Origin of the sequence: Candidatus Photobacterium acropomis (assembly GCF_030685555.1) — a bacterium.
Taxonomy (GTDB): domain Bacteria; phylum Pseudomonadota; class Gammaproteobacteria; order Enterobacterales; family Vibrionaceae; genus Photobacterium; species Photobacterium lucens.
Genome location: NZ_CP131608.1, coordinates 346029 through 461371, shown reverse-complemented (window position 1 = coordinate 461371; position 115343 = coordinate 346029). Strand labels below are relative to the sequence as shown.

Sequence of the window (115343 nt, the reverse complement as noted above, 5' to 3'; positions counted from 1 at the left end):
GAAATGGTTATTGCACCGAGGCTGTAGAACGTATTAAAGAGTTTGGCTTTAAAAAAATGCACCTCGATCACATTTATGGCAGACATGCGAAAAATAGCCAACGACCAGCTAATGTCATGCTAAAAATCGGTATGCAAAGTGTCGATAAGCTCTCTATTCCAAGCATAGACAACACCAATGATGACATGTCGCTATACGAAATCATGAAATCGGCATAATTCTATGTAGCTAACAGCACCCAATGATCAATGCGATTAACATAGTCACAATACTCAGCATAAAAATGGTAAAGGACTAACGGTGTTAGATTGTGACTTTTTAGTTATTGGCGCAGGGATCATTGGGCTCAGTACTGCATGGGAATTACAGCAACGCTTTGCAGATAAAACGGTTTGGGTGATCGAAAAAGAAGCTCATGAGGCTTTTCATCAAACAGGTCATAATAGTGGTGTGATCCATGCGGGGATCTACTACCCACCCGGGAGTTTGAAAAGTGAATTTTGTATTCAAGGCAATCAAGCCATTAAAGCCTTTTGTCACCAATATGATATTGCGTTCGAACAATGTGGAAAACTAGTTGTAGCCACCACGTCTCAAGAGCAGATCGGGCTAGATAATCTCGCAAAGCGAGCGCAACAACTCAGCATTGATATTCGCGTATTAAATCAACATGAACTACAAGACAAAGAGCCCAACATTAATGGGCTAAGTGCTATCTGGGTACCCGATTCTGCAATTGTTAACTATCGTCTGATTTGCCAAAAACTCGTCCAACTTATCGAGAATAATCACGGTAAAGTTATTTTTAATCAGCCTATCACCTCGATTAAAGAAGAGAGTGGCAAAGTCATTGTTAATAGCTCAAACCACACTTTTGTTGCTCATCAGTTGATTGCTTGTGCCGGGCTCCAATCTGATCGCATTGTTACGATGTTAGGCAATAAGCCTTCGTTTGCGATCGTGCCTTTTCGTGGTGATTATTATCAATTACCAGCCGCTCATAATAATAACGTTAATCATCTTATCTACCCCGTCCCCGATCCTGAACTGCCATTTTTAGGCATTCATTTAACTAAGATGATTGATGGCAGCATTACAGTCGGGCCTAACGCTGTACTTAGCTTTGCTCGTGAACGTTACACAAGCCCTCAATTTAGTTTAAAAGACAGTTTAGATTTACTCTGCTTTAAAGGGCTTTATCCTCTATTGCATAAACACTTTTCATCTGCTTTAACTGAATTTAAGCAAGCCTACTGGAAGCCAGCATATCTTGCTAAAGTGCAACAATATTATCCTCAATTACAGCTTAAAGACTTATATTCTTACCCTTGTGGTATCCGTGCTCAAGCCGTTGATAAAAATGGTAAATTAATTGATGATTTTATGTTTTACCAAACACCTTTAAGTTTAGTGGTGTGCAATGCACCATCACCTGCTGCCACCTCCTGTTTTCCCATCGCTAAGCATATCGTCGATAAGCTAACGTTATGAGACATTGTTGTTTTTGATATACTCAAAACAGAATTCAAACTAGGAAGAACACCGTGAAAACTCCCTGTGTGGCAAAGTGCAAAAATAATGATGGTATTTGTAGTGGCTGCTTAAGAACTATGAAAGAAGTCGTGGAATGGCAAGCATTAGATGATCAAACCCGTGAAGCCATTATGCAAGAAATAAAAGGTCAACCGACCACACATCAATGCCCACAATGCGGCAACCCCGCTTCTTGCGATATCAGCGCAGGGAAAACCACCTGTTGGTGCTTTGAATTAGATAAACGCGATACCAGCGATTGCCCATCCGGTGCATGTTTATGTCGTGAATGCTTATCAAAACAACCTCTTGCTTGATAACAAAAACACTTTCACAAGGATGGTTAAATGACACTCAAGCTCAATAAACGCAAAGCACAGATTATTGATGAGATGATCACCCATTGGGAGCAAGAAGCACTCGTCAATCCAGAGCAAGGCGAAACATTACGTAACAGTTATCACGTCGCCAGCTTTGATTGGAAACTCCTTGCAGTGTATTCGTTCTGGATAGCTATCGCCTGCTTTGTGCTCTCGGTTTTACTGTTAGTTGCAGACGACTACCTAATGTCGTTACTCGCTAAATTAATCAATACCCCAGCCAGTGTACTAACAATGATAACTGCACTGTTATCTGTCGGTTTATACTATCTCGGAGTTAAAAGACGGCTCAAATATCCGCAAAAAACAGTCAGTAATGAAGCCATTTTCTTTTTTGGTGTCTTACTCACTGCGGTATCCGTAGGCTTTTTCAGTAAAACAGATATTGCAGAGCACTGGCGCGAAAGTCTTTTCATTGCCATTCCCACCGTGATCTATTTGATCTTAGGGATCAGACTTAAATCGGTGTTGATCTGGCTATTTGGCTTATTAAGCGCAGGGATCTACTTACTCTCAGAAACCGCTTATTTAAGCGATAACCACTATCAATTCTTAGGGATGAATATACCGCTGCAATTTGCTTGCTTTGGTCTAATAATCATAGGTATTAGTTTATTTTTCCCTAAGCTAACGCTATTAAAATCACTTGCTGAAGCAACACGCTTTACAGGACTGTTGTATTTCTTTACTTCACTGTGGCTGCTTACCATCTTTGGTAATTATCATAGTCTGCACGAATGGTCTCAAATAAAACAAATTGAGCTATGGTCATGGACAGCGCTTGCTTTGATCTGCTGTACTGCAGCGATTGTGGTGGGTATAAAAAACAACGATGTACTAGCTCGCTCATTTGGTATTACCTATACACTTATCGTGTTATATACCGAGTATATCGAATACTTTTGGGGTGAAATTCATAAAGCACTATTTTTCGCCATTCTGGCGTTGAGTTTTTGGGTGATAGGAACAAAAGCTGAAAAGTTATGGCAACTTGGTAAGTAAGAGCAAAAAACTAACGAGGCATAAATGAATACAACTATGCCTCGTTTTTTAATGTTAACAGTGCTGATGACTGGCTAAATACTGCTGGGTTTGTGCCGATCCCATATACTTCGCTAAATTCTTTGCGGGTACTTGACGTAAATCCACCACAATCAAACCATCTAACGCATCGTTAAAAGCAGGATCGACATTAAAGCAGAGTAACTTACCATTGAGCCCTAAATATTGCCTCAATAGAACAGGAACACCTTTTTTCTCATCATCAAGTCGGCTCACCACTTTTGACAACAATTGAATATCAGCCAGTGCTGCTAACGTATCTGGATGATGGTAACAAGACTCACTTTTTGATAACGGGTAGCTGGGCTTTACTAAATCTGCGTTTTGTTGATCATAATGATGTACTTCTAAACTGGCAGCTAATAGCTGACGAGCTTCTAAGCTGTAGTCATTACTGATACTGACAGGGCCAAACAAATGCGTATATTGCGGATTAAGAGCAACGAACTGACAAATCCCTTTCCACAATAACATTAACGCACTCAAACTACGCTGATATGGCTTCGCTACCACTGAACGCCCTAGTTCAAGTGAATGCCCTAATTGCTCGACCAAGGCATTGTCATAATGAAAAAGTGTTCTTGAATACAAACCATCCACACCATGTGTTTGCATGATCTTATCAACAGCACCTAAGCGATAAGCACCAACGACTTGCTGCTGCTCCTTATCCCACACCAATAAATGGTAATAAAAATCATCAAACCGATCTAAATCTAGCGCTTTCCCAGTTCCTTCTCCAACAGCACGAAAGCTTTCTTCCCGAATACGTCCGATCTCTTTAAGTAAATGCGGTGCATCTGCAGCAGTTGTGCAGTACACATCAAAACGAGTATTTTCAATCAGCTTTTGATTTTCCGGTAAATGAGCAATTTCAGTAGTCAGTAATGCCGTTGCAATTGGAGGATGAACGGGCGTGACTGCATCAGAAATATGCTCAATCGATTTAACTTTAGGCATCATTACCGAGCCTAATAAATAAGTATTTAAGCGAAGGTAATTAACCAATAGCCTATCATCATTAATATTCTTCACTTCTGAATATTGAATTGGCTCACCGATAGCAAGGCCGATAGTTTGTTTTCGTTTATTCAACATTTCTCGCCCAAGCATTATTGTTCGCAATAATGGATGGATTTTTCCTGCCAAATAAAACTGACGGCTGTTTTCACCTTTAATATAAATGGGTACAACAGAAGCATGATGACGACGAATAAAGCGACTGACTGAACGGTTCCAGTTTTTATCTACCAAACGCTTTTTTTGATCTTTGGTAGATACTTCACCTGCCGGAAATACCAGTAATAATCCACCATCAAAAAGGTGTTGATGCGCCTCTCTGACTGCTTTGGCATTGGCTTTCACTGTATTGTGGTTATCAAATACATCGACACCAATAAATAATGAATCGAGTTCAGGTACCGTTTTGAGATATTGATTCGCCATGATTTTTATATCAGAACGAATAGACAATAAGAGCTCAGCAAGAATAATCCCTTCAACCCCACCAAGCGGATGATTAGCCACTATCAACGTTGGCCCATGCTGAGGAATATTGTGTAATGAACCACGCTGAACTTGATAATCAATACCTAACGACTCTAAGGTATAACGTATAAATGTTGTGCAATCAGCACCTAGTGGACGTTGTAGGTAATAATGATTTAATTGCTTTAGCCCTGTTGCCCATTCAGCAACATTTTCAGCAATACCAAGTGGCGTTTTACGTGGTAGTAAAAAAGGTGTCTTCGCACTCATACTTTCACCAAACATTACATAATTTGGTATCAGTATAAAAATCGTAAATGACGGAGGGGTTTCAGAATCGCTCGGTTTTTATGACAAAAAGTAAAGCCACTGGTAAACAGTGGCTTTAGTGTGATAAATCGTTCATATACTGCTATCTGTAACAAAATGGGTATAAATAGTTTATGTTAGCGTACAGCTTGCATTTCAAGATTATAAAGACGGATCTCATGCAGAACGCGTTCTGTCAGGATCTCATTCATGGTATCTCTTACCGATGCTTGCATTTCCGAAATAGCAGGAAATACATTTTCATTCATTTCCTCTAAGCACTCCTTAGATACCCTCATTTTCAAATCAAATTCAAACGATGCTAATGCTAAAAACTTTTCCATGCGCTCGATCACGACATCAATCATGTATTGATCAGCACCCAAATCCAGTAGTTCTTGCTCTACAATTGTCTCTAAAGGTGTACGTTCTTTCGGCTGTTCTTTTACTGGAAAAGTAAGAATATTCGACATAATATCCTCCCATAGACAGTAATTGTGAAGTCCCTAACAAATTTCCTTGTAACATTACCGTTACATTTATCCTATGTGTATTTGATCGTTATGAAAAGAACATTTTTGAAAAAACGGTATAAATATAACACTTCTTAAAAATCTACCCTCATCAATAAACTTAAAAAAACACTAATAAACAATAAGATAACAATATGAATTAAGACTAAACTTTTTCTGCTGTTTTTTCGTATTACCTATATCTTGGTTTAAGTTAATGATTATTTTTCAAACAATGATTGCCTTTATAATTTGTTCATAGTTTGGAGCCTTGTAGCGCCACTTTTCCGAGTTACTCAAGCCGTATCTCGGTTTTTTTTATCTATTTTATCCAACCAGCTTCAAATCTTGCCTAAATATCAAACACTTTAATGAAAATGATGCATTTTTAACGTATAAACATAAGTATTCAATCTGTCGTTTAAAACATCAATCATTTACGACGAAGACAGCCAGGAGTAAATAATGAAAAAAGCCATGCTATTAGCAGGACTGATCGCATCAACAGCGTTAGTCAGCGGTTGCTCAGATAATGAAGTTGGTGATGTATCTCTTGGAGTTTTCACCACCAAAGATATTAAATTAAATACTTTAGTGGACCCGTTAGTACCGGGGGTAACTTGCCATATTGCTAGTATTGAGGCCGATTTAAGTCTTGCAGATCCTTCCGATTCATCTATCTCATGCCGCCAAACAGGTGAAATTACCCCTGAGATGATCGCAAGAATTGATAAATCTAAATCCGGTGAAGTGGTATTTAAGAAATCGAAAAGTATCTTCTTTAAAACAATGAAGATCCGTCGTATTTACGATCCTGAATCTGAAACATTGATGTATTTGTCATACTCAACAAAAGAAACATCAGGTAGTTATAAACATAGCTTATCTACTGTGCCACTTTGGGGAACTAAAGCTTACGTAGCTAAGGATATCGCCACTCCAGCAGCACAATAAAACAAAGAGCATCCGCAACATATCTATTTTGTTGCGGATTTTTTTATTCCTATTATGATCTGAGCAAAAGAAAAACTTAAAATTTATTAAAGCGCCCTTTGATCATGATAGAGCCTAACAGCGCCATCACTACACCACTTAGCAATACCACAAAATTCTTATGTCGCTCGGCAGCCATCACTTTTTCAGCATAATTAGTATTTGAGAAATCAGTGCTACTCGCATGAATATAAGACCCCATTTCAAGCAATACATGCTCTTGTCCAACCATGCCACTTAATGAAATGCTTGCCCATACCAATGAAACAATACCAATTGAAATTGAAATAAAACCCCAGCTTTGTTTAACGTCCATATCCGAGCCTGTTGATGAAAACCTATAAAAACATAGTTTTTTATTAAATAACGGAGAAATACACTTTGTGGTGTATAGAATATTAAGAGAGAGCTCTCTTTGGTTGCATAGAATATTATAATAATGCGCTAAAAACAAATGAGTACAGCTAATGCTAATATTGCTCATATTTAAACCGATTATATTTATACAAGCCTTTCCCCTACTCCAATTAAATAGACAACCTATTGTTTTAATTTGAATTTTTTATTTTCAGTTTTTAATGGAATTTCAATTTTGAAAAAATTAATTAATCCATTCAGAATATCAATGATTAATATTTTTGATTTCGTGATCGAACACAACATTTATTTACAGAAAACTGACATTGATATTCAACAAATAAAATAAATCTGTATATATAAATAGTGTTTTTATATACAGTTACATTATATTCTTCAATTACAAAATCAGTAGCATATTTAATTTATATCTATTGAATACAACTAAACTCCCCTATTACAACATTAACAATATATTGTACATACAGAGCAACAACACTATATGCAATCGGGGCATATACTGTTCACAGGAACAATTCTAGTTCTAATCCAAGGACGCCAATGATTATCAGTACAATTAATAAAAAAGGCTGAGCTTTATGCACTCAGTCTTTCGTTACAATTCAGCACTAAATATTCACAGCTAGTAATAAAACAAGTTAAATCATTTTTACCAAAAGCAGTACAAAACAATCCAATGATCTTCCCAACAGATGAGGAAGTAAATAAAGGAGAGTTTACTAATGATGTTGGTGATGCTGTTAATATTTACCCAAAATACTGGCAATTGCTGAAGAGCTAATAAAAGAAAGGGCAATAACAGTGTTATTGCCCTTTTTACTATAGATTCCAGATGACTTGCGCACCTAATGTAGCATTCGTTGTTTTAGCTTCCGGTAATGATACTTCACGAGTGACACCATCACTGCCAAAAAAATGCTTACCGCCATCTTCATCACGCTGATCGAAATGATAAGCGGCATAAAGTCCTAAATGAACGCCAGTTAATACTTCAAATGATACATTACCACTTAGCGAGTAACGATAACCCGATGGAGAAAACTTAACACCATCGTAATTGGTGTTTTTTGCTTCACTCCATACAGGGTATCCCACTAATGCTTTTAAGCTATAACGCCAAGGCACATTCGCTACTGCTGCACTTTCATAAGCAATACCGACATCAAAGAATAAATCAGTGGTATTCTCTTCCACCACGCCATCAATCGCTTCAACACGAGGATCTAACGCTTCAAAGCTATAACGCTTATATGTCTGGTATGAAAATGAAGGACCTGCTAAAAAACGAAACTCTGGTGTATATTTATAGTGAAGCTGTACGTTAGTTGATGCACGCGTGTATTCAAATTTATTTTTTTGAAGTGCGACTCCTGATAAATTCCAATTTTCCTCACTCGCATCAGGAGAAAATGTTGCCAGTGCATCTATCGAAAAATCAAATCTATCGTTGATAACATAAACCCCCCCCGTGTTTATAACCATACTACTTACATCAACAGATGATTTGATATTATCAAATGATTCTTCATAAGTAATATTTTCCATTCCTGCCGTAAAATAAGAATATCCATCAAAATCATTCTTAATTTCAGATGCACTTACATTACCAAAAGATAAAAACAAACCTAATGGTATTAAATTCCTTTTAATATTCATAATAATTTCCAGATAACGGCCTTATTAAATAAGGCCGTTTAATATTAACGTATGAAGTATTTATAATGCACTGGTGAAATTATAGATATCAGTACCATCAACTACTGGAAGTACATCAAATCCATCATCAATTAATACAGTTGCATTCTGATTATCAATAACCTTTATATCATCCAACATTATACTGGCATAAGGATTATAATTAGATATGTTTGTATCTAATACTACATCGTATTTAACATCACTATTGTAATAACGTGTGATATTTATTGGAGAAATATCATCACTAGTAATCGTAATATCAATTTTTACCTTATCATCATCAGTTTCAGACAAATTAATTGTGAATTTAGCAATTTTATTTTTTAAATCCAAATACTCACTAGAATCATAATCATAATCATAATCATAATCATTCATTATTATAGAAATGTAGCACTGAATTCAAATACCAATAATCCATTACGCCACGATCATTGATTCTAAAATAAAAAACATTACTTAGTTTTGTTGTAAATTCAATAGTATGATCTAGATAATTTGAACTTTTAATAAAATCAATATTAAATTGACCATTAAATACTTTTAATACGCTATTATTGTTCTCTAATAAAGATGAAGTATATTTCTCTTTTGATAAGATAACGCCACTTTCAGGTCTTACTTTCCACTCGAAAGTACGGTCAGCATCATCTGGTTGTTCATGTTCTAAACTGACACCATCGACGCCTTTAACATCTTTGGAAATAGTAACTTTATAATCAGTTCCAAACTTTAGAGGCTCCCTTTTTGTTTCAGGATCTCCACTTGTATCATATAGCAAATGAGCAATACGGTTTAGCCACACAACCATAGTACTAACTGTATTCTCATCACTATCAGTTACACTTAAGCCTTCAGATACGCTTTCTTTGTCCATCCATTTATTAAACTTAATCGTACTAGAGTAGATATCTTCTATCGATGAAACGAACTCTGTAATTCTTGGGTAACCGCCAGAATTACTAGGTTCAATAGGGCGAAGTACTTCCATATCTAAAATAGTTAAACTATCACCGCTAACAGATGCCGTTTCATTAATGGTTAAATATTCCGATTCTTCTTTACCTTCATTAAGTTTAGCAACATCAACTTTTCCTGAAATCATTGTTGATGATGACTGATCTAACCCTGTGAAATAAATATAATCACCAGATAATTTCCATGTTTCTATATCATATCTTTCATCAGTCCACTCACCATCTAATAGCGCTATTTTTTTACCATTGGTTAAATGTGTAGCACCAATAATATCTCTCTGACCATATGCTTCATGTTTTTGTTCTTCAATGAAGTACACATATCCTTTTGCGACTTGCATTTCTTGATTATAGTTCCACCAACTATCCTCTGGTATTTTTACGCTTTCAATCACATCAGGAGAATATGGCAGAATTCGTTGAAGTTTTGCATACTCACTCCAGTCACCTTCATCATCACTCTCATTAGAGCTATATACACCATAAATATAACCATCATCACCTAAAATAATATTTTTCAGCCATCCAGAGTCAAATTTATATGCATTAATTTCACGGTTAGATCTTCCACCAGGTGATTCTTTACTTGGCTGGGAAAATCCAACACTATCATTGTTATAATTTGGTGTATAAATAACAGTTTGATAATCATCTACGGTATACCAACCATTGGACCAACTATCTGAATTGAGAGTGATAGAGCCCAATTTTTCTGCATTTAAGTCTGGAATCATTATTAATTTATCTGAACGATAAACTAATGAATTACCATTAGTAACAAGAAAACTACTTATTGTTTTATTATCAATCGAAATAGGTTTAGAAACACCATCAGGAGTCACTTTAACCAATACTTGATCTATTGAATAATCATAGTTTATATATTTATAATTATCATCACCTAATACTTCAAAGCTTCTGGATAAAAAATAAACATTACCGGCTTGGTCAATTTGCAATGGCTTTAATCGTCCATCATTAACCTCTCCCCAATATCCCGAAGGGGTTTCAGCAATTACGTTTTCAATTAAACAACTCCAATCACTCGTTTTTGTATCAATTTTAAATATAGAGCAGTTGGTATTTGTTAAAAGATCATAATTACTATTGTTATAATCATAAAGGTCAATTCCAGCTAAAGCATATAAGTATTTACCATCAGGGCTGCTTACAGTGTAATCAAACTTCGCTGTACCAGGAAGATTAACCAGTGGAGCCATATCGCCTTGATCATTTACAGCAAATAAATTTGTTTTAGCAGCATTATCATCACTAAAAGCAGAATAAGAGTTAAAAGAAATAGCTTTACTTGATAATGAGCTTGTATCAGGAATTTCAGCTAATTCAGATGTAGTTACAACACTGACGACGCCCGTTAGATTAAACTTGATATCATCTTTCGTATAACTACCGCTAACAGATTCACTAACATCTGGCACTTCAACATTATTTTTTGCTTCATCATCTCCCCCACCTCCGCCACATGCGGAAAGTCCTAACATCATGCATATTGAGAGCAGTGTTTTTTTATGCTGCATATTCACATTATCATCCTTAAATAGCCACTGAATTTAATTACAACTCTAAGCAATTTGCGAATATACATAAGATAACAGACAAAAAAATGCTTCTAAATTTCCATTTAGAAGCATTACTCATTATTTAAAGTAGGTATCATAGATAAAAGTGGATATTTTTTGAAGTATTCCCTAACATTGAAATAAATTTCTTGATATCTGTTGAACCAGCTTAGCCGCTAATTTCGCGGTTTGATTGGCATAATCGTATTCAGGGTTTAACTCAGCTATATCAACTAACTTTACTTTGCCACTTGCCATTATGTGTTTAATTGCCCACTCTACCATAGGTAAGCCCACACCTTGCATTTGGGTCATATTAACGCCTGGCGCAATAGAAGCTGAAAATACATCAAGCCCAATACTTAAATGGATTACATCCACGCTATTGATGTATTTATCGAGTTTGGCTTGCACCGCTTTTTTATTGCGTGATGTCATTTGGCTATCAAGTAACCATTCACAGCCAAGATCTTCTGCTAATTTAAACATCGCTTGGGAATTTGCGTGATCGCATATCCCTAAACCTAAATAGTGAAATGCTCGTTGTTGCACTTTGCTATAGCACAGTGCGGTGTGAAAAGCTGAGCCAGAGCGTACCGCTAAGGTTGGTCGCAACTCAAAGTGGGCATCAAAATTAATGATACCGACACGAGGTTGGCATGGTTGAACCGAAGTATATTCAATCGACTCAGAACTGTATTTGACACAACTCACATTCGTTTCCGACACTAACCATTCGGTATGTGTCTGAGCCATTTCAGCAGCATGATCAGACAACGCTTGATAACTCGCGATTGAGATTTCATGTCCACCACCTAGAACAATAGGAAAATGCCCTGCTTTTAAAATTTCGCCTAACGTTTGCGCCTGCTGCTGGCTTAATGATGAAAAGTTCATGTCATCATTAAGCGCTTCAATATCACCCGCATCATAAAATGGCAGTTTTGAATGAGAATGTGTATACGGCAAAATACGGCGAATACTTGAAGGACCATCTTTCGCACCTTGTCGACCTCGATTCCAGCCAATACTGAGATCAGAAATCACACCAAGTAATACCACACCATGCTCTCGTTGTTGGGTGTAGGGAGAAATTAACGTATGTGTTCGATGTTGACCAAGAGATTTCGTCTCATTCGGTTTAAAGAGTTTTTTTAACTGATCTACAAACATACGTTTCTCTTCCTTTGATCAAAAACGTGATGAATTAATGTTGAGGCGGTAACGCACGAGCCGCCTGCAATACACACATAACAATTTTATTTTTACGGCTGTTGATACGCTCTGCTGGTGCCATCACACTCACAGCACCTGCCACTTTATTACCCATGAAAACAGGCGCACTTACACCGGACACCCCTTGGTCAATTTCAGAAGTACTGATCGCAAATCCATCTTGTTTGATCAGATCAAGTTCTGTTAGCCATGCATCAACTTGCTCTTTCTCTGTGATCTCATAATGATTCAAAATTCTCATCTGACGAGATAAAGGTAAATAAGCCAAAATCACTTTTGCAGAAGCACCACGGATCAACGGCTGACTTTGCCCTTTCTCATAACTACAACGAAGTGCGTATGGGCTATCTATACTATCGACACACAAGGCATTAAAACCTACAGGCACCATGTATGCCGACATTTCACCCGTTTGTTGCTGTAGTCGTTTTAAAATAGGACGAACGCCATCTGGTAATGGTGAATGCATATGGAAATTGCGTTGTAACTGCAGTGCAGCAGGGCCAGCACTATAAGTATTGTGACCATGATTTTCTTCAATTAAGTTCCAGTCACGTAACAGCGCCAAATAGCGATAAAGGCTGCTGATTGGCATGTTCATTTCAGCACTTAACTGCTGTGCTTGCTGTGGTACTGGAGAAGCTGCGATATGAATCAAGACTTGTAGCAACTTTTCATTAGCACTAAGAGAATTTGTCACGATGGTGGCTTCTTATTTTTGTATGATGATTTGTTTTAACCAATAAAAGAGTAACTCGCAAACACAATTCTTACCATATGAGAAAAGCAAAAATTAAAATGCACAATATTCTTATATTGTGAGACTGAAACATCTCTGCATTACTGTTTATCAGGTTTTCTCCTCTGTACTGTCTTATGTCGTAGTAATTTCACCATCTCATTTATTGATACGTTCTGAATTTGTTAACAAAACGCTCTGCTACGTCACAGTCTTAAAAAAGATGTAAATAATTGGATAATTACTCCTTCACCCTAATGATAAAAAATATGGTTTTACTAAGCTAAATAGCAGATCCCGCTAGCAATAACAGGGGGGTTGCTGGTAGAATCCTTGCAAAATTGACCGTCTCAAACAGTAATAAAGAGAGTGATTCCTCATGGGAAGAAAGTTCGAAGTTCGCAAATTAGCGATGGCGAAAACTCAAGGCGCAAAGATCAAGGTGTACTCTAAGTACGGTAAAGAAATCTACGTTTGTGCTAAGAATGGTGGTATCGATCCAGATGGCAACCTTTCTCTTCGTCGTCTAATCGAAAAAGCGAAAAAAGACCAAGTTCCATCGCACGTTATCGACAAAGCTATTGATAAAGCTAAAGGCGGCGGCGGTGAAGATTACTCTACTGCTCGCTACGAAGGTTTTGGTCCTGGTGGCTGTTCTGTAATTGTTGACTGTCTAACAGACAACAACAACCGTACTTTCATGGATGTTCGCCAAGCGTTTGTTAAAAACAACGCTAAGATCGGCAGCCCAGGTACCGTTGGTCACATGTTCGAGCACCAAGCGGTATTCGAATTCAAAGGTACTGACGAAGAAGTTGTACTAGAAAACCTAATGATGGAAGACGTAGATGTTACTGACATCACTTGTGAAGATGGCATGATCACTATCTACGCTCCTCACACTGAATTCTTCAAGGTTAAGAACGCACTAACAGCAACAATGCCTGAGCTAGAGATCGATGTAGAAGAAATCTCTTTCGTTCCTCAGACAATGACAGAGCTTGCTGGCGACGATATCGCTGCATTCGAGAAATTCCTTGATGCACTGAACGATTGTGATGACGTACAAAACGTTTACCACAACGCTGAAATGGCTGACTAATTTCTAGTTTGCTATTGATATAAAAAAGGTCACTTGATAGTGACCTTTTTTGTTTCTGTTGAATGATTATTGGCTTAGTGACTGACTTTTCGTGCTCGTGACATTAACCAAAACGCTAAAGCACCAAAACCTAATGCTTGTAGCCATAATTGCTGCCACCAGCCAATCATCTGAGCAAATGTCGCTCCCATCTGATTCAAGCCAAGGAAACCATTGATTGCAGGCGTTGACGGCGCTAATTGCGATAATTCACGTAGTAAGGTTGGTAGCTCTGACGTTGGCCAAATAAAACCCGCGGTAAATACTAGCGGTAACGAACTAAGTAGTACAACTAATGTCACCAACTCACAACGTGGGATCAATTGCCCTAACACCATCCCTAGCATAATCACTGCTAGCAAGAATGCTATTGTCATCGATACTAAGTCAGGAATAGATGCTAAGCGATTTACACCATAATAAGTAAAGGTAAAACCAAAGTAGTAACAAGCTAATACCAGATAAATCATCACGAAGATAAAAGCACGTACCATCATGATCATCCATACTGGATATTCAGCCCAATAGCCAGTTTTACCCGCAGCACGAGCCTCGTTTTCAGATGCCCCCACCATGCCGACACCAATTAACAGTGTTTGATGCAAAATCAGTACAAATACCGCAGGTACGACGTAATTGATATAACCCATGGTCACGTTAAACACAGGACGCATATTGAGTTTCATCGCACTGTATTGCTCAGTGGCTTGAACGAAGTTATCCCCTTTCAAGACCAAACGGTTAATTTTGGCGTGAACACCTAAATCTGTTCCTGCCGAGCTTAAACCCTCAACAATCGTACCGTACACCAAGAACAATGCCGCATTACCTGCATATGCCAGTGTTGGGCTCGTACCCAGCATCACATCTTTGTAGAAGTCATGAGGGATCACTAAAATCCCTTCGACTTGACGATCTAATAACGCCTGTTTAGCCGCATCAATACTGCCTAAGTGCTGGGTAATATGAACCTGTGGTGTGGCATCAGCCATACGGATCAATTCTCGGCTCATCTGCGTTTGATCAAGATCAACAACGGCCACTTTCTGATCACGAGGAAGCTCATTGGTATAAGGCAATGGATATAAAAACGAGTAAAAAATCACACCGCCAAATACTGTAAAAACTAAAGAAACATTAGTAAAAATGGCTTTTAGCTCATGCTTAAATAAATTTAACCATCCCATCTAGGCTTCCCCTTTTACAGTATTGCCACTTAGTGCTTTACGACGATGGACTAACATCAACATCACAGCTAATACCATCGCAACCATAAACCACGACAGAATAAACAATTGATGAGAGGCCTGATACCAACCTGTGCCGTAATCCACTTGCTGTAATTGCACTTCAATGTAATGACTAACTGGTAATAAGCTACGCCACATTTTGGCAATCACAGGCATATCAGTTGCCGGAAAGGTAATGCCCATAAAAGCAAAAGCTGGTGCGGTAAATGCGGCAACAAAACTCATTGCACGAGGCACTTCCATTGCTAAAAAGTAAATGAATGCCCCCATACTTTGACATGCCAACACCATTAGTAATTGTGCGACAATCAAAATATGCCAATCACCATGCATCGGCCAATCGAGTGCGACATACATCCACCACAAGAACAACAAACCTTGGATCAGAAATAGTCCTGTATAGGCAACTAACTTACCCATTAATTTAGAAACAGGTGATGTTTGTAGCCATTGCCACAGACCTTGTGTTCTTGCTTCATGCGCAATGGCTAACACCGTGGTTGCAACAATCAAGATCTGCCAAATCGACGGAATAATGGCTGAGACTAAGAACTGACCATAATGGCTATTACTGTTAAATAACGGCGTAATTTGTCCACGTATAGGTACCGCTTGTCCCATTGCTTGCAAAGGAACTGGAGCACCTGTTGCCATATTTTTAACAGTTTCAACGCCCGCATTAAATGTACCTTCTGCAAGTAACATTGCGGAGTTGATCAATTTACCGATCAAAATAAATTGCCCGTTATAAAACGTGGTGATCTGCGGCGAATAACCTAACTTTGTGTCTTTTTCAAAGTTATCGGGGATCACCACCATGGCATAGATCTCGTTCGCTCGCATCGCTTCACTGCCTTGATCTGGGCTAGTAAATTGACGTGTCACCGCCATCGTCGGGCTTGCATCTACATAGCGAGTGAAATGGCGTGACAACTGGCTATGATCAAGATCGACAACCCCGACAGGCAAGTTATGAGCGATACCCGCTGAAAAAATAGCCCACATCGTGAGAAATAACACTGCAGGTAACCACAGTGTTAATGCTCGTAGCCAGCCATCTTTCCATATGTTTCGCCATTCTTGCTTCACATATTGAAAGCCATTCATATTACTGCTCTACAATTACGCTCATGCCGACACGTAGACCATCAATAGGCTGTGTTGGACGTGCTTCGACTTCGAAAGTACGCATATCAAAGCCTTTCGCTGTATCAGTCGCACGCCAAGTCGCAAAGTCCCCCATCACAGCAACATGCGTCACTTTGAAGGTATAAGCTTTATCACCTAATGCAGGAATCGTTGCTTTAAACTCTTTTCCTTCCTGATAATCTCTTAACTTATCTTCACGAACGTTAAACACTGCCCACGCATCGTGAATATCAATGATGTTCACAACAGGGAAACCTTGTGGTGCTAACTCGCCATCGTGCAGTAACACTTGAGAAACCTCACCTTGAGTGCCAACTAGAAATCTTAGTATCTGCCGCATAAGCTTCAACTTCTGCTACTGCGCCAGCCGCCATTTTCACTTTCTCTTGTGCCGCACGTTTTGTCTCTACTCGCGCACCTTCTTTTGCCATCTCATACATTTGGTAAGCGGCACTTTCAGTGTATTGCGCAGCTTGCCATTGGGTATAAGCTTCATCACGTTTTTGCTCTGCAATCACGCCATCTTTATAAAGGTTGTTCACACGAATATAGGTTTTATGCATCAACTTTGCTGCAGCTGTTGCTTTTCGCCATTGATCTTCTGCCGCAGCCACTTGCTGACGACGAGCGCCTTTTTCCACTTCTTCAGCCAATGCACCAGCAGCCGATTCACCGGCTTTTGCTTGCTCTAACTTGGCATCAATTTCCGGGCTTAAAATGGTGAAAATAAGTTGGCCTGGTTTTACTTCATCACCTTTGCGTACAAGCACTTGATCAATACGACCTGCCACTTTCGATGAAATATTGTATTGCTGTGCTTCAATCTGACCTTGCATACGTTCAGGTTGAGGCTGGTAAGCGTGCCAGAAGGTATAACCCAACCAACCCACAACAGCGATCACAGGAACCGCCACTGCCATAGATTTCAACTTACTCATTTTTAAACCTCGATACCTTGATATTGCTGATAGTTGTTGAAGGTGTTCATCTCACCGCTTATTGCCAATAAGCGAGTTAGACACATAACGTATTGATAAGCCGCAGCTAAGCGCTGAGTTTTGACAGCAGAGAGATAAAGCTCAGCATCCACCACATCCAGAGAGGTAGATAATCCTTGGCTAAAGGCTTTTTCACGTAGACGAATATTTTCTTTCGCTAATGCTAGGCTTGATTTCAAACCATTGTATTCTTCCAACGCTTGGTTTGCTTCTCGATAAGTTTTTTCTACCAATACGCTGAGATCTTGCTCTGCTTGAGCGCGTAAGTGATTCACTTGCGTCACCATCGAATGGGCAGCTTTCACTTTGCCTGAACGACCAGAGCTATCAATAAGCGGTACACTGACACCAATACCGACAGCCCAATCAGGTGCCATCTTGGAAGCTAAACTGTCATTCTCATACAGGTTGTAATCACCGTATAAGTACACTTCTGGGTAGTATTTCCCTTTCTCTACATCGATTAAGCCATCTGCTTGCTTACGTTTCGCATCTAAAATGTGAAGACCGGGATAACTTGCAAGCGTCTTATTGAGAAAAGATGACATTGGCGGCAGGGAGCTATTAATAAATAGCTTAGTGGTTGGTACTGCAGTGCTCGATTGTTGCAACAGTTTCGTTAACGCGACTTGAGCGATTTCTAGATCGCGTACTGATTTTTGGGTATCGACTTTCGCTTTATCGTAAGCCGATTCTGCTTGCAAGCGCTCAACTTTGGCAATCTGACCTTGCTGTTGCAGCTTTATTGCATGTTCATAATGACGTTTTAGCCCTGCTTCAACCTCTTTACGGGTTTCGACGACTTTCTCTGCCAATACAACACCAAAGTAAAAGCGGGATAAATCTTCAAATTTCGCTTGCTGCATCATGGCTAACATGTATTTCGCCTCTTGGGTTTTCCCTTGAGCGATATCTTGTGCTGCGCTAATGCGACCACCAGTAAAGATAGGCCAAATCGCACGAACTGAGCTGGTTAACACATCACGATCTGCAATCGTTGATGTTAACGCTGAATTAAGATCTAACCCTGTTACTTTCGTAAGCTCAGCTATGATTTTGGTTAACTCTTGTCCCGCAGGCGTTGATGATGCAGGCATACTGCCAAACAAATCTGATGGCGATAGTTTGACATCTTGATCAAGGCGCGTGTAGTTTGCTCCTACCGTCACGGTAGGTAGATATAAATCACTCGCCGCATCTTGCATATGCTCAGCTTGCGCAACACTAGCGCGCTCAGCGGCTAAACCATCATTCTTTGTGACGACTGTATGCCAAGCATCGCTGAATGCAATTGGCGATGCGTAAATACTTGGCGCAATAGCAAGCAATGCGATAGCCAATGGCTTAACCATAAATGGTTTTATTCTCATAGAGGTAACCCTTTGATACCCGTCTCTCATGTACACGTGGTTCATTTTAGAGTAATAACTCTAAAATGAAATAGTTTTTTATTAGTTACCATTTCACCTTATAAATATAAGGCGGTACAAATATTATTGTTAAATATAATAATACCTTAAAAACAGTTACATACCATTACAGTATTTTACGATTTATCAATTGATATAAAAAAACCCACTATAAATAGTGGGTTTCATGTCATTTGAGCTATTCGCAAAAACAAGATCTCAATAACAAAATTATCGAGCTAAGCGAATTAATGAACGACCTAATAGTTTTTCCAGTTCATCAATGCTTTGTTGACCATAACGTGCTTCACATAGAGTAAATAAACGCTCAATACCACTATGTGCAAATTCATGTGAAGTTTCAGCAGAAGAGATATGGTGGAACAATAAACGTAAAATCGCACGGAATTTTTCGTCATCCAGTGCAACTGACCAGCTTGCCGAAAATGCCGCAAGATCTCCTGTTAAATCGAGTTTATCAACAAACAATTGATAAATACGTCCATCAAGCGCATGTGCAAAGTCTTGCTTCTTAGGAAAATGATGGCTAATGCCAGTACGAGAGATCCCTGTTTGATTACTTAACGTGGTGTACGACATTTTGTCATAACCTAAGGTAAGGATTTGATCAATCACGGCATCCATAATAGTTTGGATGGTTATCTCTGTGTCTTCTTTACTACGCTTTGGCATAATGAGTTGACTCTATTCTAATCATTCAATGCAACAGTACGATTTCAATAATTGCCGTCATTGAAATCAGTGGCTCGCATTAGTATTACAAAATGTTATTCCCTTAACTAGCGTAAACTGGGATTTTTAACTACATGGCGCGGTATATGGTTAAAAAGCACCACATACCATGTAAATATTTACTTCTTACACCACGCCTTTTGCTAATACTAGCGACCAAATTTACGCGCTTCCTGCTCTATATTGCGATATAAGATTTGGGTCCAAAATGGCTGATTTAATGCCGCAATCAGTTTTCCCTTCTTTGGGTCACGAGGGCTGATCACCACTTCAATATTATTAAGCCCAGTTCTTTCTGCTAATAAAAATAGCTCTTCAATACTGTAGTCACCCATGGCTAAACACCCTGTAGAAGCTTCTTTACCATGAATAAAGATATTACTACCTGGTTTTGTTCGCCCTTCTAATCGTGCATATTTACGATCAAATGCATTTGGGTAATCCAGTTTCATCGATAAATGAAAGCGACTATTAGGATTTAATAACGACACGCGATAAATACCTTCAGGTACCTGCTTATCCCCTTCTCGAAGTTTAGGTCCTTTTTTACCACTAATTTTCTCGATATCGTAACGCTTTACATAAGACCATTTGCCGTTTTCTTCAGCCCATAGCTCTAACGACATTTCTTCTTTCATCGCAAAAAGAGCGATATTTTGAGGAGGATAAGTAAGGCCTGCACTCTCAAAGTAACGTTTAATACGAGGCTCAACAAAAGGAGAATAACGTTTCATTACATCATCTACTGTTCGACTTCCCGTTGGCGGATAAGTCGCATACGAAGATGCAGCTTGAACATCAGTTACAGCAGTAAACATAACCAGTAATGGTAATAACGCTTTTTTAAACACAGAACCCTCAGTATTAGCTAGCTCACTAACAAACGAAAAAAGAAGATGAGAAACATCAAAAACAGGCGCTAGTTTACTGAGGTTTGACAGGGGTGCAACTGCTTCAATGGACATTTTTACAACAAAATATTGCATACTATTTTCAGCAAAAGATAAGTCTTTAATATCCCTATCGCAATTTCAAAAATTGGCATTTACGCCATAAACGTTACAATAACCCAATTCGCATCTCAATCATTAGGCATTCCAATTTTGCACACATTAGAACAAGTACGCTCAGGTGAGCTAGCAGGCATTACCCGATTAAAGATCTCGCAACAATTGACCGCTTTCCCATCAGAAATATTAACGCTCGCTGATAGCTTAGAGATCCTTGATCTAACCGATAATCAACTTAGCCAATTACCCGACGATTTTGCCAAACTAACCAAGTTACGCATCGTATTTATGTCTAATAACTGCTTTACTGAATTGCCCAAAGTATTAGGTGCCTGCCCGAACTTAGAAATGATAGGGTTTAAATCCAATCAAATCACAACAGTGGATGAGACTGCGCTCCCGGAAAAGTTACGTTGGCTAATTTTAACTGATAATAAAATCACTCAATTACCTAATAGCTTAGGCCTGCGTCCTCGCTTGCAAAAATTGGCTTTAGCGGGTAATCAGCTTACCGAACTACCCGCCAACATGGCGCAATTACACAACCTTGAGTTGATCCGCTTATCAGCTAACCGACTGCAAGCTTTCCCAACCCAATTGCTGGATTTACCTAAGTTGGCCTGGTTAGCGTTTTCAGGTAATGATTTTAACCGTCATCAACAGGTCGATAATGATTTGCCTCAAGTATCGCCTACCGATTACCAGTTGCAACATGTATTAGGACAAGGGGCTTCAGGCGTTATTTCCTTAGCGACATGGCGTAATAATGCTCACCAGTTAGCTGATGATATTGCAGTGAAAGTATTTAAAGGTGAAGTGACTTCTGATGGTTACCCACAAGATGAATTAAATGCCTGTTTAAAAACAGGGCGTCATCCAAACCTTGTTCAGTCTTTGGCGCACGTAACAGATCCTAAACACCTCGCTTTAGTGATGGCGCTGATCCCTGCGCATTTTAAAAACCTAGGACTACCGCCAACTTTTGCAACCTGTACCCGAGATACTTTCCCTGACGGTTTCGAACTTACGATTGAACAAATCGATAGCATGGTAGCGCAAATGACTGATGTGATTACCCATATGCAAAACCAAGGCGTTTCTCACGGTGACATTTATGCCCATAACGTTTTATTTGATAATGAAGCAAACATTCTCGTGGGTGATTTCGGGGCTGCCTCTATTTACGATGATCAACCCAAAGAAATACAACAAAAAATGAAGATCATTGAGTCTCGTGCACTTGGCTATTTCATTGAAGATTTACTTAGTGTTTGTCGAGTACAAGATCGCACGTCGTCAACATTCCAAAAATTACATAATCAAGCGCAAAATTTAATCTAGAAGTCATATCGGCAAGCAACAATCAGCAACCAATGGTTGTTGCTTTATCCTAAATCCCCCCACACAAATATGATCTTTATAACAAATATAATACAAAGTTTTTATTTTAACTCTGACCGTTTTCTTAAAGTTTTCATACAAGCGTTTAAAATAATTGATTGATTTTAAGTCAGTTAATTTCTTTTCATACATGCGATTCGTTGTGAAAGCCAATTTATCTTACTGATTTTCCTTATGCCACACCTTGACTACCTCATAAAAGAAGCATTAAATTTAACAATATAATAACAAATGATATCTTCTTCCGGAGACATCCTTGTACTTGTAGCAATCCATTTAAGGGAAATTAATATGGCTCAACTGCTACCCAATGACATGATCCTAAAGTGGGCGGAAGAACGTCCAAACGACATTTACCTCCGTCAAATCATTAACCGTCAATTTGTCGATTACACTTATTCAGAAGTGGCAGACAAAGCATTGCGCTTGGTCAGTGCCTTTCGAGCCCTTGGTATTCAACCCGGTGAGCGTATTGCGCTAATTTCAAAAAACTGTGCTGAATGGTTCATTAGCGATCTCGCAATGATGCTTGGTAACTACATCAGTGTACCTATTTTCCCAACAGCAGGCGCTGATACCATTGAGCATTGTGTTACCCATAGTGACAGCAAGTTGATCATTGTTGGTAAACTCGATAGCCCAGATGCTATTAATAGCGTAACCAATAAACTGCCACACATCCCTACAATTTCATTGAGTTACCCAGGAACACCTCAAGGGCAATACACCTTTTCACAACTGATCAGCGAACATCAACCAAGTGAAGAGCGTCCAACTCACAATGATGATGAGTTAATGTCGATTGTTTACACATCAGGCACGTCAGGATTACCGAAAGGTGCGATGTTAACCTACGGCTCATTTGCTTGGGCATCACATCAAATTACTCAACACATTGGTTTGGGCGAAACAGAGCGTCTATTCTCTTACTTACCTCTCGCCCATATTACTGAACGAGTGTATATCTTTGGCTCTTCCATTATGTCAGGACTTCAGGTCGCATTTCCTGAATCACTTGATACCTTTATTGATGATGTGAAAATGCACCGCCCAACAGTTTTCGTTTCTGTACCAAGGCTTTGGACATTGTTCCAACAACGAATTCAAGAGAAACTGCCACCAGCAAAACTCAATTTATTACTCAAAATCCCACTCATTTCGGGATTGATAAAACGTAAACTTGCTGATGGTTTAGGGCTAAATGAAGCCCGAGTACTAGGCTGTGGCTCAGCCCCTGTTTCAGCGGCATTATTGCGTTGGTACGAAAATATTGGACTGAACATTACCGAAGCATGGGGCATGACCGAATCCTTTGCTTACAGCACATTAAACTATCCATATCGAAGCGATAAAGTCGGCACGGTGGGTAATGCCGCGCCAGGAATAGAACTGAAAATAGCCGCAGATGATGAAATACTGGTTCGCAGTAAAGGGCTATTCTCTGGTTACTACAACAACGAGGAAGCGACTAAAGAATGCTTCGACCAAGACGGTTGGCTACATACTGGTGACATTGGCTTTTTAGATGAAGAAGGCTATCTTACTATTCAAGGGCGTAAAAAAGATACGTTCAAAACTGCCAAAGGAAAGTTTGTCTCCCCTGTTCCTATTGAAAAGCGTCTATTTGAATTGAGTAATGTTGAGATGATGTGTTTAGTTGGATCGGGCATGCCCGCCCCAATTTTGCTGGCACTGCCTCACGACTTCCCGAACTTTGATCGTAAACGTTATGAAAAACGAGTACACCGCGTGATTAATACCATAAACAATGAGCTTGAATCTCACGCTAAAATTAAAGGTGTACTGATGATCAAAGAACCATGGTCGATTGAAAATGGCATCTTGACTCCAACACTTAAAATCAAACGCCATGTACTTGAGAAAAAATACGAAGATATTGGACATGATTGGCCAAGTGATCAATTAGTCCAATGGGAAGAATAATGAACCATATTCTTAAGTAAAAAATAATAAAGCCTGATAACGCCTTCCAGCATTTGTTATCAGGCTTTCATTTATTCTTATATTTCTTACGACTTAAGAATCTAGCGAATATATATAGAAGATAGTTCATTCTTATATATTTCAAAATAATGGTCACATTTTGGAAAATATATTTCTATCTACTTAATTTACGAAACAACCTGTCGTTATATCTAAGTTATCCATCATAAATTGTACGTTTTTATTTACACCACTTGTTTTATACCACCAGCCTGAGGACCTTGAAGCATAGCGAGAGATATTTATCATACAAATATCTTCTTTGTTCTAATACTTTCATTATTAAGGATTTAAAAATGGCTAAAGGCGATATGAAAACATGTAAAGGTAAGCGTCGTGCACATTCACATGGCAATGCTCGTTTAACCACTGAAGGTAAACGTAAGCACCACCACGAATAATTTCGTACCGTAATCGATCTTGCTAATACTCCTAGTACTAAGTCCTGTTATATTTCAGGACTTAGTATTTTATACCAGCGTTCTCCATAGACAGATGAATAATCTGGTTGAGGAATACTCCTATCATGCTCAACATCGTCTATTAATGGGCCAACAACCGTTCTATAAGGCAATACTCCTGCCCATACTGGAATATCTTTATCTTTTGCTTCATCACCAACGCCGTTATTGCTTATCTTCACCGATGCTTCAGTCAATGGCATCGCTAATAATTCTGTGGCAGTTAATTCCTTCTCATCACCTTGGCGAACCAATTCACTTCTTCCTGGCGCAATTTGCTCAATAAAATGATTCAATAATTGATTCTTTTGAGCATTACTTTCAATGGTCTCGAACTGACCAAATACCATTGCCGAACGGTAATGTGCACTATGGTGAAAAGCTGAACGCGCCAATACCCAGCCATCAAATAAGGTAAAAGTTAAACAACACGATTGGCCTTGTTTTAACGCTCGCATCAAGCGACTATTTTTAGCGCCATGCACGTAAATATTGTTATCTACTCGCCATACCAGCATAGGAATAACAAAAGGCTGATCATCTTGGTTAATAGCAATATGAGCGATCAGGCTCTCATCAATAATTTGATATAGCTTTGCTGTTTCAAATACTGCTTTCTTTTGGCTCTTCTTTATTTCGGTTCTTTTGGTGTTTGATAGCATCATGATGTCCTTCTCTGCTCACAACTTAAATGGCGTCGGATAGACATAACATCAAATTTTGGTACTGTGGATAAGAGCCAGTTTTGAATAATGGATGGATCCAGTTTGAAAATAGATATTGGGGATTTGGCGCTGTCTGCACAGCAAAGCTCTCGCCAAACAGCACTGTTTATTGCTATTAGGGATAAAATCACCCAAGGCTACTGGGAAACCAATAGCAAACTGCCATCAACCCGACAGTTATCACAAGCATTGTCAGTTAGCCGCAATACTGTCATTGCCGCTTATGAGCAATTAGTCGCTGAAGGCTATATTCAAAGTAAAGCCAGCAGTGGATACTATATTTCAGCGCGCCTACCTGAACATTACCTCACAACAGCACATAACCAGCATGCCTTAGCACCAACATCACTACAGCCGCAGGTAAATAATACCAATAATGCTTTTGCGCCCGGAGTTCCTGATCTCGCTCATTTTCCTTCAAAGAAATGGCAACGCTTATATCAACAACAATTTGATAGAAAATCATTTCTTGGCTGCAATGATTTACAAGGCGATATCAATTTTAGACAGGTATTAAGCCACTATTTAAAAACATCCCGTTCAGTGAACGTAAGCGCAGAGAGGATCATCGTTACATCAGGGGCTCAACAAGCCTTGATGATGACAATAATGGCGACAACACAACCTAACGACACGGTATTAGTGGAAAATCCGGGTTATACCCAAATGCGCAAAGTACTTTCTCTTTGTAATGTAAATATTGCGCCTCTACCTGTTACCCCTTTTACTGGCATAGAGATGGATCAATTGGCTCAAACCAAGGCAAAAGCTATCTATATAACCCCAAGTAACCAATATCCATTAGGCACAACACTTAATATCTCGCAGCGAATACAATTACTTGAATGGGCAAGCCTCCATAACGTCACGATCATTGAAGATGATTATGATAGCGAATTTCAATACGCTCACCGACCTTACCCCTCACTACAAGGGTTGGCTTATCAAACAGGAATAAAGGTCAACATCATCTATATTGGTACCTTTAGTAAAATCATGTGTAACAGTATTAGGCTTGGTTATATGGTGGTGCCAAAAAACCTCGTCTCTCGCTATATTGAAATAAAAGATGCCTCGAGTGGTGAAACCCAGATCCAACTTCAATTAGCCATGACTGAGTTTATTCAAGCTGGAGATTTACTGCGCCATATTCGAAAGATGCGACGACTTTATCAAGCCAAATACCAGCATATGCTGCAAAGTATAGAAAAATACAGCTCCAAATATTGGCAAGTGATCAGTCAAGCGGCGGGGTTACATGTCACAGTGAAATGGCAAGTTCCTGTGTGTGAAAAGCAGTTTGCGAAATGCGCATTAAAACAAGGAATTATCATTCGTCCACTTAACTATTACGAACAACCAGATACAAAACGGAATTGGCATGGGGTCGTACTCGGTTTTGGTAACACTCACCTCAATGATATACCCACACTCATTTCTAAACTTTATGCTATTTTCATCTCGCTACTTAATGAGCAAATTCAATGAATATTTTCAGTCAACTCCCCAATGAAATACAAGATGAAGAGTTTATCGACTTACTGGATACAAGCTCTGTCCGTATTGAACGCATAGTATCAAAGGGGCACATAACCCCTGCAGACAAATGGTACGATCAGAGTGAAGATGAGTGGGTAATTGTGTTAGAGGGTAAAGCAGAGATCACCTTTGATAATGATGAAATAGTAACATTAGAGAAAGGCGATCATCTCCATATTCCAGCTCATAAAAAGCATCGTGTTAGCTGGACAGATCCTAAGCAATTAACCATTTGGCTAGCGGTATTCTTTGACGTTATAGAAAACTAATAATTAACAATCAGAGAGGTGTAATTCAAAGTGACTCATTTGATGATTAAATGTTGTGGCTGGAATATATTCTAACGAGCACTGTTTGATTTCTCCTTTATCTGACCAAAATCGATCTGTTTTAGGAAAAATATAAAAGCCACCATCACCCGTTACAACCAAGTTGAAATCTGCTTTACCTTCATTACTTTTCGCATCATAAGATAGATCAATATCGGCAAGCGCTTGAATATCTTTTAATGGTTTATCTTTGCTATCACCAGCATATAGCGGAAGAAGAATTAACGGAAAGTTATCTATATCATTAATACGAATTTCTTGACCGTTTATTTTCAAAAAACGTACTGACGTACCGCCAAGTTGCTTGGTAATTATCTTACTATTAGGCATATCAACTTTTGCAGAAAACATTGAAAAAGCCGACGTTAATGCACCTTTAGCTCCTTTTAAAGAAGCTATCCTTGCATCTTTTTGAATATTTAGGAATTTAGGAGCTGCAACCACAGCAAGAATACCTAATATAACAATAACAACGATCAGTTCGATTAATGTAAAACCAGAATCACGCTTCATTTGAGCTCTCTAAATTTTCGAGGTATTTATATAAAACACAAAATAATTTCTGTTTTTCATACAGTATTATTTCAAAAGTGATCTTATTAATGACAGCAGTCAGTTCGACAGAGTTTGTAGATGTAATATATCAATAAATGATTTAGATAGGCATATAATGAAAAAGCCCGATGCTTTCGCATCGGGCTAAATCAGTGGCGGAGCGGACGGGACTCGAACCCGCGACCCCCGGCGTGACAGGCCGGTATTCTAACCAACTGAACTACCGCTCCAATTCTTTATGAAACCCGATTTCATCGAATCTCTAGAATATGGCGGAGAGATAGGGATTTGAACCCTAGATACGCTATTAACGTATGCCGGTTTTCAAGACCGGTGCTTTCAACCACTCAGCCATCTCTCCGTAAGTGCTGCGAATAATACAGAGTACCGAACTTTCTGTAAACCCTATTTTTTAATAAAAATTACCGTTCGTTTAAAAAACAACCTTTACTCACTGTTTTTCATTATACTTTGTACATCACTCGTCTTAACTATTCATCATCCTGCTAATTTATCAGCGTTTAATTGTGATGCTAACAATTCACGTCCTTGCGGTGTAATACGCAAACACTCCTCAAACTGCGGATAGCGCTGACTTTCAATTTGATAATATGCTGCTAGCAACTCAGGCTCTAAACCGACTCGCTCTCTCGCCTCTTTCAATGTCAGATCCATTAGCTCGGTATAGTTAACTTTATCTAACGGTTGGCAATCTGAGACATAGCCTAAATGTGCCGCTTTCTTAAAAACGACAATATCATCATCAGAAAATTTATAAGGCCCCGGGTACAGGTACTTCGCTGCAAAGGTATACATTTTCTTTTCAGCGGTCGTCATCCTATTAGAAGATCCCATAGTAAAACCAATCACGAACGCTTCGTCTTTTGGCAACATACCTCGACCTAATAAAAGATGAATCACGTCATGATCTTCAAGACTTACCGCACCGTTGAATAAATTAATTCCCGGTATATCAAATTTTGGATTTTCAATTAGCCTAACAATTAAAGGAATATCAGCACTACCAGCAGCAACAGGCGCTTGAGTTGCTAAACATTCACGTACTGTGGCATTTTCTTCTTCTAAAGGGACATACCACTTTTTCCAATGTGCTCCTTTTACTGGCAGTAAGCTCTTTTGTTGGTGATTTTCCATCGCTTCATCCTTTTAGCTTTATAATTCAATTAACTGAGACAGATTACTTTGGATTTCTTTACCTTTTTCAGCATCTTTAATGCGATTTTCCATCTGCTCAGTTAATTGATCCATTTCCAAAATAGATTGCGCCATTTGCGGCAGCGCTTTCACACGGTATTGGCTAATATCATTTAATGCGGCATTTATATTAGAAAACGCTTGTTTAAGCTTAGTAATATCTAACTGACTTTCAGAGGCTTGCTTTTGAATCGTCACCCCTTGATCTCGAAGTTGCTCACTGGTTTGTAAAATCAGATCATTGGTGGTTTCATTGACTGCCTGCGTTGCTTTTAAGAGCTTCTTCTGATGTTGCAAAGCTATAGACATCACCGATGCTGTTTCAAGCGCAGACACCGTAACGTTAATAGCACGATCAACACCACGAATGAGTTCACGGTTATTTTGCATGATCACCTCGGTAGTGATCACCGCTTGTTGGTTCACCGCTAAGGTTTGCTGTAAGTCCATGACACGCTGACGTAACGGAAATAGTACTTGTTCTTGTAAAAACTTAACTTGGCTTTCAGCTAAGGTTTGCGTCTCAAGAGTTTCACTTACTTTGGTATCAAGTAGTTGACCAAAACGAACATAATCTTCTAATAAAAATGTCAGTTCACGATAACGAATCTGATCATCTTCTAACGTGATATTGTCGCGCTGTAATTGCGCTTGCCCGCCGCGTAGTGATTGCACAATGTCTTTGATCACCCCTTCTGCGGTTTGGTACCGAGCAAACCATTTCGCAATAGGCGTACCGACAAAAGGAAGAAAACTCAATAAACGACGAATGGTTCCCATCGTAAAATCGGTACGATTAGGGTTAACTGCATTCACTTTTTGTTGTAGATCCAACAAACTTTTAGCGGTACCACCGCCATCTTGCGCATCATCGACTAAAGTATGTAACGGGGTTTTCAATAATTGGCTGCATTGCGCTAACTGACGACAACTATCTTCGCCCAACGATGATATTAAATTTGCCATATCACGTTGTTCAGTAAGATCTCGCTCACCGATCGCTAATAGCGCAGTTAAGGTATCTTCAACTTTACGGTTTATTTTGTCGCTTGATTCTGAACTAGAAACTGGAATATCTAAGGTCTTTTTTACAGTATCAGGTGTCGCTAATATTAATGTCGTGTCTTGTTGTGCCATTTTTCTATCCTTAACGAGTACTGTATTTTTGTGCACGTTGAGCAAGTAGACGTAACTCTTCCATCGCAGTTTCAAGCTCCATGCCCTGCTGCGAAGAAATTAATGATAGTTGCGTCGTTACACGATCAAGCTCAGTCATCGCTTGCTCGTTTTCCGTCAACACGGTGGAAATATGTTGCTGAGATTGTTGGTAGATTTCGACGCGCTTTTGCAGCGCATCCATTTGTTGTTCAATAAGAGCAGATGATTCTGCTAACGTTACTCGCTCGGCTTTTAAGCTCTGTATCTGTTGATTAATGTGCCCATAATCAATACCAGATAACGCTTTAGCACTGACCACTACGGATCGAAGATTATCGAGAGCACCAACAAAGACCGCTTCAGCCATCGTTAAATAACGTGAATACGCCAACTCATCTTTATTTAATTTGCTATCAAGCACATCCTGAAAGGCGGCAAACTTTCGGCTTAACTGCTCAAGCTGTTTTAACGCATCGGCTTGCTTAATCTCATTTAATGCTTGTTGTAAATCAGCCAATGCTTGTTCACGTTTTACTAATAAAGAGTGGTGATAATGATCCACAATCTCTAACGCATGACGTTGATACTTAACTTGGTATCCCCAAAATATTTTCGCAAGACATGCGGTGCCAGCAGCAAGGCTTACTCCCCAACTTAAAACACTGCCATCAAACAACACGCTATACACAGTGCCGACAACAGTAATCACACCGCTATACAGTACACTCGGTGCTTGAATGCTTTTAGAAATAACCTGTTTTCTTATCGCTTGAGGTGAAAGAAGATCCAAAATAACTCCTTTTAATAGGTCTCACTTAAAAGTGCGATTTCCACTCGCATTAACCTATTGGCATAACGACGCTGACTTTCTCCGCTTAATCGCTCAAGTGGCTCCTTACTACCTTTGCCTACCGCATGAATACGACTCGCTTCAAAACCCAACTCATTGACTAAATAATGTTTCACAGCCTTAGCTCGTTCAGCAGATAGCTTTTCGTTTAACGTTTTATCACCACGTAAACCTGTATGACCTTCAACTAAAATTCTAAATTTAGGGTAATGGGTTAAGCTTTCAGCCGTTTGTTTAAGTTGTTGTTTTCCGTTTGCAGTCAGTTGATCACTACCACTTGAGAAAATGACAGGCCGTGTTTTTAAGGTGCCAATTTCAGACATGTGAGACCACTGAAGATCCGTTAATGCCTTAAACGATAACGATGTTGATAATTGCGGGTTTTCTTGTAGACCTAAGTTATTCAGTGTCTTTGCTGCTGTTTGTATTGGTAGTGAGTTAATCAATCGATAAGGATCGTTATTAGGTAACCATTGCTCCGCTTTGCCAGAAGTATCGTTAATCACACCAATCGTGCTTTCAATCGTGTCTATCAACAATTGCTGCTGACTAAACCATACCTGTGTATTACCTTTTAGCCCAACCCATTCCACACCATTAAGTAATTGCTTCACTTGTTGCTGTGGTAAATCCGTAACACTCTCTAGCTCGTTAACCAATTCAGATGGATGATCACGATAATATTTCATCACTTTAAAATAGGTTGCTAAAAGCGAATCTAACTGTTCGGGTTTATTTTTAATGAAGGTTTTATTAGCAAGTAATACATCTACAATTAAATTTTTGGTGTCTTCTGTGCTGATAACTGTCGTGAAATTGCCTTTAGCAAGTGCGGTTGATACATCCGGCTCCCACAACACCGCAACATCTAATTTTCCATTTAGTAGTTGCTCTAACGCGTTACTTGAGCCTGATGTGGGGATACGATCAATATGACTTGCTTTAAAAACATCTAAGTCAAAATGCGAAGAAATAGCACGAAGCAAAAACTCACTAGGTGAGTCTTGGGTATAACCTAACGATAAATCTTTCGCTTTTTTTAAGTCATTTATTGATTTAACTGCATCACTGTTAGCAACAATGGCATCGCCACCTTTTGATTCATCGATCACAGCTACAATGCTGGCAGGATAACGAAAATCATGCCCAGCTGTGATATAAGCATCGACAGTAGCAACCGCTAAATCAAGCTCACCTGTTTCTAACCCTTTCATGCGCTTTGAATAGTCCGCACCATCATCAATACATGACAAACGGTAGCCTTCACGACGCATTAAGCGACGCATCTCTTTAGAACAAAGTGGATAATAGCCAACCCAGTTATCAACCCCTATCGTAATATCCCCTTTTGTTCCTCGGGCATCAGAGGTATCGGCATATAAATGTTCATCAATATGCGGTTGCATCACTTTGTAGCCAATCAATGCCAATACACCAGCTACTAAGATAAAGAGAGCAATTTTGCTGTGCTTTTGCATCCTTTCCTCTTTATGACTTAATTAAAGCTAGAGACATCAAATTGCGCAGATTCAGCAAGCACACTCTGCAAACCTGCTAATAACTTCTCAGGATTATTGGCAGATTGGTAATAAGTGATCCCTTCCGCGTTCAGTGCATGTCGATTACCGATACAAAAGCCAATGGTATGAATGGTCACAGGTGAGTTTTGATAAATACGGCTAATTGCCACTTCCGGCTCTTCACCTACACTCGCATCACCGTCAGTAACGATGACGACATTATATTCACCATAACCTAATTGCTTTTCTGCTTGCTTTTCTAATGCCGTGTACCCCGACGTTAATGAGCTTTTTAGCGGTGTCGTACCGCCCGCTTTCACGTCATAAATAGCTTGTTTTAATGTCGCACGATTATTGATACCTAATGGCACTCGTAGCGATGAGTCGGCATTATCAAAGACATATAAACCAACATTCGCATCTTGTGGAATATCATTAATAAAGGTTTGCATCGCTTCTTTAGCAGCAACAATTTTTCTCTGGCCATTACCACAATTGGTATTGTCCATCGAACCACTACCATCAAAGATCAATAAATAGTTCGCCGCTAACCAGTTATCACTCGATGAAGTTTGAGTATTATTCAGCGTCGGCCAATTATTTTTTAATGCATCAAAACCATAGCCAGTTGAGACATCCGGCAAACTCGGTGCTGACACTAACTGTTGTGATGTCGGCTTATCTTTCATGCTCTTATTAATAAAGAACACCGCTAATCCGACGCATATAAATAAAGTAAATTTATTCATGACCAGCCCCTATAATGGTTGGAATACATCAGATTCAGCTTCAAGCTGAATAATTCGAAACACAACACGCATATTTGAACGCCATTCAGCTTCAGTTGCAGGCGCACAAGGATCGCCACCGCACATGCCTGTTTTAGGATTTCCAAAACCGTGTCCAACAAGAGCAAACTGACTTGAATCAAGCGCTACACCTTGATCTGTCGCAAATACCAGAACACTTTCTTTTACACTTTGTGCTCGTGACAGGCTGATATTGCGATTCGATTGCTTAATGCGGTTGAGCACCACTCCAGTTTCGCCTTTTTTCTTTGAACGTAGGTATTTAAGCGGATCACTATGTCCTTCCACAGTGATCACTGCGCCACCATAAGTTGAAGCAAGCTCAATCACTCGTAAGAACTCTGACTTATACAGTTGCGGATCAAATTTGTTTTGGTTCGGTTGAAAAGCAACTTCAAAAGAAAATAGCTCGCCATCTTCTAATGAATTTTGTTGCTGTTTTTTAGCAACGACGGAAGCAACACGTTCGCTGTTAAAGCGTGATTTGTTACTGAATGCCACATCAGCCCCTAATTGAGAAAAATCCCAATTGGCTAATAATGGCAGTTGCGTAGCTGATGTAAGTCCAAGCGTTTTTAGTGTGCTTTGTATTTCTTGGCTTACTTTAGTGATATTTCGTGGGTAGGCTTTATCGGTAAAAAGTTGTTTGTTTGCATTAATGCCTAAATGCTCAGCATCTGCGTAAAGACCTTTCACATCCTCATGAGCGTCTGGAGAATCTAATAATAAATCTGCTGAATATGTCAGTAACGGTGTTAACTGCGCACTAGTGTTAGTAGTATTACTAAATAGTGTCTTCACTTCCGCTGTTGCTGTATTTAACGCTTTTACAAAATTCATCACTTCAGTGCGATGACTTTTAAAATAATCAGCACGAACAGCATACACATCTGCAATAACTCTGTTCGCCGTCTTTGTTGACATCAATATTTTAGCGCCTTGCACCGAATCTTCAGCGCCTGTTCCTACTGTGCCGCCAGATGTTAACGCTAATGCATCAGGTAAAATAACAAATACCGCATCAACATCATCTTCATATAAAGCACTAAATGGACTGTTATCCGTACCTGTCAGATCAGGTAACCATTTAATAGTGACATCTGAAGGTGTAAGCCCTGCATCTTTTAATACCGCGCCCATATAATCAACATGCGGCCCATAAGCTTGCAAGGCGATGGTTTTCCCTTTTAGATCAGCAACCGTTCGAATACTTGGCTTCACCACTAACGCATCACCACCCGATGACCATGATAACTGATGAATAATAACAGGCTGTACGGCTGGTTTATTGGCAAGTAGATCCGACGCGGCATTAATCATACCTAAGGTGCCACGTAAATAAGGGGTTTGACCTGATAAGTAATGAGAAAGCTGATCTGAGAATGTGTCATTACGCTTTAACGTATATTTCAAACCATAACTAGCAAAAAGAGAATCAGCAGAGGTTATCGCTTGGCTGCCATTAGCATAAATCGTATTAATATCAGCCCCCCATGTAATTACAGGCAGCGCATGGGGTTGATTTTTTACCGCAGATACAGAAGTAGTGATCAACTGTTCTAGAGGAATAGGATCTATATATTTAGGTTTAGCAACAACAAGTGTTGATGTAGCAAACACCATTATCGCTGCAAAATAGCTAGCATATCTCTTCATCAATCCCATTTTTATCCCTCATAACAACTAATCAAATGCACAACTTCCTTTTGAGTAGCAGATACGATACCGAATAAAAAATAACCTTCAGGTATGTAGCACGAGAGTAATGTTAAATTGCGATTGATTTCATAGTAATTAAATGAACATCTTTATCATTTTCATAAATATTCAAGAAAAGATATAAATACCGCTATTAAAACCATAAAAATAGTCAGCTTATTCAAATTAAATGCAATTTTAGATAGAAATGTAAAAGCAAAGTCCGAACAATGTCAGCTTAACGTCATATCAGACTGATTAATAAAACACCTTACAAAACACTGACATTCACCACCTGAATACATCATATTCTCCTCATCGCAGTCAGTGATACCCAAGAGTTAGAGTTTTAGCTCTTCGGTAAAAACATAAATAATAAAGGAAAATATGATGAAAAAGATTCTATTACCATTAGCACTAGTTCTTGCAGCAGCATCTGGTTCAGCACTAGCAGATCAACCAGGCGCATACATCGGTGCTAGCTTAGGTAATGCAACAACGGATCTTAAAGCAGACAATTGGGATTATAACTACGACGAAAATGTTGTTGCATACGGCCTATACGGTGGTTACAACTTCACTGAAAACCTTGGTCTTGAAGCAACACTAGGGCAAACTGGTGAAAAAGATAATATTAAGAAAGGTTACGCGACTCTGACTCCTCGCGTAATGCTGCCACTTAACGATCAGTTCTCTCTATTTGCTAAAGCAGGTGTTGCTTACGTAGCGGCAGACGGTGACTGGAAAGGCATTGACCAAGTAGACGTAGATGTTGATGGTTGGGGCTGGACAGCTGGCGCAGGTGTTAACTTCGCAGTTGCTGAACACGTAGACCTACGCGCAGGTATCGACTACCTATCTACTGATCTAAAGAACGCTGATAACGATAAAGATCTAAATGTAGATTCAGAGACAACTATGTACTACGTGGGTGTTAACTACAAGTTCTAATCCCCTAGCATAGTCCTCTCTAAAAAAGCCATTAGCGAAAGCTGATGGCTTTTTATTGTATCCATCCCCCCTATCTTGACCACATATCATCCAACAATTTGCTTTCATTGTAATCAAATTCGGCACCACCACTGAACATATGCTCAATCAAAAGATCATATGTTCAACAATGGTAATTTTATTCACTCCATCCAATTGCTAATAATTACTTATAAACTACCAAGATCACACTTTTTATGAGATCTAAACGTGATTTATTCGCATTTTGAATTGACAAGAAAGCTTAAAAAGACAATTATCGATTTATCAAATGCTCTTAGACAAACCATCCGCTCATACAGAGTGTAAAAGGTTCTGTATAAAGACGTTAAGAATAAGTAATAATTCTTTTGAGCATGACAGCATTTCACGTTATAAATAGTGGCTGGCATGGCATAAGCCCTATAAATAAGGTCAATAGATATGAGCACAAAATTAGAACAGCTACGCGCATTAACAACTGTTGTTGCAGATACTGGTGATATTAAAGACATCACAAAATACCAACCAGAAGATGCGACAACGAACCCTTCATTGATCTTAAAAGCAGCACAAATCGCTGAATACGCACCTTTAATCGAAGCTTCAATTGCTTACGCAAAAGCACAAAGCAGTGACAAAGCACAACAAGTTCAAGACACTTGTGACATGCTTGCTGTAAACATCGGTAAAGAAATCCTAAACGTAGTACCTGGTCGTATTTCTACAGAAGTAGACGCACGTCTTTCTTACGACACTGAAGGTAGCGTGGCAAAAGCTCGTCAGCTAATCAAAATGTACAACGATGCAGGTATCAGCAACGATCGTATCCTGATCAAACTAGCTTCTACTTGGGAAGGTATCCGTGCTGCAGAGATCCTAGAGAAAGAAGGCATCAACTGTAACCTAACGCTTCTATTCTCATTTGCTCAAGCACGTGCATGTGCAGAAGCAGGTGTTTACCTAATTTCTCCATTCGTTGGTCGTATTATGGACTGGTACAAGGCGAAAGAAGGCCGTGATTTTGCACCACAAGAAGATCCAGGTGTGATTTCTGTAACGAATATCTATAACTACTACAAAGAACACGGTTACAATACCGTGGTTATGGGCGCAAGTTTCCGTAACACTGGTGAAATTCTTGAATTAGCAGGTTGTGACCGCTTAACCATCAGCCCACAACTACTTCAAGAGCTAGAAGAAGCACAAGGCGACGTTGTTCAAAAACTAAAAGAGGCAACTGAGCTTAAAGCGCGTCCAGCTGCGATGACACATGCTGAGTTCCTATGGGAGCATAACCAAGACGCAATGGCTGTTGAAAAACTAGCTGAAGGTATTCGTAATTTCGCTATTGATCAAGGCAAACTAGAAGCAATGATCGCTGAGCGTCTGTAATTACAGAAATAACTATTTCAGAAAGCGGCAGATAACGCCGCTTTCTTAAGTTTAAAATTCAAATATTTTGGTGGAAACACTATGGAACATAAAATGTTAGCGAATGCTATTCGTGCGCTAAGCATGGATGGTGTACAACAAGCAAATTCTGGTCACCCTGGCGCACCTATGGGTATGGCTGATATCGCTGAAGTACTTTGGCGTGGTCACATGAACCACAACCCACAAAACCCACAGTGGGCTGATCGCGACCGTTTTGTACTATCAAACGGCCACGGTTCAATGCTTATCTATTCGCTACTTCACCTAACAGGTTACGATCTATCTATCGATGATCTGAAGAACTTCCGTCAACTTCACTCTAAAACACCAGGTCACCCGGAATACGGTTACGCACCAGGTGTTGAAACGACAACAGGTCCTCTAGGTCAAGGTATCACTAACGCGGTAGGTATGGCGATTGCAGAAAAAGCAATGGCTGCACAATTTAACCGTGAAGGTCATGACGTTGTTAACCACCACACTTACGCTTTCCTAGGCGACGGCTGTCTAATGGAAGGTATCTCTCACGAAGCATGTTCACTTGCAGGTACTTTAGGTCTTGGCAAACTGATCGCTTTCTGGGATGACAACGGTATTTCTATCGATGGTCACGTTGAAGGTTGGTTCACAGATAACACACCTGAGCGTTTTGAGTCTTACGGCTGGCACGTAATTCCTGCTGTTGATGGTCACGATGCAGCAGCAATCAACGCAGCAATCGAAGCAGCTAAAGCTGAAACAAACAAGCCTACGCTAATTTGTTGTAAAACAATCATCGGTTTTGGTTCTCCTAATAAGTCAGGTTCTCACGACTGTCACGGTGCTCCACTAGGCGCTGATGAAATTAAAGCAGCACGTGAATTCCTAGGTTGGACTTACGGTGCATTTGAAATCCCAGCAGAAATTTACGCTGAATGGGACGCAAAAGAAGCAGGTAAAGTGAAAGAAGCAGCATGGGATGAGAAATTTGCAGCATACGCAGCAGCTCACCCAGAACTAGCCGCTGAATTCAAGCGTCGTATGAACGGCGAACTACCAGCGAACTGGGATCAAGTAACATCTGAAATCATTGCAGATCTTCAAGCTAACCCAGCAAACATCGCTTCTCGTAAAGCATCTCAAAATGCACTAGAAGCGTTTGGTAAGCTACTACCTGAATTCATGGGTGGTTCTGCTGACCTTGCTCCTTCTAACCTAACAATGTGGTCTGGCTCTAAGTCAATCACACCTACTGATGCATCAGGCAACTACATTCACTACGGTGTACGTGAATTTGGTATGACTGCAATCATCAACGGTATCGCACTACACGGTGGTTTCGTACCTTACGGCGCAACATTCCTAATGTTTATGGAATACGCACGTAACGCAATGCGTATGGCTGCACTAATGAAAGTGCAGAACATCCAAGTTTACACTCACGACTCAATCGGTCTTGGTGAAGATGGTCCTACGCACCAACCTGTAGAGCAAATTGCTTCTCTACGCCTAACACCAAACATGAGCACATGGCGTCCATGTGACCAAGTTGAATCAGCAGTAGCTTGGAAATACGCTATCGAGCGTAAAGATGGTCCAACATCGCTAATCTTCTCTCGTCAGAACCTAACACAACAAGATCGTGATGCAGCACAAGTAGCTAACATCGCGAAAGGTGGTTACGTTCTTAAAGATTGTGAAGGCAAGCCAGAGCTAATTCTTATTGCAACAGGCTCTGAAGTAGGTATTGCAGCAGAAGCTTACGCACAGCTAACAGCTGAAGGCCGTAAGGTTCGTCTAGTATCAATGCCAGCAACAGACCTATTCGATAAGCAAGATGCTGCTTACCGTGAAAGCGTACTACCTTCAGACGTAACTGCACGTGTTGCTGTTGAAGCAGGTATTGCAGATTACTGGTACAAGTATGTTGGTTTTGATGGTCGTATCATCGGTATGACAACATTTGGTGAATCAGCACCAGCTGAAGAGCTATTCAAAATGTTTGGTTTTACAACTGAAAACGTTGTAAACACAGCAAAAGAATTGCTAGCGTAATATCGCCTTCAATAATAAAAAGCCGAGCTAAATAGCTCGGCTTTTTCTTTTCTCTCAAAAAATTACCACTTGAAATTTTACATTTTTAATTATTGTTTACATACATTCACGTGAAGTAACTCTTCTCCATTTACTTCAAAACGCAGCTTTAAATGCCCTTCATCAGACAAGTCTTTAATTAATTTAATCCCTTTACCAGCAAAACGCTGACTAATTAAATCGTGTATATCATTGATTAAATTAACTTTATCTTCACTAGATAACACTGATTGTGATGATGATTTATAAGTATTAAAAAACATAAACTAAGCTCTAAATAAACTTTAATTCACCATAGATAAAAAAACTCGTCTATTCCATCTTTAATTTTATAAATTATGTAAATATTGATTACTTTATTAAAATGGTTAGTTAAATATCAAAAATGGAATATTAATCTAAAGGAAATCTTTAATTAATATACCTATTTTTTCATATCAGCAATTACCAAAAATAAAAAGTTTGATCATTAAAAATGTCTATTGTTGATAATAAAAATAAGCGTAAATTAAATCGCATAGACAGACACCAACTTATTTTTTAACGCTGTTTATCAAAGGATTTAGATATGCCACATTTCAATAGCCAAGAGCACAAAGGTTCACAAAAAGGTCACCAACACGGTGCTGAATTTGAACATGAAAAAATGGAACGTCGTTACGATGATGGCGCAGAGCATAAACATAATCGTGACCACCACGAATTCCGTGAACATGAGAAAAGTCATCCACATACACAACATGGCGGTGATCCAGTAGGTCATAAACACCCAGAACAGACTCACCATAATCGCCATGAACATGATGAGCATCGTCACCATAAAACTAAAGAGCATGATCATAAAGAATCATCTCGTGAACATCACAAAACTTCTACTAAATAATAGTTATTAAGTTTTGCTTTCTATCTCTTCGATAAGAGGTGGAAATAAAAAGCCCAATTAATACGTCTTTATGGCTTATTAATTGGGCTTTTTTATTAAGTTACATTAATTTCGGATTAAATACGGCTCTATAAAGTCCAGTACTTCGTTTTCACACAACCCTACTTCTACTTCAACACCTGCTTGCTCTAGCACCGCAATACCTTTTCCACTATTACGCGTATCAGGATCTAAAGTCGCAACTACAACTTTCTTGATGCCTCGTTCAACCAATGTGTGCGCACAAGAAGGTGTTCGCCCAACAAAAGAGCACGGCTCTAGCGTTACATACGCTGTAACGTCATCTAAGCTTTCACCATAATTCGCCAATGCCATTGCTTCTGCGTGATGATGTCCTGGTCGTTGAGTAAAGCCTTCACTAACTATCTGTCCATCTTTCACTAGCACACACCCTACAGGTGGATTTGGACGACAAGCTGGTAATGCCTGATGAGATAATAATAGTGCTCGCATCATAAATGCTTGCTCTTGATGATCACCGCTCATAACTCAATACACCTATATGAAAAAACAATATCTAAATGAGTGAATAAAAATATCATGGCTAAGTTCGACACACTATTTAAAAATTCTATTCAAATTTTATTTTTATTATGAATGAAATATGAATAGTGGAATCACTCTTTATTCAGTCAGAATAACGTTTACTGTCTGCGTCTTAATTCTGAGAGGAAGACAATGAAACGTGTAATCACAGGTCTAATTCTATCGTTAGCACTGCATTCACTATCGGCATTCGCAACAACACAAACATCACCACATTCAATGGAAAAGATGGCGAAAAATACCATTGAATATTTAGACCATACTCATAAGCTAGATCGGATACAACAGCAGCAAAGTCACATGCTAGCAACAATCAATAACAACAATTATTTATTAACAAATGGTCACAAGGAAGGTCATTTAGAACGGGGACGATGGGAAGAGACCCGGACTAATAGAACAAATACTCGTTGCCGTGTAGAACACAAGAATAAATAACAATACAGCTCAAGTATGTACTTAATTTTAATACTTGAGCTAACTTAGATGATAGGTTTTGTAACATTTTGATAGATATAATTAGCAACAATATATAAAACTAATAAATAGTTATTTATTCCTGCAACCTTTACAAATTAGACAATAAAAATAGAAAACATTGTAAAATAATTCATATTTTCAATATTTTATCTCTTTATTGAAAAATACACTGAACAATTAGTCTATGCAGTTTTAATTCATTTACGGTTCAGAAAAGCTATGTTTTCATACAAGCTCACAAAAAAGTTAGTGTATTTAAGCACTCATTAAAAATACAGACGAGCATTAAAGGTTTATGTCTACGTTTAATACGACAATTTTAAGCAAATTGATCAATTCTCGATATATTACTCTGGCAGGGATTTCTCTTATTACTGTCGCTGCTGCGCTATCTATCAATACATCAACGACAACACACAAGCCAACTGAAGTACAGCTACCCATTTCAACCACACCTGAAGTTGTACTCAAAGCACTATCACCAAAAGCAATGAAAAAGACGGTGGATTTACCGCCTAGCTATGAATACAAGATCCAAAAAGGCGACACATTAAGTGAGATTTTCGCTCGTCTATCGATCCCATATTCAGACATCCAAGCAATCATGGAAGCCGATTTAAACACTCTTCAAATCGATAAACTACAGCCGGGTAACATCTTACGTTTTTGGATAAATGAAAGTGATCATCAACTCAATAAGCTAGAACTCGAATTCAGCTTGGCACAACGTATTGATTATATTAGATCTAAAGACGGTAGCTTCGATGTCAAAGAAATCACTTTACCTGGTGTTTGGCATGAATCTGTCGCAACGGGTAGCATTCATGGCAGCTTTAGCACGTCGGCTCGCAAAGCAGGATTAAGCCACAGTGAAGTTCAAGAAATCATGTCGTTGCTTAAAGATAAGCTCAATTTCAATCGAGATCTTAAAGCGGGTGATTTTTTTGAAGTAGTCACTAACCGTAAATATATTCAAAATCACGCTACTGGTGACAGTGAGTTACAAGCGATCCGTATTTATACAGGCAAGAATGTGATTTCTGCTTACCTACACTCTGATGGCAACTTCTATGACCAAAATGGGGAAAGCTTACAACGCGCATTCCTTCGTTACCCATTCCCGGCAGCAGATCATTTTCGTATTAGCTCGCCATTTAACCCGAATCGCGTACACCCAGTAACAGGTCGTCGCCAACCACATAACGGTGTCGATTTTGCGTCGCCATCAGGCACACCAGTACTAGCAACTGGTGATGGTGTCGTCACGCTGGTAACAAACCACCCATATGCAGGGCGATATGTTGTGATCAAACACAGTGCTAACTACAGTACCCGTTATCTTCACAATAGCCGTATCTTAGTCAAGCAAGGACAACACGTTAAACGTGGTCAAGAAATTGCATTATCAGGTCGAACAGGACGTGTAACAGGACCACACATCCATTACGAGTTCTTGATCCGTGGTAAAGCGGTAAATCCGATGACGGCGAAAATTCCACTGGCGGCTTCTGTTCCTCATAAAGAGAAGAAAGAATTTGAGTTGCAAGTCGCGCAATATAACAAGCTTATGAAACAAGCACTGGAAACCGACAAAAACCAAATTGCTATTGTAAAAAAATAGCACTTTAACCACTCCCCCTGTAAAGAAGCACTGTCAGTCAAATGGCAGTGCTTTTTTATTTTCCATAAAAGCGTTTAATCCTATTGTTACCGTTAAAATGCTTTCTGATAACAATCAAGAATACATTTGGAAACATATTGTTTGTTAGATGCTGTAAAAGTGTGATCAAATTATCTATTTATAAATTCGATTTACGCTTATTCTTTTTGCCATTGTATGCGCCATGATTGACCTGCTTGTGTTATCGGCATCCAACACCTTTTCTACCTTTATATAGACTACCGAATACAGGAAATATCTATGGCTAAGAAAACGCCTCCGTTTGAATTTGCAGGCCTTACTATCGAGGCTGGTAAACATGTTAATTGTGAATTAGAAATCGCGCGTCTTTATACGCATTCACCACTTTCAGTTTCTGTTGATGTGCTTCACGGTAAGCACCCAGGTCCAGTGCTATTAATTAACGCTGCTATTCATGGTGATGAATTAAACGGTATCGAAGTGGTTCGCCAAGTGATCGATAAAATCGATTTAAACAAACTGCACGGTACTATTATTGCGGTACCTGTGGTTAATGTTTTTGGCTTTATTCATAAATCACGTTACCTACCCGATCGTCGTGACTTAAACCGTTGTTTCCCAGGTTCAGAGCGAGGCTCAATTGCTGGTCGTATGGCTTACCAATACTTTAACCAAGTGGTACGTCGTGCAACTCATGTTGTTGATTTACATACTGCAGCTATTTACCGCACTAACTTACCACAGATCCGCGCTAACCTTGATAATCCATTAGCAAAAGAGATGGCAATGGCATTTGGATCACCTGTTGTGGTCGATGCAAGTTTGCGCGATGGCTCATTACGAGCAGCTGCTGAAGCATTTAACATACCCGTGATCACATTTGAAGCAGGTGAAGCGTTACGTCTTGACCCACATGCAGTAGGATCTGGTGTTCAGGGCGTACTTAAAGTCATGCGCCACTTGAATATGCTACGTACCAGTCGTAGTAAAAAAGTTATCGAGCCAATGGTGCCAAAAGCAACCCGTTGGATCCGTGCCGACTATGATGGCTTGCTTCGATCCCATGTGGCCTTGGGTGAGAAGGTGTCGAAAGACCAGGTCATCGCCACTATTAGCGATCCAGCAGGCAGCAGCGAAGTGTCTGTTATTGCCCCGCAAGGCGGGATCGTGATTGGTCAACAGACATTACCACTTGTAAATGAAGGTGATGCTATTTTCCATATTGCCTTCTTTGAAGAACCGGATGGTCTTGTTGAAGAGCAAGTGGAAAACTATTTAGACGAAGCCATTGAAGAGCTTGATGATGAGCTAAAATGGGGTATGACAAACTAAAGTTTGACAACGTTATAAAAAGGGAGCTGGTATCAGCTCCCTTTTTATTTAAATGCAAAATCCACCACAAGTAAAAAGGCTAAGTGCGAACACTTAGCCTTTCTTTTGAGCATTGACTCGTTATTAACGCGAATATGCTTAATTACCAGTTAAACAACTTATTAAAGAAACCTTCTACTTTCTTCTGCACTTGTTGTGCCTGTTGTTTAACCTGCTGAACCTGACAGTTTTGCTTCAAGTCACCACTTGGATCCCAAATCGGCATACGAGTTGTACCAGAACAATTCTCAGTGTATGTGCCGTTTGCCGCTACGGTGTATTTCACCGCTTCAAGATTAGCGGGTTGACGCAACACTAGCGGCTCAGGTTTACGACGTTGAATATAATCGGTATACAAGCGAAGTGCACCTGTTGCACCTGTTAAATGGGCAGACTTGTTATCGTCACGCCCCATCCAAACCGTTACCACTTCTCGTCCATCAATACCTACATACCAGCTATCTTTACCATCGTTAGTTGTTCCTGTTTTACCTGCTAGGTGACTATCAGGGAACAACTTATTCAATGAATGAGCAGTACCAAATTTCACCGTATCTTGCATTGCAAACATCGTTAACCACGCCGCTTGACTAGGAACCACAGGTGAAGATTTTGGCCAGTTTTGATAAAGCACTTTACCATTTTCATCAACAACCGCATTCAGCGCTGTTAACGGAGCAAGATAACCATTATTACCAATTGCTTGGTACATTTGCGTTACCTCTAATGGGGATAGTGCAATTGAACCTAAGAACAGTGATGGTACTTGTGGGATCTCTTGATAAGGAATACCCAACTTCGTCAGCGTCGTAGAAACCTTATCCACACCAAGTGCCATACCAAGATTAACTGTCGGTACGTTATATGATTTCGCTAATGCCATGAATAGAGGCACTTCACCACGGTATTTACGATCGTAGTTACGTGGACTCCATGTTGCTCCATCTTTCATCTTAATCGACAATGGCTGATCTTTTAGCGAAGTTGCCAAGGTATATTGCTCAGGCTCTTCCAATGCCGATAAGTAAATAGAAGGTTTCACTACCGAGCCGATTTGACGTTGCGCATTAATTGCACGGTTATAACCTGGGAAGTCAGGGTTACTACCACCAATCATGGCACGAATTTCACCCGTTGTACGATCAGCTATCACCATGGCTGTTTGTAAGTCTTTACCCGAACGTTTCTCAACTAACGGGATCATCTTCTTCACAGCATCTTCTGCTAATTTCTGCGATTGAGGATCCAAAGAGGTAAACAGACGGAAGCCTTTCCCCTCTTCAAATGCATCACCGACCTTTTCTTCCAACTCACGTTTGATCTGATCAAAGTAAGCAGGCTGGCGTTTCGCTAATTGTCCCTTCGCTTGAATATCAAGAGGCAACTTAATCGATGAACGGTACTCTTTTTCTGAGATCAGCTTGTTATCAAACATGATCTTAAGCACCACATTGCGACGATCTTTCGCACGCTCAGGATGGCGCCAAGGGTTGTAATAAGATGGCCCTTTCACCATACCAATCATTAATGCCATTTGATCTGGACGTAATTCAGATAATGGGCGATCAAAATAATAACGTGAAGCGAGTGCAAAGCCATGAATACCACGACCATTGTATTGTGCTAGATACACTTGGTTCATATAGGCATCAAGCACTTCTTCCTTTCCGTATTTGTAGTCGATAATGATCGCCATGTACGCTTCTTTAAACTTACGCCATAAGCTGCGTTCGCTGGATAAGAACATGTTCTTCGCCAACTGCTGCGTTAAGGTACTACCACCTTGAACAGTATGACCCGCTTTTAAGTTTGCTAAAAATGCACGACCAATACCGATTAATGAAATACCATCATGTTCATAGAAATGACGGTCTTCCGTATCAACCAAGCCATCTACCAGTAGTTTCGGCATTTTATCTTGCGGTAAATAGATACGCTGCTGATCGGTATTGCCTTCTAGCATCCCTAACATCTTCGGATCAATGTGAAGGAAGCCCAGCTCTTTATTGGTATCTAAATCCATCATCTTACTGATCCCTTCACTATTGAAAGAAACAGAAACATGACGGGCACCTTCAGCGCCTTCTTTAAAGTTAAATGGGCGACGTACAAACTCTACGCTCCAGCCATTCGCCTTATATTCACCACTTTGATCAGGATGTGCCGCTTTGTGATAACCCAATACTTTTAGCTCATTTACCAATGCGTTATAGCTAATTGGAGAGCCCGGTTGTAACGCCAGTTCACGCGCATAAACAACTGAAGGTAATTGCCACAATTGTCCTGCAAACTTTTCGCTGATGGTTTTATTTAAATTATTACCTAAATAAGCCATACCCACACCGCCGACAATGGCGACGGTAAGCAAACTACGTTTAATGAAGTGACGCGTCGAAGATGGTTGCGCCTTAGTATCCTGCTTTTTATCAGGCTGTTGATTATTTGACGTCATTAATTTATCCAACTTAGCAGCATCAATGATTGAAAAGCACTTTACAATCAATGAAATAGAAATAAAACTCGCTGCTAAATTATTGCCTTATATAGAAATCAATATAGTTGTGGTAAACATAATCTGATTACTCAATGATCATGTCATCCGTATGTCAGTTCTGTATTGTATGATTTTTCCTGTCATGTCGCAGTGATTTTCGCTGTGTACCATCAGCTAGCTTTCATCAAAAACGCTATAACATCACTCCCATTTGCGCTTTTAGTCGCAATTTTCTCTTAAATCATCCAAAATAGTGCCCCTTTACTTTAATCAAGCCAACAGGCGCTCAGAGATGTCTATGCAACGCGATTATACTTTAAACTGCCTATTAACAATGCCTCGCCATGAACTTGAGGAATTTAGCTTACGTGTGATCGGCCGTATGGTGCCTGAAGATGTGATGCAAGAAATCTTTACTTTCGAACAAGAAGAAGTGGACAGTGAAGAACGTCTAAAGTCAGCGCAGTTTGATGCCATGTTACGTATGACGGCAGTCGCACTAGGTGAAGTGAAGGAAGCTTTTTCAGAATCAGAAAATGCAAAGCAAAATACAGAGCGTATGACACGCCTGATCCTATGGCACTTTTACGCTATTTCATTCCAACTAGAAGAAGCAGTAACGCTGGAACAACATTGTGCAGAGGTTGAAAAGATTTTAGCTAACGCACCTGAAAATGCGTTTGGTTGGATCAGTGTGCTGACTGAATTACTGCATCGCTACGCGGCCCTAAGCGAAGAAAAGTAATTGCGATACATTCAGCAGACAAATAAAAAGGCGTATCCATTGGATACGCCTTTTTGATATCTGTTATTGCCGAGAACTAATATGGATTAATAATCGAAATCGCTGTACTCCGGACTCTCAGAACGTGAACGTGAAACACGACGTTTCTTCTTGTTACGAGATTGATTCAAATCATAAAAATCATCATTAAATTCAGAGTTGAATTTTGATTTGCTGCCCTTATGAAACTTTTGGTCTAACTTAGCCATTTGCGATTCCTGAACTACATCCAGAGTAAGTAATTAATAAATAGAACACACGCAATATTAATGCTCTATTGTGACAAAAATACGTAGCTTTTCTTTTAAATCAGTGACAACAACCTTGTTAGCTTTTCGCCTGATTTATTGCTTGAACCGTATTTTTTCTAAGACTAATTCAGAATCTCGCTTTCTGTACAACAAGATTTTTTACTGCTTAAAACAAAAAAAACTTATCAAATGTTTTCGATCACATTCTTAAATGGAACATCGACCAAAGCCTTGATCAAGTCCTCTTTTTCGTTATCTTCTCGCCACACTAAATACAAACTTTGCTCCATGACTGGTGCATCTTCAACCAAGTGTAGTAAGCCTGCTTGTTTAGCATTAGCAACAACAGGTGATGGTAAATAACCAACTCCATCATTTGCCAAAATATAATCAAGTGCCATCTTTACTGAATGGGTATGCATGATAGGTGTGCGTTGCAATTCAGCAATACGACTATGCTCAACAGAGAAACGCGTTCCCCAATCTAAGAACACCAACGGAATATCACGTGTGCTATGTAAGTCGCAGCCTTCTTTATTAGTCACCAACTGCAACTGATAGTCTCGTACTTTACGTACATTCAAGTTTTCAATTTTTGGCGGCTCACTGGTAATAAACAGATCAATGCTCTTATCAAAAAGACGTTTTGCCATTCCTTCACGCTTTACTGATTCTAAACGTAACGCCAATCCGGGAATGTAGGCATAGATCTGATTGATCCAATCCGAGATACCATCAAATTCCCAAAATAAAGGAGAAGCACCGATCGCCAATTGGGTGTTCAAACTATCAGTTAACGCTACATCCTGCTTTGCACGTCCCCAAGTTTGCAAAATTGCTTCCGCATAAGGCTGTAGACGCTCACCAGCTGCCGTTAAGTGCACATTACCACGCTGACGAGAAAACAACGGGTTACCAAGTTGAGACTCTAGTTGTCGAATGCGAAAACTAACGGCTGATTGAGTTAAATATAAGTTGTCAGCTGCTCGTCCAAAATGGCGAGTTTTTGTAACTTCTAAGAATGTTTTTAGTAATTCTGTATCCACAGCGAAATTCTCAAGAATTAGAAGGATAAATAGCGTGATTATCGCGCTATTTAAGCATTATATATCTAATTAGCAAGAGCTTAATCTCGTTGTTAACCAATATGATGATTTAGTGCAGATTTTGATTAAAAAAATTAATCGTAATAATAAAAATAGTTTGATTTACAAATTTTCAAAGCTGGATAAATATCACCGCAAATCACATCAAGGACTTTATGAATGAGAAGTGAAGGTAAATTTTACGACGATAAAAATTTCCCACGTGGCTTTAATCGCTCGGGGGTTTTCACAATTAGTGAGGCCAGCGTCTTAGAGAATTATGGACGTACAATGCGCGCCTTACATGAAGGTACTGCGCAACCTATCGATGAGTCTGAAACTCAATTCCTTGCTGAAATATTAGGCCAGCAAGCAGCAGTGTCTGAATTTGGTAAGTGTTGGTTAAAATACCTAAATCACACCAATCATAAAGCACGCAGTTACACATTATGCGTATCTCAGCGCTCTAGTAATAGCGCATACGGCGACGATGATGATACCGATGGTGATAGTAGTGATAGCGATTTAGACTATTAATCACCCAGAGGAACTCTTTCCTCTGCTTTGATCGAGTAACAATGAAGCCATCCCACATTTGTGTGATGGCTTATTTCTTTTTAATAGCCTGTGAAAAGCAGGCACTTTATTGGTATAGCTATGAAAATTTGTTTTGTTATGTATCCGTGGGACAAAGTTGAAGCAGAAAACGATTCAACTTTACGTCTAATCCATGAAGCAGCTAGTCGTGGACACACGGTTGCAATTACAACACCAAGTAACTTAACTATGCGCGACAGCATGGCAATTGCTTTCTGTAACGTATTAAAGAAAGGTGATGTATCAAACAATATCCCTAGCTTTTACCGTAAAGCGGAATTTAATAAAGCTGAGTTACCACTTGCGGGCTTCGATGTTATCTTCATGCGTGCTAACCCACCGCTAGATACCATGGCATTGAACTTCTTGGATTCAGTTCGTGAACACACCTTTATCATTAACGATATTGATGGCCTACGTGTAGCAAACAACAAGCTATACACAGCATCACTACCTGATCCAAACCATGAGTTTATTCCTGCAACGCACGTATCGAAAAACCGTGAGTACCTTGAGCGTGTATTAGATGAGTCAACCCAAGAGCGCATGATCCTAAAACCATTGAACGGTTACGGCGGTAAAGGCGTTATCTTGGTTGAGAAAAGCGCAAAATCAAGCGTCAAATCACTGCTTGATTTCTACATTGGTGACGACGAGAACTATGTGATCCTACAAGATTACATTGAAGGTGCAGAGCAAGGCGACGTACGTATTCTTGTACTAAACGGTGAGCCAATTGGTGCGATGCGTCGTGTACCTGCTGAAGGTGACGTTCGCTCAAACATCCACGCTGGCGGCCGTGAAGTAAAACACACACTAACTAAGCAAGAGCTTGATCTATGTAAACACATTGGTCCTAAGCTAGTGCGCGACGGTCTGTACTTTGTTGGTCTTGATGTTATCAATGGCAAACTAGTTGAAGTTAACGTATTAAGCCCTGGCGGTATTACACGTATTAACCGTCTAAACCGCGTAAAACTTCAGCGTAACGTGCTTGATTTTGCTGAAAGCGTAGTAATGGCGAAAGAGATCGGCATTGCGCGTAAAAACGATTTTCGTAAGGTAATTGCTGATGCTGCATACTGAGTTAGAGGTTCTGGAGAAAATCCGTAGCCTTACTCCATTTGAAGCTGAGCTTGGTGATGGTAGCTTGAGTATTCGTGTAAGCGAATACCAACCTTATATTGCTACCGCTATTCACCATGGTCATAACCTTCGTGGAGAATTAAAAGAAAAATGTGCGCTATCTGAAGAAGAGCGCTACTTTGAAGAAGATCCATTTACTGGCGATTTTATTTCATCGCTGCCAATCGTTCTTCAAGGTGAAGATTCTCGTTACGAATACGACTTAAACCGCGATCCAAGCAACTGTATTTATGAAGATGCTTGGGGTAAAAATGTATGGCTTGAGCCTTTAACACCCGAAGAACGTGCGATCAGCCATGACAAACATAGCTGTTACTATCGCATTCTTAAGTGTTTAGTAGAAACGTTAGAAAAAGAGTTTGGTCTTTGTCTGGTATATGACATTCACTCGTATAACCACCAGCGTATTGATGCACAAACGCCAACCTTTAACGTGGGCACAAAGCAAGTTAATTGCCGTCGCTGGCGTAAAGAGATCGACGTTTTACTTGAAAGCTTGAATAACGTTGAGTTACCAAACCTTGAAGTGACGGCATTAGAAAATGATGTCTTTAAAGGTATGGGTTACCAAGCAACCTTCATTAAAGAAAACTTCAGCAACACATTAATCTTACCGATTGAAGTGAAGAAGATTTTCATGAATGAGCAAGGTGGCGAAGCCTACCCACTGGTAATTGAAAAGCTGAAAGAGTCGATGAAAACCGTGATCACGGAGCACGCGGCTTTTACAGTAACAAAACGCACGAAAGCAAAAGGCTTAACTGGTAGCGATCTACTAGCATCGAATCTATCAAAAGAAGTGCTTAAACTTGATCGTCAGTTATACCGTATTGCTCGTGGTATCAATACCCTGAGCTACATTAACCCGACGAACTTAAAGCAAGAGAAACGCCGCTTCTTAAGTAAACCGCACACTTATCATCCGCAGTTTACTTACCGTCAGCTGGACTTGGATCCATACAAGTTCCGTGAGCAACTTTACCGTTTACCGGTAGAAGGTATTCGCGATGCTGACGTACAGAAGATGTATCGTAAGGTGATTGACCAGTTAGCAGTACGTATCGATCTACTTTGTAGTATTGGTACTGATGAGTTCCTATATAACTCATTACGTTACTACGGTCAGCCTGATGAGCGTGACATTGCGAATGCGAAGTTTATTCTTCACGCATGTGAGTATAAAGAGCAGCAACCAGCTACCATCAGTGCTAAAGAAGCGATTGAAGCATTTAAAGAAGCAGCACAAGACTACGATATTCCATGTAAGATCGTTTCTTCAAAGCAGCTGATTGCCCGTGCAATGGTTAGCGGTAAAACCATCAAGGTGAACCCTAACAGTCGTTTTAGCCAAGGCGATCTTGATGCCTTGATCCATCATGAACTGGGTGTGCACTTAGTTACGTCGGTGAATGCTGAACGTCAGCCACTAAAGATCTTACAATTAGGTTTACCTGGTAACACCCATACACAAGAAGGCCTTGCGATTCTGTGTGAGCACTTATCAGGTAGCTTCCCACTACACCGCCTCAAAACATTGGCATTACGTGTAGTAGCAGTAGAGATGATGGTAAATGGCGACACCTTTAATGACTGTTTCAACAGCTTGAAACACGAGTACGGTGTAAGCGATGATGAAGCCTTCACAGTAACCGCACGTGTTTACCGTGGTGGTGGCTTCACGAAAGACTTCTTATACCTACGTGGTTTAAAAGATGCGATCCATGCGTATCAAAATGAAGACTTAACATCGCTATTTATTGGTAAAACTGGATTTGAGTTTAAGCCACTCCTTGATGAACTTATCGAGCGTGGGATATTAAAACAACCTGATTACCTGCCAAAAGCATTAACCATGGACGCAGAAATCGATCCTGTGATGGATTTCATGCTGAACTCGATTCGTTAATCGCTATCTAGCCGATACAAAAAAAGCGACCATCTGGTCGCTTTTTTATTCTCTTTACTTCGTGATTTACATTGGTAGGCGTTTGCTATCAACACGGATGATCACACAAGTTAACACCACTAATGTCACAGCAATCGCACCTAATAAGGTAAACACACCACTCCAAGAGTAAGCAGTTTCAATCATTGCAATCGGCGCACCAGCAAGCGCTGCACCAATGTAAGTTACACCACCTTTTAAGCCCGTTGCTGCACCTGCACCATCAGCGTGAGACGCTTCAATGATACCTAACGCAAACAGCATTTGTGGCGCATAAATACCAGCACCGATAATGAAGAAACACAGTGCCACTAGCATGTAATCAATATGGATAGTAAATACCACCCCAACCATACCTGCGATTAACACAAAGCTATAAATTAAAATGGTTTTCCAGCGATCTGCGCCAAAGAATTTGTCTGAGATAATACCCGACGTTAAACCACCTAAAATGCCGCCCGCTTCAAACCAAGCCACTAGCGAGTTAGATTTGACTAAATCCCAACCTAGCTCTTTAACGAAGTAAACACTTACCCAATCGTTCGTCACAGTACGGATCACATAAATACATAAGTCACCGCCAATCGCTAACCAAATAATAGGGTTCGTTAGAATGTAGCGCTTAAACATCACCCACATGCTAAGACCGGCTTCAGAGCGCTGATTGATCTCAAGCTGCTTAGTATCATTACGCCATTCACCAACGTTCGGTAAACCGTAATTTTCTGGCTTACCACGCATAAGAATGGCCGCAATAATAGCTTGAACCGCAGTAATTGCGGCTGGTACATAAAATGCGTAACGCCAGTTACCAGTGTACGCAATCACCGCTGAAGCAATAAGCGGCGCCAGCGCACCACCTACGTTATGAGATGTATTCCAAAGCGAGTACCAACCACCACGCTCTGATTTTGAATACCATTGGCTGATCGCTTTGGCAATCGGCGGGAAACCACAACCTTGAACAACCGCTGTTAAACAATACAGAGCAAGCAGCATGTTAACGCTGTTAGTCATACCAATGCCCACGTTTATAATGGCAATCACCACCAACACTGGAGCAAGAAATAGACGAGGGTTAATTTTATCGGCAAGAAGGCCAGAGCTAAATTTTGATACGCCGTATAAAATGTAGTAAATCGAAGACGCTAAACCAAATTGAACCGTTGTCATACCCAGATCGGTCATCAATAACGGTGCTGCTGCTGCGAAGGCTTTACGTGAAATATACATCACTGTATATGTCAGGAAGGTAGTAATAATAATCTGCCAACGCAGACGTTTATACGTTGCGTCTAGTTTATTGTTGCTCATAGGTTAAATACTTACGGGTTGAAATTTTTAAAGTGCCAGCAAGCCTACTCTTAGACATATTTACTTACAATTTAATTATTCGCCGTAGTTTTAACCATAAGAACAAATATTATGTTTTTATATATCAAAACTGGTATTACCAGGCATATACACCAAGAAGAAAAAATATTACAGATTAATATATGGAGAAAACCACAAAATAAATATAGTATATTGCAGAAATACGCATTAACAGAATAAGAAAAAATTAACCAAATGCCGTACTTTTGTTAATTACTCACCATGTGGAATTTATTTAAGCAATATATAAATAAAATACATTCCCTTGGTAAATATTACCGTTCCCCCACTGTACTTACATTTAAATAACATAAATACATTTAATAACAAATAATGCTCATTAATAGCAATAATAAGTCACATATTTAAATGCAGTATGTAAACATTAATATGCAGTTAAAATAAAAAAGGCAGCGCTCGCTGCCTTTTAACATCACTAACATTGATATTAATTTGCTGGAACAACACGTGTTGTACTACCTTGCTGGTAAATATCTACACGCTGACCAACACGGAAAATCATATTTGGATCAACTTCCTGCACCACTGCAATGGTTCTACCGCTATCTAGCTTAATGACGATATTCACACCATTACGCTGGCTAATGGCATCGCCAGCTTTATTACCTAAAGCTGCACCAGCTAAACCACCACCGATAGCGGCAATATCAGAGCCACTACCACCGCCAATTTTAGAACCCAGAATAGCCCCCACAGCACCACCAGCAATGGTACCAATTGTACTTTCGCCGCCACCGCTCATCGTAACGGCATCTAATTTAGTAATGGTTCCTGTTAATACATTCTGAACTGTACGCGCCTCACCGACATCATAAGCATTACCATATGGGTTTTGAGCACAACCAGACACACCCAGTGCCGCGACAAGACATAAAGATGCTACTGTAAACTTTTTCAATGGAACCTCCGTCAATAAAGCAATCAATTTGCTACAACGCTATAAGTTTGGACTTTAATTTAACATTTTGCTCACAAATCCTGTATCCACACTGAATAGACAAAGCAAAACAATGCATTACCCAATTTTAGTATAAAAAAAAGCCAGCACAAAATGCTGACTTCTTCTTCATGGTGCTTTTTTAACACTCAAATTAGTGGGATTTACCACGAATTTTGTTAATCACAGTTACCACGGCAACGACAACAGCACCAGCAATCACACCAACAATGCCGTTAAACACTGGCGGGATAATCGATGCAGACCCCGGGAAGCTCACTGCATGTGTAATTTGCTCTACGATTTCATGCGAATGTGGCAAAGTATGGACAACAATACCACCACCGACAAGGAACATCGCAATCGTGCCAACGAAAGCAAGTGCCTTCATCAAGTAAGGCGCAAGGTTCACTAATAACGCACCAAAGCGATGTTTTAAGCTCGCCTTTTCGCTGTGATTCACCAGATACAAACCGGCATCATCCAACTTGACAATACCCGCCACCAAACCGTATACACCCGCTGTCATAACGGCAGCGATCACACTCACCACAATCGCTTGCGTTAAGAACGGATGCTCCTGAACGACCCCTAATGCAATCACAATGATTTCTGCTGAAAGAACAAAATCGGTACGCACCGCACCTTTTATCTTCTCTTTTTCAAATTCGGCAATATCAATATTACTATCGGCAAGCGCTGCTACTTGTTGTTGCTCTGGTGTTTCCTCTTTTGAGTGGAAAAACTTCTCAACAATTTTTTCTACCCCTTCAAAACAAAGGAATAAACCACCTAGTAATAACATAGGTTGGATCAACCATGGTGCAATCACACTGATCAGCAATGCTGCTGGCACCAAAATCAACTTATTCTTAAACGAGCCTTTTGCTACGCCCCATACCACAGGGATCTCACGTTCAGCACGAACGCCTGTTACCTGCTGGGCATTCAATGCTAAATCATCGCCGAGTACACCCGCTGTTTTACGTGCTGCCACTTTGGTCATCAAAGCGACATCATCTAATACGGTCGCGATATCATCTAACAAGGTTAATAAACTTGCACCTGCCACAGGTTACTCCTTCCAATAAGAGTGCTTTACTCTTAAATACACAAACTGAATATAAAAATCACATCAAAGTCATCAGAGCCAATAAGCATTTCATCAATGAACTTTGCTATTTATTGTAGTCATCAATAGACAATCATGAGGCTGCCTACTCATAACGAATGCTCTCAATGGCGGACACCACAAGAGATATTTTGCAGCATTATACTGCCTAGATCACAAAAATAAAAATCACCGTTTTTTATCGCTCTGCCATCTACTGACTATTTAAGCTGTTATAAATAAGAATGGCTAATCTTTCTTATGGTTACGATAAGTCTTTTTTGATTGCAGTTAAGGTCATTCAATTGTCTAATCGCCAAGCACCCTCTTTAATGGTTTGAGGTGTAGACTGAGATGGGTTAACCATTCTTTACGTTATGTCATACCGTGCCTGTATCAGCACGACCTGTTCGGAAATGACAATGAAATTATTCGCAGCACTATACCTACAGGCTTTCTCTAGCCTGAATAAAGTATGCGACAACGCAGCCAACAAAATCAGACCACACCAATCTAGACGAACGACACGCATGTTCATTAGTAATAATGATGAAACGAACTCGGATAGTCCCAGTTACGCGTAATTAAACTTAGCTGTGCTTTTTTGCACCTCGCTATTTTTATTACCGTACCTTTTATATCCTGGCATTAAAGCCAGTAGCCATAACCTTTTATTTTATTTGATATTTTCTGCAGTATTGTAGGGCTTTCGCTTGCCTTGAATACACGCAGTAATACCTCACAAGGATTAAGACTATGAGTGAGTGGACAATCAATAACGCACGTGACGTTTACAACACCCCTTACTGGAGCCAAAACTACTTCGATATCGCACAAGATGGTTCAGTTGTTGCGCGCCCTAACGTGAATGCACCAGAGAACACCATTGGTTTATCTCAGCTTGCAGATGAATTGATTGCGGCAGGCGCTTCGTTGCCTGTATTGGTTCGTTTCCCTGAAGTGATGCATCACCGTGTAGATAGCTTATGTAGCGTGTTTAACCAAGCTATCGAAAACTATGGTTACCAAGGTGATTACTTGGCGGTTTACCCAATTAAAGTAAACCAACAAGAAGAAGTAGTGAGTGAGATCCTAAAAAGCCAATACGCTAAACAACAGCGTCAATTAGGCTTGGAAGCTGGCAGTAAGCCAGAGCTAATGGCAGTGTTGGCAATGGCACAAGAAGCCAGCTCAGTGATTGTGTGTAATGGCTATAAAGATAAAGAATACATTCGCTTAGCGTTAATTGGTGAAAAGCTAGGTCATGAAGTTTACATCGTGCTTGAGAAGCTGTCTGAGCTGAAAATCATTCTAGAGCAAGCACAAGAGTTAGGTGTAACGCCTCGCCTTGGTTTACGTGCTCGCCTTGCCTCTCAAGGTAAAGGCAAATGGCAAGCCAGTGGCGGTGAAAAGTCCAAGTTTGGATTATCGGCATCTCAGGTTTTAACTGTGGTAGATGAATTACGCCAGCGTAATATGCTAGGTTGTTTGCAATTACTGCATTTTCATCTGGGCTCACAAATTGCCAACATTCGTGACGTACGTAGCGGCGTCGGTGAAGCAGGTCGCGTTTACGCAGAATTGAAAAAACTCGGTGCAGGTATTACAACTGTAGACGTAGGTGGCGGTTTAGCTGTCGACTATGAAGGTACACGTTGCCAAAGCAGTTGTTCGATGAACTACAGTATCAATGAATACGCCAACAACATCGTCTATGTGCTTGGTGATATTTGTACTGAATACGAAATGCCAATGCCGCGTATTATTTCAGAATCAGGCCGTAACTTAACTGCTCACCACGCAGTGCTTATCACTGATGTGGTTGGTATTGAAAGCTATAAACCAGAAAGTATTAGTGCACCTGCGGAAGATGCACCACAAGTGCTACAAAACATGTGGATGTCGTGGAAAGAGCTCTCTGAGCATTCCGATCAACGCTCGTTAGTTGAGATCTATCACGACAACCAAAGCGATTTAGCCGAAGTGCATGCCCTATTTGGCGTTGGCATGATCAGCTTTATCGACCGCGCATGGGCAGAGCAAGTGAGCCTGCGCCTATGTTACGAATTACAGAAAAAACTCTCAGATAAAAACCGAGCTCACCGCCCGATTTTAGATGAGCTACACGAGCGTTTAGCGGATAAGTTCTTCGTCAACTTCTCGCTATTCCAATCATTGCCAGATGCATGGGGTATTGATCAAATCTTCCCTATTTTGCCGCTGAGCAACTTGGATAAAGCCCCTGAGCGTCGTGCGATTATTTTAGATATCACTTGTGATTCTGACGGTGCTATCGACCAGTACGTAGAAAGCCAAGGTATTGAAACTACGCTGCCGGTTCCAACATGGTCAGCAGAAGAGCCTTACCGCATTGGTTTCTTTATGGTCGGTGCATACCAAGAGATCTTAGGTGATATGCATAACCTATTCGGTGATACCGATACCGCAGTAGTACGTACCCGTGCTGAAGGTGGTTATGAGATTGAAAAAATTGATCGTGGTGACAGTGTTGGTGATGTATTGCGCTATGTACACTTGGATTCAAAAGCGTTCTTACGTCAATACCAAGCAATGGCAGAGCAACACTTAGCTGATCACGAGCGTGATGCGATTTTACAAGAGTTGGCTGAAGGTCTAGAAGGTTACACTTACCTCGAAGATGTTCGTGCTATCTAACTTATTTATAGACTCAATAAGGTTCCTATCACGTCAGTATGCCGTGATAGGACGTCTTAACAGGGCTTTGCCCAAGATTGTTGTTGGAGAGAACCATGGCAACATTAGCTAACTACCCAGATTACTCACTATACGCAAATGCGTTTGGTTTTTTACGTCAACCACTTAACTTCGCCCCAATGGAGTCTGATGCTGATGTGGTGATCACTGGTGTTCCATTTGATATGGCTACCACTGGTCGTTCTGGGAGTCGCATGGGACCTGGCGCTATTCGCCAAATTTCAACCAACCTAGCATGGGAAGGTAAACGCTGGCCGTGGACGTTCAACCTATTCAAAACCATCAAAGTAACTGACTGTGGTGACTTGGTGTTTGATTGTGGTGATGCAGCACAAATGTGTGAGCGCCTAGAAGCACACGCAACAGGCTTATTAGAGCAAGGTAAAGCAATGCTAACTTTTGGTGGCGATCACTTTGTGACGCTACCACTGCTACGTGCTCACGCTAAGCAATTCGGTAAAATGGCATTGATCCACTTTGATGCCCACACTGACACTTATGATCAAGGCAGTAAGTTTGATCACGGTACTATGTTCTACCATGCACCGAAAGAAGGTCTAATTGACCCTCACCACTCAGTACAAATTGGTATTCGTACCGATCACTGTGACAGCCTAGGCTTTAACGTGATTGATGCTGGTAAAGCCAATGATTGGTCAGTTGAGCAAATCGTTTCAACTATCAAAGAAAAAGTGGGCGATATGCCAGTGTACTTAACCTTTGATATTGATTGTTTAGATCCTGCATTTGCACCGGGTACAGGTACCCCTGTATGTGGTGGTATTACGTCAGATAAGGCACTGAAAATTATTCGTGCACTAGAAGGTATTAACCTTGTGGGTATGGATGTGGTTGAAGTAGCACCGTCTTACGATCACGCTGATATGACATCATTAGCGGCTGCAACGATTGCCACTGATATGCTGCATCTATGGGCATTAACCCATAAGAAAGCAGATATTAAATAAGTTGTGATTATCGCTATCATCTACGCTATTCGATAACGATCAATCAACAATAAAAAATGCCAGAGCTTTCACTCTGGCATTGTTTTAGGTGTTCTCTTTTATTATTGAGTATCGTCGCTAGCTAATTAAGATCCCGCCCCACACAACAACAACCAGTGCCATAGCAACAAATACCGCTGCCGAACCAATGTCTTTCGCTCGACCACTCAACTCATGATGCTCAGGACCGATACGATCAACCACCGCCTCAATAGCTGAGTTAATCAACTCAACAATCATGACTAACAACAATGAAGCGATCATGATAGCTCGCTCTACCCCTGTTACGGGTAAGAAAAAACTAATCGCTGTCATTAGCACTAATAGCACTGATTCTTGGCGAAATGCTGCTTCGTTCTTCCATGCAGCTTTCAATCCTTGAACAGAATAGCCTGCGGCATTAATAATTCGAGTTATTCCCGTCGCACCCGGTTTCATTATTATTTTTCTCTCTATTTATCATCGATTAGCTAGCATTGCGTTAATGGGCGCTAATACTACGACATTGTGAAAATATATCTAGTTTAGGTTCATAAACCTTGGTTTTTACATCCATCATGCCAAGTAGCGAATGGAATAAGTAATCTTGTGAATATCCACCAGCTTGTGCTTCTTTTTCTAAACAAGCACGATCAATGTGCTGGCTTTTTTGATATTCAGGCGATAGCCATAAAATCAATGGTACTGTGGTTTGCTCTTTTGGTGCTATCGCATAAGGTAAACCATGAAGGTAGACCCCATCTTCACCTAATGATTCACCGTGATCTGCCATATAGAACATCGCTGTATTGGCATGATGATCATCTTGCTTCAACATATCAATCACTTGGCTCAAGATATAGTCGGTATAGACAATAGTGTTATCGTAAGTATTCTTCACCTGTTGTTGAGTACAGTTTTGTAAATCGCTGGTATCACAGGTTGGTAAAAATACTTTAAATTTAGCAGGATAACGATCGTCATAAGTTGGACCGTGACTACCAATAATATGCAGCACAATAAAGGTATCTTGCTTCGCATCATCAATGTATTGCTGCAGGCCTTTCAATAAGATTTGATCGTAACACGAGCCGTTATGACACAAGCTAGGATCAATTTCAGCACTCATTTCAACATGTTTAATGCGATCACATGCTCCTTTACAACCTCCATCGTTATCTTTCCATAACACATCAATACCCGCATGGTGCATCACATCTAAGACGCCATCTTGGTGACGTGCGGTGATTGGATTGTAGTTCGCTTTAGTCATATCAGAGAACATACAAGGTACTGAAGCCGCCGTTGCTGTACCGCAAGATTTGACATCTTTAAAGCTGATCACATTTAGTTTTGCCAGCTCAGGGTTGGTATCACGATCATAACCATTGAGTGAGTAGTTCATTGAGCGTGACGCTTCACCTAATACCATCACCACCACATTCGGTTTACCTGTTTTTTCAGTGATAGCAGCGTGTTCATTAACCGCATCAGTGCCAATGTGTTTAAACGGCATTTTCGCTTCAATTAACTGGTACTGCGCATAACGATAAGTTGCAGATAAATAGTTAGTTGGGTTAATTAGCGCCTTAATTTCAGAATGGTTACGCACCAATGAGGCGTAATCTTTGTAATAGCCAGCCGCAATTAAACCAATCACCAGCAATGAAATAACAATCGAACCTAATTTTGACAGTAACTCTTTAAAAAACGGCTTAAATTGCACTTTCATCGCGGTAAAGATGATCGCAGGAATGATCCCTATAACCAGTAACCATATTCCACCACCTAACGACAGGTAACTGGTAGCCTCTCCGGTATTGGTCTCAAAGATATTAACGATCATACCGTAATCGAAAAATACGCCGTAACTGTACATACCATAAGTCGCTAGTGCCGACAGAATAATCAGTACAGGGATCAAAACACGATATACCTTAGGCCAAATAAGTAAGGTAAAAATAATATTTAATGCCGCACAAATAAAAATCGGAATAGATATAGCAAATATGAGGCTATTTGGCGGATTGGCTTCAAATAATTCAGTGATATGTTGCCATAACGCAATATTTTGTATCGCCGTAAAAAACAAGGCGATTAAAAGCGTATATAGCACACTCGTTAAGCGAAATTTCATGTATCTATTCCCAAGAGTATTTGTCATCGTTTGGTATGCCGTGAATACTTGTATTTCTATCCACGATAAACGTCATGCCAACCTTGGCGAATAGCTCCTTATTAGCCGCGAATTATATCTACAAATTCATATAATTAATCGATAACTATATAAATTGGTTTGTATTTTAAATGCAAACATAGATTCAACTAATGGACAGTAACGTCTTCATACCACCTTCGTTTTCATCTCTTAGTAAATATAGAAGGGTAACTGTACCTATGTCGAAAAAAGGTCAAAGCGATAAATTCACGCGCCGCATTATGAATGACGAAGCTGTTTTTACCCTGACAGCAAATAGAACAAAATACAGATCGCACCAATTTGATATAAAAAAACGCCAATACTGATGATGTATTGGCGTTGGAGTTATCAGCATTAGGGGAATGAATGCTGAATCAAACTACATGTTCACGAAATAACTTATTTCAAAAAGTCGTTGTATAGCATGTAAAGGTGAGCAGAACTCCATGAGAAGTTATTTGCGCCCTGTACAGCCCCCGTTTCTGGATTGTAGTTTTCCTGAATCGGTAATTGTTTGGTTAGACCTTCCGCATTAGTAAAGAGCTTATTGACCATCTCGTTCGCTTCGGTAGTGTAGCCATAGTTCGCCATGCCTTTTACACCGAAGTAGAACTGATCCACCCATACACGACCACGCCAGTAAATGTCAGCACCATATGCTGGGTTATCTGCTGATGCCGTACCCAGTGGCACTGTCGTATTAAACTTGCTGGTATTCATCATATTTGCCACAACGGCTTTCGCTGTTGCATCAGTTGCAGCGCCATTAAACAGTGGCGACCAACCTTCAGCCCCCATTCCACGCTCAACAATCGGTTTACCCGCACAACCGTTATTTAGTTCTTTCGCTTCTGCGCTATCAATACTGATGTCGTAGTAGAAACCTGTGGCTGTATCAAACATACATTTATTGATGTAGTTCTTGGTTTCTTCGGCTTTTTTCGTGAAATCAGTGGCTGCATTGCTATCACCTAACACCTGTGCAATTTGCGCAAGATACTTGTTATCACTGTACCAGTATGAAGCTTGGTCAACGGACTCTTGTAACAGTGAGTAACCAATCACTTCACCAGAGGCGTCTTTGTTCTCACTAAACTTCACCTGCCAATCTTTTTTCGCCAGATTCAGTTTATCGGTGTTATCAGTATTGTTATTACTGTAAGCAACCTTGCCATCATTAACCACATAGCGATTATCAAAGCCGTACTTGTCTTTTGCATAACGACCTAACTGATCAATGGTTTCAATTTCTTTTACATCAGTTAAGCCTTGCGCATCTGCGATGGTATCGATAAAGCCAAATACCGCAGCATCATCACGACCTGATTCCCAAGACGCTGCCGTTTGTGCTGGGCTGCTAATATCGACATAATCACCTGACTCTAACAGCGCGTTGTAATTATCAATACCATAAGCCACTTGCCATTCAGTATCGCCTTCTAGCTTAAACTTGTAGATCAGCTGACCATCTTTCGTGTGCTCAGGATCCACTGCCGCACCATATTCAGGAATGCCGTTGCTGTTAGTATCACGTGCCGCTAACCACCAGTCATGGTAAGCCACTAACTGCGGATACATTTCTTCAAGCCATGCTTTAGCATCACTTGGACGGTTATATTTGTCTTTTAGCGCAGTGTAGACTTCCCATACCGCCCATGACGCCAGTGATGGTTTGGTATTACGCTCATTCCATGTTTGTGCATCATTAAATTCGGTTAAGCCCAATGCATCACCACGTTGCTGAGACATGTTCATACCTACCACATCAAGCAAATAGCCTTTATCATATGGACGTAGCACATCGTCAGCTTTCACTTGGTGTTCAAACACTGTGCGAATGTTTTCCATTGCCAAATCAGGATTGAAATGCGCCATTGCATACGCTTGTTTCCAAGTATCCCACGGCCACGTTAAGTTACCAGAGAACCAACGTGCAGTGACCGATGGCGTTACCGTATCATGGCTCACCATACCTGCTGGGCTGCGCCAGTTACCGGTTAAGGTTTCAATCGCTTTTACTGCAACACGCTCTTGATCTGCTGTTGCATTATCATTAACCAAACCATGACTTAAGTAATTTTCCCAACGCGCCGTAGTCGCATTCATGTATTTAATTGGATTTTTCAGAATATCGGCAACAATAGGTTGCTCTTTTTTCCACTCATCTGCCGTTAAAGTGTGGCTAAAGACTGTATAGATCTTGGTTTCTTGCTCATCACCAATCTCTGATTCAGATTGATACTCTAAACCTTGTACCGTGGTTTTCGCAGCAACACTACGCTCGATATTAAAGGCTGAATCACCACGGGTTCTTACCCACCATGAATCACGCTCTTTACCGAATGTTAACGTCACATCACCATGATCATCAGTACTTAAATTACGGGTTAAATTAGGTAATTCTTCTGCCACTGTTGCTGCGTAAGATTCAGGTTTTGCTACACCATCTTTAGCGTAGAAGCCTTCAACTAATTTACCGTCCCACAACAACGTCAGATCTTCACCACTGTTATTTGTGATCACAGTTTCAACCAATGATGAGCGAGAAGAGACAAACTGCAGTGTCATCTCAACACGAATATCATCAGCTGTTAGGGTTTGAATCAATGCGCCCGGAATGCTGTAAGCGACCGCTTTGAAATCAACAGGCTTGCCATCTTTTAGGATTGATAACTTATCAAAATACTCCGCCACTGAAGTGTTGTACTCTTCAGCAATCGCAGTCACACCAAAGCCACCTTTATTTTCAGGGTTCACTTTTAGATTTGGTAATAAGTGACCATGCCATGCACCATCATCATGCAATGGTGTGTAAGCCATGTGGTTACCCGCCCCCACTTCGGCAAGGTGTTTTGGCGTACCAGTGCGATCAATAATGTCTTTAAACTGCAGGGCTAATTCTGGTTTCTTTTTCTCTTCAGACGATGAACTAGACGAATCATCACTATTACAGCCAGCGGTAAATAATAAAGAGCCGATCACTGCGGCAAGCAATGTTTTCTTGGTTACTATTGAATTATTCGTCATTGTTACACCCTCAATATAAAGAGACATTCCACGTTGGAATTTAGATAGTTATTGTTTTTTTAGGCGCAGAGTAAATTGGGCATTACTCTGTAAGCGGAGGGAATATTAAGGGCAAAATCCAAGAGTAAAATTGAAGTAAATCACAGTTATTATTTTACTAAAATTCAGCTTGAGCATACGATGTAACAATTAGATACAAAGATAAAAAATAACATCATTTTTATTTTTGAAGTAATTTCACACTATTTAATCACCACTATTGCTTGTCTATTTATCTCTCATCACTCATTAAATATAAAAGTAGATCTTCTCCCCAAATAATAATATGCACAGGGATTAAAATTTAAAAATTATCACTTATTAATAAATTACTTATGTAACATTCGTAACGATATAAAGACGTAACGTAACAGCTTAAAACATCTATTTTTATATGGTTTTATGAGCTATATCACAGTCACTAAAAGGCGTTATTTCCATTTTTATCTTTTGTTTGCTGGTATTGATTGTCTCGCCCTTAAATAAATCTCAACCATCAGTAAAAAACAACTCCTCATAAGTAAAATAAACCGCTATTTTTTCAAAAAATAAAAAAGCCGCTCATATAAAATGAACGGCTTATCTATTTATTTACTTAGCTTATTTAGCGATAAAACTTAGTGCTGTGTTGCGACTGTTGGCTTCTTTTCATCTGCTTTAATAATGCCTTTTTGTTTCTTCTCAAAGCGAGAGATCCACCACCAAGCAAGACCTGAGAATACCGCCGTCATAAAGACGTTAATAAAGAACGCACGCACTAAATCAACACCAGGAGGGAACGCAGAGGCTGTCATACTCACCACGAAAATCACGATAAGAATAGAGACAACAGTCATACCCACTTTTTGCGAGCCCATGCGGAAATCACGAGGCGTATCATCATGCTTCCAGCGGAAAACAAAGTAAGCGATCATGATAAGAATTGGCGGTAACATTGCCGTACCAGCAGTTAGGTTAATCGCTGTGTTCATCATCTGCTGTACAGACTCAGAGCCAAAACCGTTCACTACTAACATCGCAAACACAAACGCAAACTGCCACCATGCTGCACGTACTGGTACACCATGCTCGTTTAGCTCTGTGGTTTTCTCACCGTAAACACCTTTCGGAATTTCAGAAAAGTGGATTTTCACAGGTGCTGCTGTCCACATCATCATTGAGCCAAACATGGCAATGAATAGCACGATACCGACAAAACGACCGACTAATGCTTCCGAAATATTAAAGTAGTTACCCATACCGGTGAAGATCTCAACCATACCACCAGCATAAGTTAAATCTTCACGTGCCACGAATACGTTCACAAGTAATGAGCCAAGGGCATACATACCACCAATCACGATACCCGCAACGATGATCACCTTAATAAATGACTTATGACCACCTTTCACATCGTTAAGGTATGCCGCAGCGGTTTCTGCGCCACCCGCCGCTTGGAAAATCCAACACATGATGCCTAATGTCGCCCAATTAATGGTTGGCTTCATCGCTTCTAATGTGATCGGTTGTGCTGGCTGATGATCGCTACCCAGCGCAAGCAGTGCACCAACGACGTAAATAGCAAACAGTGAGAACACACCATAAGCCACCACTTCGGTGATCTTACCTAACCATGATGCCCCCTTGGTTGAAATATGGGTGGCAGCGGCAAATAACACAATCGAAATTACTGACGTGACGATTGGTGAGAAGCTGTACTCATACCCCATCATGGCGTATGAAGCATAAGCGATCACGTTTGGCAGTAATGAGATAAAGAAAAATAGGTTAACGAACCAGTACAGGAATGAGCCCATGTACGCCATCTTGGTACCTAAAGGCTGTTTTAGCCAATCGTACATGCCTGATTCTGAGTTTTTATTCGCCGATACAAATTCAGCGATAATGAATACGAAAGGAATGAAATAGATCATAGTCGCCAATAAGAAAATTGGCGCAGAGCTTAATCCTAACTCGATATTGTTGTTCACGATATTACGAACGTTAAATACCGCAGCGAATGTCATCGACAATAAGGCAAATTTGCCTATCGTACCTCGTGTTGCTTCCGTCATGTTTACCCCAAAAAAACAAACTATTCATGGGACTAGTTGCCAATCTCATGAATATAAATATCAAAAGATCAGGCCCACACCGTGAGCCTGATTGTTACGCTTGCTTGGAACTATTTATTCAAGAAGTAGCCATCTTCAATGGTCACTTTTAGCACCACTTTTCTTACTGGGTTTTCACCTAAGAAACGGTACGCTTTGTCGTTTTCAAAAATCGCAATTTGCCCTTCTGATAACGCAATGACTTCACCACAACCCACCAAGGTTTCACGGTCTGTTTCATCTTGGTAAGCCACTTCAGTGGTTAATTGTGCTTTCTCCGCCACTTCCACCTGCTCACTGCCTTCAAGGTAGTAATGCACATCAAAGTAGCGACGGTTACCAGTAAACAGACCATTGGTTGGCGTTACTCCGTTTTGCACCATGTACACCAGTGAATCACCAATCGAATGCATCACACCTTCTTGGATGTTTTCAATATTTTCAATGGCTTCTACACAACGGTTCCATTTACGTCCATTGCGGTACACCAATTTAAATTGCGCTAAGCTATCTAATACGATCATGGATTACGCCTTATTCGTTTGTGGAGCCGTTGTTGTGAAAAACGCTGAGTCAAAGTTGTGATTTGCCAATGCTTGTGGTCGGCAATCGCCAGCCGTAAATGGCAGAATCGTTAAACCATAACGGAAGCTATCCATGTACACACGGTATGAATCCAGCACTTCACTACCCCAAGAGTTAGAGCCTAAGCCCATCACTTGGTGATCAAGGTTTAGGGTGATGTAACCACTCTTCTCAAGCTCATGTGTATGCTGTGCTTGGTGAAGGTTTTGGTTAGTGTAGAACCATGCACTGAAGTTAATTTCTTGCTGTGGTTTCACTAGTACACCAGTGCCATGTTTATCAGCCAATGCAGCCCAACGAACGTGCTGGCGGTTACCGTTATTTTGTGGGAACGGGTAGTTTTCGAACATGTCAGCAACTGTGGTGCTGTAAACATCAATCATGTTAGCTTGACGGCTATCTTGGTAGTTCTCTTCAGGACCGCGACCGTAGTATTGCACCTGATCAAACGCGCCATTAATGCCTAAATCCAAACCAATCACAGGGATCACATGTGGGTAATCACCGTAACGCTCACCGCTTAATTCCACATTTAACTGACCTTGTGCATTAACTTGGTAGCGGTAATGACAACGCATACCAAAATCAAACACTGGTGGTGAAATAATGCTAGTGACCGTGATTTCACACTGACCATCGATCATTTCCACATTGAGGCTACGGAAGTGCTCTTGCATGATTTGTAGGTGAGCCGGATGCCATAGACCTTCATATTCTTGCTTGTGGTTATCGATCATTGGTTTAAAGAAATTCAGCTTAGGCGAAGATTGAATCAACTCTTTACCATCAACTAACCATGACGTTAACTTACCGTTCACTCTCGAGAAGTTAAGCGCAAAGTTATAACCTTTCACCACATAATCTAAGCGTGTTTCTTCAATCGCTAATTCAGTCGCATTGTGATTAACAAAGCTTTCCAACTGTGCGGTATTCGCTTTTAGCTCGAACTGGTAAACCGCAATATCATGGTTTGCTGCACTGTAGCGAGTGCGAGAATCTTTACGCACAGTGAAGTTGACAAATACTTCACGCTCATCAAGCTCAGGCCACGCTAAGGTGATCATCTGCTCTGAGTTTTCAGCCAGATCCGTTAGTTTGATCTGCTCAACCAACAAGGTTTCACCTTCAGCACGCACTTCTGCGGTAATGGTGTAATCATCAATGTTCGAGAACCATAATTTGTTCTCAACCATGAATTGACCTTGTTTCGCATCCACTTCACGGATTTTCACTGGCGCAATCACTTGCTTATATTCTTTCAAACCAGGACCTGGTGTTTGATCTGGGTAAATCAAACCATCCATACAGAAGTTGTAGTTGTTCGGGTAATCGTTGTAATCACCGCCGTATTTGTAGAATTCAGTGCCGTGTTCATCACGAGCTAGAATGCCGTGATCACACCATTCCCATACGTAGTGACCTTGAATATGATCGTGCTTGTAGAACACGTTTTGGTATTCCGTTAAACCACCAGGGCCGTTACCCATTGCGTGTGCGTATTCACAGATAATGCGAGGTTTCGCATGTGGGAACTCACCAAAGTGATTCATTAATTGTGCGCGTGAGTACATAGTAGAAATCACATCCACCACTTCAGCGTCACGATCTTCTTCGTAATGCACTAAGCGAGTGTCATCAATCGCTTTGGTTGCTGCATACATAGCACGAATGTTGCAGCCATAGCCTGATTCGTTACCCATTGACCACATGATGATTGACGGATGGTTTTTCTGAGCGTGAACATGACGCACTGCACGATCAACAAACACCGTTTCCCATTCTGCATCATCCGTAATACGGCTTAAATCGCCGACGTTAGCAAAGCCGTGTGTTTCCACATCGGTTTCCGCCATTACAAACAGACCGTAAATGTCACATAACTCGTAGAAACGTGGATCATTTGGATAGTGAGCCGTACGTACAGAGTTGATGTTGTGCTGTTTCATTAGCACTAAATCTTTCTCGACACGATCCATACCTACAGCACGACCTTTAAGATGATCGTTATCGTGGCGGTTCACACCGTGTAGCATCACGTATTTGTTGTTGATATAGAACAGACCATCACGCACTTTAATGTCGCGGAAACCGACACGCTGCGGGATCACTTCCAATACATTGCCTTGGCTGTCTTTTAGCGTCAGTAGTAGTTGGTAAAGGTATGGGTTTTCAGCGTTCCATTGCACTGGCGCTGTCACATCAATAGCAAACTGCGCATTAGCACTATCAGCAACATAAAGATCAGCCACAGCGCCTTCAGCGATAAGTGTTGTGCCATCCATTAATTGATATTCAATCAATGCTGTTTGTGCGCTGGTCGTTAAGTTTTCTAACTCAACATCACAGCTTAATGTGGCGTTGTGGTATGCGCTATCAAAGTCAGTACGTACCGTGAAATCACGCACGTGTAGCTGCTCTTTACCCACAAGGTAAACATCACGGAAAATACCCGCAGTCCACCACATGTCCTGATCTTCAATGTAAGTGGAATCCGCCCACTGCATCACACGAACAGACAGTAAGTTATTGCCTTGCTGCACGAATGCGCTGATATCAAATTCTGCAGTTAAACGGCTACCTTTGCTAAAGCCAACGTATTGACCGTTCACATACACTTCAAAGTAAGTTTCAACACCGTCAAACTTAATAATAGTTTGCTTGTCGTTCCAATCCGCACCTAATGTAAATGTGCGTTGGTAAGCGCCAGTTGGGTTATCAGATGGCACAAACGGTACATCGATTGGGAACGGGAAACCTTCATCTGTGTATTGAAGATCGCCATGACCTTCCATCTGCCACATGTTAGGAACCGTGATTTGTCCCCACTGCGTCATTGGCTGGCTGTAAAATTCTTCAGGTACTAATAATGGATTCGAAAAGTATTCAAATTGCCACTGACCACTAAGCAGCATAAAACGGCTACTTAGTTCACGTTGAAAAGTCGTTGCTTGCTTAACTGAATCGTATGAGAAGAAATAAGCACGTGGTGCCATGCGGTTCTCATGCAGATGTTGGAAGTTTTCCCAGTTGTTCACGTTATGCCTCCCGGCTCAAACCGACGTTTTTTTAATCTGTGATCAATCGTGATAATGACGATGAATCTGTTGGGAATGAGTTTAGTAAAAGTTTTACTAAAATAAATTAGTGAAAACGTTTTACATTAAGCGAGTCACATTTTACGAGGGGATTTAAACCAATCCTGTGATCGGCTTAAAGGAAGTGGCAGAAGGTAAGATAACAGAAAGAAAACAGTGTAAATAACGCAACGCTTTTCACAGAAAATAAAAAGACACTGTAAAAACAGTGCCTTATAAATATTTCATTGATGCTATTTTGTGGTGCCACGCAGCTTTAACTTACTTGGCACATAAACTTGTAAAGGCAGAACTCGCCCATCTCGTGCCTTTTCTACCAGCAAATTCACCCCTTGGATCCCCATCATTTCAGCGTGAATACGCACAGTAGACAGTGAAGGGAAGGTAAATTTAGCCGTCGGTATATCATTGACACTGATCAGCGCAATATCTTCTGGAATAGCCAATCCTTGCTCATGGATCGCTCGTAGGACGCCAATGGCAATAGAATCAGAAGCAATAAATAGAGCACTAGGGTAATCACCATTAGCAAACATCTGCTTAGCGAGCTCATAACCAGAAGCGCTAGAAAAATCACCGCGGTAAATGTCTTTATTATCTACTACGCCTTTTAACTGACCATATTCAGAAAACGCAATTTCACGAATATCAGCGGTATTAGCCTGATCTTGTCCACCTATAAAACCAATACGTGGATAGCCTTGCTCAATAAAGAAATCGACAATTTGTTTACTGATCCTTTCAAGGTCAATATCCACGCTGTCGTAACGTTCTGAATTATCTGAAAAATCAACAAAACAAATATTATCTGTTATCTTTGATAACTCTTTCAATAACTTAGCTGAACATCGTCCAACAATCAGTATCCCTGAAATCGTTGCATCATGGGCATCAAACTTACCGTCGTAACAGTTGATTAAATCAATGCCGAGCTTATCGCATTGGGTCTCAATCCCATGACGAATAGAAAGATAATAAGGATCATTCACTTCTGCTTCTTGCTTATGGCTATAAAGTGCCACAAAGCAATGCTGTTGCTTTTTCTCAACCACGGCTTTTTTTGAGCTGCTGGTTTTGTATTCGAGTTTTTCAGCAATTTCAAAAATACGTTGTTTAGTCTCTTCTTTTACACTTAATGACGGATCGTCGTTGAGCACACGCGATACCGTTGCAAGAGAAACCCCTGCTTCATTAGCTATGTCTTTTAATGTCGCCATACTTACTTTGCTTCCCATCAACTTAGCTCACTATCCTAGTGAGATATTTTGAAAATAACACTTTTTATTATGGTTTTATATTGTGCCTGAAGATTTTAGTAAAAATTGTTACATTACCCTGAAATTTTATATATCTGACATAAAATCAAATATAACCAATAAATTCAAAGATTTATAAATATTCCTTAATTTTCTCTCTCACTGTTATCGCTCACATTCCATGAATTTAAAGTGTAAACGTTTACACATTGCTGAGTTGATCACAGATCGTAAGCTCACTTCATTGGTAGACTTTTTTGCAGAAAGTTGAGACACGCAATATGCGGATCTCCTCTCCCCAAATTAAGCAGAGGCGAAAATAGTGGAAGTTTTAGTCACCGGCGGCATGGGATACATCGGCAGCCACACATGCGTACAAATGATCCAAGCAGGGATCACTCCTGTCATTATCGATAACTTATCCAATGCCAAAATTGGTGTATTGGCACGTATAGAAGCATTAACGGGTGTGATGCCAGTGTTTCACCAAGGTAACGTCCAAGATGAAGCGTTTCTAGATAGCGTCTTTGCCAAACACGATATTAAAGCAGTGATCCACTTTGCTGGCTTAAAAGCCGTGGGTGAGTCGGTCGAAAAACCACTGGAATACTACAACAACAATGTTAATGGCTCTTTAGTGTTAGCTCGCGCGATGCGTAAAGCTGGCGTGAAAAGCATTGTCTTTAGCTCATCCGCTACCGTATATGGCGATCCGGAAATAGTACCTATCACTGAAGACTCACCAACGGGGGCGACTACTAACCCTTATGGTCGCAGCAAATACATGGTGGAAGAGTGCTTTAAAGATCTGTTCCATGCCGAAAATGATTGGAGCATTACCCTACTGCGTTACTTCAACCCAGTAGGCGCACATCCATCTGGCACTATGGGTGAAGATCCACAAGGGATCCCCAATAACCTAATGCCATTTATTGCTCAGGTGGCGATTGGTCGCCGTGATCGGTTATCTATTTTTGGCAACGACTACCCAACCCCGGATGGCACAGGTGTGCGTGACTACATTCACGTCATGGATCTGGCTGATGGTCACATTGCAGCACTTAATGTCCTGCGTGAAAAAGCCGGCTTACATATCTACAACCTCGGCACAGGTAAAGGCTCTAGCGTATTAGAAATGGTCGATGCCTTTGCTAAAGCATGTGGCAATCAAGTGCCTTACGTAATTTGTCCTCGTCGTGCAGGTGATATTGCAGAGTGTTGGGCAAGCACAGACAAAGCTGAACGTGATCTCAATTGGAAAGCGACGCGCAGCGTAAAAGAGATGACAGTCGATACCTGGAACTGGCAATCAAACAACCCTAACGGTTATTAATTAAGAGAGTAAAACACATGTCTGCAGTTGAATTTAACCCTGTTGATCATCCACATCGCCGTTATAACCCACTGACGGGTCAATGGATTTTAGTCTCGCCACACCGTGCCAAACGTCCTTGGAGTGGTCAAGATGAAAAGCCATCGACTGAGCAACTACCAAGCTATGACGGAAAGTGTTTCCTGTGTCCAACGAACGAGCGTATTTCTGGCGATAAAAACCCAGATTACCAAGGCACATACGTATTTAGTAATGATTTTGCCGCGCTTATGGTGGATTCGCCAGAAGCGCCACAATCGACTAATCCGCTATTTAAAACTCAAGGGGTTCGTGGTTTAAGTCGTGTGATCTGTTTCTCTCCCGATCACAGCAAAACCTTACCAGAGCTGCCAGTTGAAAAAATTCGCGGCGTGATTGATACCTGGAACGATCAAATTGAAGAGCTAGGTAAAGATTACATTTGGGTACAAGCTTTTGAGAACAAAGGTGAAACCATGGGCTGCTCGCAACCGCACCCACATGGTCAAATTTGGGCAAATAGCTTTTTACCAAATGAAATCGAACGTAAAGAACACAACCTAAAGGCGTATTACCAAGAAAATGGCCGCAACCTATTGGTCGACTACGTTGAAGCTGAACTGAAAGACGGTTCACGCATTGTGGTTGAAACCGAACATTGGGTAGCGCTAGTGCCTTACTGGGCAGCATGGCCATTTGAAACCATGCTTCTACCTAAAACGCATATTCGTCGTATGAGTGAACTCACCGATGCGCAACGTGATGATTTAGCGGTAGCGATTAAAAAGCTGACAAGCCGTTACGACAATCTATTCCAATGCTCTTTCCCTTACTCTATGGGCTGGCATTACGCACCTTTCTTTGAGCAAGGCACTGACATTGACCATTGGCAATTACATGCGCTGTTTTATCCGCCATTACTCCGTAGTGCCTCTGTACGTAAATTCATGGTCGGCTATGAAATGTTAGCTGAAAGCCAACGTGATTTAACCGCTGAGCAAGCTGCACAACGCCTACGTGATCTCAGTGATGTTCACTACAAAGAACAACAATAAGTTATTGCTTACTTACACTGTGCCGCTATATAACAGCGGCATAAGTTACCCTATTTTGTGAGAGTTTTTTATGTCAGATCTAATTTCAAACGTTAAACACGCCTTTACCACAGTATTAGGCTACCAACCAAGCCATTTAATCCAAGCACCGGGACGTGTAAACCTCATTGGCGAACATACCGACTACAACGATGGCTTCGTTTTACCTTGTGCTATTAACTACCAAACGGTGGTTGCTGCTGCTCCCCGTACTGACAACATCATTCGTGTGGTATCGGTAGATTATGACAATGCTACCGATGAGTTTGATCTCACCCAAGCTATCGAATTTCAACAAGATAAGATGTGGGCAAACTACATTCGTGGCGTAGTGAAATGTTTACTTGAACGTGGCTTCACTTTCACGGGTGCTGATATTGCAGTAACAGGTAACGTTCCTCAAGGTGCAGGATTAAGCTCATCTGCAGCACTAGAAGTGGTGATTGGTCAAACCTTTAAGGTGCTTTATAACCTTGAGATCAGCCAAGCAGAAATCGCCTTAAATGGTCAGCAAGCTGAAAACCAATTCGTAGGCTGTAACTGCGGCATTATGGATCAAATGATCTCTGCCGAAGGTCGTGAAAATCATGCAATGTTATTAGATTGCCGCAGCCTAGAAACCCAAGCGGTATCCATGCCTGAAGACATGGCAGTTGTGATCATCAACTCTAATAAAAAACGTGGCTTAGTGGACAGCGAATACAATACTCGTCGTCAGCAATGTGAAGAGGCTGCACGTATCTTTGGCGTCAAAGCACTGCGTGATGTCACCATTGAGCAATTTAATGCCAAAGCACACGAGCTGGATGAGTTAGTAGCGAAACGTGCTCGCCATGTGATCACTGAAAACGATCGCACCGTTGAAGCGGCTACTGCTCTACGTAATCACGATATGAAGCGTATGGCTGAGCTAATGGCACAATCTCATGCTTCTATGCGCGATGATTTTGAAATCACAGTATTTGAAGTCGATACCCTTGTTGAAATCGTTAAAAACGTGATTGGCGAGCAAGGCGGTGTACGTATGACTGGCGGCGGCTTTGGTGGCTGTATTGTCGCGCTTGTTCCACCAACATTAGTGGATGATGTAAAAGCAGCCGTTGAAGCGAAATACCAAGCTGCAACCGGATTAAAAGAGTCAATTTACGTCTGCCAAGCTAAAGATGGCGCAGGCAAGATTGCTTAATTCATTCAATCGCTAACCAATTAATAGGTAAGGAGCACCAATGCAAAGCCCACTCATGCACGCTATGACTCAGCAGCTCGCCTACGATGGCAAGCCAGCTAATGTCATTGAACTCACCAATAGCCATGGAATGCGTATCGTGCTGATGGACATTGGTGCTACTTGGTTAAGTTGTTGCCTTCCCCTTAGCAGCAGCGAACAACGAGAAGTGTTATTAGGCGTCGATAACCTTGCTGATTTTTATGCCCAACAAAGCTACATGGGTGTAACTGTTGGTCGATATGCTAACCGTATTGCCAATGGTCGCTTCAGTATTGATAGTCAAGCATACCAAGTATCAACCAATCAACATGGTAATTGCCTTCACGGTGGTGAAGATGGCTTTAATCAACGCCGTTGGCAGATAGTAGAGCAAAGCCAAGATAGCGTTTTATTTAGCTTAGTATCTGAAGATGGCGATCAGGGCTTTCCCGGTACACTGAATGTTGCTGTGCGTTATACCTTAACCGATAGCAATGAAGTGACCATTCACTACCTTGCTAATACTGATAAAACCACACCCGTTAATTTAACTAATCACGGTTACTTTAATCTACAAGGGGCGAGCTGGGACGGTGATAATCGCTCACATACAGTACGTATTAATGCTGACTACTATTTGCCGACCAATAGCCTTGGTATACCACTCGACAAGCCACAACCTGTTGAAAATACCAGTTTTGATTTCCGTATCAGCAAAACACTGAGTAAAGACTTACTGACAGATCAACAGCAACAACAAGCTAAAGGTTACGATCATAGCTTTGTGCTAAACCCAGCAAGAAATACTAGTGAGATTATTGCTGAAGTAATTTCCCCTGATAACAAAGTCACCATGACGGTAAAAACCAATAAACCAGCTGTGCAACTGTATGGCGGCAACTGGTTAGCGGGTACCCCTGCTCGTGATGGCAAGCAATATCAAGATTACGCAGGATTGGCGTTAGAAACCCAGTTTTTACCCGATTCCCCTAACCACCCAGAATGGGAGCAACCCAGTTGTTACCTCTCCCCCCAAGAGCAATACAACTACACCACCACCTATCAATTTAGTTATTAACTAAAAAACCTAGACCTTAAAGTTACTTTAAGGTCTTTTTATTATTAGCAACAAAACACAACATATTAAAAACAAAGTCACCACCATCAGTTACATTTGAAATATAATTCATATTTTTTAAATGAAAAATCAAACATGATAAGTGTAATAAAATATTAACGATATCAAAAAACAATCATAACCAATTGATTAATAATAAATTAATTCATTGCAGCATTTAATTACCAGTGATTGATTATTTATTCGATATCCATATAATTCGCAATCCTTTTATTTTATAAATTCATCTTATTAAGTACTCATATTAAATGAAGAAGATTTTAATTCGTTTTTTATTTTTAAATACTTTCTTTACTTTAGCTCTAGTGAGTTACAACTACATCCATATCAACATGATTGAGTATGATATTAAAAACCATTACGATAAAATTATCTCTATCAGTAATGATTTTTATCATCATTATTTAAATGTTAATAAAGAAACGAAAAATGCAGGGCTTTATTCTTTATCAGACAAAGAAATAAACCGTACTGATGAAATGAATAATGGTGGCTTTATTGTAACTAATAAGAGCCAAGTACCTGATGTCGAAAAATATATAATATCAATTAAGAATCGATTATCTATCTTTATAGATGAAGATAAGATAAAAACATTATCAGTATTAACGCCTGAGTCTTTTTTCTTTCTTCCTTTTTACCCTGAATATTCAGCACTTTCTCAGAAAGATAATTTATTTGATATTACTGTCGAAAAGAATAAATTTTCGAAATCATATAGCGAAAGTAAACCTAACATTATGATCACTCGAAGTTATGTTGAAAAGGTATCACTAGATAGATTAAGAAGCATTATTATGCCTATCTATATTGAAAAAAAGTTAGAAGCGATTTTAATGATTGACTTATACTTTGGTCATATGGATAAGTACATTCATGATTTTAATGAAACTAATTTCACCCAATATGAGAGAAGAAATAGACATAACTATTTCACTAAAGAGATAGATATTCCCTATACCAAAGGTGATTTATCTAACCAAGTAATAGGACTCGATTGGTTAAACGTACTATCAATTTCACTTGCTTTTTATATTGTTGTTGAATCTATTTATTTACTCGTTTACTTAACTAAAAATAAATTAGCTTCTTTAATGACCAAAGATTCGATGACAAACTGTTACCGACGCAATGTGTTCGATATTTACTTTAAATATAAATGCAATAATTCTGTAATTTTATTAGATATTGATCATTTTAAAAAAATTAATGATATCTATGGTCATGATATCGGTGATACCGTTATTAAACATATTGCCAAACAGTTAAATTATCTTAGTGAAAGTAATACAAAAGTATTTCGCTGGGGCGGAGAAGAGTTCCTTATCGTTCTACCTAAACTCAGTAAGGTAGAACTGATGAATAAAGCAGAACAAATCAGACAAGGGCTGCAATATCAACTCAATGAGCACAAAATGGTAACCGTATCGTTAGGTGTGACTGAGCAAAAGAAAGATGAGTCAATCTACCAAGCTATTTATCGTGCTGATATTGCATTATATAAAGCAAAATCTGATGGTCGTAACCAGAGTCAATACCTATGATGATATTTAAAAATAGCTCTATTACTTTCAAATTCATTATTACGTTTGTACTGCTGTTTGCTCTCTCGTTTAATTTTATTTATCAATTAAATGAAATTAAACAAAAAGAATTATCTTCTTTTATAAGAAGTAAAATTTATCTGGTCTATGACCAATTACACAGCTTTACTCAACATTATATTAATAGTGAACATGTGTTTATTGAGCAAGGTATACATCATATAAATAATGTTGGTGTTATGAATTCTAAAGCTCGAACTATTAAAAAGTTTTCAACAAAAATGCATCAATTATCTATTAACTTAAAAAAACTGGTTAATGAAGACTATTGGACATTAGCTGTTATTGATGGTGCAGATCAAGACGTGTTATATGCATCACCACTACGTGTACCACATATCAAAGATCTCTATGAAAGCGAGCATGATCTACTTCATAAGTTATCAACAATCAATAATATACCTGAAAATTATACCGATTATTTTGAATCATCAAAATTACAATTAACGCTGCCTTATAAAGAGAAATTTACTCATCAAGAGATCCGTTCAATATTTATGCCGATTTATATTTCGCATAAATTATCCGCACTGCTCGTATTTGATGTAAAAAGCAGTATTTATAACAACTGGGTTGAAGACTTTAATAAAGAGCAGTTTACGCTATATAGCACAGAAAAAAGCCAATTTAGCTTTCCTCTATCTAGCATAAACGTCAATACAACGACGGATAATGAAAGTATCCATTTATATCTAGATTATGATGCTATGACAGTTTGGAGTACTCTCATTTCTCTTTCGATAACAATTGCTATCTTTGCTTTGGTCAAATGCTTTTTAACGATTATGAACTTAATTCAAATTGACAATATGACTAAATGTTATCGACGAGATTATGGTGAGCATAAGTTTAAAAACAAATTACTATCTAATAAATCTATTCTGATTTTTGATATTGATCATTTCAAAAACATCAATGATACCTATGGTCATGATGTAGGTGATCAAGTAATTAGTCAAACAGCGTCAATTATAAAAAGTAATATCCGAAGTACAGAGCAACTCTACCGTTGGGGTGGCGAAGAATTCGTATTAATACTGAATATTGATAATAAAGACATCGCAGAAAGAAAAGCGAATCAATTACGAGAAGCAATTTCTAACCAAAACGAAAGTGACATCAAATTTACTATTTCAATTGGTGGCATGATGGCACATAACTCAACATTAGATGATGCGATAAAAATTGCAGATCAAGCGCTGTACCAAGCAAAAGAAAATGGGCGCAATAAGGTAGTTTTCCAATGAATTTTAAAACCATAAAACCCCTTTCACTCTGCGTCAGCATTGCGCTTTCTATCTTGGTATTCAGTAGCATTACTGCTGTTATGTATAACAGATTTATTGATCATGTCATTGATAAAGAAAGAGAAGTACTGCTTAAAGAATTTGGCTCAATAAAAACAATCAAAAAAACGCTAAAAGAGCAGTTTGCTACGCTAACGGTTCCAACATTAAAAGAGCAAAGCGCATTAAAAACATTGGTTGAGCAAAGTAACTCTATAAGCAGTATTGCCGTCATTCATAAGAACTATTTTGTATTTAGTACATTTGGTCTTCGTGACCGCTATACCGAGCATGTGAATGAGTCAGGTTTTCATGTCAAATTAAAAAGTACTATCTCTAAAAAACCGATTATTTACTATATGCTTGCAGTGAATAACGAGACTTTTATTCGAGTCTATTTTAAACCTTTACAGCTTAATTACCTTAATAAGATCGGTGAAGGAGAAGTGAACTTTAATGGCGTGATCCTTGGTGATGAAAACCAAGTGATGAGTAATGTTAAAAAGTTATGCCACTGTAAATTCACCTTCAACGACATCGAAATTAATGTAAATATGGATCCTAAAAAAGCACTCGTCGTTTTTGTTGATGAAAAATTAGGCTACTTATTAGTTTTGCTATTGCTATCGTGCATTTTTGGCTATTTTTTAGGTAAAACATGTGAACATGAGTTAGTTAAATATCAAATTAAAAACAACAGAATTAAGCCTTATTTACAGCCTATTGTTGATCATAATGGCAACATTATTGGCGCAGAAATTCTTGCTCGCTGGATCACCAATAAAGGGGAACTTGTACCTCCATATTTGTTTATTCCTTACATTGAGAAGGAAAAATTAACGCCGTTACTGACGTGTTCGCTGCTCGCGCAAATACACAATAGCTCTGTGCTCTATAACGCTAAAACGTTCAAACTAAGCTTTAATTTAACTGAACTATGTTTATTTGAGCCTAAGGTCTATGCGTTAAGCAAACGCTTAAGTCAGCATTGCCGCTTAGTGTTGGAGTTTACAGAATCAACCCCGTTTATACGTGAAGATACGCCGCAAAAAATGCAGGCTTATCGCCGACACGGAGTAGAGTTTGCAATCGATGATTATGGGACAGGCTTTTCAGCTCCTCACTATCTCACAGAATATAAATTTGATTACCTGAAGATAGATAAATGCTTTATTGATAATCTTGATAAAGACGAGGAAAAATCAACACACCTTGTTGAAAGTATTGTATTTTTAGCTAAAAAAATGAATTTAGAATTAGTCGCGGAAGGGGTCGAAACAGACTCTCAAGCAGCCATACTAACAACATTAGGGATCCAATATTTCCAAGGGTTTCTGTTCTATAAACCAATGGATTTAATCGCTTTTAGTCAGCTAACCACAGCAAGTTCGACTAAACATCATCACTGAAAACAACAAAGCCGACATGATGTCGGCTTTGTTATATCAATCAGTTAAGCACTACTCAGAGGCTAATCGTTCAACCGAACCTCGACGTACCAAGGTTGGAGAGAAACGCATCGCTTCAGTATCAACCACCTGCTCATCAGCCAACGCTAATGCGAGATTAGCGGCCTTTTCTGCCATCATCTGAATCGGGTAACGCACTGTTGTTAATCCTGGAGTGGTGTAACGGGCAATTAAGCCATCATCAAACCCCACCAGCGACATCTTCTGCGGTGATTGAATACCATTTTCTTGTAACACTGCTAATGCGCCAGCTGCCATGTAGTCGTTATAAGCCACTAATGCCGTCATCGGTAATGATTTAGTGATCAAATTTACCATCGCAGTTTCACCACCATCACTATCAGGAATGGCTTTTTCAATATAACTGCCTGATAACGTAATATTGTTATCCGCTAACGCATCTAAATAACCTTGCACACGTTCACTGGCATCTTCAATATCATGATTAGAAGCAATACATGCAATGTGCGTATGACCATGACGGATCAAATATTCGGTCGCTAAATACGCACCTTTATGGTTATCAAGAGAGATACAACGCTCAGCAATAGCAGGTATATGACGGTTAATGATCACTAAGCCTTTCACTTCGTTGGCATAGTTAATCAGCTCTTCATCAGTTAATGCTTTAGCGTGAATCACTAACGCATCACAACGACTATTGATTAAATGTTCAATGGCACGTCGTTCATCGTCAGCATTGTGATATCCGTTGCCGATCAAAATATGCTTACCATGTTGATGAGCGACAACATCGACAGCTTTAACCAAGGTACCAAAGAAAGGATCTGACACATCCCCCACCAGAACACCTATGGTATCGGTATTTTGTCGCACTAACGCTTTAGCAGCCGCATTGGGGCGATAGCCCAACTGTTTCATTGCGTTAGTCACGGCTTCAATCGATTGTTTACTTGCTTTTGGAGACTTGTTGATCACCCGCGAGACAGTGGCAATCGACACCCCAGCTTCACAAGCGACATCCTTAATGGTTGCCATAATTGCTCTCTTTGTTTAACTGCGCTCATTTAACCGTGTGAACCGGTACAACGCAATGAATTTCCAAGCATTAGTGATATTTCTATTTGCTGATATAAAAAGTGGCTACAAACAGTGGACTCATATCATCTATAGCCACTCAAGCATTAAACAATCTTCACACCCGTAGGCATTAAACGTTCAGGAGTTAACAGTACGCTTTCCGATTCATCGTCGGTTTCAGCACAAAGCAACATACATTCTGAGGTTTCACCACGCATTTTCGCTTTCGCTAAGTTACATAGCACCACCACTTGTTTGCCCATTAACTCTTCTTCTGTGTAATAAGGTACAAGGCTGGTCACGGTTTGTAGTGTTTTCTCACCCACATCAATTTGAACGATGTAAAGCTTATCAGCGTTGCTATGACGTGCCACTTCAATGATCTTACCCACACGAATATCTAATTTTGCGAAGTCACCGTATGAAACTGTTTCCATTTGATTTTCCCTTATATAACAGATTACTAATTAATAGAAACAGTGTAATGGAAACGCTTACACAAACAATCAAATATGCTGCTATTACACTGCTTGATCACACTTTATTTATTGACTTTGTGACATCAGAAAATCTTTAAACAACACCAACGAAAACAGCCACTGATGTTGGTCAGTGGCTGTTTTTAAGTGTTGTTATAACGCGTTATTTTTACACTTATTGTACTGCAGCTTTCGCTTCTAATTGACGCTCTTCAACCGTTAGTGATCTTTCGTATTTGCTGTATTTCCACCATGCGTAACCAAGGAAAATCACAATACCACCCACGTTGTAGAAGATAATCGTCATGATATCTGCACCGGTTGGGAAAGTTGACGCTAAGAAGCCCACAGTGAAGATAGCAATTAACACTGACACCATCGCAATACCCGTCATACGTGAGCCAAACTTAAAGTCGCGCTCTAGGTGATCCAATTTCAAGCGTAGGTTTAGGTAAGCTAGCATGATAAACAGCGGTGGTAGCATTGAAGCGGCTGCTGTCATGTTAATCACAGTACTCATTAGATCTTGAACAGTGTCAGAACCCAGCATAGGCACGATAAGTAGTGGAATAACAATGAAGAACTGCGCCCATGCTGCACGTGCTGGTACACCATTTTCATTCAGCTCGACTGTTTTCTCACCGAAAATGCCTTTTGGAATTTCAGAGAAGAAAATTTTCACCGGTGTTGCTGTCCACATCAGTAATGAACCAAACATTGCAGTAAATGACACAACACCAACAAAGCGGTTAACCCACATTTCAGGTAAACCAAAGTAAGTCGCCATACCTTCAAAGACTTGTACTGAACCGCCGGTAAACTTCAGTGCTTCGCGCTCAACGAACACGTTGATCAAAATTGATGATACTGAATAAAGCACACCGATAAATAGACCTGCGAAAATAATCACTTTCACAAACGACTTATGACCACCTTTCACGTCGTTAACATAAACCGATACCGATTCTGCGCCACCTGCTGCCATAAAGATCCATGCGGTTACACCAAAGAACGCCCAGTTAATTTGTGGTGTTAATGCCTCTACCGTGATTGGATCGGCAGGCTGAATACCGCCCATCACAGCAGCACCTGCAAGACACATGTAAGACAAGGTTAAGAACAACATAAACGATGAAGTCACTGATGTAATTGGACCTAACATCTTCGCACCATTGGTTGAAACGTAAGTGGCGAATGCAAACAGACCAATACTTAAAATTGTCGTTGTGGTTGGAGTAAAGATGTACTCATAACCTAAGAAAGCATAAGACGCATAGGCAATAACGCGTGGTAATAAAGAGGTAAAGAAGAATAAGTTTACAAACCAGTATGTGTACGCTGCCATAAATGCCCAGCGACCACCCAGTGAGCTTTTCACCCACGCATAAACCCCAGCTTCAGAGTTTTTATTAAGAGATACAAATTCTGCAATGATCAAACAGAAAGGGACAAAGTAGAACAGAGTAGCAATAAAGAACATTGGCGATGAAGATAAACCAATTTCAATATTGTTATTGATGACGTTATTAAAGCTATAGACCGCAGCAAAGGTCATCGACAATAAGCCGAATTTACCTATGGTATTACGTTTGGAGTCAGACATAAGAATCTCCGCTATAAAGCACGTTAATAATGGCAACTACAGCGCTTACTTGTGGTGTAGGATACAGAGTAAGGCCTTGATTTATTGGATTTATTTGATTTTTAATTATTGTTTCTCACGCTGTAGTGATGACCCACAAAGTGGAAACGTTTACATTTTTAGCTAAATAAAAAGCGCAGATACCTAACTGAGCTGTCGGAAGCATTCCTTGTTTTACAAAGGTAGCATCGACTTTTCATTGTTTCCTCGCCCCTTAACTGTGACAAAGTATTAGTTAAAGATTTACTAAAAAAAACCAGATAAATCCCTTAACTTTAAGTTGATCACATCAAATAATTCAGTTTGTGAATGTGCTAGCAAATAATGGCATGTTGCGGCTTTATTTAGTGATCTGATTCAAACTAAATCTAAATAACAAAAATAACTACATAAAATCAATAATTTAATACCGAAACAATCAGTCAATGTATACGTCACTTCATACCTTTAAATCGTTCATGAACAAATCATAACGCTTAATACATCACCATATTTATTGCGTGTTTTTTGAAAAAATGGCTTAATATTGCAGCGATAATTTAGTAAAAAATACCTTTTGGTTTTTACAATCTGTAACGATCTCCTGGTGCTTTTTACTCATACAAGTTATTGATTACACGCTATGATCCATCACTAACCTCGACAGCCCATTAGCTAGGAATACTATGTTCTCCGGATTTTTACTGATCTTTTTACCGCTTGTGATTGGTTACCTCATACCCGTTCATAGTAAGAAGATCCTTAACTTTATTAATACCCAAACCAGTCGTTTAGTCTTATTGATCTTGGCATTAATGGGATTAAGCCTTGCAGGACTCGATAATCTCAGCCAAAACCTCAACCAAATTTTGCTCTACACTCTGACCTTTTTTGGCTGCATCAGTACTTGTAACTTGTTCGTTTTGCCAATGATCGATCGCTTTATGCCAACCGCATCGGATCATAAGCAACATAAATTACCTATCCTGCATATGATGGCTGAATCACTTAAATTGGTATTAGTCGTCGCTGGCGGCTTGTTGGTAGGGTTATTACTCAATATCGATCTATCTTGGGTATCACAAGCCAGTGAGATTATTTTATTACTCCTGCTGTTCTTTATTGGTATTCAGCTGCGTAATAGTGGCATGACGCTAAAGCAAATCGTGCTAAATAAGAAAGGGGCAACCATTGCTCTCGTGATGATTGTGACGTCTTTTTGTGGTGGTATTATCGCAGCACTACTGCTCGATTTACCTATCAACCACGGTTTAGCCATGGCATCTGGATTTGGTTGGTATTCACTGGCAGGCATCTTAATTGGTGATAGCTTGGGTAGCGTGTTAGGTGGTGCTGCATTGCTTAATGAATTACTACGAGAGATGTTAGCGCTGGTATTAATACCGCTATTAATACAGCGCTACCCTAACACTGCGATAGGTTATGCTGGCGCAACCGCAATGGACTTTACTTTGCCTGTTATCCAAAGCTCAGGCGGCATTCGTTGTGTGCCTGTCGCCATTGTTAGTGGCTTTATTTTAAGTTTATTAGTCCCAGTGCTGATCTTGTTTTTTGTCTCGCTATAAGCGCTGTACTCAATAACAGACATGCAATAAAAAAGGCAGAGCACAATACGTACTCTGCCTTTTTTGTTGTCACTTATCGCACTAAACTAGCTTGATATTTTTACCGCAGGATCGGGGGCTAACGCATTAAAATCAACCATCTTGGTATAGTTAAACACTTTGATGTTTTTATCGTTAATTTGATCGATAGATAGCGGTGTTAGCTTTTTAGAGCTGATCCCTGTCCAATCTGAAAATAGCGATAAAAAGTGATAAGCACTCACGGGTTTATTGAGCAATGTATGCTGATGGCTATCGCTAGATAAGATAAAAAATGGCACTTCATAATTCGATTTATGATCCGGACCATGGACTAAATAAACCGGCTTACCTTTGCTATGGCTATCACTTAAGCCATGATCAGAAAAATACAACAGCGAATAAGATTGCTGACTATCATTGAGGATCCCTACCATCTTCTTCATTAGCTGATCAAATTCTCGATAAGTCGTTAAATAGCAAGAAAGCTGTTTATCTTTTAAGTTAAATTGATCGTGTTTAATTCGACGACAGAACTTGGCATGTGATCCCATTAAATGCACCACAATTAATTTATGCTCAGACGTTTTCTCTGACAATGCTTGTTTAAATACAGGTAATAAGTCAGAGTCTTGATAATTAATCGAGCCATTAAAACTGCCATTTTTCAAAAAGTGCGTTTCATTGCTTAGAATTGCAAACTTTGAAATTGGCGTATCATAACGCCCCATTTTACCTTGGTTAGATAACCAATAAGTTTTAAACCCTGCGCTGTTAGCCAAATTGATCACATTGATATTTGGCTCAAACGTCAACCCTTGGCTTAACGATAAAGTGCGTGGCAATGAGGTCGTTGTATTCGGCGCAGTAGAAACATAGCCATTCACAAACAATCCATTCGCTTTATCTAAATAAGGTGTTGTTTGCGTTGGGTAACCATAAAGCGACATGTAATCACGACGCATACTCTCGCCAATCACTAACACATAGTTCTGGTATTTCGGGGTTACTTGCTCAATTGCTAAGTTCACTTTATGAGAAAAAGCGGCTTCTAACGCTTTCTCTTGTACAAAATAGTCCGTTACAGACTTATAGCCACGAACAAAGAAATGATGGTATGGCGAGAAGTACAACAGCGCTACAGCAATTAATAATGGGATGTCATGTTTTAATTGGTAAGATGTCTTTTTAAAAGAAAAAATAACAATTAAAACAAATAAACTCACAGACCATGGAATAACATCAGATGGAATATTAGTAATAAATTCCCATGCTTCTTGCTTGTTAGTATCAAATAATGAAGCAACAGAGCCAATATTCGGTGAACCATAAACCATCCCTACCGGTAAATATAGCCAGCTAATAACCAACAGTGGTACAAGCAGCCAGTATTTAACACGCTTATATCCCGCGGCAATCACAAAGCCAACAAAGTAGATCACCAAGGTTAACAGGTTGGTACGATTATCTTCTCCCATTGCAACGGTGGTTAATATAACCAGCAAAAGGGAAATAACGAGATCGAAGAGTAAATGTTTATTTTTTATAAACATTTTTATTTTTTGTTTCACGGTAAACCAATTATTTTATTTAACTGAGCGCGAAATAGTAACACAACAAATATAAAAAAAGGCACGTTAACCGTGCCTTTATATTTATCATAGTGAAGCCTTTTCTAAGCGTTTGTTTTTGCTTCTTCTAACGGTTTCACTTCTTTAATTAATGACACAATCGTCCACCCTGCTTTCACCACAAATTCGTCATTTACCGTATAGGTATAAATGAACCCTTTTGGATCAACAGCAAACATTGGGATCAATTGGCTCGATTTATACTGTGCGTAGTAGTCTTCTAACGTAAAGTTATCACTCAACTTAGTGTGCTTAATTTCACCACCTTGGTTCATCAAGCTCGCTAATTTCTTATAACTGATGTCCTCACCAAACAAAGCTGTACCACTGTGCGCTTGTGATGCTGAATGCTTCTCTAAGCCACTATTATGACGACGACCATTTAAGCGAAATACATTACGACTGCCAAAATCGCTTTCAAAATGCATCGTTGCTACGGCATTAAAGTGTTTATCCGGCGTAATTGCTAATAAGTGACCAATACCAATCACATCAAGATATTCATCTGCATGGCTTGATACTGCATTACCATAATACGTTTCTAATCCAGCCATACGCGCTGCGCGAATGTAGTCCCAGTTAGAATCTGTCAGTACCACACGGCAATCATACTTCTGCAGTGCCAATGCAATTTTTCGCGCTACGTCATTAGCTCCTACTAATAGGAAGCCTTTCGGACATGGCTCTGCAACACCGAGTAATTTAGCCATTGGACGTGCAGTCAAACTTTGCAGTACAACAGTACCAATGATCACCATAAAGGTTAATGGCACCAGAAGATCTGCACCTTCCACTCCGTCTTTCGATAGTTTTAACGCAAATAATGCAGAAATCGCTGCGGCAACAATACCTCTTGGCGCCACCCAAGCGAGGAATAATTTCTCTTTGATTTCCAACTTGCTAAACATAGTTGAAACGAGAATCGACACTGGACGAGAAACCAACTGGATCACGACAAACAGTGTTAATGCTCCCCAACCTAAGGCATGAAAATCCGTCATTTGAATGCGTGAAGCCAAAATCAAAAACAGACCTGAAATTAATAAAATGGTGAGGTTTTCTTTAAAGTGCAAAATATGCTGAATATTCACATCCTTCGCATTGGCTAACCACATACCCATTACTGTTACAGCCAATAAACCCGCTTCAGATTCGAGTGCGTTAGAACCAGCAAACACACCTAATACAAGCGCTAATACCGCAAATGGTTGTAGGTACTCAGGTAATAAATGGCGACGTAAGATATGCGCCAGTAACCAACCGGCAACACCGCCAACAACCAGCCCCACCAGCAACATTAAACCGAAGACTTCTAAACTGTGTACTGTGCTGCTTGAAACAATAAATTCATACACAATCACCACGAAAATCGCACCGATTGGGTCAATTAGAATCCCTTCCCAGCGCAGAATATTCGCCAATTTCGCTTGCGGTCGTACTGTGCGCAATAACGGCACAATTACTGTTGGCCCTGTAACGACTGTCATTGAGCCAAACAGCAATGCCAGTGACCAGCTAAAATCCAATAAATAGTGTGTCGCAGCACTGGTGATCATCCATGTAATGATTGCACCGACCGTCACAATACTTTTTACATTGCGCCTAACATGTTTAATTTCATCAAAATTAAGCGTCAAACTACCTTCAAATAGAATGACCGCAACGGATAATGAAATTAAAGGAAACAGCAAATCACCAAATAAAATATTGGGATTAAATAGTCCTGTCGCAGGACCAATGAGCAGCCCCGCCATCAGTAATAATAAAATCGCTGGCAATTTCATTCGCCATGCTAACCATTGACAACTCAGTCCTAAAACCCCAAGACCCGCAATGGTTAAGCCAATCATTTCTTCATGCATGAAGTCATTCTCTATTGCTTAATACAAATCACACAGTTGCGTGAACTTAAAATAATACGAATATAGATCCCAACATTAGATAATGCCCAATCTAATTAAAAGCTTTTCTTTGCCATCATCAGACTGACAAATAAGCCATGAGTTCAATCATATCGTTTTGTCGTTTATTTTTAGAGCAAAGCGCGAACAATAAATAACCAAGCATAATATGTCTAAATTATTTGCTGTCATTTTTACGCAAATTAGTCACTTAGAAATAAATAACGAAAAGTAAAAAACGAGATCTCGATAACGCTATAGGTATAAATAATTGCTAATAAGCATCTGATTACTATTCTTCTTACACCATAAAATAACAAGGATAAGGATATTAATATGGCTACATTAAATATCACGCTAGGTGCTAACGAAAAATTTATTGCTAAGATTCCACCTGCTCACGAACTGCAACTCTGGAAAATGATTGCAATTTCTTTAAAAGAAGAAGATGAACTAGACGACATCTACAGTTTTTTAAGTATTGATGACCACTCTTTTAAAGTGCCACACTACCTTGGTGAAAATATTTACGCACAATACCAACATTATTTTTTATAACTTTTCTGGCTATGTGCTTTCCCCAAAAAATAACAAAGCCGATATCACTATCGGCTTTCATTTATCTCTGATTGATGAGAGTTGCTCCCTTTCAATCTCTGCTGGTATATGAAAAAAAGTACAGCAAACCTCACTCCCTTGCTTTCTAAAAAGCTCATACTTATTCATTCTGCCCCCCCCTAACAATCGCAATAAATGAGATATTGCTTACATAAAACATCATTTTTTATTGTTAAAAGGAATAATCATGCATATCCTCGCCCACTTTATTCTTGTGCGATGTAGTATGGCTATTCTAACAATCAACTTAAACAGTGATGAAAACCTCATCGCAGATATACCTCGTAATAGTGAATTAGAGTTATGGAAGACAATTGCGGTCGCTTTAAATTCCATTGATGACGATGAGCGAGATTGCACGGTATGTATTGATGAGCACTCATTCAAACTGTCTTACTATTTAAGTGAGTATATTTACTCTCACTACCAACACTACTTCTTATAAAAAGTCTGGTAAAACGTTATCTGTAACGAGCAGAAAAAAAAGCCGATATCGCTATCGGCTTTTATTTATCTTAAAGATTTATCCAAACTTAGCGCAATTGACGAGCACGGAAGTTACGGCCTTTAATACGACCATTTTCTAGCTTCTTCAATGCTGCACGTGCAACTTCACGCTTCACAGCAACATAAGCACAGAAATCAAATACATTGATCTTACCTACATCACTACCCGCAATACCGTTCTCACCAGTAAGCGCACCTAAAATATCACCAGGGCGTACTTTCTGCTTTTTACCACCATCAATCATTAATGTGATCATCGCAGGGCGGAACGTTGGCTGATCAAGCAAATGTTCTGGTGGTAGCATCTCGCCTTCAATTGGGCGATCAAGGTAATCTTCAAGTAACGCGACTTTGTAGTGCTCTTTATCACTGAACAGTGAACAAGCAATACCTTTGCTACCAGCACGACCTGTACGACCAATACGGTGAACATGCACTTCAGTATCACGTGCAAGGTGATAGTTAATCACCGCATCAAGGTTATCAATATCTAAACCACGAGCTGCTACATCGGTTGCCACTAGGATTGAACGGCTCTTGTTAGCAAACAGCACTAATGTACGGTCACGCTCACGCTGCTCTAAATCGCCATGTAAGGCAATTGAACTAAAACCGTAAGCTTCTAAATCATCTGAGATCTCTTGTGCTTCACGCTTGGTGTTACAGAACACAACACAAGATTCCGGACGGTGTTGGCTTAACAATAAACGTACTGCACGCATACGCTCTTCATTATTATCTACTTTATAGAAATGCTGAGAGATGCTGCTGTTATCGTGGTTAGATTCTACTTTTACTTGTACCGGATTGCGCATAATACGCTTCGCAATAGAGGCAATTTGATCTGGGTATGTCGCACTAAAGAGTAGTGTTTGACGATCACGCGGTGCGCCTTCAATGATTGCATCTAATGAATCTTGGAAACCCATTTCAAGCATGCGGTCAGCTTCATCAAGTACAAGCGTGTTTAGCTCATCTAAACATAAGAAGCCTTTACGAATATGCTCTTCAACACGACCCGGTGTACCTACGATAATGTGCGCACCATGCTCAAGTGAGCCAATTTGTGGTCCAAATGGCATACCACCACATAGTGTTAGCACTTTGATGTTATGAATAGCACGTGCAAGACGACGAATTTCTTTCGCTACCTGATCCGCCAGTTCACGAGTAGGACATAGCACTAAGGTTTGCACTCGGAAACGCTTCACACGTAAGTTTTGCAGTAATCCTAAGCCAAATGCCGCTGTTTTACCTGAACCTGTTTTACCTTGTGCGATAACGTCTTTACCTTCAAGGATCAAAGGCAAGCTTTGCGCTTGAATTGGCGTCATTGCGTCATAACCTAATGACGTTAAGTTACTGAGCAAATCAGGATTTAAGTTTAACGTTGAAAAAGCAGTCTGGCTCACAATTATGTCCTGTATACGTCTAACACACTAGACAGCATGTTTTTAGAAGAATCGGCATGTTGAAGTCTCAACATGCGTAAAGGGTGCGACACTATCAGCTAATGGACATGCTGACAATCTACTTCCGCAGATTTACATCGACCACATGTCATAAGCGCTGAGGATTAAACTGATGGCTTTCGCCATTTCTTATGTATTTCTAACAAGTTAAAAAAATAGTTACTCACTATTTATTAACTAAATCATCCTATAATGAATAACAATTCACATTTAAAGTTCTATTTATCAATAAATAACTTGTTAAAATAACTATAACGAATAAAATCCACCCAAAACACAATTAATCTATATCCCATGGGTTTCCTCCTATGAAAAAGAACGGTTTTACTTTAATTGAATTAGTGGTCGTGATTGTCATCTTAGGCATCTTGGCCGTGGTTGCTGCACCTAAGTTTATGAACTTACAAGTTGATGCGAGAAATGCGTCACTGAAGGGACTTGAGGGATCGCTTAAATCAGCTCTTGGCGTTGGTTACTCAAAGCTAACCATGAATGGTTTAGAAAACTCACCTTATGTTACAACAAGAGATAAAGGGAAAGACGAGCCTGATAACTATACCTTCTCTGCTGATGTAGGAATTCCTGGCTGCAGCAAAGATGCAGCTTGTACCTTCTATTATGGTTATCCAGAAGCCACAGAAGAAACATTTAAACGTCTACTTGCAAATATGGATAGTGACTGGGCAATGGTAAGAGACAATGGCAACCTGCTATTCACTTTTAGCCAATTTACCAAAAAAGCAAACGTTGCTGATGCGTCTGGTGATTTCCCATTAGTCATGAATCGTGACAACTGTTTTATTACTTATACTCCACCATCATCTGGTAGCTCTGATTATAAGTTAACGTTCACTCCATGTAAGTAACCCAAATAAAAAATGCCGAGCATATCGCTCGGCATTTTGCTATCTAACAGCTACTAATTATTGTTTCGCTAACTTCGCTGCATCTTTACCTTGTTCTTTGATCTCGCCATTTTTCAAACGTAGTAGATAATCTTTTAAATCACGTTTTACTTCTGGTGCCATAATGTACAGACCTACAATGTTCACCAGTGCCATTGCAAAAATCATCGCATCAGAGAAGTCGATAACAGGACCTAAGTTCATTGATGCGCCAATCACAACGAACGTACAGAACATCAATTTAAACGCCATTTCCGCTTTTTTGCTCTCACCAAATAGGTACGTCCATGCTTTCAAACCGTAGTAAGACCAAGAGATCATAGTTGAGAATGCAAACAGTACAACGGCTACAGCAAGAATTAATGGGAACCAAGAGATGGCGCTTCCGAAGGCTGCAGACGTAAGCTCTACACCAGCAAGACCTGAATTAAGTTGACCTGTAATGATGATAACAAGCGCTGTCATGGTACAAATCACAACCGTATCGATAAACGGTTCTAATAGTGATACGAAACCTTCAGAAATTGGCTCTTTAGTTTTTACTGCTGAGTGCGCAATCGCCGCCGAACCCACACCGGCTTCATTCGAGAATGCGGCACGTTTAAAGCCTTGAATTAGCACACCAATCACACCACCTGTAATACCCTCACCAGTAAATGCACCATTGATGATCTCAGCAAACGCATCATCGATTAAGGTGTAGTTCATGCCAATGATAACAAGTGCAGCACCAACATAGATGATTGCCATGAAAGGCACTACTTTCGCCGTGACTTTTGCAATCGACTTAATACCACCAATGATAACGAATGCCACCAGCACAGCTAACAATAGACCGAACAACCAGCCTTTATCAGCAAAAAACGATAGATCGCCACCAGTAACACCCACAACCTGCTTATAAGCTTGGTTTGCTTGGAACATGTTACCGCCACCTAGCGCACCACCAATGGCAAAGATAGAGAATAGTACTGCAAGCGTACGACCAAATGCGGCATTACCACGCTTCTCTAAGCCTTGACTTAGGTAGTACATTGGACCACCCGAGACTGTACCATCAGGGTTATATGTACGGTATTTAACAGCGAGAGAACACTCTACGAACTTAGTTGACATACCTAGAAGACCTGCAAGGATCATCCAGAATGTTGCACCAGCACCACCAATCGTAATAGCAACAGCCACACCTGCAATATTACCTAGACCAACAGTACCTGACAGCGCAGTAGAAAGGGCTTGGAACGGAGTCACATCACCACTGTCTTTAGGATCGGCATAATCGCCTTTTACAATTTTAACCGCATGCTTAAAACCACGGATATTAATAAAGCCCATATAAGCGGTAAAGAAGACGGCTGCAACCACTAACCAAAGAACAATCCATGGTGCTTGTACATCGGTAAATGGTAAAGGAATAGAAGAGAAAATCATCCCAACAAAAGGGTTAACAATAGGCGCAACGACTTCGTTGATCTTATCGTCAAGCGTACTTGCAAACGCGCTGCTTGATGCTCCAAGCATCGCAGCAGTCATTAAATATTTTTTCATACAACATCCTTGTTCGAATGCATAACACTCGATTTATTATTTATTTTTCACATTGTGTTTACACTTTTAACATAGCAATATCCTGATAATGAATAAACCCCCACTATAAAATTATGAAAGTGGCTTTTCATATAACCAAAACAGCTATAAGCCATTGATAAATGATAATAGCAACAAATGAATAAAGTTTTATAAAACAGATAGATAAACACGTTTTATAAAAGTAAGTTATTACAATTGAATAATGTTCAGGAGAAAGTGGAGAAAAAAGAAAGGCTGGATTAAACGCATATCTCTTAAACAAAACGAACTAAATAATGGGTTATCTCTTACACAAACTAGTGAAATAACCTTCAACAATGAGAGTAATATCAAAAAATGATAAATATCAAATCATGAATAAAAAGATAAAGAATCACAAACCGTGAATATATAGTCACTAATATTCTGTTTTTTGCAGTATATCTGTCTCAATGTTATCTATTAATCGAATCTGTTGTTATTTATGGCTAACAACCATAAGAAGAAGATTTATTAACCATAAAATAGAAAAATAACATTCAATTAAACTGATACAGCTAGTAGTGGAATACCAATCCAAAGCACTGATGCAAAAATTAGAAAAAAGAAATACGTAAACTTAAAAGACATGACCTATACCTCTAATTAATTTTTATTAGTTGCATTTTATACCTTTTGAACGATAACGTATGTTCAATAAATCGGGGCTTAGTTTTCAATTTTAATAAACAAAATTAAGCATAAAATGCTTGATATTAAAATATTAAAGGAATATTGTTTTCATTATGAAATTACGATTAAGTACACTTCACCCCTCATTTTGTTGGTGGCGCTCTTACTAGAGCGGCGCTGAACTAACACATCTTATTCTTATGTTCATACGCTGCCGGAAGGTTTGCCACGAACAGACAAGATTTCGTTTCATCCCTCTCCGGCAGCAACAATTATTTTTTTGGAGAGCACTATGACAACATCGACTCAACATACTAACGTTATTCTTACTGGCGATCGCGCAACAGGTCCACTTCACCTTGGTCACTATGTAGGCTCACTACAACAGCGTATTCAGTTACAACATCAGTACCAACAAACTATCCTTGTCGCTGATATGCAGGGGTTGACTGATAATGGTCATAATCCTCAAAAAGTCGCATCAAATATTTTAAACGTGGTCGCTGATTATCTCGCAGTCGGTATCGATCCCAACTTAACTACCATTTGTTTACAATCATCACTGCCAGCGTTAGCCGAACTCACCATGTACTACTCAAATTTGGTGTCGATTTCTCGTCTTGAGCGTAACCCTACCGTTAAAAATGAGATCCAATCAAAAGCATTTGGTCGTTCCATTCCTGCTGGCTTTTTAACTTACCCAATCTCGCAAGCTGCCGATATAACAGCGTTTAAAGCTAACTTGATCCCTGTAGGTGATGACCAATTACCGATGTTGGAACAAACCAACGAAATCGTTCGTAAAATTAACCATATTGCAGGTAAAGAGATCTTAGTGGAATGCCAAGCACTATTGAGTAATGTGGCACGTCTACCGAGTACTGACGGTAAAAATAAAATGTCTAAATCAATGGGAAATGCCATCACGTTAGGCGCAGACAGTAAGCAAATTAGCCAAGCTGTGAAATCAATGTACACCGACCCTAATCACCTACGCGTTGAAGATCCAGGTACTATTGAAGGGAATGTGGTATTTACTTACCTTGATGCTTTCCACCCAGATCAACACTATGTTGCAGAGCTAAAAGAGCATTACCAACGTGGCGGTTTAGGTGACGGTACCACCAAGAAAATCTTGGAAGCGTGTTTACAAGATTTAATCGCTCCGATCCGTCAGCGTCGTGAGGAATACTTAAGTGATAAAGCATATTTAGTTGAAGTACTAAAAAAAGGCACCGAAAAAGCCAATCAAGAAACGCAACTTGTATTACAAGATGTGAAGGGTGCATTTGGACTTAATCTATTCTAATTACTTTCATATCTCTGCGTCACTTGGGGATAAAGACAGCTATGTTTATACTGACTCGATTTTCAGATAAACATAGCCGTCCAATCACACAGTGCAGTTATATGGCAGCCATTGAACTCGAACAAGATTACTACCTTCACAACTTTAACGCGCTGCTTAAAACCATAGCGCAACACCACTCATCATTATTAAGCGTTGATGAAAAACACTGGTTACAATCTTTCTACCAGCTTTCAACCGATGCACAAATGCTACTGATCCGCTTGCTATCACGTAAAGGAGTATTATTTCGTTTTAATAAACTGAAATACGCTGAAATCACCAATATTGAACAAGCAAAAGATCAGTTGATTCAGCATGGCATGATCAGTAATGACATCTCTCAATTATATAAGCAGCATGCTATTACACTGACTGACATTTTTAGCCTCTATACCAAGCCCGAATTACTCACCTTGTTACCTAAACTTGCCTCAAAAGCAGATAAGAAAAGTGACATTATCAGAAAAATCGAGCAATATAATGATAGCGAATACTTACTTAACATTATTGATGAGCCCATCGTTATGGTGCAACAACAAGCACTACTGACTAAGTTTCTGCTGCTTTTTTTTGGTAATAGTCATCAGGATCTCAGCCAGTTTGTGTTAAGTGATTTAGGGTTACATCAGTTTGAAAACTACCCGATAGATGCCAGCACGCAACTGTTTCACACGACTGAGCAAATCGATCAGTGGTTGGCACTCACAGAGCTTGCTGATCAATATTGGCAAGCGCATGAAATAAAAGACTATGAAGCCATAACCACCCTTGCGCAGGCATTACCGAGTCAATCAACATGGTTGCCGCTAGAAAACAAACGCCAAAAACTGATCAACCATATGGCACGAGATCTAGAGCGAAACCAGCAATATGACGTTGCTCTTGCACTATTTCGTCAAAGCAAACGCACGCCAAGCCGCGAGCGACAAATCCGTATTCTGATGGCGCTGCAGCAATACCAAACAGCTTATGCTCTAACAAAACACATTCAGCATAATCCACAGGATGACGATGAGTTGGAAGTCAGTATCCGACTGGAGAAAAAGCTCGCTAAATCCGTCAATCAACCATTCACTGCCGCCAAAGCCTTTATTCCAAAGGCAATACAGTTACAACTTGCTAATTCTGAGCATCAACGAGTGGAGCACTGTACCGCAAGTTATTTTGCCTCCCAAGGCTGGACAGTGTTCTATCTTGAGAACCACTTTCTCAACAGCCTTTTTGGCTTAGCTATGTGGGACATTATCTTTGCCCCCATCAAAGGTAGCTTTATTAACCCTTATCAATTAGCGCCATTGGATATGTTTAGTGAGGAGTTTTACCGCCAGCGACAAGATTTAATTGATGCGCGGCTACAAGCAATTGAACAAGGTCACTTTAATAGTTGGCAAACACACTTTGAGCAAAAACATGGGATCACTAACTACTGGGTACACTGGGAGCTATTTAGTCAGCAAGCACTTACATTGGCATTAAGCCATATACCACCCATACAATTAGCCGCAATGTTACGTCGATTACTAAAAGACTTACGCCACCACCGCTCAGGAATGCCTGATTTGATCATGTTTAACGATACAGGTTATCAATGGGTAGAAGTCAAAGGTCCTGGCGATAAATTACAAAACCATCAACTTCGCTGGTTGGCATTTTTTGCACAACATCAGATCCCAGCCCAAGTCGCTTATGTTACCTATCTAGATAAATGATAAATATTGTTGCCTATCGCGCATATTTATTGAGATAGCGTAACAAAAGCCGCGAATGAATAAGATAAGATCCCGGCATTCGCAATAACAGGTATTTTTAGAACATGAAAATTACAGTAGACGGCGGCTCTTTCAAAGTATCGATTGAAACGGAATACGAAGGGTTAATCGACGAATCAACAGCGGTATATAACGCAACGTTAGAGCAAGCAAAAACCGCAGATAAAGCTATCTTACGTTTTCTTCAAATCATCTTAGAGCATCGTGACAGCGACGATGCCATTGGTTATGCCGTATTAGGTTTACTCGGTTGGTACAATAAAGTCATTAACCCTGTCGAAGATAAAGACATTGAATTGAATCTACCTAAAATCTTGCCGCATTTGCTCAACCCAGCAGGTGATATCACAGCGACCAGCCAAACTGAAAAATCAACATTTGCGCACTAATATTATTATTAATAATCCATAAAATACGACTTCTCTCTGATCTTAATAAAAGAGAAGTCGCCTTTCATCACTCCTTGTTCTAGTAAATCAAAACTTGACGAATATCGAGTTAACAACTTGATTCTTTCACTTATCTTCATCTCTCACGACATAGCCTCTGCCACTCTTAATGTAAACATGTTACTATGACTCGCTTAGAAAAGAGTTCACAACGGTGAGCGACTCTATTACCTCGTAATAGTACGAACTTATTATTAATACCTGTTCCAACTCGGTACGCGAATGAACCACTCCCAATTATTATTAGACATTAGTACTAACGCCCTATTACACCTAGAGTTCAAAAAGCTAGATCAGCGCCTAAGCCTCGCAGAAAAAAATAATGTACTGGTTCAATATCTAAAGCCGATCGTCAAAGCTAATCAATATCGATTAGTGAAGAAAAATACCAAACAATGGGTTCAAATCGGACGTAAGCTCAATGCCGATTTAGAAGGTACGTTGAATCAAGAACGTGAACGCTTAGTCCACAACAGCTCAACAGATCTGTATCAATTTATTGCTTTGATCCAAGAAATCGAAACAGAGTTAAATACCAAAGCACAATATTCACTTGCTCATGCCATTGATCTCAATGCACGCTTTGGCAACGTTTTGGTCTGTGTGGTGGACGAAGATTTAACCTCAAGTTTTGATGAAGACGGTTTGATGATCAAGTCCACCCAAATCTTGTTTATTGGTGATGAAACACTAAAAGATCGCTTCTCTGCCATTATCGAAAAGAGTGTAGGCTTCCAATCTGTTGTGGCATATGAAGATGAGCAACACTTACGAATTGAGCTCTTCCGACTGTAATTTAAAACCATTAGCTGACTTCATTTTCACTGTGCCATTTTTGAACAGTTAATCGATTACTTTTCAGTCACTCATCTACACAATATATTTCACGTCATTATCCCACGTTTATCGACTCAGAGCCTTTACTGTTATGACTGCTAAAGGCTTATTCTCCAGCTATTTTTCTAAATTTACTGCCATTTTTCTATCTTTCATTACGTGATGACATGCCATTTCACTAGATGCAACATGCTGCATTTGTTTCTATATTAAAGAAAGTATCTAGCTTTATTTTCAATAATGATACCTATAAAGTATTGCCCTTTATTTCTGACAACAAGTTAGCCATGACGATAAAAACTCTAACAGCAACACTCCTTCTATGCTCAACATTGACAGCTTGTTCGGTAATGAATCAGCAAGAATGTGAGACCGCAAATTGGAATGCACTAGGTTATGTTGATGGTTCACAAGGTGCTGCACCATCACAATTTAATGAACGTAGTTCAGCTTGCTCTGAATACAATGTACGCGCTGACTTTGCTCAGTATCAAACAGGTTATCAGAAAGGCTTAATCAGCTACTGTACCGAAAGCCACGGCTTTTTCGTTGGCTCAAATGGCAATAGCTATCAAGGGGTTTGTCCACAAAAAACCGCAGCAGCCTTTTTAAAAGGCTACAACCGAGGACAAGAACTCCACCATATGAAAGAACGCGTAGAAAATGCTGAACGTGATTTACGAATGGAGCAATATGACGTAGATCACCAAAAAGAAAGGTTAAACGATTTAAAAAACAGTCTAATTTACGACAATCTGTCTTCTCGTGAACGCCGTGAAAAGTTAGATGAAATTGATGAAATCAATAACAAACCTAACGATATTAAAAGAAAACAACACGAGCTCAACAAACTAAGACAAGAACTCAATAAACTGCAAGAAAAGCTCAATAAGCAGTACTAACAAGTCAACTTAGAACAACCTGTCAAGCGTGGCTAAACGCTCATATGGCAGGTTGTGCTATTTATAGCACTCACCATCGCCTAGCAAAAAACGGCACTCTCCTATCTGCTAAACACCAAATATAGCTAACGACAGATCACACGTTCTGCTAATGCAACACAATTCCTTCTACGCCATTCAATACCAACAATTTCTTCCTATGTTAGATGCCTAAATAAGCAGACAAATGCGAGGTTCGTTTTTTAACCATATTTTCCCAATATATCGATATTTTTATTAAATTTATTTATATGACGTAAGTGATGTATTTAATCGATACAAAAAAACAAAAAAATTTAGTGCGAAAAATAAACACTGACTTTTTAAAAATCGACTTTTAAAATATTCACCGATTTTTTATTAAAAAAAATAATACCTAATAAAACCGTAGTTATTAATCAAATAAATATATCTTTTTAGATGTTAAATATTGCAAAGTTTCATTTTGAAAAAAATTATGCATTTTAAATACCTCTTTTTTAAAATCTATTTTAGTTGTTGATATTCAATATTTTTAATTAAATTCCAATAGTAAAAATCTGCCGTTATCACAAATAAAAAACATAGCTCAAAAAGATGAATCGAACAGCATCCATTTAAATGACGCATAAAAAGTCAGGTTTTATATACAAAATTAAAATGAATTAAATTATTTACAGAACTTTTCTTAATCCCTACGATGCGTCAAAAAAATGACGACTGTACTGTTAACTATCCAATAACGTGCAATACCCGCAATCGTCATACAAAAAGCGTGGGCAGCTCAACAGCCACGTTTATAAAAAAAGAGCCAGATTCGGCATATAACAATAATTACGCCGAACTGGCTTCTTTATAATAATTAATAAGCTCAATAAGAAATTTCATGCAATTAAAAAGACGTCAATTCATAAAGTCAGGTTTATTTGGTACAGCAGGTTTATTTTTAAGTTCACCTGTTTCTGCTCTCCCTAATTTTTCAATGTCAGAAGACTCAAATGCAATTACTGTTTCATTCTGTGGTACCAGCTGTACCCGTGATGAAGGTGAAGTAACACGTAGTGATAGTGATAAAAATATTTATCTTCCATCAACCGGTTATATCCCAGTACGCATCATTAAAGAACTAGATGGATTCGGTAAAAGTGTACGCGGTGTAGGACAAAACGATTGGGGTACGCAAAACTCAAACTATAGCCGCCTCATGGTGAATGGTCCGTTAAAGGCTCCATCGGGTTTACTGTCAGATATTAGTAGCTACATTTCAGGCGACCAAAAATCGATGGTAGAAGCAGCGAAAGGCAGTTCAATGCCTGCACTTGCTCTTCATGGAGCAAACATTGCTGCTGCAAGTAAAGCCGATACGATTAACCTTATTGGCCACAGCCGTGGTGCTTGTGAAGCTATTATCGCGGCATGGTTCTTATATGCTTATGGCGATGAAAAGGTGCGTAACACACCCGTTAATATCTTTGCTATCGAACCTGTACCTGGACCAGGAGAATGGTACGGCTTGCTCACTCAGCTACCACCAAATGTTGTAAATTATGTCGGTGTGTATGCATGGGATATGTGTAACAACGTCCAATCATACGATCACACTTTCCAAGCCGTTGTTCCTCGTCCAAATGGTCGCATGCGTGGTGAAAGCAACGAAATTACACTTCATGAACAATCTTGGTCAAACTGGATTAAACGTGAACATGGCTGGAGTGTACTGGCGGACGATGCACAACAAAAAGATCCATTAGCACCAGATGATAAAGCTGCTCAACCACAAGGTTACGAGCTTTACGCTTGCCGTGGTCGACATGGCACTGTAGCAGGTAACACAACCTCTGATGGCGCTTATGATCCGAAAAAAGACAGTGCTAACGTTGCGCCTGTGTGTGAACTTATTTACAAAATGGCTCGCGGTTATTTAACCCAATGGGGCTCTAATTTCTCAGTGCCTTGTGCTGTTGAAGAAGACGTTCTTGCATTACGTAAACATATTCATATGTTCCACCGTGAATTTGATTACATGGGTGGCGGTCCAACACGTAACAGCCAATTACCTAATCGCCCATATGTACGTCGTATTTCATCAATCAGCGGCTACAACCCAATGAACTCATATTACATGGAAGATGTTGTCGGTAACCCACCTTATAAGCTGATTTACCCAGTGACGTCAGAACGTCAAGGTAAAGGCTGGGTGGATTGGAAGTTCTTATAAGCTATACCGCAACTCAGACCACTATAAAAATTGAAAATATTAGAGAAGTACTATGAGCAAAATTGATGCTGTAAAAAACGAACTAGTGAAAAACGATCTATTTTTTCACGATAGTGACAACAACTATGTTCGTTTGCTAGATACCCCAAATGTATGGGGCTTACCTTTTGGTCCTGAAATCATGCCACGCGCTTACGAGCGTCAGGCTGAATTTGAACGTGCTGTGGTTGAGATCATCCAAAAAGCCCGTTACCGCTGTGATCTATCATCACTAAACTGTCCAGATCCAGACTGGGGTAAGCCAATTTTGGGTGCGATTGATACCGCGCTATCAACAAAAATGGGACGTACAGAGCCAACGCAGTTCCGCTTCCTGTTTGGTCAAACACCACTTTACCCAATCTATAAACCTGAAAACTTGGTTGATTTCCAAGATGCTTTAAAGCGCCTTGTTGAAGAGCGTTCTAAATATTGGGAGGTTATGCCTGAATTTATCGTTGGTCGTTTTTACGAACGTGTTGCAGGTACTGAGCAATCACTACAGAAGAAGTTCCTACCGCCTGAACTTGTATCAAGCTATGGTACAAAGATGACATGGAACCACTCAAAAATCATTGCCGTTGACGGTATAGAATCACTGTCTGGTGGTCATAACTTGAATATGGACTTATTCAGAAGTTACCCACCTGTTCACGATGTATCAGCGGTATATCATGGCGATGTAAGTTATGGCTCTCAACTGTACTTAAACAAGATGTGGGTGGCTGATACCTTCTTATTAACGAAGGAATCCTTTGACCTTGACACCATGACGTGGGTAAATCGTGATTCAGAACCTGACTTCCCATCAGATCCATTAGATAACGATGATGTACTTGATTACATGCGTGATCAGCAAGACAAGCTGCTACAAGTACATGAAACTCAAACACAACCAGGTATTGATCCTAAGATCCCAAGCTTAGATCCATTACCACCTGTCTTTGCGATTAAAGATTTTGACCTGCGCTCTGTCTCTGATCTCAATACACCCGTGTTTGAAGATCGTATTGTTTACAACAGTTATGAGCAGTTAGAAAAATACAAAAATGCCAGCCGTACCCTAACCGTAGGTAAATACTGGACAGGCCCTAACCGCAGCACCGACTTCAAAATTGGCTCTGAGCTAATGAAGAAGAATTTGATCTTAAACGCTAAGAAAGTGCTTCGTATGTCACAACAAGACATTATCAGCGCATGGAAGAAAGACTGGCGCGATCACTCGGTTGCTCAATGGATCATTGAAGCACTGCTAAAAAATAAAGAGCTTGAAGTGCAATTAGTGGTTTCGCCTCTTGATGCTGGTGCTGGTGCATTAGGTGATCAGTACTCATTTGGCTCAGGTGCTGTACGTACCTATGGTTTATTAGAGTATTACATGACGCACGATGTTGATACTGATGAACTATTTGATGATAGTGACGGTCAACGTGCCGAAGCACTAACACGACTGTATGTTGCACCATTTACTTTCACAGATAAAATCCCAGACGGTGACTTTATTGAAGGTGAAACTTACAAGTGGCCAAAACTACCGCCAGAAGGTCGTACTGCAACCCTAAAACAAAAATCATTAGCGGAAGAGCCGCCACATAACGGCATTATTGGTCACCCATTCTATGCAACGATTAACGCCAGCGGTTACTTCTATGATCGAGTGGGTAGTGCTCCGGGCAACCATGCCAAAATTATGATTGTTGATGATGAAGTGTGCATTGTAGGTTCAGATAACCTTTACCCAGGCAACCTTTCAGAATTCAATAACTTAATGGAAGGTGATTTTGTGGATGAACTATTAACAGAGTACTGGAACCACTTATGGAAATACTCATCTCCACACGCTTATAACGGTAATAAATAATTCAACCAAAGTGGTCAGTTTAACTGGCCACTTGTTTTATCTCTTGTCTTATCTCCCCCAACCATATTAATTAAGAAGGAATTTAATCTAATATGAAAATTCCCACCGAATACCTGAAAAGTAAGATAAGAAAACATAAGAATTATCGTAGAATATCAGAGAAGCAAATTTTTACCTTAGCATTAATTATAACTCTCTCCTTTTTAAACACTTCTATCACCCACTACTTATCTATCAGTGTAGATACAAAAAAAGTATTACATATTGAAGATATAGAATTGATCAATCTTTATATTATCAATACTGACACAATCTTTATCATCATTCGTTACTTAATATTAAAAATCACATATAAAGAATTTAATTATCACTTATTTGTTTTATTTGTGATTCAAATCTTTTTCACCCTAGCAAATATGTATTTGATAACTTAATTTTAAAAGCCATCATTTTTAATTAATAACCAAGCATAAACGATAACCTCTACTAAAAAAGAAGATCTACAGTGACGATGAATAAGCACTGTTAGGTAAAAAAGCACCACCTTCATCAAACCTTCATCAAACCCTCATCAAACCCTCATCAAACCCTCATCAAACCCTCATCAATATATTGATATCGGTCTACCCCTCGTTAATAAGTTCAATAACATAATCAAAAATATTAATTTATTTCATGTAGACGATGAATGTCTATTCATTATCTATTCTACTTTTTATTGGGTTTTAGTTTCGATCTAATTACTTATTCCAAGTAAATATTTTGATACGAGTAGAATAAAAGTCACGCTGCACATCATGTCTACGTATAAAACATAAAATAAAAAAGGCTAAATGCAATGCACTTAGCCTTAATCTTTTTATTTAGAATGTCACTATGGCATATTCTATAACCGTTTAATTATTAATGATGATTAGTGAAAACATCATGGTTAAACAGCTGAGTAACGATTTCTGATGTCGAGGTTCCCAAATCGTGATACACCTCAGTAATATTTTTAAGTTCTACTTGGTGTTTATCATCAAAAGTAATTGTCACATCTTTACCTTCAACATTCGCTGATGAAACATGCTTAAGTAAATCATCAACAGAATTTTTAGAATTAAGAATCGATTCAACATCAATACTGTCACCCTTTTCAAAATCTTTAATAGTAGTAACAGTTTTATCATTCGTTGATAGTACATCAAGCTTGAAAATATCATTACCTTGGCCACCAAATAAAATATCTGAGCCAGAATCAGACACTAAAATATCGTTACCATTTTGCCCGAATAGCAAGTCATCACCAGTACCGCCAGTCAGAATATCATTATTACCGGAGCCGAATAAAATATCTTGGCCTTCATCACCAAACATCTTATCTGAACCATTACTTGAGTTATTACCTTCAGTCACTAATGTATCTTGGTGATTCATCACGAATTGATACACATCTTTGGTTGTTAATTTATCAACATCAACACCCTGATCTTTAGCTGCAACTGAAAATAATACCTCCTCTAACGTTACGCCACTCTTAATAAGATCTTCCATATGATGATACTTAGAACCGTATTGCTCCAATAACCATTGGTTATTCAATGTATCACCAACAATAAAATCATTACCCGCACCACCATGAATGGAGTCATTACCGCCAACAATTTTATCAAATGAGTTGTTTACCGCATCATCAAGATCTGCTGTATTAGTAGATATAATAACTTGGCTTTGACCGCTGTTATCAGCCTTATAATCTTGGCCAAGAGAGGCAATCTCATTCAAAGTATTATGTGCAATTGGTGTATTGTTAATAGTATCGCCAATCGCAACTGGTACGATCAATGGCTTATATTTATCGATACTTGCAGCAGTCTGGCTAATCACCCAATCTTTATTGAAGCTTTTACCATGTGTTTCAATAGTATCCATACCATCGGTTACGAAATACACGATATTTGATATATCACTACTATCATTATTAAATCCATTTAATGCAGCAACAAGAGACGTATCATAGTCTGTTTGACTATTAGGCCCTGTTAATGGATGCACACTAGTTAAATAATCAGCAATTGTTTGTCCATCTTTTGCTACTAATGTGTTCTTATCGAAGTCCCAATGAAATTCTTTAGTCGCATCAACTTGAGACGCAAAAGTAATTAATGAAAACTTAAAGTTACTCAATTGACTATGACTTAATTTCTCACCATAGTTTTCAACTATATGATTAATAGACTCTTTTGCACTATCGATACGAGGTGTGAATGTCACTTCTTTATAAAGATCATCAATTATTTGTTTCGAACCATCTGCAAATTCGAAAGTAAGTTTAGATTCATAAAATGCGCCACCCCAAACATTACCGTATTTACTAAGTAGTAAATCGTTAAGTTGAGTCATCGATGAAAAGTCAAACGTATGCGGCTCACCATTAACATCAGTTAATAACAATTTCCCTGATGTATAACCATTATTTAAATGAATGTTATTTGAACTAATCTCTTTCATGTCCATTGAACCAGAGATATCAAGCACTAGATTTACGCTTACATCTTTAGACTCAATATAAACATCACCAATCATTAAATCGTTATAACCAGTACCATGCAGATCATCGCCAGACGTACCACCAATGATTACCTCACCTAAGGTATCAAAATCCTTTTCATCGTTGGCAGAAGCACTATTACCATAGTTATCATTAATAGTAATATCGGCAGTAACATCACCACTAAATCCATCATTTTTATCAGGTTCAAACATCCCACCAGGAACATCAGTAACGTAGCCCAAATGACCATCATCCAATGTTATCACTTTGGTTTCTACTGTGTGTTCACCAATATGGATCTTAACCGTATCGCCTTCTTTCGCATCACCACCTACAGTACCAGTCACTTTAATCGGTGTATTTGTATCATGCTCTTTAGCTGTGATTGGTTCGCCACTATTAATGGTTTCAATCGTAATAGATACATCCAATTTTGCAGTACTGTATGAGTCTTCAGACTCCGCTGCTGCCGTATTGCCATAGCTATCTGAAATTGAAATCGATGCATGTACGTCTTTTACTGATGCGCCTGCTAAGGTTGATCCATCTACATCTAATGTCCACACTAGTTTTCCATTATGATCAGCAACCACTTTCGCAATACCAAGATCTTTGCCATCTAATGTCACTCGTACGCTATCACCGACTTTTGCATCACCACCAACAGTACCTTTAATAGCAACGGTTGATTTAGATTCCGTCGCGTTTAATACGTTATCACCAGCAATAGAGGTAATATCAACGGCCACATTCAACGTTTTCTCTTGGTAGGTTTGATTATCTGTCGCAGATGCCGTGTTACCAAAGGCATCTTTAATCGATACGCTCGCAGTAACATCATCTTTTGAGGCATTAGCCAATAAATGACCATCGATATCTGTCGCTGTCCACTCTAACTTGCCACCGTTATCTACCACTTTCGCTGTGCCGATTTCTTTACCATCGACCGTTAGTGTCACGGTATCACCCGCTTTCACATCACCACCGACAGTACCTGTGATAGAAACTTTCGCACCTTCTTTTGACTCATCTGCATTTAGCACGTTATCACCTGCTACAGCAGTGATATCTACTTGTGCTGACAATGTCTTTTCTTCATAGGTCTGGTTATCTGTCGCAGATGCGGTGTTACCAAAGGCATCTTTAATCGATACGCTCGCAGTAACATCATCTTTTGAGGCATTAGCCAATAAGTGACCATCGATATCTGTCGCTGTCCACTCTAACTTGCCACCGTTATCTACCACTTTCGCTGTGCCGATTTCTTTACCATCGACCGTTAGTGTCACGGTATCACCCGCTTTCACATCACCACCGACAGTACCTGTGATAGAAACTTTCGCACCTTCTTTTGACTCATCTGCATTTAGCACGTTATCACCTGCTACAGCAGTGATATCTACTTGTGCTGACAATGTCTTTTCTTCATAGGTCTGGTTATCTGTCGCAGATGCTGTGTTACCAAAGGCATCTTTAATAGAAACGCTCGCAGTAACATCATCTTTTGAGGCATTAGCCAATAAGTGGCCATCGATATCTGTCGCTGTCCACTCTAACTTGCCACCGTTATCTACCACTTTCGCTGTGCCGATTTCTTTACCATCGACCGTTAGTGTCACGGTATCACCCGCTTTCACATCACCACCGACAGTACCTGTGATAGAAACTTTCGCACCTTCTTTTGACTCATCTGCATTTAGCACGTTATCACCTGCTACAGCAGTGATATCTACTTGTGCTGACAATGTCTTTTCTTCATAGGTCTGGTTATCTGTCGCAGATGCTGTGTTACCAAAGGCATCTTTAATAGAAACGCTCGCAGTAACATCATCTTTTGAGGCATTAGCCAATAAGTGGCCATCGATATCTGTCGCTGTCCACTCTAACTTGCCACCGTTATCTACCACTTTCGCTGTGCCGATTTCTTTACCATCGACCGTTAGTGTCACGGTATCACCCGCTTTCACATCACCACCGACAGTACCTGTGATAGAAACTTTCGCACCTTCTTTTGACTCATCTGCATTTAGCACGTTATCACCTGCTACAGCAGTGATATCTACTTGTGCTGACAATGTCTTTTCTTCATAGGTCTGGTTATCTGTCGCAGATGCTGTGTTACCAAAGGCATCTTTAATAGAAACGCTCGCAGTAACATCATCTTTTGAGGCATTAGCCAATAAGTGGCCATCGATATCTGTCGCTGTCCACTCTAACTTGCCACCGTTATCTACCACTTTCGCTGTGCCGATTTCTTTACCATCAACCGTTAGTGTCACGGTATCACCCGCTTTCACATCACCACCGACAGTACCTGTGATAGAAACTTTCGCGCCTTCTTTTGACTCATCTGCATTTAGTACGTTATCAGTAGCAACATTATCAATCGTGATAGAAGCATCTAACGTTTTCACGCTATAGTCATGCTCGGCTGTTGCTGTCTCACTATTACCAGCACTATCTGTTGCGGTTACCTGAGCTGTGATGTGATCTTTTGATACATTTGCAAGTACAGAACCTTTAACATCAACAGTCCAGCCGAGTTTGCCATCTTGCTCAACTACTTTAGTTTTGTATTCGTGCCCATCAACATTGATAGTAACTTCATCGCCAGCTTTAACGCCACCGCCCACAGAGCCATGCAATGCAATGGTTTCTTTAGCTTCTTTCTCATTAATTACGTTATCAGCAGTTACGTTATCAATCGTGATAGATGCATCTAAGGTCTTAACACTGTAGTCATGTTCTGCGGTTGCAAAAGCACTATTACCTGCGTCATCTGATGTAAAAACTTCCGCTGTAATATGATCTTTAGGTGCATTAGCAAGCACTGAGCCATCAACATCAACACTCCAACCTAACTTACCATCTTGCTCAACCGCTTCCGTTCTATATTCATGACCATCGATAGTGATGATCACTTGATCTCCAGCTTTAACGCCACCGCCCACTGAACCATGTAGTGCAATGGTTTCTTTAGCTTCTTTCTCATTGATTACGTTATCAGCAGTTACGTTATCAATCGTAATTGACGCGCTTAAGCTTTTCACGCTGTAGTCATGCTCTGCTGTTGCTGTCTCACTATTACCAGCGCTATCTGTTGCGGTTACTTGGGCTGTAATGTGATCTTTTGACGCATTCGCAAGCACTGAACCTTCAACATCAACAGTCCAGCCGAGTTTGCCATCTTGCTCAACCACTTTAGTTTTGTATTCGTGCCCATCAACATTGATAGTAACTTCATCGCCAGCTTTAACGCCACCGCCCACAGAGCCATGAAGAGGAATAACCTCCTTCGATTCTTCATCGTTGATCACGTTATCACAGGTCACATCATCAATAGTGATGGATGCATCTAAGGTCTTAACACTGTAATCATGCTCAGCATTTGCAGTCGCACTGTTACCAGCACTATCCGTTGCAGTTACTTGGGCTGTAATGTGATCTTTTGACGCATTCGCAAGTACTGAACCTTCAACATCAACTGTCCAGCCTAGTTTGCCATCTTGCTCAACGACTTTAGTTTTGTATTCATGGCCATCAACATTGATAGTAACTTCATCACCCACTTTAACATCACCACCAACGGCACCATGAAGTGCGATGGTTTCTTTTGCTTCTTTTTCATTGACCACGTTATCTGCTGTGACGTTATCAATGGTGATTGATGCATTGATCTCGGTATCTACTGTGTATGGCTTGTCGTTAGTAGCAGTTGCTTCGTGACCTGCACCATCGTTCGTAGTCACTGACGCATGTACATCGTGACCTTTATTGTTCACCAATGCGCTGCCATCAACATCCACGGTCCATGTTTTATCAGCTGTTACTGTTGTGGTGTAGTGCTTATCACCAATCGTCACGGTAACCGTATCACCCGGCTGTACGTCTTTACCTACAACACCAGTGACTGGCACTTTGCCTTCTGATTCAGTTTTATTAACAACATCATCGCCAGCAATGGAGGTGATCTGAATACCAGCCTCAATTTGTACTACGTAATCTTCAACATCAGTTGCCGTTGCTTCGTGCGGAATACCGTAATCGGTAGTAACAGTCGCTGTCGCTTTATCAGCATGCAGGATGTCATCGCCAGTGACATTCACTGACCATGTTTTATCTGCAGTAACGGTAGTGTTGTACTCGTGACCATTCACTGTCACTACGACTTTATCACCGACTTGAACGTCATCACCCACTGTACCTGTGATAGGCAAGGTTTTCTCATGACCTTCTACTTGCGTGATGATGTTATCACCCGTGATTGGGTTGATAGTGATGCTCGCTTTAACATCGATACTGTAATCATGTGTCGTATCAGCCGTGACGCTATTACCGGCAGTATCCGTCGCTGTGACGCTTGCTGCGACTTTATCTGTCCCTGATTGCAGTAGCGTTTTACCGTCAACGTCTAACGACCACGTTAGCTTACCGTTATGATTTTCAACAGTGGCAGTGCCGAGTGTTTTACCATCAAGAGTAACAGTCACAATATCACCGGCTTTAACATCATCGCCCACAGTACCTGTGATGGTCTGTTTGCTATGCGATTCAGCCGCTGTCACCACATCATCTTGAGAGATCGAATCAATGGTGATTGATGCTTTTATCTCGGTATCTACGGTGTATGGCTTGTCGTTGGTGGCAGTGGCTTCGTGACCTGCATCATCGCTTGTAGTCACTGACGCATGTACATCGTGATCTTTATTATTTACAAGTGCGCTGCCATCAACATCCACGGTCCATGTTTTATCAGCTGTTACTGTGGTGGTGTAGTGCTTATCACCAATCGTTACGGTCACCGTATCACCTTCGTGAACGTCTTTACCTACCGTACCGGTGACTGGCACTTTACTGCTTGTTGATTCGGCTTTATTAACAACATCATCGCCAGCAATGGCGGTGATCTGAATACCTGCATCAATTTGTACTACGTAGTCTTCAACATCAGTGGCAGTGGCTTCGTGCGGAATACCGTAATCGGTAGTAACAGTCGCTGTCGCTTTATCTGCATGCAGGATGTCATCGCCAGTGACATTCACTGACCATGTTTTATCTGCAGTAACGGTAGTGTTGTACTCGTGACCATTCACTGTCACTACGACTTTATCACCGGCTTGAACGTCATCACCTACCGTACCTGTAATAGGCAAGGTTTTCTCATGACCTTCTGCTTGCGTGATGATGTCATCACCCGTGATTGGGTTGATAGTGATGCTCGCTTTAACATCGATACTGTAATCATGTGTCGTATCAGCCGTTACGCTATTACCAGCAGTATCTGTCGCTGTGACGCTTGCCGCGACTTTATCTGTCCCTGATTGCAGTAGCGTTTTACCGTCAACGTCTAACGACCACGTTAGCTTACCGTTATGATTTTCAACAGTGGCAGTGCCGAGTGTTTTACCATCAAGAGTAACAGTCACAATATCACCGGCTTTAACATCATCGCCCACAGTACCTGTGATGGTCTGTTTGCTATGCGATTCAGCCGCCGTCACCACATCATCTTGAGAGATCGAATCAATGGTGATTGATGCATTGATCTCGGTATCTACTGTGTACGGCTTGTCATCATTCGCTGTTGTACTATGACCTGCACCGTCATTTGCTGTAACAGAGGCATGCACATCGTGACCTTTATTGTTCACAAGAGCGCTGCCATCAACATCGACAGTCCACGTTTTATTTGGCGTTACTGTAGTGGTGTAAGTTTTATCACCAATCGTTACGGTGACTGTGTCACCCGGTTCTACATCCTTACCAACGGTACCCGTTACTGGTACTTTGCCTTCTGATTCAGTTTTATTAACAACGCCATCACCTGCAATAGAGGTGATCTTGATGCTTGCATCAATCTGAACATCATAATGCTCTGAAGCAGTTGCGGTTGCTTCGTGCGGAATACCGTAATCGGTAGTAACTGTCGCTGTCGCTTTATCTGCATGCAGGATGTCATCGCCAGTGACATTCACTGACCATGTTTTATCTGCAGTAACGGTAGTGTTGTACTCGTGACCATTGACCGTCACTACGACTTTATCACCAGCTTGAACGTCATCACCTACCGTACCTGTGATAGGCAAGGTTTTTTCATGACCTTCCGCTTGCGTGATGATGTTATCACCCGTGATTGGGTTGATAGTAATGCTCGCTTTTACATCGATACTGTAATCATGTGTGGTATCAGCAATAGCTGTGTTACCTACATCATCAGTAGTAGTAACACTTGCCGCGACTTTATCTGTCCCGGCTTGTAATAACGTTTTACCGTCAACGTCTAACGACCAAGTTAGCTTACCGTTGTGATTTTCAACAGTGGCAGTACCTAGTGTTTTACCATCAAGGGTAACAGTCACAATATCACCGGCTTTAACATCATCGCCCACAGTACCCGTGATGGTCTGTTTGCTATGAGATTCAGCCGCCGTCACCACATCATCTTGAGAAATAGAATCAATCACGATCGATGCTTTAATACCCTTGTGGGCTTCTTGACCGCTATAGTCTTCTGGGTATTTCACTGAGCTAGGTTGATATGCAGTATCAAAACCCGCTTTTGCCAGCATCTTGTCATTATCATAATCGATAGTAACAACACCCCAATTAGACGAGCTTTCATTACCCGCGGCTGTCGGCTGATGTACTTTGGTTGGATCTGCACCGTCTACAATCGCATCATGAATTTTTTGGACATCGCTATTAGATGCTGTTTTTTGCCCACTGATATTGTGACTATTTTCACTATCATGAATTGCACTGTGATTACGTGTAGAAAAGACATGTTCATAAGTGGTAGGTAAAGGAATATCTTGAACCAACTCGTACGATAATTCAGCAGGCGCTCCTGTTTTATCTATAGCAGAAATGCTTCCATTATCAGTAAGTACGATAATCGTTCCTGAATTAATATTCATACCAACATGAAGTGGAGCTAAACTTCCGTCGCCTTTGAGCATAAAGGCTTCACCACTTATATTTTGTAGAGTAATACTTTCTTTTAGATTTATAGCTTTCATTATATTTTTCTATCAAGGCAAGACTTTTTTAGTGACAGGAAAATAACATAAAAACACAAGACGTCAATTTTTTGGCGTACCACCATAAAAAGGCAACATTAGACAACGATAATGCGCAATTAATTATTAACAATATCTCAAAAAGAACAGCTGTATTATTTTAAATAATAAACAGTCAAATTTCTTAAATAACCATTTATTTTATAAAATGTAAGAATAAAACGATTTGAATTTTTAATTTAAAAAAAATAGAAAAATCGACTTCCATATAAAAAAGGAGAGTATGGAAAAAAATATGTTATTTATCAGAAAAATAGTCCGTTTTTTTTAAATACACTTTAAAATCAAATAGAGATCAAATTCAAAATCTAAGTTTACAAAAAAAGCCACCAATAATAATTGATGGCTTTTTTTAACACAAATTAAACAATATAACCTTTGTTATTGTTATTACTAGCTAATTTCGTTCGATAACGGAGCACCATTAACAGTTTTAACTAAATTAACTTCTGGTTTTGATATAGGCTTTGTTGCTAATGTCTTATCGCCACATACCACTTTTGCATTCACTGGATGATCGGACTCAGCAATATTGACATGAAACTTATTCATATACTTGTCAGATAAACGACGAGCATTTAACCAAAACTTCTTCGTACTACCATCTTCTAATTCAACATCTAAATGGCAACTACTTGAAAGAATATATTTACTATCATCGGCATAAGTATAACCACTAGAACCATGTAATGCCGGATAAATATAGCTTGTTAGTTTCTCTTGTGGGTCGTAATAACCGACTAATGTTGTTACAGGTACCCCAAATTGTTCTGGTTTCTTTGTAATAGATGTCTCATCATGATCAATTTCAACCCAGCTAGAACCATTTGAACGGTACATTTTATGCGTACCATAACCAAGCATAATTCGCTTTCCGTTCATGGTATAGTAAGAATTATAACCAGCCCAAGAAGTTAGACGAATCACACTACCACTAGATACACTAGAGGCATCAGGAATTGGAATATCTTTCATCCAATTTGAATTTCCTGTTGTAATATCAACAACGCCTGCATGATCAAAAAGCTTAGTT

Annotated in this window: 87 protein-coding genes, 2 tRNA genes and 2 pseudogenes (2 of these 91 cut by a window edge); 43 read left to right on the top strand and 48 right to left on the bottom strand. The window is 39.9% G+C overall.

Translation table 11 applies throughout. The features are described 5' to 3' along the window. The 4 genes from Q7657_RS02040 to Q7657_RS02025 form a co-directional block, all read left to right on the top strand. Positions 1-218, top strand: the 3' portion of a protein-coding gene (locus Q7657_RS02040) for a GNAT family N-acetyltransferase (protein WP_107166107.1). It extends 316 nt beyond the left edge of the window; 218 of the gene's 534 nt are visible here — the last part of the coding sequence; its start codon lies beyond the left edge, outside the window; it ends in the stop codon at positions 216-218. Between the two features lie 82 nt (positions 219-300). Beyond that, positions 301-1491, top strand: coding sequence for an L-2-hydroxyglutarate dehydrogenase (gene lhgO / locus Q7657_RS02035; protein WP_107166108.1), 1191 nt, complete (start codon positions 301-303; stop codon positions 1489-1491). Positions 1492-1544: 53 nt separating this feature from the next. Then, a complete protein-coding gene (locus Q7657_RS02030) occupies positions 1545-1850 on the top strand; it encodes a DUF1289 domain-containing protein (RefSeq protein WP_107166109.1) in 306 nt (101 codons plus the stop codon). A 30-nt stretch (positions 1851-1880) separates the two neighbouring features. After that, positions 1881-2915, top strand: coding sequence for a hypothetical protein (locus Q7657_RS02025; RefSeq protein ID WP_107166110.1), 1035 nt, complete (start codon positions 1881-1883; stop codon positions 2913-2915). A gap of 54 nt (positions 2916-2969) precedes the next feature. Here the strand turns inward: Q7657_RS02025 and Q7657_RS02020 are convergent, their stop codons facing one another. Next, on the bottom strand, positions 2970-4733 hold the full coding sequence (locus tag Q7657_RS02020) for a bifunctional lysophospholipid acyltransferase family protein/GNAT family N-acetyltransferase (protein ID WP_107166111.1): 1764 nt from the start codon (positions 4731-4733) through the stop codon (positions 2970-2972). 176 nt (positions 4734-4909) lie between these two features. After that, positions 4910-5245: a hypothetical protein gene (locus Q7657_RS02015; RefSeq protein WP_107166112.1), complete on the bottom strand. Its 336-nt coding sequence runs from the start codon at positions 5243-5245 to the stop codon at positions 4910-4912. 504 nt (positions 5246-5749) lie between these two features. Here Q7657_RS02015 and Q7657_RS02010 point away from each other — a divergent pair. Continuing rightward, positions 5750-6238 (top strand): CreA family protein, encoded by a 489-nt coding sequence (locus tag Q7657_RS02010; RefSeq protein WP_107166113.1) that lies wholly within the window; start codon positions 5750-5752, stop codon positions 6236-6238. Between the two features lie 76 nt (positions 6239-6314). On the opposite strand, the gene Q7657_RS02005 is transcribed toward Q7657_RS02010, so the two are convergent. Beyond that, positions 6315-6593, bottom strand: coding sequence for a molybdenum cofactor biosynthesis protein (locus Q7657_RS02005; protein WP_107166114.1), 279 nt, complete (start codon positions 6591-6593; stop codon positions 6315-6317). 732 nt (positions 6594-7325) lie between these two features. Between Q7657_RS02005 and Q7657_RS02000 the strand changes: the two are divergent. After that, a pseudogene (locus Q7657_RS02000) lies at positions 7326-7436 on the top strand (spermidine/putrescine ABC transporter substrate-binding protein); the annotation flags it as partial. A 38-nt stretch (positions 7437-7474) separates the two neighbouring features. Here the strand turns inward: Q7657_RS02000 and Q7657_RS01995 are convergent. From Q7657_RS01995 to Q7657_RS01975, 5 genes are all read right to left on the bottom strand, one after another. Then, entirely contained in the window at positions 7475-8311 is an 837-nt protein-coding gene (locus Q7657_RS01995; protein ID WP_107166115.1) for a hypothetical protein, read from the bottom strand. A gap of 60 nt (positions 8312-8371) precedes the next feature. After that, positions 8372-8731 (bottom strand): hypothetical protein, encoded by a 360-nt coding sequence (locus tag Q7657_RS01990; protein WP_498827232.1) that lies wholly within the window; start codon positions 8729-8731, stop codon positions 8372-8374. Beyond that, positions 8724-10874 (bottom strand): hypothetical protein, encoded by a 2151-nt coding sequence (locus Q7657_RS01985; protein WP_498827230.1) that lies wholly within the window; start codon positions 10872-10874, stop codon positions 8724-8726. Before Q7657_RS01985 ends, Q7657_RS01990 begins: the two co-directional genes overlap by 8 nt. A 165-nt stretch (positions 10875-11039) precedes the next feature. Then, positions 11040-12083, bottom strand: coding sequence for a formimidoylglutamase (locus Q7657_RS01980; protein WP_107166117.1), 1044 nt, complete (start codon positions 12081-12083; stop codon positions 11040-11042). Between the two features lie 34 nt (positions 12084-12117). Continuing rightward, positions 12118-12846, bottom strand: a complete 729-nt coding sequence (locus Q7657_RS01975; protein WP_053987594.1) for an IclR family transcriptional regulator — start codon at positions 12844-12846, stop codon at positions 12118-12120. A 418-nt stretch (positions 12847-13264) separates the two neighbouring features. Here Q7657_RS01975 and Q7657_RS01970 point away from each other — a divergent pair, with 418 nt between their 5' ends. Further along, positions 13265-13987 (top strand): YebC/PmpR family DNA-binding transcriptional regulator, encoded by a 723-nt coding sequence (locus Q7657_RS01970; protein ID WP_053987593.1) that lies wholly within the window; start codon positions 13265-13267, stop codon positions 13985-13987. A gap of 74 nt (positions 13988-14061) precedes the next feature. Here the strand turns inward: Q7657_RS01970 and Q7657_RS01965 are convergent, their stop codons facing one another. The 6 genes and pseudogenes from Q7657_RS01965 to Q7657_RS01940 form a co-directional block, all read right to left on the bottom strand. Next, positions 14062-15213, bottom strand: a complete 1152-nt coding sequence (locus Q7657_RS01965) for an ABC transporter permease (RefSeq protein WP_107166118.1) — start codon at positions 15211-15213, stop codon at positions 14062-14064. Further along, positions 15214-16383 carry an ABC transporter permease gene (locus Q7657_RS01960; RefSeq protein ID WP_107166119.1) on the bottom strand — a complete coding sequence of 390 codons (1170 nt, stop codon included), beginning with the start codon at positions 16381-16383 and terminating at the stop codon, positions 15214-15216. 1 nt (position 16384) lies between these two features. Continuing rightward, positions 16385-17363, bottom strand: a pseudogene (locus Q7657_RS01955) (HlyD family secretion protein). A 2-nt stretch (positions 17364-17365) separates the two neighbouring features. Then, the gene (locus Q7657_RS01950) at positions 17366-18793 is read right to left on the bottom strand and encodes a TolC family protein (RefSeq protein ID WP_053987589.1); all 1428 of its coding nucleotides are present in this window, start codon (positions 18791-18793) and stop codon (positions 17366-17368) included. A gap of 270 nt (positions 18794-19063) precedes the next feature. Then, positions 19064-19525 carry a TetR/AcrR family transcriptional regulator gene (locus Q7657_RS01945; RefSeq protein ID WP_053987588.1) on the bottom strand — a complete coding sequence of 154 codons (462 nt, stop codon included), beginning with the start codon at positions 19523-19525 and terminating at the stop codon, positions 19064-19066. 209 nt (positions 19526-19734) lie between these two features. Continuing rightward, positions 19735-20571, bottom strand: a complete 837-nt coding sequence (locus Q7657_RS01940) for a L,D-transpeptidase family protein (RefSeq protein WP_258178255.1) — start codon at positions 20569-20571, stop codon at positions 19735-19737. 117 nt (positions 20572-20688) lie between these two features. Here Q7657_RS01940 and Q7657_RS01935 point away from each other — a divergent pair, with 117 nt between their 5' ends. The 3 genes from Q7657_RS01935 to Q7657_RS01925 all read left to right on the top strand — a co-directional run bounded on the left by Q7657_RS01935 (position 20689) and on the right by Q7657_RS01925 (position 24401). Next, positions 20689-21936, top strand: coding sequence for a leucine-rich repeat-containing protein kinase family protein (locus tag Q7657_RS01935; protein WP_107166121.1), 1248 nt, complete (start codon positions 20689-20691; stop codon positions 21934-21936). 351 nt (positions 21937-22287) lie between these two features. Next, positions 22288-23940, top strand: coding sequence for an AMP-binding protein (locus Q7657_RS01930; RefSeq protein WP_107166122.1), 1653 nt, complete (start codon positions 22288-22290; stop codon positions 23938-23940). A 356-nt stretch (positions 23941-24296) separates the two neighbouring features. Then, positions 24297-24401: a 30S ribosomal protein THX gene (locus Q7657_RS01925; RefSeq protein ID WP_080562918.1), complete on the top strand. Its 105-nt coding sequence runs from the start codon at positions 24297-24299 to the stop codon at positions 24399-24401. A gap of 47 nt (positions 24402-24448) precedes the next feature. Here Q7657_RS01925 and Q7657_RS01920 read toward each other — a convergent pair whose 3' ends face one another. Beyond that, on the bottom strand, positions 24449-25123 hold the full coding sequence (locus Q7657_RS01920) for a pyridoxamine 5'-phosphate oxidase family protein (RefSeq protein WP_498827303.1): 675 nt from the start codon (positions 25121-25123) through the stop codon (positions 24449-24451). 90 nt (positions 25124-25213) lie between these two features. Between Q7657_RS01920 and pdxR the strand changes: the two genes are divergently transcribed. Continuing rightward, complete coding sequence (pdxR, locus tag Q7657_RS01915; RefSeq protein WP_107166124.1) at positions 25214-26674, top strand: MocR-like pyridoxine biosynthesis transcription factor PdxR; 1461 nt, start codon at positions 25214-25216, stop codon at positions 26672-26674. Beyond that, the gene (locus tag Q7657_RS01910; RefSeq protein WP_498827225.1) at positions 26671-26994 is read left to right on the top strand and encodes a cupin domain-containing protein; all 324 of its coding nucleotides are present in this window, start codon (positions 26671-26673) and stop codon (positions 26992-26994) included. Before pdxR ends, Q7657_RS01910 begins: the two co-directional genes overlap by 4 nt. Positions 26995-26997: 3 nt before the next feature. Here the strand turns inward: Q7657_RS01910 and Q7657_RS01905 are convergent, their stop codons facing one another. The 9 genes from Q7657_RS01905 to Q7657_RS01865 all read right to left on the bottom strand — a co-directional run bounded on the left by Q7657_RS01905 (position 26998) and on the right by Q7657_RS01865 (position 34817). Continuing rightward, a complete protein-coding gene (locus Q7657_RS01905; protein ID WP_107166126.1) occupies positions 26998-27567 on the bottom strand; it encodes a type II secretion system protein in 570 nt (189 codons plus the stop codon). Between the two features lie 195 nt (positions 27568-27762). Further along, positions 27763-27839: transfer RNA gene (locus tag Q7657_RS01900), tRNA-Asp, on the bottom strand. 40 nt (positions 27840-27879) lie between these two features. Then, positions 27880-27970, bottom strand: a tRNA-Ser gene (locus Q7657_RS01895). Positions 27971-28107: 137 nt separating this feature from the next. Beyond that, positions 28108-28764 (bottom strand): hypothetical protein, encoded by a 657-nt coding sequence (locus Q7657_RS01890; protein ID WP_107166127.1) that lies wholly within the window; start codon positions 28762-28764, stop codon positions 28108-28110. An 18-nt stretch (positions 28765-28782) separates the two neighbouring features. Next, complete coding sequence (locus Q7657_RS01885) at positions 28783-29961, bottom strand: toxic anion resistance protein (RefSeq protein WP_107166128.1); 1179 nt, start codon at positions 29959-29961, stop codon at positions 28783-28785. A 10-nt stretch (positions 29962-29971) separates the two neighbouring features. Next, positions 29972-30772 (bottom strand): hypothetical protein, encoded by an 801-nt coding sequence (locus Q7657_RS01880; protein ID WP_107166129.1) that lies wholly within the window; start codon positions 30770-30772, stop codon positions 29972-29974. 11 nt (positions 30773-30783) lie between these two features. Beyond that, complete coding sequence (locus Q7657_RS01875) at positions 30784-32310, bottom strand: phosphate ABC transporter substrate-binding/OmpA family protein (RefSeq protein ID WP_107166130.1); 1527 nt, start codon at positions 32308-32310, stop codon at positions 30784-30786. A 17-nt stretch (positions 32311-32327) separates the two neighbouring features. Beyond that, positions 32328-33101, bottom strand: coding sequence for a vWA domain-containing protein (locus Q7657_RS01870; RefSeq protein ID WP_008988713.1), 774 nt, complete (start codon positions 33099-33101; stop codon positions 32328-32330). A 9-nt stretch (positions 33102-33110) separates the two neighbouring features. Further along, a complete protein-coding gene (locus tag Q7657_RS01865) occupies positions 33111-34817 on the bottom strand; it encodes an ABC transporter substrate-binding protein (protein WP_258178256.1) in 1707 nt (568 codons plus the stop codon). Between the two features lie 432 nt (positions 34818-35249). Here Q7657_RS01865 and Q7657_RS01860 point away from each other — a divergent pair, with 432 nt between their 5' ends. From Q7657_RS01860 to tkt, 3 genes are all read left to right on the top strand, one after another. Continuing rightward, entirely contained in the window at positions 35250-35810 is a 561-nt protein-coding gene (locus tag Q7657_RS01860) for an outer membrane protein (RefSeq protein ID WP_107166132.1), read from the top strand. A 462-nt stretch (positions 35811-36272) separates the two neighbouring features. Then, positions 36273-37223, top strand: coding sequence for a transaldolase (gene tal, locus Q7657_RS01855; protein ID WP_053987577.1), 951 nt, complete (start codon positions 36273-36275; stop codon positions 37221-37223). Positions 37224-37304: 81 nt separating this feature from the next. Next, positions 37305-39299, top strand: coding sequence for a transketolase (tkt, locus tag Q7657_RS01850; protein WP_107166133.1), 1995 nt, complete (start codon positions 37305-37307; stop codon positions 39297-39299). 89 nt (positions 39300-39388) lie between these two features. Here tkt and Q7657_RS01845 read toward each other — a convergent pair whose 3' ends face one another. Beyond that, positions 39389-39601, bottom strand: coding sequence for a hypothetical protein (locus Q7657_RS01845; RefSeq protein WP_107166134.1), 213 nt, complete (start codon positions 39599-39601; stop codon positions 39389-39391). Positions 39602-39906: 305 nt separating this feature from the next. On the opposite strand from Q7657_RS01845, the gene Q7657_RS01840 reads away from it, so the two are divergent. Continuing rightward, the gene (locus tag Q7657_RS01840) at positions 39907-40221 is read left to right on the top strand and encodes a hypothetical protein (RefSeq protein WP_045071137.1); all 315 of its coding nucleotides are present in this window, start codon (positions 39907-39909) and stop codon (positions 40219-40221) included. A 105-nt stretch (positions 40222-40326) separates the two neighbouring features. Here the strand turns inward: Q7657_RS01840 and ribD are convergent, their stop codons facing one another. Beyond that, positions 40327-40767: a bifunctional diaminohydroxyphosphoribosylaminopyrimidine deaminase/5-amino-6-(5-phosphoribosylamino)uracil reductase RibD gene (ribD, locus tag Q7657_RS01835; RefSeq protein ID WP_008988706.1), complete on the bottom strand. Its 441-nt coding sequence runs from the start codon at positions 40765-40767 to the stop codon at positions 40327-40329. A gap of 192 nt (positions 40768-40959) precedes the next feature. Between ribD and Q7657_RS01830 the strand changes: the two genes are divergently transcribed. From Q7657_RS01830 to Q7657_RS01820, 3 genes are all read left to right on the top strand, one after another. After that, on the top strand, positions 40960-41265 hold the full coding sequence (locus Q7657_RS01830) for a hypothetical protein (protein WP_107166135.1): 306 nt from the start codon (positions 40960-40962) through the stop codon (positions 41263-41265). A gap of 337 nt (positions 41266-41602) precedes the next feature. Next, positions 41603-42928, top strand: a complete 1326-nt coding sequence (locus Q7657_RS01825; protein ID WP_107166136.1) for a peptidoglycan DD-metalloendopeptidase family protein — start codon at positions 41603-41605, stop codon at positions 42926-42928. 300 nt (positions 42929-43228) lie between these two features. Continuing rightward, the gene (locus Q7657_RS01820; RefSeq protein WP_053987570.1) at positions 43229-44281 is read left to right on the top strand and encodes a succinylglutamate desuccinylase/aspartoacylase family protein; all 1053 of its coding nucleotides are present in this window, start codon (positions 43229-43231) and stop codon (positions 44279-44281) included. 142 nt (positions 44282-44423) lie between these two features. Here Q7657_RS01820 and mrcB read toward each other — a convergent pair whose 3' ends face one another. Beyond that, the gene (mrcB, locus tag Q7657_RS01815; RefSeq protein ID WP_107166137.1) at positions 44424-46772 is read right to left on the bottom strand and encodes a penicillin-binding protein 1B; all 2349 of its coding nucleotides are present in this window, start codon (positions 46770-46772) and stop codon (positions 44424-44426) included. 340 nt (positions 46773-47112) lie between these two features. On the opposite strand from mrcB, the gene Q7657_RS01810 reads away from it, so the two are divergent. Further along, positions 47113-47559 (top strand): exoribonuclease R, encoded by a 447-nt coding sequence (locus tag Q7657_RS01810; RefSeq protein ID WP_107166181.1) that lies wholly within the window; start codon positions 47113-47115, stop codon positions 47557-47559. 86 nt (positions 47560-47645) lie between these two features. Here the strand turns inward: Q7657_RS01810 and Q7657_RS01805 are convergent, their stop codons facing one another. Both Q7657_RS01805 and hdfR read right to left on the bottom strand, forming a co-directional pair. After that, entirely contained in the window at positions 47646-47807 is a 162-nt protein-coding gene (locus tag Q7657_RS01805) for a hypothetical protein (RefSeq protein ID WP_023935405.1), read from the bottom strand. 227 nt (positions 47808-48034) lie between these two features. Continuing rightward, positions 48035-48895 (bottom strand): HTH-type transcriptional regulator HdfR, encoded by an 861-nt coding sequence (hdfR, locus tag Q7657_RS01800; protein WP_107166138.1) that lies wholly within the window; start codon positions 48893-48895, stop codon positions 48035-48037. A gap of 219 nt (positions 48896-49114) precedes the next feature. Between hdfR and Q7657_RS01795 the strand changes: the two genes are divergently transcribed. From Q7657_RS01795 to Q7657_RS01785, 3 genes are all read left to right on the top strand, one after another. Then, positions 49115-49471: a MaoP family protein gene (locus tag Q7657_RS01795; protein WP_008988700.1), complete on the top strand. Its 357-nt coding sequence runs from the start codon at positions 49115-49117 to the stop codon at positions 49469-49471. Positions 49472-49591: 120 nt separating this feature from the next. Next, entirely contained in the window at positions 49592-50617 is a 1026-nt protein-coding gene (gshB, locus tag Q7657_RS01790; protein WP_008988699.1) for a glutathione synthase, read from the top strand. Continuing rightward, positions 50604-52583 carry a flavohemoglobin expression-modulating QEGLA motif protein gene (locus tag Q7657_RS01785; protein WP_107166139.1) on the top strand — a complete coding sequence of 660 codons (1980 nt, stop codon included), beginning with the start codon at positions 50604-50606 and terminating at the stop codon, positions 52581-52583. The genes gshB and Q7657_RS01785 overlap by 14 nt, the downstream gene beginning before the upstream one ends. Positions 52584-52649: 66 nt before the next feature. Here the strand turns inward: Q7657_RS01785 and Q7657_RS01780 are convergent, their stop codons facing one another. The 3 genes from Q7657_RS01780 to Q7657_RS01770 all read right to left on the bottom strand — a co-directional run bounded on the left by Q7657_RS01780 (position 52650) and on the right by Q7657_RS01770 (position 56026). After that, positions 52650-53936: an MFS transporter gene (locus Q7657_RS01780; RefSeq protein ID WP_107166140.1), complete on the bottom strand. Its 1287-nt coding sequence runs from the start codon at positions 53934-53936 to the stop codon at positions 52650-52652. 508 nt (positions 53937-54444) lie between these two features. Next, the gene (locus Q7657_RS01775; RefSeq protein WP_008988696.1) at positions 54445-54915 is read right to left on the bottom strand and encodes an outer membrane lipoprotein; all 471 of its coding nucleotides are present in this window, start codon (positions 54913-54915) and stop codon (positions 54445-54447) included. Between the two features lie 193 nt (positions 54916-55108). After that, positions 55109-56026 carry a DUF808 domain-containing protein gene (locus Q7657_RS01770; RefSeq protein ID WP_107166141.1) on the bottom strand — a complete coding sequence of 306 codons (918 nt, stop codon included), beginning with the start codon at positions 56024-56026 and terminating at the stop codon, positions 55109-55111. Between the two features lie 795 nt (positions 56027-56821). On the opposite strand from Q7657_RS01770, the gene speA reads away from it, so the two are divergent. Both speA and speB read left to right on the top strand, forming a co-directional pair. Continuing rightward, positions 56822-58741 (top strand): biosynthetic arginine decarboxylase, encoded by a 1920-nt coding sequence (speA, locus tag Q7657_RS01765; protein ID WP_107166142.1) that lies wholly within the window; start codon positions 56822-56824, stop codon positions 58739-58741. A gap of 95 nt (positions 58742-58836) precedes the next feature. Beyond that, complete coding sequence (gene speB / locus Q7657_RS01760) at positions 58837-59769, top strand: agmatinase (protein WP_107166143.1); 933 nt, start codon at positions 58837-58839, stop codon at positions 59767-59769. A gap of 117 nt (positions 59770-59886) precedes the next feature. On the opposite strand, the gene Q7657_RS01755 is transcribed toward speB, so the two are convergent. The 7 genes from Q7657_RS01755 to ebgR all read right to left on the bottom strand — a co-directional run bounded on the left by Q7657_RS01755 (position 59887) and on the right by ebgR (position 72043). Next, positions 59887-60246: a diacylglycerol kinase gene (locus Q7657_RS01755; protein ID WP_107166144.1), complete on the bottom strand. Its 360-nt coding sequence runs from the start codon at positions 60244-60246 to the stop codon at positions 59887-59889. A 43-nt stretch (positions 60247-60289) separates the two neighbouring features. Further along, positions 60290-61924, bottom strand: coding sequence for a phosphoethanolamine transferase EptA (gene eptA, locus Q7657_RS01750; RefSeq protein WP_107166145.1), 1635 nt, complete (start codon positions 61922-61924; stop codon positions 60290-60292). A 462-nt stretch (positions 61925-62386) separates the two neighbouring features. Further along, positions 62387-65014, bottom strand: coding sequence for an alpha-glucosidase (gene ygjK / locus Q7657_RS01745; protein WP_107166146.1), 2628 nt, complete (start codon positions 65012-65014; stop codon positions 62387-62389). A 656-nt stretch (positions 65015-65670) separates the two neighbouring features. Next, positions 65671-67107, bottom strand: coding sequence for an amino acid permease (locus tag Q7657_RS01740; protein ID WP_023935423.1), 1437 nt, complete (start codon positions 67105-67107; stop codon positions 65671-65673). A gap of 110 nt (positions 67108-67217) precedes the next feature. Beyond that, positions 67218-67670 carry a beta-galactosidase subunit beta gene (locus tag Q7657_RS01735; protein WP_107166147.1) on the bottom strand — a complete coding sequence of 151 codons (453 nt, stop codon included), beginning with the start codon at positions 67668-67670 and terminating at the stop codon, positions 67218-67220. A gap of 3 nt (positions 67671-67673) precedes the next feature. Continuing rightward, positions 67674-70766, bottom strand: coding sequence for a beta-galactosidase subunit alpha (gene ebgA / locus Q7657_RS01730; protein ID WP_107166148.1), 3093 nt, complete (start codon positions 70764-70766; stop codon positions 67674-67676). A gap of 293 nt (positions 70767-71059) precedes the next feature. Beyond that, positions 71060-72043, bottom strand: coding sequence for a transcriptional regulator EbgR (gene ebgR, locus Q7657_RS01725; protein ID WP_107166149.1), 984 nt, complete (start codon positions 72041-72043; stop codon positions 71060-71062). 361 nt (positions 72044-72404) lie between these two features. On the opposite strand from ebgR, the gene galE reads away from it, so the two are divergent. From galE to Q7657_RS01690, 7 genes are all read left to right on the top strand, one after another. Beyond that, entirely contained in the window at positions 72405-73415 is a 1011-nt protein-coding gene (gene galE / locus Q7657_RS01720; protein WP_107166150.1) for a UDP-glucose 4-epimerase GalE, read from the top strand. A gap of 17 nt (positions 73416-73432) precedes the next feature. Then, the gene (locus Q7657_RS01715; protein ID WP_107166151.1) at positions 73433-74488 is read left to right on the top strand and encodes a UDP-glucose--hexose-1-phosphate uridylyltransferase; all 1056 of its coding nucleotides are present in this window, start codon (positions 73433-73435) and stop codon (positions 74486-74488) included. 70 nt (positions 74489-74558) lie between these two features. After that, complete coding sequence (gene galK / locus Q7657_RS01710) at positions 74559-75713, top strand: galactokinase (protein ID WP_107166152.1); 1155 nt, start codon at positions 74559-74561, stop codon at positions 75711-75713. Between the two features lie 40 nt (positions 75714-75753). Further along, complete coding sequence (gene galM, locus Q7657_RS01705) at positions 75754-76812, top strand: galactose-1-epimerase (protein WP_107166153.1); 1059 nt, start codon at positions 75754-75756, stop codon at positions 76810-76812. Positions 76813-77120: 308 nt separating this feature from the next. Beyond that, positions 77121-78416, top strand: coding sequence for a GGDEF domain-containing protein (locus Q7657_RS01700; protein WP_107166154.1), 1296 nt, complete (start codon positions 77121-77123; stop codon positions 78414-78416). After that, the gene (locus Q7657_RS01695; RefSeq protein ID WP_107166155.1) at positions 78413-79723 is read left to right on the top strand and encodes a GGDEF domain-containing protein; all 1311 of its coding nucleotides are present in this window, start codon (positions 78413-78415) and stop codon (positions 79721-79723) included. The genes Q7657_RS01700 and Q7657_RS01695 overlap by 4 nt, the downstream gene beginning before the upstream one ends. Beyond that, positions 79720-81171 (top strand): EAL domain-containing protein, encoded by a 1452-nt coding sequence (locus Q7657_RS01690; protein ID WP_107166156.1) that lies wholly within the window; start codon positions 79720-79722, stop codon positions 81169-81171. Before Q7657_RS01695 ends, Q7657_RS01690 begins: the two co-directional genes overlap by 4 nt. Positions 81172-81222: 51 nt before the next feature. Here Q7657_RS01690 and Q7657_RS01685 read toward each other — a convergent pair whose 3' ends face one another. From Q7657_RS01685 to Q7657_RS01675, 3 genes are all read right to left on the bottom strand, one after another. Continuing rightward, the gene (locus Q7657_RS01685; protein WP_107166157.1) at positions 81223-82230 is read right to left on the bottom strand and encodes a substrate-binding domain-containing protein; all 1008 of its coding nucleotides are present in this window, start codon (positions 82228-82230) and stop codon (positions 81223-81225) included. 146 nt (positions 82231-82376) lie between these two features. Further along, positions 82377-82709, bottom strand: a complete 333-nt coding sequence (locus Q7657_RS01680; protein WP_107166158.1) for a tRNA-binding protein — start codon at positions 82707-82709, stop codon at positions 82377-82379. Positions 82710-82926: 217 nt separating this feature from the next. Further along, the gene (locus Q7657_RS01675) at positions 82927-84354 is read right to left on the bottom strand and encodes an amino acid permease (protein WP_107166159.1); all 1428 of its coding nucleotides are present in this window, start codon (positions 84352-84354) and stop codon (positions 82927-82929) included. 704 nt (positions 84355-85058) lie between these two features. Between Q7657_RS01675 and Q7657_RS01670 the strand changes: the two genes are divergently transcribed. Further along, on the top strand, positions 85059-85958 hold the full coding sequence (locus tag Q7657_RS01670) for a LysO family transporter (RefSeq protein WP_107166160.1): 900 nt from the start codon (positions 85059-85061) through the stop codon (positions 85956-85958). An 86-nt stretch (positions 85959-86044) separates the two neighbouring features. Here Q7657_RS01670 and Q7657_RS01665 read toward each other — a convergent pair whose 3' ends face one another. Both Q7657_RS01665 and Q7657_RS01660 read right to left on the bottom strand, forming a co-directional pair. Continuing rightward, positions 86045-87529 (bottom strand): phosphoethanolamine transferase, encoded by a 1485-nt coding sequence (locus tag Q7657_RS01665; RefSeq protein WP_107166161.1) that lies wholly within the window; start codon positions 87527-87529, stop codon positions 86045-86047. Positions 87530-87651: 122 nt separating this feature from the next. Beyond that, complete coding sequence (locus tag Q7657_RS01660) at positions 87652-89469, bottom strand: cation:proton antiporter (protein WP_053987543.1); 1818 nt, start codon at positions 89467-89469, stop codon at positions 87652-87654. 375 nt (positions 89470-89844) lie between these two features. Between Q7657_RS01660 and Q7657_RS01655 the strand changes: the two genes are divergently transcribed. Continuing rightward, complete coding sequence (locus Q7657_RS01655; protein WP_107166162.1) at positions 89845-90066, top strand: hypothetical protein; 222 nt, start codon at positions 89845-89847, stop codon at positions 90064-90066. 247 nt (positions 90067-90313) lie between these two features. Continuing rightward, positions 90314-90571 carry a hypothetical protein gene (locus Q7657_RS01650; protein ID WP_237760301.1) on the top strand — a complete coding sequence of 86 codons (258 nt, stop codon included), beginning with the start codon at positions 90314-90316 and terminating at the stop codon, positions 90569-90571. 88 nt (positions 90572-90659) lie between these two features. Here Q7657_RS01650 and dbpA read toward each other — a convergent pair whose 3' ends face one another. Beyond that, positions 90660-92045, bottom strand: coding sequence for an ATP-dependent RNA helicase DbpA (dbpA, locus tag Q7657_RS01645; RefSeq protein ID WP_053987541.1), 1386 nt, complete (start codon positions 92043-92045; stop codon positions 90660-90662). 368 nt (positions 92046-92413) lie between these two features. Between dbpA and Q7657_RS01640 the strand changes: the two genes are divergently transcribed. Next, positions 92414-92971 carry a type II secretion system protein gene (locus Q7657_RS01640; RefSeq protein WP_107166163.1) on the top strand — a complete coding sequence of 186 codons (558 nt, stop codon included), beginning with the start codon at positions 92414-92416 and terminating at the stop codon, positions 92969-92971. A 57-nt stretch (positions 92972-93028) separates the two neighbouring features. Here Q7657_RS01640 and Q7657_RS01635 read toward each other — a convergent pair whose 3' ends face one another. Continuing rightward, positions 93029-94558, bottom strand: a complete 1530-nt coding sequence (locus Q7657_RS01635; RefSeq protein ID WP_107166164.1) for an alanine/glycine:cation symporter family protein — start codon at positions 94556-94558, stop codon at positions 93029-93031. A gap of 985 nt (positions 94559-95543) precedes the next feature. Between Q7657_RS01635 and trpS the strand changes: the two genes are divergently transcribed. The 7 genes from trpS to Q7657_RS01600 all read left to right on the top strand — a co-directional run bounded on the left by trpS (position 95544) and on the right by Q7657_RS01600 (position 104695). Continuing rightward, a complete protein-coding gene (trpS, locus tag Q7657_RS01630) occupies positions 95544-96560 on the top strand; it encodes a tryptophan--tRNA ligase (RefSeq protein ID WP_107166165.1) in 1017 nt (338 codons plus the stop codon). A gap of 41 nt (positions 96561-96601) precedes the next feature. Beyond that, positions 96602-98311, top strand: a complete 1710-nt coding sequence (locus Q7657_RS01625) for a VRR-NUC domain-containing protein (protein ID WP_258178257.1) — start codon at positions 96602-96604, stop codon at positions 98309-98311. A gap of 104 nt (positions 98312-98415) precedes the next feature. Next, complete coding sequence (locus tag Q7657_RS01620) at positions 98416-98760, top strand: hypothetical protein (RefSeq protein WP_107166167.1); 345 nt, start codon at positions 98416-98418, stop codon at positions 98758-98760. 282 nt (positions 98761-99042) lie between these two features. Further along, positions 99043-99615, top strand: coding sequence for a DUF2913 family protein (locus tag Q7657_RS01615; protein ID WP_107166168.1), 573 nt, complete (start codon positions 99043-99045; stop codon positions 99613-99615). A 329-nt stretch (positions 99616-99944) separates the two neighbouring features. Further along, on the top strand, positions 99945-100559 hold the full coding sequence (locus tag Q7657_RS01610; RefSeq protein WP_053987600.1) for a DUF2799 domain-containing protein: 615 nt from the start codon (positions 99945-99947) through the stop codon (positions 100557-100559). A 904-nt stretch (positions 100560-101463) separates the two neighbouring features. Then, positions 101464-102795: a Tat pathway signal protein gene (locus Q7657_RS01605; RefSeq protein ID WP_107166169.1), complete on the top strand. Its 1332-nt coding sequence runs from the start codon at positions 101464-101466 to the stop codon at positions 102793-102795. Positions 102796-102847: 52 nt separating this feature from the next. Continuing rightward, a complete protein-coding gene (locus tag Q7657_RS01600; protein ID WP_107166170.1) occupies positions 102848-104695 on the top strand; it encodes a phospholipase D-like domain-containing protein in 1848 nt (615 codons plus the stop codon). 903 nt (positions 104696-105598) lie between these two features. On the opposite strand, the gene Q7657_RS01595 is transcribed toward Q7657_RS01600, so the two are convergent. Both Q7657_RS01595 and Q7657_RS01590 read right to left on the bottom strand, forming a co-directional pair. After that, the gene (locus Q7657_RS01595; protein ID WP_498827203.1) at positions 105599-114250 is read right to left on the bottom strand and encodes a retention module-containing protein; all 8652 of its coding nucleotides are present in this window, start codon (positions 114248-114250) and stop codon (positions 105599-105601) included. 453 nt (positions 114251-114703) lie between these two features. Further along, positions 114704-115343: the end of a M66 family metalloprotease gene (locus Q7657_RS01590; protein ID WP_498827201.1), read on the bottom strand. Its footprint extends 3050 nt past the window's final position; the window shows 640 of its 3690 coding nt (coding positions 3051-3690); its start codon lies off the right edge, out of view; its stop codon occupies positions 114704-114706.

Bases quoted from the DNA above. Each gene is read 5' to 3' on its own strand.
- Q7657_RS01810 (WP_107166181.1), top strand. From the start codon at position 47,113: ATGCAACGCGATTATACTTTAAACTGCCTATTAACAATGCCTCGCCAT.
- tkt (WP_107166133.1), top strand. From the start codon at position 37,305: ATGGAACATAAAATGTTAGCGAATGCTATTCGTGCGCTAAGCATGGAT.
- pdxR (WP_107166124.1), top strand. From the start codon at position 25,214: ATGGATGGATCCAGTTTGAAAATAGATATTGGGGATTTGGCGCTGTCT.
- Q7657_RS01825 (WP_107166136.1), top strand. From the start codon at position 41,603: ATGTCTACGTTTAATACGACAATTTTAAGCAAATTGATCAATTCTCGA.
- Q7657_RS01740 (WP_023935423.1), bottom strand. From the start codon at position 67,107: ATGACGGAAGCAACACGAGGTACGATAGGCAAATTTGCCTTATTGTCG.
- Q7657_RS02010 (WP_107166113.1), top strand. From the start codon at position 5,750: ATGAAAAAAGCCATGCTATTAGCAGGACTGATCGCATCAACAGCGTTA.
- speA (WP_107166142.1), top strand. From the start codon at position 56,822: ATGAGTGAGTGGACAATCAATAACGCACGTGACGTTTACAACACCCCT.
- Q7657_RS01785 (WP_107166139.1), top strand. From the start codon at position 50,604: ATGCTGCATACTGAGTTAGAGGTTCTGGAGAAAATCCGTAGCCTTACT.
- Q7657_RS01640 (WP_107166163.1), top strand. From the start codon at position 92,414: ATGAAAAAGAACGGTTTTACTTTAATTGAATTAGTGGTCGTGATTGTC.
- Q7657_RS01840 (WP_045071137.1), top strand. From the start codon at position 39,907: ATGCCACATTTCAATAGCCAAGAGCACAAAGGTTCACAAAAAGGTCAC.
- Q7657_RS01930 (WP_107166122.1), top strand. From the start codon at position 22,288: ATGGCTCAACTGCTACCCAATGACATGATCCTAAAGTGGGCGGAAGAA.
- Q7657_RS01970 (WP_053987593.1), top strand. From the start codon at position 13,265: ATGGGAAGAAAGTTCGAAGTTCGCAAATTAGCGATGGCGAAAACTCAA.
- Q7657_RS01655 (WP_107166162.1), top strand. From the start codon at position 89,845: ATGGCTACATTAAATATCACGCTAGGTGCTAACGAAAAATTTATTGCT.
- Q7657_RS01715 (WP_107166151.1), top strand. From the start codon at position 73,433: ATGTCTGCAGTTGAATTTAACCCTGTTGATCATCCACATCGCCGTTAT.
- Q7657_RS01905 (WP_107166126.1), bottom strand. From the start codon at position 27,567: ATGAAGCGTGATTCTGGTTTTACATTAATCGAACTGATCGTTGTTATT.
- eptA (WP_107166145.1), bottom strand. From the start codon at position 61,924: ATGAAATTTCGCTTAACGAGTGTGCTATATACGCTTTTAATCGCCTTG.
- Q7657_RS01695 (WP_107166155.1), top strand. From the start codon at position 78,413: ATGATGATATTTAAAAATAGCTCTATTACTTTCAAATTCATTATTACG.
- Q7657_RS01890 (WP_107166127.1), bottom strand. From the start codon at position 28,764: ATGGAAAATCACCAACAAAAGAGCTTACTGCCAGTAAAAGGAGCACAT.
- mrcB (WP_107166137.1), bottom strand. From the start codon at position 46,772: ATGACGTCAAATAATCAACAGCCTGATAAAAAGCAGGATACTAAGGCG.
- Q7657_RS02025 (WP_107166110.1), top strand. From the start codon at position 1,881: ATGACACTCAAGCTCAATAAACGCAAAGCACAGATTATTGATGAGATG.
- Q7657_RS01925 (WP_080562918.1), top strand. From the start codon at position 24,297: ATGGCTAAAGGCGATATGAAAACATGTAAAGGTAAGCGTCGTGCACAT.
- Q7657_RS01595 (WP_498827203.1), bottom strand. From the start codon at position 114,250: ATGAAAGCTATAAATCTAAAAGAAAGTATTACTCTACAAAATATAAGT.
- ygjK (WP_107166146.1), bottom strand. From the start codon at position 65,014: ATGACGAATAATTCAATAGTAACCAAGAAAACATTGCTTGCCGCAGTG.
- Q7657_RS01980 (WP_107166117.1), bottom strand. From the start codon at position 12,083: ATGTTTGTAGATCAGTTAAAAAAACTCTTTAAACCGAATGAGACGAAA.
- Q7657_RS01620 (WP_107166167.1), top strand. From the start codon at position 98,416: ATGAAAATTACAGTAGACGGCGGCTCTTTCAAAGTATCGATTGAAACG.
- galM (WP_107166153.1), top strand. From the start codon at position 75,754: ATGCAAAGCCCACTCATGCACGCTATGACTCAGCAGCTCGCCTACGAT.
- Q7657_RS01965 (WP_107166118.1), bottom strand. From the start codon at position 15,213: ATGGGATGGTTAAATTTATTTAAGCATGAGCTAAAAGCCATTTTTACT.
- Q7657_RS01910 (WP_498827225.1), top strand. From the start codon at position 26,671: ATGAATATTTTCAGTCAACTCCCCAATGAAATACAAGATGAAGAGTTT.
- trpS (WP_107166165.1), top strand. From the start codon at position 95,544: ATGACAACATCGACTCAACATACTAACGTTATTCTTACTGGCGATCGC.
- Q7657_RS01990 (WP_498827232.1), bottom strand. From the start codon at position 8,731: ATGAATGATTATGATTATGATTATGATTATGATTCTAGTGAGTATTTG.
- Q7657_RS01920 (WP_498827303.1), bottom strand. From the start codon at position 25,123: ATGCTATCAAACACCAAAAGAACCGAAATAAAGAAGAGCCAAAAGAAA.
- Q7657_RS02005 (WP_107166114.1), bottom strand. From the start codon at position 6,593: ATGGACGTTAAACAAAGCTGGGGTTTTATTTCAATTTCAATTGGTATT.
- Q7657_RS01795 (WP_008988700.1), top strand. From the start codon at position 49,115: ATGAGAAGTGAAGGTAAATTTTACGACGATAAAAATTTCCCACGTGGC.
- Q7657_RS01945 (WP_053987588.1), bottom strand. From the start codon at position 19,525: ATGCCAAAGCGTAGTAAAGAAGACACAGAGATAACCATCCAAACTATT.
- gshB (WP_008988699.1), top strand. From the start codon at position 49,592: ATGAAAATTTGTTTTGTTATGTATCCGTGGGACAAAGTTGAAGCAGAA.
- Q7657_RS01950 (WP_053987589.1), bottom strand. From the start codon at position 18,793: ATGAGAATAAAACCATTTATGGTTAAGCCATTGGCTATCGCATTGCTT.
- Q7657_RS01600 (WP_107166170.1), top strand. From the start codon at position 102,848: ATGAGCAAAATTGATGCTGTAAAAAACGAACTAGTGAAAAACGATCTA.
- Q7657_RS02015 (WP_107166112.1), bottom strand. From the start codon at position 5,245: ATGTCGAATATTCTTACTTTTCCAGTAAAAGAACAGCCGAAAGAACGT.
- Q7657_RS01830 (WP_107166135.1), top strand. From the start codon at position 40,960: ATGAAACGTGTAATCACAGGTCTAATTCTATCGTTAGCACTGCATTCA.
- ebgR (WP_107166149.1), bottom strand. From the start codon at position 72,043: ATGGCGACATTAAAAGACATAGCTAATGAAGCAGGGGTTTCTCTTGCA.
- speB (WP_107166143.1), top strand. From the start codon at position 58,837: ATGGCAACATTAGCTAACTACCCAGATTACTCACTATACGCAAATGCG.
- Q7657_RS01845 (WP_107166134.1), bottom strand. From the start codon at position 39,601: ATGTTTTTTAATACTTATAAATCATCATCACAATCAGTGTTATCTAGT.
- Q7657_RS01870 (WP_008988713.1), bottom strand. From the start codon at position 33,101: ATGAATAAATTTACTTTATTTATATGCGTCGGATTAGCGGTGTTCTTT.
- Q7657_RS01650 (WP_237760301.1), top strand. From the start codon at position 90,314: ATGCATATCCTCGCCCACTTTATTCTTGTGCGATGTAGTATGGCTATT.
- Q7657_RS01605 (WP_107166169.1), top strand. From the start codon at position 101,464: ATGCAATTAAAAAGACGTCAATTCATAAAGTCAGGTTTATTTGGTACA.
- Q7657_RS01625 (WP_258178257.1), top strand. From the start codon at position 96,602: ATGTTTATACTGACTCGATTTTCAGATAAACATAGCCGTCCAATCACA.
- galK (WP_107166152.1), top strand. From the start codon at position 74,559: ATGTCAGATCTAATTTCAAACGTTAAACACGCCTTTACCACAGTATTA.
- Q7657_RS01865 (WP_258178256.1), bottom strand. From the start codon at position 34,817: ATGAAGAGATATGCTAGCTATTTTGCAGCGATAATGGTGTTTGCTACA.
- Q7657_RS01860 (WP_107166132.1), top strand. From the start codon at position 35,250: ATGAAAAAGATTCTATTACCATTAGCACTAGTTCTTGCAGCAGCATCT.
- Q7657_RS01875 (WP_107166130.1), bottom strand. From the start codon at position 32,310: ATGCAAAAGCACAGCAAAATTGCTCTCTTTATCTTAGTAGCTGGTGTA.
- Q7657_RS01610 (WP_053987600.1), top strand. From the start codon at position 99,945: ATGACGATAAAAACTCTAACAGCAACACTCCTTCTATGCTCAACATTG.
- Q7657_RS01670 (WP_107166160.1), top strand. From the start codon at position 85,059: ATGTTCTCCGGATTTTTACTGATCTTTTTACCGCTTGTGATTGGTTAC.
- Q7657_RS01685 (WP_107166157.1), bottom strand. From the start codon at position 82,230: ATGGCAACCATTAAGGATGTCGCTTGTGAAGCTGGGGTGTCGATTGCC.
- Q7657_RS01885 (WP_107166128.1), bottom strand. From the start codon at position 29,961: ATGGCACAACAAGACACGACATTAATATTAGCGACACCTGATACTGTA.
- Q7657_RS01615 (WP_107166168.1), top strand. From the start codon at position 99,043: ATGAACCACTCCCAATTATTATTAGACATTAGTACTAACGCCCTATTA.
- Q7657_RS01665 (WP_107166161.1), bottom strand. From the start codon at position 87,529: ATGTTTATAAAAAATAAACATTTACTCTTCGATCTCGTTATTTCCCTT.
- Q7657_RS01735 (WP_107166147.1), bottom strand. From the start codon at position 67,670: ATGATCGTATTAGATAGCTTAGCGCAATTTAAATTGGTGTACCGCAAT.
- ribD (WP_008988706.1), bottom strand. From the start codon at position 40,767: ATGAGCGGTGATCATCAAGAGCAAGCATTTATGATGCGAGCACTATTA.
- Q7657_RS01995 (WP_107166115.1), bottom strand. From the start codon at position 8,311: ATGAATATTAAAAGGAATTTAATACCATTAGGTTTGTTTTTATCTTTT.
- Q7657_RS01805 (WP_023935405.1), bottom strand. From the start codon at position 47,807: ATGGCTAAGTTAGACCAAAAGTTTCATAAGGGCAGCAAATCAAAATTC.
- Q7657_RS01700 (WP_107166154.1), top strand. From the start codon at position 77,121: ATGAAGAAGATTTTAATTCGTTTTTTATTTTTAAATACTTTCTTTACT.
- Q7657_RS01960 (WP_107166119.1), bottom strand. From the start codon at position 16,383: ATGAATGGCTTTCAATATGTGAAGCAAGAATGGCGAAACATATGGAAA.
- Q7657_RS01660 (WP_053987543.1), bottom strand. From the start codon at position 89,469: ATGCATGAAGAAATGATTGGCTTAACCATTGCGGGTCTTGGGGTTTTA.
- Q7657_RS01780 (WP_107166140.1), bottom strand. From the start codon at position 53,936: ATGAGCAACAATAAACTAGACGCAACGTATAAACGTCTGCGTTGGCAG.
- Q7657_RS01940 (WP_258178255.1), bottom strand. From the start codon at position 20,571: ATGCAATATTTTGTTGTAAAAATGTCCATTGAAGCAGTTGCACCCCTG.
- tal (WP_053987577.1), top strand. From the start codon at position 36,273: ATGAGCACAAAATTAGAACAGCTACGCGCATTAACAACTGTTGTTGCA.
- Q7657_RS01635 (WP_107166164.1), bottom strand. From the start codon at position 94,558: ATGAAAAAATATTTAATGACTGCTGCGATGCTTGGAGCATCAAGCAGC.
- Q7657_RS01675 (WP_107166159.1), bottom strand. From the start codon at position 84,354: ATGTCTGACTCCAAACGTAATACCATAGGTAAATTCGGCTTATTGTCG.
- Q7657_RS01820 (WP_053987570.1), top strand. From the start codon at position 43,229: ATGGCTAAGAAAACGCCTCCGTTTGAATTTGCAGGCCTTACTATCGAG.
- Q7657_RS01690 (WP_107166156.1), top strand. From the start codon at position 79,720: ATGAATTTTAAAACCATAAAACCCCTTTCACTCTGCGTCAGCATTGCG.
- Q7657_RS01755 (WP_107166144.1), bottom strand. From the start codon at position 60,246: ATGAAACCGGGTGCGACGGGAATAACTCGAATTATTAATGCCGCAGGC.
- Q7657_RS01680 (WP_107166158.1), bottom strand. From the start codon at position 82,709: ATGGAAACAGTTTCATACGGTGACTTCGCAAAATTAGATATTCGTGTG.
- Q7657_RS02020 (WP_107166111.1), bottom strand. From the start codon at position 4,733: ATGAGTGCGAAGACACCTTTTTTACTACCACGTAAAACGCCACTTGGT.